This window comes from Agrobacterium tumefaciens, assembly GCA_025559845.1.
Classification (GTDB): Bacteria; Pseudomonadota; Alphaproteobacteria; order Rhizobiales; family Rhizobiaceae; genus Agrobacterium.
Genome location: CP048469.1, coordinates 3,082,501 through 3,197,843 on the forward strand (window position 1 = coordinate 3,082,501; position 115,343 = coordinate 3,197,843).

The 115,343-nt window shown below is 57.0% G+C and carries 102 protein-coding genes, 2 tRNA genes, 2 rRNA genes, 1 other RNA gene and 1 riboswitch (2 of these 108 only partly in view); of the genes, 55 read left to right on the forward strand and 52 right to left on the reverse strand.

Annotated features, from left to right (window positions below; translation table 11 throughout):
- The 3 genes from FY156_15275 to FY156_15285 all read left to right on the forward strand — a co-directional run.
- Positions 1–2,690: ribosomal RNA gene (locus FY156_15275) — 23S ribosomal RNA — on the forward strand; it begins 115 nt to the left of the window's first position.
- Positions 2,691–2,785: 95 nt separating this feature from the next.
- A 5S ribosomal RNA gene (gene rrf / locus FY156_15280) occupies positions 2,786–2,900 on the forward strand.
- Positions 2,901–3,160: 260 nt separating this feature from the next.
- Positions 3,161–3,237: transfer RNA gene (locus tag FY156_15285), tRNA-Met, on the forward strand.
- A 65-nt stretch (positions 3,238–3,302) separates the two neighbouring features.
- On the opposite strand, the gene FY156_15290 is transcribed toward FY156_15285, so the two are convergent.
- Positions 3,303–4,535 carry an ROK family transcriptional regulator gene (locus FY156_15290; protein ID UXS02738.1) on the reverse strand — a complete coding sequence of 411 codons (1,233 nt, stop codon included), beginning with the start codon at positions 4,533–4,535 and terminating at the stop codon, positions 3,303–3,305.
- A gap of 266 nt (positions 4,536–4,801) precedes the next feature.
- Between FY156_15290 and FY156_15295 the strand changes: the two genes are divergently transcribed.
- From FY156_15295 to nrdF, 8 genes are all read left to right on the forward strand, one after another.
- On the forward strand, positions 4,802–5,824 hold the full coding sequence (locus tag FY156_15295) for a sugar ABC transporter substrate-binding protein (GenBank protein UXS02739.1): 1,023 nt from the start codon (positions 4,802–4,804) through the stop codon (positions 5,822–5,824).
- A 119-nt stretch (positions 5,825–5,943) separates the two neighbouring features.
- The gene (locus tag FY156_15300) at positions 5,944–7,026 is read left to right on the forward strand and encodes an ABC transporter permease (GenBank protein UXS02740.1); all 1,083 of its coding nucleotides are present in this window, start codon (positions 5,944–5,946) and stop codon (positions 7,024–7,026) included.
- Positions 7,026–7,808 carry a sugar ABC transporter ATP-binding protein gene (locus tag FY156_15305; GenBank protein ID UXS02741.1) on the forward strand — a complete coding sequence of 261 codons (783 nt, stop codon included), beginning with the start codon at positions 7,026–7,028 and terminating at the stop codon, positions 7,806–7,808. The genes FY156_15300 and FY156_15305 overlap by 1 nt, the downstream gene beginning before the upstream one ends.
- Complete coding sequence (locus FY156_15310) at positions 7,805–8,434, forward strand: nucleoside triphosphate hydrolase (GenBank protein ID UXS02742.1); 630 nt, start codon at positions 7,805–7,807, stop codon at positions 8,432–8,434. The genes FY156_15305 and FY156_15310 overlap by 4 nt, the downstream gene beginning before the upstream one ends.
- 133 nt (positions 8,435–8,567) lie before the next feature.
- Positions 8,568–8,791: riboswitch (cobalamin riboswitch) on the forward strand.
- A gap of 249 nt (positions 8,792–9,040) precedes the next feature.
- Positions 9,041–9,262, forward strand: a complete 222-nt coding sequence (gene nrdH / locus FY156_15315; protein UXS02743.1) for a glutaredoxin-like protein NrdH — start codon at positions 9,041–9,043, stop codon at positions 9,260–9,262.
- Positions 9,263–9,271: 9 nt separating this feature from the next.
- On the forward strand, positions 9,272–9,670 hold the full coding sequence (gene nrdI / locus FY156_15320; GenBank protein UXS02744.1) for a class Ib ribonucleoside-diphosphate reductase assembly flavoprotein NrdI: 399 nt from the start codon (positions 9,272–9,274) through the stop codon (positions 9,668–9,670).
- Positions 9,658–11,847 (forward strand): class 1b ribonucleoside-diphosphate reductase subunit alpha, encoded by a 2,190-nt coding sequence (nrdE, locus tag FY156_15325; protein ID UXS02745.1) that lies wholly within the window; start codon positions 9,658–9,660, stop codon positions 11,845–11,847. Before nrdI ends, nrdE begins: the two co-directional genes overlap by 13 nt.
- A 15-nt stretch (positions 11,848–11,862) precedes the next feature.
- Positions 11,863–12,849, forward strand: coding sequence for a class 1b ribonucleoside-diphosphate reductase subunit beta (gene nrdF / locus FY156_15330; protein UXS02746.1), 987 nt, complete (start codon positions 11,863–11,865; stop codon positions 12,847–12,849).
- A gap of 89 nt (positions 12,850–12,938) precedes the next feature.
- Here the strand turns inward: nrdF and FY156_15335 are convergent, their stop codons facing one another.
- Positions 12,939–14,045 (reverse strand): alpha/beta hydrolase, encoded by a 1,107-nt coding sequence (locus FY156_15335; GenBank protein UXS02747.1) that lies wholly within the window; start codon positions 14,043–14,045, stop codon positions 12,939–12,941.
- A 156-nt stretch (positions 14,046–14,201) separates the two neighbouring features.
- Between FY156_15335 and recF the strand changes: the two genes are divergently transcribed.
- Genes recF through FY156_15350 form a run of 3 tightly spaced genes read left to right on the forward strand, consistent with a single transcriptional unit; the run spans position 14,202 to position 16,585 of the window.
- Positions 14,202–15,329, forward strand: a complete 1,128-nt coding sequence (gene recF / locus FY156_15340; GenBank protein ID UXS02748.1) for a DNA replication/repair protein RecF — start codon at positions 14,202–14,204, stop codon at positions 15,327–15,329.
- 15 nt (positions 15,330–15,344) lie between these two features.
- Complete coding sequence (locus FY156_15345) at positions 15,345–16,112, forward strand: molybdopterin-synthase adenylyltransferase MoeB (protein ID UXS02749.1); 768 nt, start codon at positions 15,345–15,347, stop codon at positions 16,110–16,112.
- Complete coding sequence (locus tag FY156_15350; protein ID UXS02750.1) at positions 16,109–16,585, forward strand: GNAT family N-acetyltransferase; 477 nt, start codon at positions 16,109–16,111, stop codon at positions 16,583–16,585. The genes FY156_15345 and FY156_15350 overlap by 4 nt, the downstream gene beginning before the upstream one ends.
- 5 nt (positions 16,586–16,590) lie before the next feature.
- Here FY156_15350 and FY156_15355 read toward each other — a convergent pair whose 3' ends face one another.
- The gene (locus tag FY156_15355) at positions 16,591–17,595 is read right to left on the reverse strand and encodes a D-glycerate dehydrogenase (protein UXS02751.1); all 1,005 of its coding nucleotides are present in this window, start codon (positions 17,593–17,595) and stop codon (positions 16,591–16,593) included.
- Positions 17,596–17,768: 173 nt separating this feature from the next.
- Here FY156_15355 and FY156_15360 point away from each other — a divergent pair, with 173 nt between their 5' ends.
- Positions 17,769–18,311, forward strand: a complete 543-nt coding sequence (locus FY156_15360) for an SH3 domain-containing protein (protein ID UXS02752.1) — start codon at positions 17,769–17,771, stop codon at positions 18,309–18,311.
- On the opposite strand, the gene FY156_15365 is transcribed toward FY156_15360, so the two are convergent.
- The gene (locus FY156_15365) at positions 18,304–19,296 is read right to left on the reverse strand and encodes an adenosine kinase (GenBank protein UXS02753.1); all 993 of its coding nucleotides are present in this window, start codon (positions 19,294–19,296) and stop codon (positions 18,304–18,306) included. The two genes, FY156_15360 and FY156_15365, sit on opposite strands and share 8 nt — an antisense overlap.
- A 431-nt stretch (positions 19,297–19,727) precedes the next feature.
- Here FY156_15365 and FY156_15370 point away from each other — a divergent pair, with 431 nt between their 5' ends.
- Positions 19,728–20,672 (forward strand): AEC family transporter, encoded by a 945-nt coding sequence (locus tag FY156_15370; GenBank protein UXS02754.1) that lies wholly within the window; start codon positions 19,728–19,730, stop codon positions 20,670–20,672.
- 83 nt (positions 20,673–20,755) lie between these two features.
- On the opposite strand, the gene FY156_15375 is transcribed toward FY156_15370, so the two are convergent.
- The 9 genes from FY156_15375 to rimP form a co-directional block, all read right to left on the reverse strand.
- Positions 20,756–21,775, reverse strand: a complete 1,020-nt coding sequence (locus FY156_15375) for a class I SAM-dependent methyltransferase (GenBank protein UXS02755.1) — start codon at positions 21,773–21,775, stop codon at positions 20,756–20,758.
- Positions 21,776–21,851: 76 nt separating this feature from the next.
- On the reverse strand, positions 21,852–23,999 hold the full coding sequence (gene pnp / locus FY156_15380; protein ID UXS02756.1) for a polyribonucleotide nucleotidyltransferase: 2,148 nt from the start codon (positions 23,997–23,999) through the stop codon (positions 21,852–21,854).
- Between the two features lie 306 nt (positions 24,000–24,305).
- On the reverse strand, positions 24,306–24,575 hold the full coding sequence (gene rpsO / locus FY156_15385; GenBank protein ID UXS02757.1) for a 30S ribosomal protein S15: 270 nt from the start codon (positions 24,573–24,575) through the stop codon (positions 24,306–24,308).
- Positions 24,576–24,740: 165 nt separating this feature from the next.
- Positions 24,741–25,688, reverse strand: coding sequence for a tRNA pseudouridine(55) synthase TruB (gene truB, locus FY156_15390; GenBank protein ID UXS02758.1), 948 nt, complete (start codon positions 25,686–25,688; stop codon positions 24,741–24,743).
- Between the two features lie 3 nt (positions 25,689–25,691).
- Positions 25,692–26,108, reverse strand: coding sequence for a 30S ribosome-binding factor RbfA (gene rbfA / locus FY156_15395; protein UXS02759.1), 417 nt, complete (start codon positions 26,106–26,108; stop codon positions 25,692–25,694).
- A gap of 275 nt (positions 26,109–26,383) precedes the next feature.
- Entirely contained in the window at positions 26,384–29,137 is a 2,754-nt protein-coding gene (gene infB, locus FY156_15400; GenBank protein ID UXS02760.1) for a translation initiation factor IF-2, read from the reverse strand.
- A 102-nt stretch (positions 29,138–29,239) separates the two neighbouring features.
- Positions 29,240–29,938 carry an RNA-binding protein gene (locus FY156_15405; GenBank protein UXS02761.1) on the reverse strand — a complete coding sequence of 233 codons (699 nt, stop codon included), beginning with the start codon at positions 29,936–29,938 and terminating at the stop codon, positions 29,240–29,242.
- Positions 29,935–31,557 (reverse strand): transcription termination/antitermination protein NusA, encoded by a 1,623-nt coding sequence (nusA, locus tag FY156_15410; protein ID UXS02762.1) that lies wholly within the window; start codon positions 31,555–31,557, stop codon positions 29,935–29,937. Before nusA ends, FY156_15405 begins: the two co-directional genes overlap by 4 nt.
- Positions 31,558–31,619: 62 nt before the next feature.
- The gene (gene rimP / locus FY156_15415) at positions 31,620–32,216 is read right to left on the reverse strand and encodes a ribosome maturation factor RimP (protein ID UXS02763.1); all 597 of its coding nucleotides are present in this window, start codon (positions 32,214–32,216) and stop codon (positions 31,620–31,622) included.
- Between the two features lie 287 nt (positions 32,217–32,503).
- Here rimP and FY156_15420 point away from each other — a divergent pair, with 287 nt between their 5' ends.
- A complete protein-coding gene (locus FY156_15420) occupies positions 32,504–34,132 on the forward strand; it encodes an MFS transporter (GenBank protein UXS02764.1) in 1,629 nt (542 codons plus the stop codon).
- Between the two features lie 37 nt (positions 34,133–34,169).
- On the opposite strand, the gene FY156_15425 is transcribed toward FY156_15420, so the two are convergent.
- Complete coding sequence (locus tag FY156_15425; GenBank protein ID UXS02765.1) at positions 34,170–35,435, reverse strand: lytic murein transglycosylase; 1,266 nt, start codon at positions 35,433–35,435, stop codon at positions 34,170–34,172.
- A 27-nt stretch (positions 35,436–35,462) separates the two neighbouring features.
- Positions 35,463–36,068, reverse strand: a complete 606-nt coding sequence (recR, locus tag FY156_15430; GenBank protein ID UXS02766.1) for a recombination protein RecR — start codon at positions 36,066–36,068, stop codon at positions 35,463–35,465.
- 57 nt (positions 36,069–36,125) lie between these two features.
- Here recR and FY156_15435 point away from each other — a divergent pair, with 57 nt between their 5' ends.
- Complete coding sequence (locus tag FY156_15435; protein ID UXS02767.1) at positions 36,126–36,740, forward strand: MOSC domain-containing protein; 615 nt, start codon at positions 36,126–36,128, stop codon at positions 36,738–36,740.
- A gap of 7 nt (positions 36,741–36,747) precedes the next feature.
- Here the strand turns inward: FY156_15435 and FY156_15440 are convergent, their stop codons facing one another.
- From FY156_15440 to ffs, 3 genes are all read right to left on the reverse strand, one after another.
- The gene (locus tag FY156_15440) at positions 36,748–37,071 is read right to left on the reverse strand and encodes a YbaB/EbfC family nucleoid-associated protein (protein UXS02768.1); all 324 of its coding nucleotides are present in this window, start codon (positions 37,069–37,071) and stop codon (positions 36,748–36,750) included.
- Positions 37,072–37,098: 27 nt separating this feature from the next.
- Complete coding sequence (locus tag FY156_15445) at positions 37,099–38,964, reverse strand: DNA polymerase III subunit gamma/tau (GenBank protein ID UXS02769.1); 1,866 nt, start codon at positions 38,962–38,964, stop codon at positions 37,099–37,101.
- Between the two features lie 86 nt (positions 38,965–39,050).
- Positions 39,051–39,147, reverse strand: an RNA gene (gene ffs / locus FY156_15450) — signal recognition particle sRNA small type.
- A gap of 77 nt (positions 39,148–39,224) precedes the next feature.
- Between ffs and FY156_15455 the strand changes: the two genes are divergently transcribed.
- Both FY156_15455 and nudC read left to right on the forward strand, forming a co-directional pair.
- Positions 39,225–39,641 carry an HIT family protein gene (locus FY156_15455; protein UXS02770.1) on the forward strand — a complete coding sequence of 139 codons (417 nt, stop codon included), beginning with the start codon at positions 39,225–39,227 and terminating at the stop codon, positions 39,639–39,641.
- Positions 39,641–40,603: an NAD(+) diphosphatase gene (nudC, locus tag FY156_15460; protein ID UXS02771.1), complete on the forward strand. Its 963-nt coding sequence runs from the start codon at positions 39,641–39,643 to the stop codon at positions 40,601–40,603. The genes FY156_15455 and nudC overlap by 1 nt, the downstream gene beginning before the upstream one ends.
- A 59-nt stretch (positions 40,604–40,662) precedes the next feature.
- On the opposite strand, the gene FY156_15465 is transcribed toward nudC, so the two are convergent.
- Positions 40,663–41,526: a prephenate dehydratase gene (locus FY156_15465; protein UXS02772.1), complete on the reverse strand. Its 864-nt coding sequence runs from the start codon at positions 41,524–41,526 to the stop codon at positions 40,663–40,665.
- An 11-nt stretch (positions 41,527–41,537) separates the two neighbouring features.
- Positions 41,538–42,293, reverse strand: coding sequence for a 3-deoxy-manno-octulosonate cytidylyltransferase (locus FY156_15470; protein UXS02773.1), 756 nt, complete (start codon positions 42,291–42,293; stop codon positions 41,538–41,540).
- A gap of 150 nt (positions 42,294–42,443) precedes the next feature.
- Between FY156_15470 and FY156_15475 the strand changes: the two genes are divergently transcribed.
- Positions 42,444–43,010, forward strand: coding sequence for a cytochrome c family protein (locus FY156_15475; protein UXS02774.1), 567 nt, complete (start codon positions 42,444–42,446; stop codon positions 43,008–43,010).
- Positions 43,011–43,085: 75 nt separating this feature from the next.
- Here the strand turns inward: FY156_15475 and FY156_15480 are convergent, their stop codons facing one another.
- From FY156_15480 to FY156_15490, 3 genes are all read right to left on the reverse strand, one after another.
- Positions 43,086–43,814, reverse strand: a complete 729-nt coding sequence (locus FY156_15480) for a sugar transferase (protein UXS02775.1) — start codon at positions 43,812–43,814, stop codon at positions 43,086–43,088.
- Positions 43,815–44,072: 258 nt separating this feature from the next.
- Positions 44,073–46,391, reverse strand: coding sequence for a penicillin-binding protein (locus FY156_15485; protein UXS03166.1), 2,319 nt, complete (start codon positions 46,389–46,391; stop codon positions 44,073–44,075).
- A gap of 148 nt (positions 46,392–46,539) precedes the next feature.
- Positions 46,540–46,998 (reverse strand): YbaK/EbsC family protein, encoded by a 459-nt coding sequence (locus FY156_15490; protein UXS02776.1) that lies wholly within the window; start codon positions 46,996–46,998, stop codon positions 46,540–46,542.
- Positions 46,999–47,478: 480 nt separating this feature from the next.
- Between FY156_15490 and FY156_15495 the strand changes: the two genes are divergently transcribed.
- Positions 47,479–47,688, forward strand: coding sequence for a cold-shock protein (locus tag FY156_15495; protein ID UXS02777.1), 210 nt, complete (start codon positions 47,479–47,481; stop codon positions 47,686–47,688).
- 429 nt (positions 47,689–48,117) lie between these two features.
- Here FY156_15495 and FY156_15500 read toward each other — a convergent pair whose 3' ends face one another.
- Positions 48,118–49,509, reverse strand: coding sequence for a dipeptidase (locus FY156_15500; protein UXS02778.1), 1,392 nt, complete (start codon positions 49,507–49,509; stop codon positions 48,118–48,120).
- 214 nt (positions 49,510–49,723) lie between these two features.
- Positions 49,724–50,158: a MarR family transcriptional regulator gene (locus FY156_15505; protein ID UXS02779.1), complete on the reverse strand. Its 435-nt coding sequence runs from the start codon at positions 50,156–50,158 to the stop codon at positions 49,724–49,726.
- A gap of 413 nt (positions 50,159–50,571) precedes the next feature.
- On the opposite strand from FY156_15505, the gene polA reads away from it, so the two are divergent.
- The 10 genes from polA to FY156_15555 all read left to right on the forward strand — a co-directional run bounded on the left by polA (position 50,572) and on the right by FY156_15555 (position 62,291).
- Positions 50,572–53,565 (forward strand): DNA polymerase I, encoded by a 2,994-nt coding sequence (gene polA / locus FY156_15510; protein ID UXS03167.1) that lies wholly within the window; start codon positions 50,572–50,574, stop codon positions 53,563–53,565.
- Between the two features lie 130 nt (positions 53,566–53,695).
- Positions 53,696–54,415 carry a DUF1868 domain-containing protein gene (locus FY156_15515; GenBank protein UXS02780.1) on the forward strand — a complete coding sequence of 240 codons (720 nt, stop codon included), beginning with the start codon at positions 53,696–53,698 and terminating at the stop codon, positions 54,413–54,415.
- Between the two features lie 191 nt (positions 54,416–54,606).
- Entirely contained in the window at positions 54,607–54,792 is a 186-nt protein-coding gene (locus tag FY156_15520; GenBank protein UXS02781.1) for a 50S ribosomal protein L32, read from the forward strand.
- Between the two features lie 174 nt (positions 54,793–54,966).
- Positions 54,967–56,769, forward strand: coding sequence for a sensor histidine kinase (locus tag FY156_15525; protein UXS02782.1), 1,803 nt, complete (start codon positions 54,967–54,969; stop codon positions 56,767–56,769).
- Entirely contained in the window at positions 56,766–58,112 is a 1,347-nt protein-coding gene (locus tag FY156_15530) for a sigma-54-dependent Fis family transcriptional regulator (protein UXS02783.1), read from the forward strand. The genes FY156_15525 and FY156_15530 overlap by 4 nt, the downstream gene beginning before the upstream one ends.
- Positions 58,113–58,309: 197 nt before the next feature.
- Entirely contained in the window at positions 58,310–59,293 is a 984-nt protein-coding gene (locus FY156_15535) for a tripartite tricarboxylate transporter substrate binding protein BugD (GenBank protein UXS02784.1), read from the forward strand.
- Positions 59,294–59,390: 97 nt separating this feature from the next.
- Complete coding sequence (locus tag FY156_15540) at positions 59,391–59,852, forward strand: tripartite tricarboxylate transporter TctB family protein (protein UXS02785.1); 462 nt, start codon at positions 59,391–59,393, stop codon at positions 59,850–59,852.
- 9 nt (positions 59,853–59,861) lie between these two features.
- On the forward strand, positions 59,862–61,367 hold the full coding sequence (locus tag FY156_15545) for a tripartite tricarboxylate transporter permease (protein UXS02786.1): 1,506 nt from the start codon (positions 59,862–59,864) through the stop codon (positions 61,365–61,367).
- Positions 61,368–61,511: 144 nt separating this feature from the next.
- Complete coding sequence (locus tag FY156_15550; GenBank protein UXS03168.1) at positions 61,512–61,724, forward strand: hypothetical protein; 213 nt, start codon at positions 61,512–61,514, stop codon at positions 61,722–61,724.
- A 12-nt stretch (positions 61,725–61,736) separates the two neighbouring features.
- Positions 61,737–62,291: a DUF924 family protein gene (locus FY156_15555; GenBank protein ID UXS02787.1), complete on the forward strand. Its 555-nt coding sequence runs from the start codon at positions 61,737–61,739 to the stop codon at positions 62,289–62,291.
- A 75-nt stretch (positions 62,292–62,366) separates the two neighbouring features.
- Here FY156_15555 and dnaJ read toward each other — a convergent pair whose 3' ends face one another.
- The 3 genes from dnaJ to FY156_15570 form a co-directional block, all read right to left on the reverse strand.
- On the reverse strand, positions 62,367–63,503 hold the full coding sequence (gene dnaJ / locus FY156_15560) for a molecular chaperone DnaJ (protein UXS02788.1): 1,137 nt from the start codon (positions 63,501–63,503) through the stop codon (positions 62,367–62,369).
- Positions 63,504–63,593: 90 nt separating this feature from the next.
- Positions 63,594–65,498 carry a molecular chaperone DnaK gene (gene dnaK, locus FY156_15565; GenBank protein ID UXS02789.1) on the reverse strand — a complete coding sequence of 635 codons (1,905 nt, stop codon included), beginning with the start codon at positions 65,496–65,498 and terminating at the stop codon, positions 63,594–63,596.
- A 329-nt stretch (positions 65,499–65,827) separates the two neighbouring features.
- Positions 65,828–65,917: transfer RNA gene (locus tag FY156_15570), tRNA-Ser, on the reverse strand.
- Positions 65,918–66,137: 220 nt separating this feature from the next.
- Here FY156_15570 and FY156_15575 point away from each other — a divergent pair.
- From FY156_15575 to deoA, 10 genes are all read left to right on the forward strand, one after another.
- Positions 66,138–66,455 carry a hypothetical protein gene (locus FY156_15575; GenBank protein ID UXS02790.1) on the forward strand — a complete coding sequence of 106 codons (318 nt, stop codon included), beginning with the start codon at positions 66,138–66,140 and terminating at the stop codon, positions 66,453–66,455.
- Positions 66,456–66,522: 67 nt separating this feature from the next.
- Entirely contained in the window at positions 66,523–67,173 is a 651-nt protein-coding gene (gene msrA / locus FY156_15580) for a peptide-methionine (S)-S-oxide reductase MsrA (protein UXS02791.1), read from the forward strand.
- Positions 67,174–67,386: 213 nt separating this feature from the next.
- Positions 67,387–68,379, forward strand: coding sequence for a BMP family ABC transporter substrate-binding protein (locus tag FY156_15585; protein UXS02792.1), 993 nt, complete (start codon positions 67,387–67,389; stop codon positions 68,377–68,379).
- Positions 68,380–68,460: 81 nt separating this feature from the next.
- Complete coding sequence (locus FY156_15590) at positions 68,461–69,966, forward strand: ABC transporter ATP-binding protein (protein ID UXS02793.1); 1,506 nt, start codon at positions 68,461–68,463, stop codon at positions 69,964–69,966.
- A 7-nt stretch (positions 69,967–69,973) separates the two neighbouring features.
- Positions 69,974–71,077 carry an ABC transporter permease gene (locus FY156_15595; protein ID UXS02794.1) on the forward strand — a complete coding sequence of 368 codons (1,104 nt, stop codon included), beginning with the start codon at positions 69,974–69,976 and terminating at the stop codon, positions 71,075–71,077.
- A 6-nt stretch (positions 71,078–71,083) separates the two neighbouring features.
- On the forward strand, positions 71,084–72,055 hold the full coding sequence (locus tag FY156_15600) for an ABC transporter permease (protein ID UXS02795.1): 972 nt from the start codon (positions 71,084–71,086) through the stop codon (positions 72,053–72,055).
- Positions 72,056–72,058: 3 nt separating this feature from the next.
- Positions 72,059–72,451 (forward strand): cytidine deaminase, encoded by a 393-nt coding sequence (locus FY156_15605; GenBank protein UXS02796.1) that lies wholly within the window; start codon positions 72,059–72,061, stop codon positions 72,449–72,451.
- Positions 72,448–73,248 (forward strand): purine-nucleoside phosphorylase, encoded by an 801-nt coding sequence (locus FY156_15610; GenBank protein ID UXS02797.1) that lies wholly within the window; start codon positions 72,448–72,450, stop codon positions 73,246–73,248. Before FY156_15605 ends, FY156_15610 begins: the two co-directional genes overlap by 4 nt.
- Positions 73,249–73,250: 2 nt before the next feature.
- Positions 73,251–74,024: a deoxyribose-phosphate aldolase gene (deoC, locus tag FY156_15615; GenBank protein ID UXS02798.1), complete on the forward strand. Its 774-nt coding sequence runs from the start codon at positions 73,251–73,253 to the stop codon at positions 74,022–74,024.
- Positions 74,025–74,028: 4 nt separating this feature from the next.
- Entirely contained in the window at positions 74,029–75,339 is a 1,311-nt protein-coding gene (deoA, locus tag FY156_15620) for a thymidine phosphorylase (GenBank protein ID UXS02799.1), read from the forward strand.
- Here deoA and FY156_15625 read toward each other — a convergent pair.
- The 9 genes from FY156_15625 to cyoA form a co-directional block, all read right to left on the reverse strand.
- The gene (locus FY156_15625; GenBank protein ID UXS02800.1) at positions 75,332–75,841 is read right to left on the reverse strand and encodes a TIGR02281 family clan AA aspartic protease; all 510 of its coding nucleotides are present in this window, start codon (positions 75,839–75,841) and stop codon (positions 75,332–75,334) included. The genes deoA and FY156_15625 overlap by 8 nt on opposite strands.
- 133 nt (positions 75,842–75,974) lie before the next feature.
- On the reverse strand, positions 75,975–76,604 hold the full coding sequence (gene upp / locus FY156_15630; GenBank protein UXS02801.1) for a uracil phosphoribosyltransferase: 630 nt from the start codon (positions 76,602–76,604) through the stop codon (positions 75,975–75,977).
- Positions 76,605–76,703: 99 nt separating this feature from the next.
- On the reverse strand, positions 76,704–77,681 hold the full coding sequence (locus tag FY156_15635) for an adenosine deaminase (protein ID UXS02802.1): 978 nt from the start codon (positions 77,679–77,681) through the stop codon (positions 76,704–76,706).
- A complete protein-coding gene (locus FY156_15640; protein UXS02803.1) occupies positions 77,678–78,898 on the reverse strand; it encodes a phosphopentomutase in 1,221 nt (406 codons plus the stop codon). Before FY156_15640 ends, FY156_15635 begins: the two co-directional genes overlap by 4 nt.
- A gap of 100 nt (positions 78,899–78,998) precedes the next feature.
- Entirely contained in the window at positions 78,999–79,757 is a 759-nt protein-coding gene (locus FY156_15645) for an SURF1 family protein (GenBank protein UXS03169.1), read from the reverse strand.
- Between the two features lie 133 nt (positions 79,758–79,890).
- The gene (gene cyoD / locus FY156_15650) at positions 79,891–80,301 is read right to left on the reverse strand and encodes a cytochrome o ubiquinol oxidase subunit IV (protein UXS02804.1); all 411 of its coding nucleotides are present in this window, start codon (positions 80,299–80,301) and stop codon (positions 79,891–79,893) included.
- Positions 80,301–80,927 (reverse strand): cytochrome o ubiquinol oxidase subunit III, encoded by a 627-nt coding sequence (gene cyoC, locus FY156_15655; GenBank protein ID UXS02805.1) that lies wholly within the window; start codon positions 80,925–80,927, stop codon positions 80,301–80,303. Before cyoC ends, cyoD begins: the two co-directional genes overlap by 1 nt.
- A gap of 4 nt (positions 80,928–80,931) precedes the next feature.
- A complete protein-coding gene (gene cyoB / locus FY156_15660) occupies positions 80,932–82,935 on the reverse strand; it encodes a cytochrome o ubiquinol oxidase subunit I (protein ID UXS02806.1) in 2,004 nt (667 codons plus the stop codon).
- 71 nt (positions 82,936–83,006) lie between these two features.
- Complete coding sequence (gene cyoA / locus FY156_15665) at positions 83,007–84,077, reverse strand: ubiquinol oxidase subunit II (protein UXS03170.1); 1,071 nt, start codon at positions 84,075–84,077, stop codon at positions 83,007–83,009.
- Positions 84,078–84,470: 393 nt separating this feature from the next.
- On the opposite strand from cyoA, the gene FY156_15670 reads away from it, so the two are divergent.
- The 3 genes from FY156_15670 to FY156_15680 all read left to right on the forward strand — a co-directional run bounded on the left by FY156_15670 (position 84,471) and on the right by FY156_15680 (position 93,387).
- A complete protein-coding gene (locus FY156_15670) occupies positions 84,471–85,709 on the forward strand; it encodes an MHS family MFS transporter (GenBank protein ID UXS03171.1) in 1,239 nt (412 codons plus the stop codon).
- 410 nt (positions 85,710–86,119) lie between these two features.
- The gene (locus tag FY156_15675) at positions 86,120–91,624 is read left to right on the forward strand and encodes a glutamate synthase large subunit (GenBank protein ID UXS02807.1); all 5,505 of its coding nucleotides are present in this window, start codon (positions 86,120–86,122) and stop codon (positions 91,622–91,624) included.
- A complete protein-coding gene (locus tag FY156_15680) occupies positions 91,621–93,387 on the forward strand; it encodes a sulfite reductase subunit alpha (protein ID UXS02808.1) in 1,767 nt (588 codons plus the stop codon). The genes FY156_15675 and FY156_15680 overlap by 4 nt, the downstream gene beginning before the upstream one ends.
- A 33-nt stretch (positions 93,388–93,420) precedes the next feature.
- On the opposite strand, the gene FY156_15685 is transcribed toward FY156_15680, so the two are convergent.
- The 5 genes from FY156_15685 to fabA all read right to left on the reverse strand — a co-directional run bounded on the left by FY156_15685 (position 93,421) and on the right by fabA (position 97,436).
- Positions 93,421–94,011 (reverse strand): pilus assembly protein, encoded by a 591-nt coding sequence (locus tag FY156_15685; protein ID UXS02809.1) that lies wholly within the window; start codon positions 94,009–94,011, stop codon positions 93,421–93,423.
- Complete coding sequence (locus FY156_15690) at positions 94,008–94,604, reverse strand: pilus assembly protein (protein ID UXS02810.1); 597 nt, start codon at positions 94,602–94,604, stop codon at positions 94,008–94,010. Before FY156_15690 ends, FY156_15685 begins: the two co-directional genes overlap by 4 nt.
- A gap of 202 nt (positions 94,605–94,806) precedes the next feature.
- Entirely contained in the window at positions 94,807–95,613 is an 807-nt protein-coding gene (gene fabI, locus FY156_15695) for an enoyl-ACP reductase FabI (protein ID UXS02811.1), read from the reverse strand.
- 6 nt (positions 95,614–95,619) lie between these two features.
- Positions 95,620–96,843, reverse strand: coding sequence for a beta-ketoacyl-ACP synthase I (fabB, locus tag FY156_15700; protein ID UXS02812.1), 1,224 nt, complete (start codon positions 96,841–96,843; stop codon positions 95,620–95,622).
- A gap of 77 nt (positions 96,844–96,920) precedes the next feature.
- Entirely contained in the window at positions 96,921–97,436 is a 516-nt protein-coding gene (fabA, locus tag FY156_15705) for a 3-hydroxyacyl-[acyl-carrier-protein] dehydratase FabA (GenBank protein UXS02813.1), read from the reverse strand.
- Positions 97,437–97,741: 305 nt separating this feature from the next.
- Here fabA and FY156_15710 point away from each other — a divergent pair, with 305 nt between their 5' ends.
- On the forward strand, positions 97,742–98,161 hold the full coding sequence (locus tag FY156_15710; GenBank protein ID UXS02814.1) for a transcriptional repressor: 420 nt from the start codon (positions 97,742–97,744) through the stop codon (positions 98,159–98,161).
- Positions 98,162–98,217: 56 nt separating this feature from the next.
- Here the strand turns inward: FY156_15710 and FY156_15715 are convergent, their stop codons facing one another.
- Positions 98,218–98,853, reverse strand: a complete 636-nt coding sequence (locus tag FY156_15715) for a trimeric intracellular cation channel family protein (protein UXS02815.1) — start codon at positions 98,851–98,853, stop codon at positions 98,218–98,220.
- Between the two features lie 76 nt (positions 98,854–98,929).
- Here FY156_15715 and FY156_15720 point away from each other — a divergent pair, with 76 nt between their 5' ends.
- A complete protein-coding gene (locus FY156_15720; protein UXS03172.1) occupies positions 98,930–99,448 on the forward strand; it encodes a hypothetical protein in 519 nt (172 codons plus the stop codon).
- 10 nt (positions 99,449–99,458) lie between these two features.
- On the opposite strand, the gene FY156_15725 is transcribed toward FY156_15720, so the two are convergent.
- Positions 99,459–100,169, reverse strand: coding sequence for a DUF1275 domain-containing protein (locus tag FY156_15725; GenBank protein ID UXS02816.1), 711 nt, complete (start codon positions 100,167–100,169; stop codon positions 99,459–99,461).
- A gap of 230 nt (positions 100,170–100,399) precedes the next feature.
- Here FY156_15725 and FY156_15730 point away from each other — a divergent pair, with 230 nt between their 5' ends.
- From FY156_15730 to FY156_15765, 8 genes are all read left to right on the forward strand, one after another.
- Positions 100,400–101,341, forward strand: coding sequence for an ABC transporter substrate-binding protein (locus FY156_15730; GenBank protein UXS02817.1), 942 nt, complete (start codon positions 100,400–100,402; stop codon positions 101,339–101,341).
- Between the two features lie 62 nt (positions 101,342–101,403).
- Entirely contained in the window at positions 101,404–102,177 is a 774-nt protein-coding gene (locus tag FY156_15735; protein ID UXS02818.1) for an ABC transporter permease, read from the forward strand.
- The gene (locus FY156_15740) at positions 102,177–102,962 is read left to right on the forward strand and encodes an ABC transporter ATP-binding protein (GenBank protein UXS02819.1); all 786 of its coding nucleotides are present in this window, start codon (positions 102,177–102,179) and stop codon (positions 102,960–102,962) included. The genes FY156_15735 and FY156_15740 overlap by 1 nt, the downstream gene beginning before the upstream one ends.
- 34 nt (positions 102,963–102,996) lie before the next feature.
- A complete protein-coding gene (gene hutC, locus FY156_15745) occupies positions 102,997–103,734 on the forward strand; it encodes a histidine utilization repressor (GenBank protein UXS03173.1) in 738 nt (245 codons plus the stop codon).
- 192 nt (positions 103,735–103,926) lie between these two features.
- Entirely contained in the window at positions 103,927–105,096 is a 1,170-nt protein-coding gene (gene exbB, locus FY156_15750) for a tonB-system energizer ExbB (protein UXS02820.1), read from the forward strand.
- A 6-nt stretch (positions 105,097–105,102) separates the two neighbouring features.
- A complete protein-coding gene (gene exbD, locus FY156_15755) occupies positions 105,103–105,588 on the forward strand; it encodes a TonB system transport protein ExbD (protein ID UXS02821.1) in 486 nt (161 codons plus the stop codon).
- Positions 105,585–106,517, forward strand: a complete 933-nt coding sequence (locus FY156_15760) for a TonB family protein (protein ID UXS02822.1) — start codon at positions 105,585–105,587, stop codon at positions 106,515–106,517. The genes exbD and FY156_15760 overlap by 4 nt, the downstream gene beginning before the upstream one ends.
- Before the next feature lie 139 nt (positions 106,518–106,656).
- Positions 106,657–107,646, forward strand: a complete 990-nt coding sequence (locus FY156_15765; GenBank protein UXS02823.1) for an Ldh family oxidoreductase — start codon at positions 106,657–106,659, stop codon at positions 107,644–107,646.
- A gap of 290 nt (positions 107,647–107,936) precedes the next feature.
- Here FY156_15765 and FY156_15770 read toward each other — a convergent pair whose 3' ends face one another.
- From FY156_15770 to phnD, 8 genes are all read right to left on the reverse strand, one after another.
- Positions 107,937–108,182, reverse strand: a complete 246-nt coding sequence (locus FY156_15770; GenBank protein ID UXS02824.1) for a transcriptional regulator — start codon at positions 108,180–108,182, stop codon at positions 107,937–107,939.
- Positions 108,183–108,538: 356 nt separating this feature from the next.
- On the reverse strand, positions 108,539–109,579 hold the full coding sequence (locus tag FY156_15775) for an AraC family transcriptional regulator (protein ID UXS02825.1): 1,041 nt from the start codon (positions 109,577–109,579) through the stop codon (positions 108,539–108,541).
- A gap of 56 nt (positions 109,580–109,635) precedes the next feature.
- Entirely contained in the window at positions 109,636–110,217 is a 582-nt protein-coding gene (gene phnN / locus FY156_15780) for a phosphonate metabolism protein/1,5-bisphosphokinase (PRPP-forming) PhnN (protein ID UXS03174.1), read from the reverse strand.
- A gap of 47 nt (positions 110,218–110,264) precedes the next feature.
- Complete coding sequence (locus tag FY156_15785) at positions 110,265–111,401, reverse strand: alpha-D-ribose 1-methylphosphonate 5-triphosphate diphosphatase (protein UXS02826.1); 1,137 nt, start codon at positions 111,399–111,401, stop codon at positions 110,265–110,267.
- On the reverse strand, positions 111,398–112,096 hold the full coding sequence (locus FY156_15790) for a DUF1045 domain-containing protein (protein ID UXS02827.1): 699 nt from the start codon (positions 112,094–112,096) through the stop codon (positions 111,398–111,400). Before FY156_15790 ends, FY156_15785 begins: the two co-directional genes overlap by 4 nt.
- A gap of 127 nt (positions 112,097–112,223) precedes the next feature.
- The gene (phnE, locus tag FY156_15795) at positions 112,224–113,573 is read right to left on the reverse strand and encodes a phosphonate ABC transporter, permease protein PhnE (protein UXS02828.1); all 1,350 of its coding nucleotides are present in this window, start codon (positions 113,571–113,573) and stop codon (positions 112,224–112,226) included.
- A complete protein-coding gene (phnE, locus tag FY156_15800; GenBank protein ID UXS03175.1) occupies positions 113,573–114,559 on the reverse strand; it encodes a phosphonate ABC transporter, permease protein PhnE in 987 nt (328 codons plus the stop codon). Before phnE (FY156_15800) ends, phnE (FY156_15795) begins: the two co-directional genes overlap by 1 nt.
- Positions 114,560–114,629: 70 nt before the next feature.
- Positions 114,630–115,343, reverse strand: partial view of a phosphonate ABC transporter substrate-binding protein gene (gene phnD / locus FY156_15805; GenBank protein UXS02829.1) — the 3' portion only. The gene runs 192 nt beyond the window's last position; 714 of the gene's 906 nt are visible here — the last part of the coding sequence; its start codon lies beyond the right edge, outside the window; it ends in the stop codon at positions 114,630–114,632.

A 115,343-nucleotide genomic window follows, 5' to 3' on the forward strand; every position in this document is an offset into this window, starting at 1 on the left:
CGAATGGGGCAACCCACCTTAAATGCTTGGAAAATCCAGTCTGTTTTATGAACGGCCTGGGTTTCCAAGCATTGTGATAAGGTATCTGCACCTGAATACATAGGGTGTAAGAAGCGAACGCAGGGAACTGAAACATCTAAGTACCTGCAGGAAAGGACATCAACCGAGACTCCGCAAGTAGTGGCGAGCGAACGCGGACCAGGCCAGTGGCAATGCTGAATAAAGTGGAACGGAATGGAAAGTCCGGCCATAGAGGGTGATAGCCCCTTACACGTAGAACAGGCATTGTCCTTGAGTAGGGCGGGACACGTGAAATCCTGTCTGAACATGGGGAGACCACTCTCCAAGCCTAAGTACTCGTGCATGACCGATAGCGAACAAGTACCGTGAGGGAAAGGTGAAAAGCACCCCGACGAGGGGAGTGAAATAGAACCTGAAACCGGATGCCTACAAACAGTCGGAGGGCGCAAGCCTGACGGCGTACCTTTTGTATAATGGGTCAACGACTTAGTGTAACTAGCAAGCTTAAGCCGGTAGGTGTAGGCGCAGCGAAAGCGAGTCTGAATAGGGCGATTTAGTTAGTTGCATTAGACCCGAAACCGAGTGATCTAGCCATGAGCAGGCTGAAGGTTGGGTAACACCAACTGGAGGGCCGAACCCATAACTGTTGCAATAGTTCGGGATGACTTGTGGCTAGGGGTGAAAGGCCAATCAAACTCGGAAATAGCTGGTTCTCCGCGAAATCTATTTAGGTAGAGCGTCGACCGAATACCCTCGGGGGTAGAGCACTGGATGGGCTATGGGGACTCACCGTCTTACTGATCCTAACCAAACTCCGAATACCGAGGAGTACTAGTCGGCAGACACACGGCGGGTGCTAACGTCCGTCGTGAAAAGGGCAACAACCCTGACCTCCAGCTAAGGTCCCCAAGTCATGGCTAAGTGGGAAAGGATGTGAGGATCCCAAAACAACCAGGATGTTGGCTTAGAAGCAGCCATCATTTAAAGAAAGCGTAACAGCTCACTGGTCTAAATAAGGGTCTTTGCGCCGAAAATGTAACGGGGCTAAAGCCATGCACCGAAGCTGAGGATTTGCAGCAATGCAAGTGGTAGCGGAGCGTTCCGTAAGTCTGTGAAGGCGGACCCGTGAGGGCTGCTGGAGATATCGGAAGTGCGAATGTTGACATGAGTAACGATAAAGAGGGTGAGAGACCCTCTCGCCGAAAGACCAAGGGTTCCTGCTTAAAGTTAATCTGAGCAGGGTTAGCCGGCCCCTAAGACGAGGCGGACACGCGTAGTCGATGGGAACCACGTTAATATTCGTGGGCCTGGTGGTAGTGACGGATCTCGTGTGTTGTTCAACCTTATTGGATTGGTTGGGCGGCGAAGAGGTTCCAGGAAATAGCTCCACCGTATAGACCGTACCCGAAACCGACACAGGTGGTCAGGTAGAGTATACCAAGGCGCTTGAGAGAACTATGTTGAAGGAACTCGGCAAATTGCACGCGTAACTTCGGAAGAAGCGTGACCCCATTTTACGCAAGTATGATGGGGTGGCACAGACCAGGGGGTAGCGACTGTTTATCAAAAACACAGGGCTCTGCGAAGTAGCAATACGACGTATAGGGTCTGACGCCTGCCCGGTGCTGGAAGGTTAAAGGGAGGGGTGCAAGCTCTGAACTGAAGCCCCAGTAAACGGCGGCCGTAACTATAACGGTCCTAAGGTAGCGAAATTCCTTGTCGGGTAAGTTCCGACCTGCACGAATGGCGTAACGACTTCCCCGCTGTCTCCAACATAGACTCAGTGAAATTGAATTCCCCGTGAAGATGCGGGGTTCCTGCGGTCAGACGGAAAGACCCCGTGCACCTTTACTATAGCTTTACACTGGCATTCGCCAAGGCATGTGTAGGATAGGTGGTAGGCTTTGAAGCAGGGACGCCAGTTCTTGTGGAGCCATCCTTGAAATACCACCCTTATCTTCGTGGATGTCTAACCGCGGTCCGTTATCCGGATCCGGGACAGTGTATGGTGGGTAGTTTGACTGGGGCGGTCGCCTCCGAAAGAGTAACGGAGGCGCGCGATGGTTAGCTCAGACCGGTCGGAAATCGGTCGTCGAGTGCAATGGCATAAGCTAGCCTGACTGCGAGACTGACAAGTCGAGCAGAGACGAAAGTCGGTCATAGTGATCCGGTGGTCCCGTGTGGAAGGGCCATCGCTCAACGGATAAAAGGTACGCCGGGGATAACAGGCTGATGACCCCCAAGAGTCCATATCGACGGGGTTGTTTGGCACCTCGATGTCGACTCATCGCATCCTGGGGCTGGAGCAGGTCCCAAGGGTATGGCTGTTCGCCATTTAAAGCGGTACGTGAGTTGGGTTCAGAACGTCGTGAGACAGTTCGGTCCCTATCTGCCGTGGGTGTAGGAATATTGACAGGATCTGTCCCTAGTACGAGAGGACCGGGATGGACGTATCTCTGGTGGATCTGTTGTCCTGCCAAGGGCATAGCAGAGTAGCTATATACGGAATGGATAACCGCTGAAGGCATCTAAGCGGGAAACCAACCTGAAAACGAGTGTTCCCTATCAGAGCCGTGGAAGACGACCACGTTGATAGGACGGGTGTGGAAGTGCAGCAATGCATGAAGCTTACCGTTACTAATAGCTCGATCGGCTTGATCGTTCTCATTGTTCATGTTCATCAACGATGAATTGACGTGTTCAAATCAAACGAAGCAATCGCTTCCCAGCTTCTCGAAAAACAACGCTTGTTGCGTTTTGCCGACCTGGTGGTTATCGCGGGGCGGCTGCACCCGTTCCCTTTCCGAACACGGCCGTGAAACGCCCCAGCGCCAATGGTACTTCGTCTTAAGACGCGGGAGAGTAGGTCGCTGCCAGGTCTGCAAAACGCAACATTCAAATCTTCTCATCACATGAGGGCCTCAAGCCCATAACAGAGGCCGCACATCGCGGCCTTTTTTGTTATAATATCAGCTTCTCAGCAGACAAATCTGCTGAATGAGACTTCGCCAAAGGCAAAGTCATTACGATATTTTGCCGTCGGCAAAAATCGGAGGACGCAAACACATCGTGTTTGCTCTGTCGCGACAAATCCTCTGGATTTGCGCTGGTTCGGACGACGCAAGCGTCGCCTAGATAACGCGGGGTGGAGCAGCCCGGTAGCTCGTCAGGCTCATAACCTGAAGGCCGCAGGTTCAAATCCTGCCCCCGCAACCAATATCCCCACAAAGCACAAATCCCCAAGTCAAAAGACGCAATACAAAACACCATCAAACACCAAATCAACCGCCTGGGTCCTTGAACAAGACATTCTGGTCTATCAAATATCGCGAAAATAACGGCAAACTCGCACCACCAACCGCGCGAGCCTGGCTCCCAACTTCACCCTCGATGATCTCAGGGATCATAACACCCTGAAGATCGTGCAGACCAAGCGCAAGCTGCGTTGCAACCACGATCCGCTTGCGCACCCAGTCCGGAAAACCGCCATCGATGATGACGGAAGAGAAGTCGATGATAGATGCGGCGGCAATCACGGCTTGCGCCAATGCAGCGGCCGTATTCCTGATCCATTGCTCGAGCGGTTCACCAAAATCGATCCATTCATCCGGCGAAAACCACAGCGGTCGCGGATCGATGCCCTCTTCTCGCAACATGTTTTCCAGAACGAAGATCGAGGCGATTTTCAGAAGTTGAACTGGTTTGCCGTCCTGTCCCTGCACCGGTAGCGGGCCGATTGCACCAGCAGTCCCGGTCCGCCCGGAAAACAGTGCGGAATTGAGGACGACCCCGCCACCGATAAACGAGCCTATGAAGATATAGAGGAAATCGGGGCAATTCTGACCTGCTCCAAAAACCAGTTCCGCGCCACAGGCACTTGTCGCATCATTCTGGAGGAACACCGGGTAGCTTATGCTTTCAGCGATATCAGCACGAATATCGACGCTGCGCCAACGTTCCATTTCTATTTGAGGCGCGCCCACTTCCTGCGCCCAATTCCAGAGCTCAAAAGGAGCCGCAATGCCCACACCGGCGATTTTCTCGCGCTCTGCGTCGGTCAGTTTTGATTCGATTTCGGCGATGCCTTCGATCACGAAAGGCATGATCCATTCCGGCATCGGGTAAGGATAGGTTCTGTGGAGCTTGAGCTTGATGCGACCAACAAAGTCCATCAGCACCAGATCAACACTGCGGCGGCCGATTTTGACACCGAAGGAAAACACTGCATCCGGATTGAGTCGCATGGGGGTGGACGGCTGCCCCACTTTTCCGCGAAGCCTTTCGCCGCGCACGAGAAGTCCGTCTTTTTCGAGAGACCGCATGATGACCGAGACGGTCTGCGCGGAAAGCCCGCAAAGCCTTGAAATCTCGGCTTTCGAAAGGCTTCCATGCCTGCGGACGAGCGACATCACGAGCCGCTCATTATAGGCACGAACGCCTATCTGATTGGCCCCTCCGCTCGAATCCGTAACGCTGCCCGGAGTTGACAACGCCGGGTCAACAGACTGTCTCATTCACACTTCCTCCCGCCAGCAGAGTTTACGATACACAACACCTGCCGGCCTCCTGGCAAGCCATACATCGCGATGTTTTTGAGTATTGCGACTTTCCTGCTTGCACGGATTTAGAATGCCACACCGAATTAATAATTCAATCGGATTTATTTATTGACAGAGTTTGCCTTTGATGGTTCCATTTGTTTCAGCGATTGTCAGTCTCGGAGGAGACGGGATCGTCGGGCTGCCGCAAAGGCGCCCACTTGTTCATTTGGGAGGATTAAATGAAGACCACTGTTTCCGCTCTTTTGGGCGCGCTTGCGCTTGGCGTTTCTTTTGCCTCGGTCGCATCTGCCGCCGACACGTCGGTGTGCCTCATCACCAAAACGGATACCAACCCCTTCTTCGTTAAGATGAAAGAAGGTGCGACGGCCAAGGCCAAAGAGCTTGGCGTGACCCTGAAGTCCTATGCCGGCAAGATCGATGGTGATTCCGAAAGCCAGGTCGCCGCAATCGAAACCTGCATCGCGGACGGCGCCAAGGGTATTTTGATCACCGCTTCCGATACCAAGGGTATTGTTCCGGCTGTCCAGAAGGCGCGCGATGCCGGCCTGCTGGTAATCGCCCTCGATACACCTCTTGAACCAATTGATGCTGCCGATTCGACCTTTGCAACCGACAACCTTCTGGCTGGCGAATTGATCGGCAAATGGGCCGCCGGTACGCTCGGCGACAAGGCAAAGGATGCGAAGATCGCTTTCTTGAATCTCACCCCCTCTCAGCCGACAGTGGACGTCCTGCGTAACCAGGGCTTCATGAAGGGCTTTGGCATCGACGTGAAGGACATCAACAAGATTGGTGATGAAGACGATCCGCGTATCGTTGGCCATGACGTTACCAACGGCAATGAAGAGGGTGGACGAGCAGCAATGGAAAACATGCTGCAGAAAGATCCGACCCTGAACGTTGTCCACACGATCAATGAACCTGCGGCCGCTGGCGCTTATGAAGCTTTGAAGGCAGTCGGTCGTGAAAAGGATGTGTTGATCGTTTCGGTTGATGGCGGTTGCCCGGGCGTCAAGAACGTCGCCGAAGGTGTGATCGGAGCCACGTCACAGCAATATCCGTTGATGATGGCAGCCCTTGGCGTTGAAGCCGTGAAGAAGTTCGCTGACACGGGTGAAAAGCCAAAGCCTACCGAAGGCAAGAATTTCTTCGATACCGGCGTGACCCTGGTGACTGACAAGCCCGTCAAAGGTCTTGATTCGATCGACACGAAAGACGGCCTGGGCAAGTGCTGGGGTTGATACCCGGATACTGAAATCTGCGAGGGGGCCTCTCGCCCCCTTGTTCAGCCATGAACCCGCCGCATCATGTTCGGGCGAGCGGGACACAAAATAGACGAGCGTGATCGGGAGGAACATTCATGAGCGATCAGCCGGCGCGTGCTCAGCCGCACAATGAATTTGAAAAGGTGCTTTCAGGGAGCTCGACGCAAGTTGCGGCTTTCGATACGCACGACAAAACTCCTCTGGAGAAGCTTCAGCACTTTCTGCATTCCAGTCCGGCGGCCGTGCCGCTGATCGTGCTGGTGATCTCGTTGATTGTCTTCGGAGCAATCCTCGGCGGAAAGTTCTTCTCTGCCTTCTCGCTGACCCTCATTCTTCAGCAGGTCGCCATCGTCGGTATCGTCGGCGCTGCGCAATCTCTGGTGATCCTGACCGCCGGTATCGATCTCTCGGTCGGCGCGATCATGGTCTTGTCTTCCGTCGTCATGGGACAATTCGCGTTCCGCTACGGTCTGCCAGCGGAACTCGCCATCCTGTGCGGATTTGCTGTCGGTGCGCTCTGCGGCTTCATCAATGGTCTTCTCGTCTCGAGAATGCGCCTGCCGCCCTTTATCGTCACTCTCGGCATGTGGCAGATCGTTCTTGCCGGCAATTTCCTTTACTCCGCCAACGAGACGATCCGGGCACAGGATATCGCGCAACAGGCGCCCATTCTGCAGTTCTTCGGTCAGAACGTTCGCTTCGGCAATGCAGTGTTCACCTATGGTGTTATTGCGATGGTCCTGCTGGTCGCACTCCTCTGGTACGTGCTCAACCACACCGCTTGGGGGCGCCATCTCTACGCCGTTGGCGATGATCCGGATGCTGCTGAGCTTGCCGGTGTCAACGTGAAGCGCATGCTGACAACAGTTTACACTCTCTCAGGCCTCATCTGTGCCTTCGCCGGTTGGGCGCTGATTGGCCGCATCGGCTCCGTTTCTCCGACTGCTGGCCAGTTTGCGAATATTGAATCCATCACAGCGGTGGTGATCGGTGGCCTCTCCCTGTTTGGTGGTCGTGGGTCCATCCTTGGAATGCTCTTCGGCGCCTTGATTGTCGGTGTCTTCTCGCTCGGCTTGCGTCTCATTGGCACCGATCCACAATGGACCTATCTGTTGATCGGCGTCCTCATCATCCTGGCTGTCGCAATCGACCAGTGGATCAGAAAGGTAGCAGGCTGATGACAAAAGAACCGATACTCACGGCACGCAGCCTCGTTAAGCGTTATGGCCGCGTCACCGCCCTGGATCAGGCTGATTTTGATCTCTATCCGGGTGAAATTCTCGCGGTCATCGGCGATAACGGTGCGGGAAAGTCATCGCTGATCAAGGCTATTTCCGGTGCCATCACGCCGGATGAAGGGGAAATCCAGCTTGAAGGTCAGACCGTGCAGTTCCGCTCGCCCATCGAGGCGCGCAAGGCTGGCATCGAAACGGTGTATCAAAACCTTGCGCTGTCCCCCGCACTTTCCATAGCCGACAATATGTTCCTCGGGCGTGAGATCCGTAAGACAGGTATTCGTGGAAGCCTGTTTCGCGCGCTGGATCGCCCGGCCATGGAAAAATTCGCGCGTGACAAGCTGTCCGAACTTGGTTTGATGACGATCCAGAATATCAATCAGGCGGTCGAAACGCTGTCTGGTGGTCAGCGGCAGGGGGTTGCGGTGGCGCGCGCAGCCGCTTTTGGTTCGAAGGTTGTCATTCTCGATGAGCCGACGGCCGCCCTCGGCGTCAAGGAAAGTCGCAGAGTGCTGGAACTGATACTCGATGTCCGTTCCAGAGGGCTTCCGATCGTGCTCATTTCACATAATATGCCGCATGTTTTCGAGGTGGCTGATCGCATTCATATTCATCGCCTCGGCCGACGCCTGTGCGTCATCAATCCGAAGGAGTATTCGATGTCTGATGCCGTCGCCTTCATGACGGGCGCCAAAGAGCCGCCACGGGAAACCCTGGCTGCATGACATTGAAACTTGAAACGATCGTTGAGGAGGTCCTTCAACGGGCCGGAGACAAACCCCGATTTATCGTTGCTATTGCCGGTCCCCCTGGGGCCGGCAAATCGACATTGGCTGAGGCCTTGTGCAGCGCTCTGATCGCGAAAGGCGAGATGGCTGCCGTGTTGCCGATGGACGGCTTCCATATGGACAATGGTATCCTGGAAGAGCGCGGCCTTCTTGCAAGAAAAGGTGCGCCGGAAACCTTTGATGTCCGTGGCTTCCTGGATATTGTTTCCGCCGTTCGCAAAAACGGCGAGGAAGTTCTCGTCGCCGTTTTCGATCGCTCCAGGGAAATAGCCATCGCGTCCGCGCGCGCCATCTCACCGGACACCCGTTTCATTTTGGCGGAAGGTAATTACCTGCTTCTCAATGAAGAGCCATGGACACGGCTGACGGACAGTTTTGATATGAGCGTTTTTGTCGGTCCGTCCGTGGCGGTGCTCGAAGAGCGCCTTCGTAACAGATGGATCGGTTACGGTTTGAACGAAAGCCAGATCGCAGCCAAGCTGTTTGAAAACGATCTTCCGAATGGAAGACGGGTGATCGGATCTTCACGCCCTGCAGATATCCACATCGATATCTGGGAGTGACTGTACTCCCATAAGGGTGGAACAGCCTGAAATACAGCCTTCATAAGAATTTGCTAACCATAGGGTGAATCTTTTTGATCCACCATGGCGAGGATTTGCATGTCTATCCGTTGACGGAAAAGATTCATGATATACTATATGTGGTGTTCAAGGTTCTCTCGATTCGCAAGGATTGGGAGCTAAGACGGGAATTCGGTGCGAGACGCCATGATGGCGGAACAATCCCGAGGCTGCCCCCGCAACTGTAAACGGTGAGCATCGTTCCATATTGTGCCACTGGGGTTTACGCTCTGGGAAGGTTGGAGCCGATGTTTAGACCCGCAAGCCAGGAGACCTGCCTTGAGCGTGCACGTCCACGGGCGGGGTGTCCGGAAGGAGGGTGTTGGCGCAAATGAGTTGCGCACGCCGTTTTCCTGTATCCCGCTGAGATCAACTTCGGGGTGAAGTCATGCCATCGTATTTTTACAGTTTCCTGCGCTCGTCGGCGTAGGTTTTGGTTCGTCGCGGCATAGCCGCTCCAATTCATCAATGAACCCACCCACCTGATGGTAATGAGCCGTCGGGACCGTTCGGCTGCGCGTATGGGCAGCTTTGAAAGAGGACACCATGACCGTCACCGTTTACAGCAAACCCGCCTGCGTTCAGTGCAAAGCAACCTATCGCGCGCTTGATCGCATCGGAGTCAGCTACGAAATCATCGATATTTCGGAGGATGCGGATGCCCTCGATCACGTCAGGGGGCTGGGTTACATGCAGGTTCCGGTCGTCATTGCTGGCGAGCGCCATTGGGCCGGTTTTCGCCCCGATATGATCAGCGCAATTTCCTGAGAGAGGGCGATGGGACTGATCGTCTATTATTCCAGCCGATCCGAAAACACCCATCGCTTCGTTCAGAAACTGGGTGGCCAGGCGCTCAGGCTACCTATCGGCACCGCTGACGAAACCCTGCTTGTGTCGGAACCCTACGTCCTCGTCACCCCCACCTATGGGGGAGGCGGGACCAAAGGGGCTGTTCCGAAACCCGTAATCCGGTTTCTGAACGAGCCAGCCAATCGAAACCTCATTCGCGGCGTCATTGCTGCGGGAAACACGAATTTTGGCGCGGCATTCGCCTCGGCTGGAGAAATCGTCTCGCGCAAATGCGCGGTTCCCTTTCTCTACCGCTTCGAGCTTCTCGGGACCGAGGAGGATGTCGCCAACGTCACTCATGGATTGGAACGATTTTGGACACGCTGACTTCTGACGTCCTTCGGGACAAGAGCGCAAAACAGCCAGTTTCCGTTACCGCGAAACCGCTGGATACAGCGCTTGATTATCACGCGCTGAATGCCATGCTCAATCTCTACGACGAGAACGGCAAGATCCAGCTCGACAAGGATCGGCAGGCTGCGAAACAGTATTTTTTGCAGCACGTCAATCAGAACACCGTCTTCTTCCATAACCTCAGGGAGAAGCTCGATTATCTCGTGACGGAAGGCTATTACGAGCAGGAGGTGCTCGATCAGTATTCGTTCAACTTCGTCCGCGATCTTTTCGACCACGCCTATGCCAGGAAGTTCCGTTTCCCGACCTTCCTTGGCGCCTTCAAATATTACACCTCCTACACACTGAAGACGTTCGACGGCAAACGTTACCTCGAGCGTTATGAGGACCGCATTTGCATGGTTGCGCTGGCGCTGGCCCGTGGCAACGAGTCGCTGGCTCGCGATATGGTCGATGAGATCATTTCGGGCCGCTTCCAGCCTGCGACCCCAACTTTCCTGAATGCCGGCAAAAAACAGCGTGGCGAACTTGTCTCCTGCTTCCTGTTGCGCATCGAGGACAATATGGAGTCCATCGCGCGCGGCATCAATTCAGCGCTGCAATTGTCGAAACGCGGCGGCGGCGTGGCTTTGTCACTTACCAACCTTCGCGAGGCAGGCGCCCCGATCAAGCAGATCGAGAACCAGTCTTCAGGCGTTATTCCCGTCATGAAGCTTCTGGAGGATTCATTCTCTTATGCGAACCAGCTTGGCGCGCGGCAGGGAGCGGGGGCCGTCTATCTGAACGCCCACCACCCCGATATCATGCGGTTCCTCGACACAAAACGCGAAAACGCCGACGAGAAGATCCGTATCAAGACCCTCTCACTCGGCGTGGTCATACCTGACATCACGTTTGAACTCGCCAAGAACAACGAGGATATGTACCTCTTTTCGCCTTATGACATCGAGCGTGTTTACGGTGTGCCGTTTACCGAAATCTCGGTCACGGAAAAATACCGTGAGATGGTGGCTGACAGTCGCATCAAGAAAAAGAAAATCAAGGCGCGCGACTTCTTCCAGGTGATTGCCGAAATCCAGTTCGAAAGCGGCTACCCCTACATCATGTTCGAAGACACGGTGAACAAGGCGAATCCGATTGCCGGGCGCATCACCATGAGCAACCTCTGCTCGGAGATTTTGCAGGTCAGTGACGCGAGCACTTACAATGCCGATTTGACGTATGATCATCTGGGCAAGGATATTTCGTGCAATCTCGGTTCGTTGAACATTGCCGCTGCGATGGATTCGGGTGATTTCGGCAAGACCATAGAGACATCGATCCGGGCGTTGACCGCCGTCTCTGACATGAGCAACATCACATCCGTCCCTTCTATCGCGAAGGGCAATGCCGATAGCCATGCGATCGGCCTCGGACAGATGAATCTTCATGGCTATCTTGCCCGCGAACGGATTTATTACGGTTCGGAAGAGGGCATAGATTTCACCAACATGTACTTCTACACGGTCACGTATCACGCCATTCGTGCTTCGAACCGGTTGGCAGTTGAGCGCGGCCAGAGCTTCAAGGGTTTTGAAAACTCAAAATATGCGTCCGGCGACTATTTCGACAAATACACGGAAACAGAATGGAAGCCGGCGACCGAAAAAGTGGCAGGTCTGTTCGAAAAGGCTGGTATCGCTATCCCGACGCAGGAAGATTGGCTGGCGCTGAAGCAGGCCGTGATGAGTTCGGGCCTTTATAACCAGAACCTTCAGGCGGTACCGCCTACCGGCTCGATTTCCTACATCAACCACTCGACCTCTTCCATTCACCCGATCGTCTCAAAGATCGAGATTCGCAAAGAGGGCAAGATTGGCCGTGTTTATTACCCGGCTGCCTATCTCTCAGATGACAATCTCGACTATTATCAGGATGCCTATGAGATCGGGCCTGAAAAGATCATCGACACCTATGCGGCAGCAACGCAGCATGTCGATCAGGGGTTGTCGCTGACCCTGTTTTTCCGCGATACAGCGACCACCCGCGACATTAACCGGGCGCAGATCTATGCCTGGAAAAAGGGCATCAAGACAATCTACTACATCCGCCTTCGCCAAATGGCGCTGACCGGCACGGAAGTGCAGGGTTGCGTCTCCTGCACCCTGTGATTTCCGGTGACGAACATGAATATCCAAATCAAGACCAACGCAAAGGCTGCCTCCCGCCTGCGTGCCATCAACTGGAACCGTATTGAAGACGACAAGGACCTTGAGGTCTGGAACCGTCTGACGTCAAATTTCTGGCTGCCAGAAAAGGTGCCGCTGTCCAACGACATTCCCTCATGGGGAACGTTGCGACCTGAAGAGCAGAAGCTGACCATCCGTGTCTTCACCGGTCTCACTTTGCTCGATACCATTCAGAACGGTGTTGGCGCCGTTCGGTTGATGGAGGATGCGGTCACGCAACACGAGGAAGCGGTGCTTTCCAACATTTCATTCATGGAGGCGGTCCATGCCCGCTCCTATTCCTCGATTTTTTCGACGCTTTGCCTGACACCCGACGTTGACGATGCTTACCGCTGGTCTGAGGAAAACGAGTTCCTGCAGCGCAAGTCGGCGCTTATCATGCGGGAGTACGACAGCGGCAACCCGTTGAAAAAGAAGGTCGCGAGCGTCTTTCTTGAGAGCTTCCTGTTCTACTCCGGTTTCTACCTGCCAATGTTCTGGTCAAGCCGTGCCAAACTCACCAACACAGCCGATCTCATCCGTCTCATCATTCGCGATGAGGCTGTTCATGGCTATTACATCGGTTACAAATTCCAGCGCGCGGTGGAAAGGCTGAGTGAGGCTGAGCGGCAGGAGATCAAGGATTTTGCTTTCGACCTGCTGCTGGAACTCTACGACAACGAAGCAAAGTACACGGAAGACCTTTATGATGGCGTCGGGCTATCGGAAGATGTGAAGAAGTTCCTTCACTACAATGCCAATAAGGCCTTGATGAATCTGGGTTACGAAGCCCTGTTTCCTGCCGAGGCGTGCAAGGTCAATCCGGCGATCCTGTCGGCGCTTTCACCCAACGCCGATGAAAACCATGACTTCTTCTCCGGTTCCGGATCGTCTTACGTTATCGGAAAAGCGGTCGCGACAGAGGACGAAGACTGGAATTTCTGAAAAAATTCCGCCGAATTTGTGCTGCGGATTTGCGAAACCGCGATCCGGTTACCCGACTCAATACCGAGTTGGGGCAGGACGAACCCGCATCATTGCGGGTTCACGACCTTGCTTGCCAAATGGAACGGGCTCGAAATTGTCGCACCAATGGCATCGAAAACGAAAGCGCCCGCCCTTCCGATTTCGGAGCCATTTTGCTGCCTGTTGGCCTCCAATTGCGGGATTAGGGCGGCCAGCGCCGCGTAGCGGTCGTGATTAAGCGGATCAGATGCTTCCAGATTGGAAATATCGACAAACTGCACACCCTCTTTCAGCGCAGCGTCCTGAACCTGCGGATCTTCGACATCCAGGGCGCCGATACGCGTTACGTCGGCGCCGAGTATGGAGGATGCCTTGAGTGCTCGGTCGTCCTTGGAGACCAATACGGTCAGAGGTGGATTGAGGCGTCCGACCACCTGGACCTGTTTGCGAAACACATCAGCGTCGATATCCGGAGCCGCCAGAACGACCTGCAGTTTGGCAATGATATCGTTCCGTCCTTCGAAACGCAACTGGCGCAAGGCTTCCATCACCAGCCAACCGCCCATGCTGTGACCGAACACGACGATCTTGCCTTTGGGTGACTGGCGGGCGAGGTCCGTCATAAGTCCTGCCAGCGCATCGCGGGAATAGGTCGCCGATTCCTTGTCAGCGACATAGCCTGTAACATTTGCCTGCGATGGCCAGGAAAATACCAGTGGTACGCCATTGATATCCGCATCGGCAGCCATTTGCGCTGCACGGAACAAGGCTTCCTGATAGCTGTAATTGTAGCCGTGCACGAAAAGACCGATCTGTTTTCCTGACTTGGCGATCTGTCCCAGATCAGTATTGAATTCCTGCTCCTTGAGCATGTTGGCGCGGGTCACGACGAAATCCGTTTTGGGATTTGGCTTGCTCCTTGCCCACTCGATTTTTCCCTTTTTGTGGCTGGGCGGAATGGAAATATCGAACCGGGCATAGTTCGGTGCCGTCGCGCGGCCTGTACCGAAGCCTTTACCTGCTTCGTTTTGATCGCGTGTGCTTGCCACATAAGCGGTCAAGGTTTTCGCACCATTTGCTTTCGTATCGATCGCCTGCAGGACATCCGCTCCCGGTCGTCCCGCGCAGGAGGAAAGGAGGCTGAGAGCGAAAATAAGCGAGACAACAAGGCGCATGAACAAGGTAACCGGTCAGATTGAACTGGCCATAAATAAACATCTGCCTGAAAAGTTGCCAGCGCAGAATAATTTCCTTTTGTTTCGCCACCCTTCAGCCAACGAGAAGTGCCCTCCGATCTTGCTATCGCGCGAGGTTCGTTTTAGGCCGTAACCATGACGAACAAGGTCTCTCTGACACGACTGAAACTGACTGACTTCCGCAATTATGCGGCGGCATCTCTTAGCCTCGACGAGCGTCACGTGGTGTTGACGGGCGACAACGGTTCAGGCAAGACCAACCTGCTGGAAGCAGTATCGTTTCTCTCGCCCGGTCGCGGACTGCGTCGTGCAGTCTTGTCGGATGTTACACGAGTTGGCGCGGAAGTATCCGGATTTTCGATCTTCGCTGACGTCGAGGGAATGGATGGCGAGGTCGCGATTGGTACCGGTGTCGAAGGGGATGGTGACGTCGTTTCTCGGCGTTTGAGGCTCAACGGTACGGCTGTACGATCGGTCGATGAGTTGACGGATCATCTGCGTGTCCTTTGGCTGACACCGGCCATGGACGGCCTCTTTACGGGATCATCTTCGGATCGTCGTCGCTTTCTCGATCGCCTCGTTCTGTCGCTTGATCCGGCACACGGCCGTCGTGCGAGCGATTTCGACAAAGCCATGCGTGGCCGCAATCGCTTGCTGTCCGAAGGGCGCTTCGATCCTGTGTGGCTGGACGGCATTGAAAAGCAGATGGCCGAGCTTGGCATGTCCATGGCGATTGCGCGTCACGAGATGCTGGGGCTTTTGAAGAACCTGATCGACACCCGCAAGGGCGACGCCGGGTTTCCGTCTGCGGCGTTGGCGCTGTCCGGTTTTATGGACAACGCGTTTCACCGACCGGCGGTCGATCTGGAAGATGAGTATGCGTCGATGTTGCGTGACGGTCGCTATCGCGACGCTGCCGCAGGCCGCACGCTTGATGGGCCACACCGGGTCGACCTTTTCGTGCGTCACGCGGAAAAGGACATGGAAGCCGAACGTTGTTCGACGGGAGAACAGAAAGCTTTGCTTGTCGGACTGGTATTGGCGCACGCACAGTTGACGGCAAACATGACCGGTTACGCGCCGGTGCTTTTGCTGGATGAAATTGCTGCTCATCTGGACGAGGGTCGACGTGCGGCTCTGTTCGACCTCATCCACGCTCTTGGCGGTCAAAGTTTCATGACGGGCACAGATACCGGCATGTTCTCTGCACTCGGTGAGCGGGCGCAATTCTTCAACATTTCGTATGGAAGCATTACTGGCTGAGAATAGGAGCGCGAGATGGAGCCTTTGAGTCCCGAGGAAATCGAACGCTACAAGCGCCATATCCTCTTGCCGGAAATCGGTGGCGTTGGGCAGCAGCGCCTGAAGGCGGCCCGCGTACTGGTTATCGGAGCAGGGGGGCTCGGCGCGCCCGTTCTGCTTTATCTTGCTGCCGCAGGCATTGGAACGCTCGGCCTGATCGATGACGACGTCGTTTCGTTGTCCAACCTCCAGCGGCAGGTGATCCATGACAGCGGCACGATTGGCGAACTGAAAACGGAGAGTGCACGCAATACCATTGCCCGGCTTAATCCGCATGTCCGCATCCTTGCCTATGAGGACCGTTTCTCCGCTGTCTGGGCAGACACACACCTCAAGGGTTTTGATCTCATCATTGATGGCTCGGACAATTTCGATACGCGGTATGCCGCTGCCGACGCTGCCGAAAGCGCGAGGCGACCATTGGTGACAGGGGCCGTTGGCCGTTTTGACGGATCGGTCACGGTACTAAAACCCTACGAGACCGGGCCCGATGCGCGTTTACTGCCTGGGTACCGAGACCTTTTCCCGGCTCCGCCACCGCAAGGCCTCATTCCCAATTGCGCTGAAACAGGCATCGTTGGTGCCCTGACCGGTGTTATCGGGACGATCATGGCTATGGAGGCGGTGAAGGTAATAACGGGCGCTGGTGAACCGCTGATCGGTCGTCTGTTGCTCTATGACGCACTTGCCGCCCGTTTTGAAACTGTCCGTTACAAGCGTCGACGCGAAGGGACTACGGCATGATCGAGATTGTTGGGATCGATCAGGAATTTGGACGCGAGCCTGAATTGCTGGCGCTCATCATGGCTTCCTTTGCATATATGGATGGGGTTATCGATCCGCCATCCTCCGCCCATCGTCTGACACTCGAAAACCTTGCCGAAAAAGTCAAAAACGAAATCGCGTTTGCAGCATTGGAAAATGGCGAAATCCTGGGCTGCATTTTTTGCAAACCTGAACCGCTTGGCAGTCTTTATGTCGGCAAACTGGCTGTATCGCCGAAATCACAGGGCAAGGGTGTCGGTTACCGGCTGATGTCGAGGGCGGAGACCTTGGCGCGCGAATTGGCGCTCCCGGCATTGCGTCTGGAGACGCGCATTGAGCTTGTCGGCAATCACGCCCGGTTCTCATCCTGGGGCTTCGTCAAAACAGCCGAAAACGCCCATCCCGGCTTTGATCGAATGACCTCAATTGAAATGACCAAGCGGCTCGACTGATGCGATCAGTTGCGGCCCGGCAGAACGCGGTTCGGTGGACGGTGACCATCGAACAGGGTGCGAATGTTGATGATGACCTTCTCCCCCATGTCAATGCGACCTTCGATGGTTGCCGAGCCCATATGCGGTAACAGCACCACCTTGCCCTCCTTGGCAAGCTTGATGAGCTTGGGATTGACGGCAGGCTCATTCGAATAGACGTCCAGGCCAGCGCCGGCGATCTTGCCGTCCCGCAGGCATTGGATCATCGCGGCTTCATCGATGATATCACCACGGGCTGTGTTGACGATGTAGCTCGTCGGCTGCATCAGCGCCAACCGTCGTGCCGAGATCAGGTGGTAGGTCGCCGGCGTTGCAGGGCAATTGATGGAAACGATATCAACGCGGGCCAGCATCTGGTCAAGACTGTCCCAATACGTGGCTTCGAGTTCCGCTTCAGTGGCCGGATTTACGCGTTTGCGATTGTGGTAGTGAATGGAGAGCCCGAAGGCTTTTGCGCGTCGGGCAACCGCCGTGCCGATCCGCCCCATGCCGACAATGCCGATCCGTTTGCCGGAAATGCGTCTTCCAAGCATCCATGTCGGTGACCAGCCCATCCACTCGTCAGCACCGTTGGCGAGAACGCGCGTGCCTTCGATCATGCGGCGCGGCACAGCCAGCACCAGCGCCATGGTGATGTCGGCCGTGTCTTCGGTAAGCACATTGGGCGTATTCGTGACGGTGATGCCCTTGCGCGCCGCCGCATCCACGTCCACGTGGTCAATACCATTGGAAAAGCTGGCAATCAGCTTCAATTGTGGCCCGGCCTGTTCGATCATTGCAGCGGTAATACGATCGGTAACCGTTGGTACCAGAACGTCCACCCGTTGCATGGCGGCGACGAGTTCCTGTTCGCTACGCAGCGTGTCATCGATGTTCAGTTCGGCGTCGAAAAGCTCTCGCATTCTGGTTTCGACCACATCCGGCAGTTTGCGGGTGAGATAGACGGTTGGTCTCTTCTTGTGAGTCATCGTTAGCCGCTGCCTTGTTCAGAAGTCATTAACCAGAAAGAGCGATAATTTCTCTCACTCAGGGCGTTTCTACCAGACCCACCGGCGAAGACAAACAAAACTCGTGCGGGCGCGAGGCGCTGGAAACGCGTGTCCTGGATATCCTGTGGTTTACGGAAGGCAAGGAAGCGGAAATGGGCATGCGTCGCGTAACTTCTATGGTCTGCATTGCATTATCGCTGGCTTTTCTCGCGGCAACGCCAGCACAGGTCAGCGCTCAAAGTGCTGCAAAGGGCGCAAGCGGTCTGCCGCTGCCGCGTTTCGTCAGCTTGAAGTCGAAGCGCGTCAACATGCGAATCGGCCCCAGCACCGACTACGCCGTCTCCTGGATGTACATGAAGTCCGGCATGCCGGTGGAGATCATTCAGGAGTATGAAAACTGGCGTCGTATCCGCGATGCTGACGGCACGGAAGGCTGGGTCAACCAGGCACTGCTTTCCGGCGAGCGGACAGCCGTTGCAGCCCCGTGGATGAGGGGCAAGGGCAAGGACGTATATGTCAACATGCGCCGCGATCCGCAATCGGGCGCAGCCGTTGTTGCAAAGCTCGAGCCTGGCGTTCAGGTCATCATCAAGGAATGCAACGGCGACTGGTGCCGGGCCGAAGCCGGCCAGGCAAATGGTTGGTTATCGCAGGGCGAAATCTGGGGTGCCTACCCGGGCGAAGCCTTTAAATAAGCCCGTGTTTGCTGCCCAGAGCTTTCAATGACGACATCGGCCGCGGTCCGACCTGCTGAATGACGGCGGCGGCGGCAAGGCAGCCGAGTTTGCCGCAATCCTCAAGCGAGCGGTCCTGCGTGTAGCCGAACAGGAAGCCTGCCGCAAAGAGGTCTCCTGCTCCGGTCGTGTCGACAACATCGTGAACGGGGAAGGCATCGACTTTTACCCGTTCGTTGCCACGCAGGATGACGGCGCCATCTTCACTCATCGTCACCGCAGCAATCTTGCAGTCGGCAGCGATCTTCGAAAGTGCCAGCTCGAAGTCGTCGGTTTCATAAAGCGACAGAGCTTCCTGCTTGTTGGCGAATACGATATCCACCGTGCCGGATCGCATCAGATCGAGAAACTCGTCGCGATAGCGTCCAACACAGAAACTGTCCGAGAGCGTCATGGAAACTTCGCGGCCGTTTTCATGGGCGATACGGGCGCAGTCGCGAATGGCGTCCTTGGCGCGCGGCGGGTCCCAGAGGTAACCCTCGAAGTAGGTCACCTTGGAGTCGGCGACGACGTTGGCTTCAACGTCTTCAGGGCCGAGGTCCACACAGGCGCCAAGATAGGTGTTCATGGAACGCTCACCGTCTTCGGTGACAAAGATCATCGAGCGCGCCGTTGGCGGGAAGGTGCCTTCCGGTTTGGTTTCGAAATAGACGCCCTGCGCACGAATATCATGCTGGAAGATTTCACCGAGCTGGTCATTGGCGACCTTGCCGAAATAGGCAGCTTTGCCGCCGAAATTCGCAATGCCGGCCGCCGTATTGCCGGCGCTGCCGCCAGAGGCCTCAAGGGCCGGGCCCATCAGGGAGTAAAGCAATTCGGCCCGCTCGGCATCGATCAGGTTCATCGCGCCCTTGGTAATGCCATTGTCGTTGAGAAAGCGATCATCGCAGCGGGAAATGATGTCGACGATAGCATTGCCGACCGTCAGTACGTCGAATTTCGTCATAGGCCCTTTTCCGGTTCGCACGGGTCCGTGCTGGTGTCCGGAATTTGGTCTTAAACATTTCTCGCGGCAAGAAAAGCCCAAAGCGGGAGCGGGGAGGAATATGCGCCGTGATATTGTCCAATCGGGCGTCATTTGGCTGTAACATGGGCGCGCTATATCGGTGTCAGAGCAAAGGGCGCATATGTGTTCCGAAAGGAAGACATGAGGTCTTCCAGCTCAACCGTTGTTTTCACCACGGATGTACTGGTGGAACATAACGGTCCGAAAAAAGGCGGGGGTGACCCCGCTTTTTCTTTTGGTGCTTTCGCGACACGATGTCGAATGTTGGCCCGGGCCGCAAGATTCCGTCCGACGGACATGTAAGCATTGTCCGCACCGTGAAGATGGGGTAAGCGGGATATCTTCCCAAGGCCGCGAAAGTCTCCCTCCTCATGTCCGCTGTTGCCGCAAACGTTGCCCCTATTTTCATTCTGATCTTGATTGGCTGGTTGACCGTCAAGGCAGGACTGTTCAGAGCGGATGCCGGTGAGATTTTGAGCGATTTCGTGTTCAAGATTGCGGTTCCGACCCTGATCTTCCGGACGCTGGCGGAAGCCAATTTCCACGGAGCGTCGCCATTTCGCCTTTGGATCACCTATTTCGCCGGTGTCGCCGTTACATGGACACTCGGCCACATCGTGACCCGCTACGTCTTCAAGCAGGATGTACGTATTGCAGTCATCGCCGGCATTTCCTCGGCTTTTGCCAACAACATCTTTATCGGTCTGCCTCTAGTCGGTCGTTCGGTTGGCGATGAAGGCTTGGTCGCTTTGTCGATCCTGCTTGCCATTCATCTGCCCGTGATGATGATCGCAGGCACCATTTTGATGGAAAATGCCACGCATAAGGCCGTTGGTGGTGAAAAGCGGAGCATGGGTGCGGTCTTCAGGCAGGTTGGGCGCAATCTTGTCACCAACCCGTTGGTGATCGGCCTTTGCATCGGCCTTGCAACAAATGTCTCGGGACTGCCCATACCGTCCGTCATGAAGACGGTCATCGATCAGGTCGCCTCAATGGCGGGCCCGGCAGCACTGATTTCGCTTGGCATGGCACTGACGAAATATACTGTCCGTGGCAATCTGCGGATCGCATTCACGATGACAGTGTTCAAGCTGTTATTGTTGCCCGCCTGCGTCTGGCTAATGGGGCGCGCACTTGGCCTCAGTCATGAATGGACAGCGGCGCTTGTTCTGACCTCTTCGGTGCCGACGGGCGTGAATGCCTGGCTGATCGCCAACCGTTTCGGCATAGGCCATAGCGTTGCGGCCTCAACGATCAGCATATCGACCGCGACGGGCGTTCTGTCCGTGTCGCTTTGGGCCTGGCTGCTGAGCTAGGGAATTTCTGTAGAATTGGAAAATAAAACAGAGCACGTCCAATCTTAACGAGACGGACGTGCTCTGGTTTTAAGTTGCGCTGATTATTTCTGCGCGCTCAAGATCTTGAAGCGGGCGTTGCGGCACACTTCCTGGCTGTTGCGGAATTCTGCAGCCAGAATCGGCTCGTAGGGCATCCCACGGTTGGCGACCATCAGAAGCTTGCCGCCACTGCGCAACGCAGCCGCTGCCGCCTTGATAAAGGCCTGGCCAAGTGCTGGTTCGGCTGCCTGACCGGCTGCGTGGAACGGTGGGTTCATGATGATGAGGTCGTATTTTTCCTTCGGCGGCTCGGCGGCGAGATCCTGCCAGAAGAAACGGGCTGTGAGGCGCGGATTGTTTTCCAGGAGATTGTTCTTGGCGAATTCTAGGGCATTCCAGTCTGCTTCGAAGAGATCGATGCGCGCCGTGCGTGGCGATTTCTCGGCCAGCATGATCGACAGGTAACCCCAACCGGCGCCAAAATCTGCGGCATTGCCGTCAAAGTCCGTTGGCAGGCGCGAGACGAGAAGTTCCGAACCATCATCGACACGGTCGTGCGAGAACATGCCAGGCATCGCCGTGAAGCGGCCCTCGACGGTGACCGCGCCATGCTTCAGTTTGCCAACCAGAGCTGAAACATCGTCCGGTCTTTTGAACCACAGCGCAACACCGTGGTACTTCGGTGTCGATTCTGCCTCAACACCAAGCTTTGCCAACGTTTTGCGAAGCGTGACGATACCGTCTTCCTTGGAGCCGGCAGCAACGATGATGCCTCCGGTCTTGACCCGGTTCAGCGCCTCGGCCACCCGGTTTTCGTTTTCGCCGCGGTGCTTGCCGCACAGGATGAGTGCAGCATCATAGGTGCCCTCGGGAATATCCGGCGTTACCTCGGCGCTGTGCGCCTGCAGGGTCCGGTAAAGCGGGCGCAGGTTCTGAACCGCAACGATGTCGGCATCGAAACCGGCTGGCCGGGCCGTACCGGCTTCCGCACCGAGAAACAGCACGCGTTCGCCGGATTTCGGCATTTCAAGCATGTCGGCGGCAAAAGGATGAAACAGGGTTTTGACGGCGTCGCGGCTCATCGGAGTTCCTCAAGCGGTAAATAGAAAAAAGGCGCGGGAAATTCCCGCGCCTCGATGTGGGACAGGCGGCGCAGCCTTACTCGGCAGCAGCTTCGCCTTCTTCCTTCTTCTTCTCGACAACGATTTCCTTGCCGGTTGCCTGATCGACAACCTTCATGGAGAGGCGAACCTTGCCGCGCTCGTCGAAGCCCATCAGCTTGACCCAGACCTTGTCGCCTTCCTTGACGACGTCGGAGGTCTTTGCAACGCGCTCGGAAGCGAGCTGCGAGATGTGCACGAGGCCGTCACGGGCGCCGAAGAAGTTGACGAAAGCGCCGAAGTCAGCGGTCTTGACGACCGTGCCTTCGTAGATCTGGCCGACTTCCGGCTCAGCAACGATGGAGTGAATCCACTTGCGGGCCGCTTCGATTTCCTTGCCCGAAGACGAGGCGATCTTGACGGTGCCGTCGTCTTCAATGTTGATCTTGGCGCCGGTCTTTTCAACGATTTCGCGGATGACCTTGCCGCCCGAACCGATGACTTCGCGGATCTTGTCGACCGGAATGTTCATCACTTCGATGCGCGGTGCGAATTCGCCGAGCTGGCTGCGGCTCTCGGTGATGGCGTTGGCCATCTCGCCGAGGATGTGCTTGCGGCCGCCCTGAGCCTGCTCAAGAGCGATCTTCATGATCTCTTCGGTGATACCGGCGATCTTGATGTCCATCTGGAGCGAGGTGATACCATCGGCGGTACCGGCAACCTTGAAGTCCATGTCGCCGAGGTGATCTTCATCACCAAGGATATCGGAGAGAACGGCGAAGCGCTCACCTTCGAGGATCAGACCCATGGCGATACCTGCAACCGGCTTGGCAAGCGGAACGCCTGCGTCCATCAGTGCGAGCGAGGTGCCGCAAACCGTTGCCATCGAGGACGAGCCGTTGGACTCGGTGATTTCCGATACGACGCGCAGCGTGTAGGGGAACTGTTCCGCAGTCGGCAGCATCGGGCGGATAGCGCGCCATGCGAGCTTGCCGTGGCCGATTTCGCGACGGCCCGGGGAGCCCATGCGACCAGTTTCACCGACCGAGTAGGGCGGGAAGTTGTAGTGCAGCAGGAAGCGTTCCTTGTACATGCCAGTCAGGCTGTCGATGTACTGTTCGTCTTCACCGGTGCCGAGCGTGGCAACGACGACGGCCTGGGTTTCACCACGGGTGAAAAGCGCAGAGCCGTGGGTACGTGGCAGAAGGCCGACTTCCGAAACGATCGGACGAACGGTCGACAGGTCGCGGCCATCGATACGGCTCTTGGTGTCGAGGATGTTCCAGCGAACGATCTTGGCCTGAAGATGCTTGAAGACGGCGCCGATTTCTTCCGCAGTGTACTTGGCTTCGCCTTCTTCCGGAAGGAAGTGAGCCTTGACCTTCGCCTTGACGGCGTCGACAGCGGCGTAACGGGCAGCCTTTTCGGTGATCTTGTAAGCGTCGCGCAGTTCAGCTTCGGCCAGACCGAGCATCTCGTTTTCAAGAGCGGAGAAGTCTTCCGGTTCGAATTCGCGCGGTTCCTTGGCGGCAACTTCAGCGAGCTTGATGATCGCGTCGATGACCGGCTGGAAACCACGGTGACCGAACATGACGGCGCCGAGCATGATGTCTTCGTTCAGTTCCTTGGCTTCTGATTCAACCATCAGAACGGCGTCGGACGTACCGGCAACAACCAGATCGAGGGTGGATTCGTCCATCTCATCGAGGTGCGGGTTCAGAACATATTCGCCGTTGATGTAGCCGACGCGTGCGCCGCCGATCGGGCCCATGAAGGGGATGCCGGAGAGCGTCAGTGCTGCCGAGGTGGCAACCATCGACAGGATATCGGGATCGTTTTCCAGATCGTGCTGGATAACGGTAACAACGACCTGCGTGTCGTTCTTGTAGCCTTCAGGGAAAAGCGGGCGGATCGGACGGTCGATCAGGCGAGAAACAAGCGTTTCGTTTTCGCTCGGACGGCCTTCGCGCTTGAAGTAGCCGCCAGGGATCTTGCCGGCTGCGTAGGTCTTTTCCTGATAGTTGACGGTCAGCGGAAAGAAGTCCTGGCCAGGCTTCGGAGCCTTGGCGGAAACCACGGTCGCGAGAACCATCGTCTCGCCGTAGGTTGCGATGACCGCGCCGTCAGCCTGACGGGCGATCTTGCCGGTCTCCAGCTTCAGCGGGCGGCCTGCCCATTCAATTTCCACGGAGTGTTGATTGAACATATCTTGTCCTTAATCTTGGTTGCCCTTCGGCAAGATGCCGAAACCGGGCAGCTCTGAGACACAATCACGGGCAAGACAGCGGGAGGCTTTTTGCCGGTGGCCATAACAGCGCGGCATGCCATCTCTGGCCAAAGCATCCGGCAATCCTGCCCCATGACAGGTCGTCGGTTACAAGGCGGCACCGGCCCATCCGGGCCACCTTAGGTTCGGGACGCTTTTTCAGCGAAGTCCCGGAAAACAAGAAATCCGGAATGATCCGGATAGAAAAACCGGCGGGTATCGTAACGAAAACCCGCCGGAAGAGTTTTAGCGGCGAATGCCGAGGGCGCCAATCAGCTTGGTGTAGCGGGCGTCGTCCTTCTTCTTCAGATAGTCGAGAAGCGAACGGCGGCTCGAAACCAGCGTCAGAAGGCCACGACGGGAGTGGTTGTCCTTCTTGTGGCCCTTGAAGTGTTCCGTCAGGTTGTTGATCCGCTCGGTCAGGATGGCAACCTGAACTTCCGGCGAACCGGTGTCGCCTTCCTTCGTTGCGTATTCCTTGATGAGGGCGGCTTTGCGCTCTGCAGTAATCGACATCGGACGATCCTTTCTATTTTAAGGAAAAACGGGACGCCTAAAGCCGGGATGTCGTCCAGCTCTGGCCATTCAGTAGCGCGGGCAAGCGCCCAAGCTGGCGCTGCCTATAAACCATTATGGGTATAATTGAAAGAGGCGATTGACAGCCGCCCCTTTGCGGGCGTCTCAGCCAAAAACGCGTTTCGGGCGGAACTCGCCCTGGCCGATCTCGCCAATGGCGACCAGCTTGCCATGCGCGGTGGCATAGGCTTCCGGATGATCGGCTGGTGCATCACGGCCACGCAGCAGAATGGGATTGCCCATTTTCAACCGGTGGGCCTGATCGTCGTTGATGATCAGGCGGGGCAGGGAGGAAAGCGCTTCGGCCGTATCGATGAGATAGGCATCAAGGGCTTCGAGACGTGCATCGCGATCCTCGAGTGCTTCCAGCTCAACAAGCTTCTCAAGCGGAACCATCATGTCTTCGCCGAATGGCGCAACCATGGTGCGACGCAGCTCGGAAATATGGCCGAAACAGCCGAGATCGCGGCCCATGTCGCGCGCCAGTGCCCGAACATAGGTGCCCTTGCCACATTCGACTTCGAAATGGGCGGTATCGGCGTCCGGACAGGCGAGCAGCGTCAGGCGATGAATCTGGACTTCGCGGGCAGGAATTTCCACGGTCTCGCCCTCGCGCGCGAGATCATAGGCACGCTCGCCGGCAATCTTGATGGCCGAGAACTGCGGCGGCGTCTGCATGATGGTGCCGGTGTAGTTCGGCAGAATATCGCGGATTGCCTGTTCGTTCGGGCGTATATCGGACGTTTCAACGGCTTCGCCCTCAAGGTCATCCGTTGTCCGCTCTTCACCCCAGGTAACGGTGAATTCGTATATCTTGCGGCCGTCCATAACGTAAGGGACAGTCTTGGTGGCGTCGCCAAGGGCGATCGGCAGCATGCCCGACGCCAACGGGTCGAGCGTACCGGCGTGGCCGGCCTTTTGGGCATTGAACAGCCACTTGATCTTGGAGACGGCTTCGGTCGAACCGAAATCAAGCGGCTTGTCGAGAATAAGCCAGCCGGAAACCGGGCGGCCCTTTGGTTTACGGGACTGCTGTTTACGTGGTTTGGACATGCTTCAGTTCTGTTCTTCGTCTTTGTCTGCAGACGTGCCGAGATCGCGGCTGACTTCTGGCGAGCGCAGAAGTGCATCGATCTTCTGATAATTATCGAAACTCGTATCGTCGCGGAAACGCAGTTCCGGCATGTATTTCATCTGCCGAAGCTGTGGACCAAGGCGGCCGCGGATGAACTTGGCATGACGATTGAGTGCATCGATGGTGCCGGTGTGATCGGCAACGCCGAGTGGCGTTACGTAAGCCGTCGCGATCTTCAAATCGGGCGACATGCGCACTTCCGAGATCGAAATGACGGTCTTTTCAATAAGATCGTCGCGAACTTCGCCGCGTTGCAGGATTTGCGTCACGGCCGCGCGAACCTGTTCGCCGACGCGCAGCATACGCTGCGAAGGAGCCGATGATGTTGCTTTTGCCATTTCTTTTGCCCCTGCACATCGCCCCTCAATCTTTTCTGTCGAGGAGGGCGTGTGCAAATCTAGCGCATAGGTCCGAAAATCGAAATCGATTTTCGACGTGAACGATGCGCAGTTTCAAAGTGTTAGAGCGTCCTGACTGCATCTGGAAACGACCAGCGGCGCTCTGGTGTTACGGCGACCTTTGCACGCTTCGAGTGATTGAGGGCGCTATAAAGAATCGAGCGCCGGCTTGCCGGCGCCCAATTGCGATTTTCATGTACGTTTCAACCGAACGCTTAGAGCGTTCTGGTGATGTGCTCGACGCGGAAGCACTCGATGATATCGCCTGCGCGGATATCTTCGTAGTTCTCGAACGCCATACCGCATTCCTGACCGACCGGCACTTCTGCCACTTCGTCCTTGAAGCGCTTGAGCGTCTTGAGCTTGCCTTCGTGAATGACGACGTTGTCGCGAATGAGACGAACGCCTGCACCGCGTTCCACCTTGCCTTCGGTAACGCGGCAACCCGCGACCTTGCCGACCTTGGTGATGTTGAACACTTCCAGGATTTCCGCGTTGCCGAGGAAGGTCTCGCGACGCTCTGGCGACAGCAGGCCGGACATCGCTGCCTTCACGTCATCCACCAGATCGTAGATGATGTTGTAGTAGCGGATCTCGATGCCGGCGCGTTCGGAAGCCGTACGTGCCTGTGCGTTGGCGCGAACGTTGAAGCCGATGATCGCGGCGTTGGATGCCTCGGCAAGCGAGATATCCGATTCCGTGATGGCGCCAGCGCCCGAGTGAACGATACGAGCGCGGACTTCGTCGGTGCCGAGCTTGTCGAGCGAAGCGATGATGGCTTCGACCGAACCCTGCACGTCTGCCTTGATGACCAGCGGGAATTCCTTCATTCCCGAAGTCTGCAGCTGGCTCATCATCTGTTCCAGCGAACCGCGCTGACCGGTCTGGCGGGCAACGGCCTTGTCGCGTGCCAGACGCTGACGGTACTCGGAAATCTCGCGAGCACGGCTTTCGTTTTCGACAACCGCAAAACGGTCACCGGCAGAGGGCGTACCGGAAAGACCGAGAACCTCGACAGGCATGGCCGGACCGGCTTCCTTGACGTGTTCGCCCTTGTCGTTGACGAGCGCGCGAACGCGGCCCCACTGGTCGCCAGCCACGATGATCTGGCCAGGCTTCAGGGTACCCTTCTGCACGAGAACGGTGGCCACGGCACCACGGCCGCGGTCGAGTTCCGCTTCGATGACGGTACCTTCTGCAGTACGGTTCGGATCTGCCTTGAGGTCGAGAATTTCGGCCTGCAGCAGGATCGCTTCAAGCAGTTTGTCGAGACCAAGCTGCTTCTTGGCGGAGACTTCCACATCAAGCACTTCACCGCCCATGGATTCCACGAACACTTCGTGCTGCAGAAGCTGCTGGCGAACCTTTTCAGGGTTTGCCTCGTGCTTGTCGATCTTGTTGATCGCCACGATGATAGGCACGTTGGCCGCCTTGGCGTGATTGATCGATTCAATCGTCTGCGGCATCACGCTATCGTCAGCGGCAACCACCAGGATGGCGATATCCGTCGCCTGCGCACCACGAGCACGCATCGCCGTAAAGGCGGCGTGGCCGGGGGTGTCGATGAAGGTGATCTTCTGACCGTTCTTCTCGACCTGATAAGCACCGATATGCTGGGTAATGCCACCGGCTTCGCCAGCAACCACATTTGCCTGACGGATGGCGTCGAGCAGCGATGTCTTGCCGTGGTCGACGTGACCCATGATCGTTACGACCGGCGGACGGGAAACCATCTCGCCTTCATCGTCAACCTTGTTGAAGAGACCTTCTTCAACGTCGGATTCGGAAACGCGCTTGACCGTGTGGCCGAACTCGACTGCGATCAGTTCAGCCAGATCGGCGTCGATCACGTCGCCGGGCTTCATCATCTGACCTTCCTTCATCAGGAACTTGATGACGTCGACGGCACGTTCGGCCATACGCTGCGACAGTTCCTGAATGGTGATGGTCTCAGGCAGGATGACTTCGCGCATGACCTTTTCGCGGGTTTCCTGCATCTGGCTGCGACGGAATTTTTCCTGGCGACGGCGCATGGAGGCCATCGAGCGGCCACGCGGTGTGCCGTCTTCTTCCAGATTGGCGGCGGTTACGGTCAGCTTGCCGCGACGGCGCTCTTCTTCCGTCTTGAGACGGGCGGCAGGCTTGGCAGGTGCCGGAGCGACAACCTTGCCACGAACCGGCATGCCGGTGGTGCGGCGTGCACCGCGATCATCATCCTCATCCGAAGTGCGGCGTCCGCGCTGTGCTGCGGCGTCACCGGCAGGAGCCGGACGTGCGGGAGTTGCGGCTGGGCGTGCCGAAGGCTGCGGGCGGGCATCAGCACGCGGCGCAGGCGTTGCGGCCTGAGCGGGCTTTTCTTCGGCAGCAGCAGGCTGATTTTGAGCAACCGGCTGGCTTGCCGCTGCCTTCGCAGCAGCAGCTTCCTCGGCGGCGCGACGTGCTGCCTCTTCCTTCTCGGCTGCAATGCGGCGTTCTTCTTCTACCTTGCGGCGCGCTTCGTCTTCTGCACGCTGCTTGGCTTCCTGAACGTCGCGAGCCTGGGCTTCCATCAAAGCGCGGCGACGCGCTTCCATCTCGCCTGCAGAAAGGTCGTGCAGGACATTGCCGCGCGGCCGTTCAGGCTGACGCTGCTGAGGAGCGGAAGAGCCGGGGCGCTGCTGCGACTGAGAAGAACCCGGACGCTGCTGCTGACCAGATGGCTGATGAACGCGTGGCTGGGGAGCTTGCGGGCGCGGTGCGGCTGCGGCCACGGGAGCTGCTGGCTTGGGCGCCTGAACCGGGGCGTGCGTGCCCTGCTTCTCGTCTTCGGGACGCATGGGGCGGCGTTTACGTGTTTCCACGACAACCGCGTTGGTGCGACCTCGACCCATATCCTGACGAACCGTACCCTGATTCATCCCGCCCGGTTTCAGGGTAAGAGTCTTCTTGGCTGGTGCGTTGAGTGTCTTGTCGTCGTTGTTGTCGGTCATTCCGTTCCCGTTCCTTCGGACGAGAGCCGGATGACGTCCATCAGGTCTCGTCGTTCAATTGCTGCATCGGAACGCGGCGACCGTTCATATTCGGTAACCGCGTCATTGTTCTGTCCGGGCAGCGACGCGTTCCGCTTCGGGCTGACCGCCGTGGCGGTACTGCTCAAGCATCGTTGCGCGCTTCACTACACCCTCACCCGCCTGTCCCGCAAGCGCGCAGGCATGGATAAAAGCATTCTGGCCCATCAACTCGTCCATTTCGGCGCCACTAAAGAGCCGGAAGGACGGAATTTCTTTCCCGGCATCACTGCCGAGCGTCCAGGCCTTGCGGGCCTGGTCCAGTTTTCTCACGCCATCGGCTGCCGCATCTGTCGCGTGGAACACCGCAATGGCGTTTCCGGAACGAACGGCGGCATCGACTTTCATCGCGCCGCTGATGAACTGGCCAGCCTTGCGAGCCATGGTCATCATTCCTGCAACCTGCTGCGCCATCAGCCTGTCGATCAGAACCAGGAGTTCAGGACCGGCCTTGACGTCGCGTTTAAGAGCCCTTGCGAAAAGCTTTTTCGCGATGGCTTTTTCGATCAGGGCGCGCTCGGCTTTCACCCAGCAGCCGCGCCCCGGCAATTGGCGTTTCAGGTCCGGAACCACACTTCCGTCCGGGCCTGCGACGAAACGGATCAATTCTTCGGGTGATCCGCTTTGCCGTGTCACAATGCACATACGTCCGTTGACGTTGCCTTCGGGCTGCCCGTCGTCTGTCTCGGGCAGCTCATCCGGCTCATGCGCTTGCGATGTCATTCCTGTTCGGCGGTATCCGCCTCCTCGGCAGCATTGGCTTCTTCGGCAGCCTGCTGTTCAGCGGCAAGTTCTTCTTCGGTAATCCAGCCAGCCAGAAGGCGAGCCTGAAGCACCATGTTTTCGGCCTCGACGCGCGATACGTCGAGCTTCGAGAAGATGCCTTCGAACTTCTTGGTCTCGCCGTCCTTGCGTTCGCTCCAGCCGACCAGATCGTCTGCAGCGCAACCTGCGAAATCCTCAATGGACTTGATGCCGTCTTCGCCCAGCGCAACCATCATCTGCGATGTCAGGCCGTCGATCTGGCGCAGTTCGTCCGAAACGCCGAGTTCCTTGCGCTTGGCATCCATTTCAGCTTCCAGGCGCTCGAGATATTCGCGGGCGCGGGTCTGGATTTCGTTGGCGGTGTCTTCATCGAAACCGTCGATCGAGGCAATTTCATCGAGGTCGACATAGGCCAGTTCTTCGACCTGTGCGAAGCCTTCGGAAGCTAGTACCTGACCGACCATTTCGTCGACGTCGAGAGCCTCCATGAACAGACCGGTGCGCTCGTTGAATTCCTTCTGGCGACGCTCGGACTCTTCCTGCTCGGTCATGATGTCGATATCCCAGCCGGTGAGCTGCGATGCCAGACGAACGTTCTGACCACGACGACCGATGGCGAGCGAAAGCTGCTCGTCGGGAACAACCACTTCGATGCGTTCGGCTTCTTCGTCGAGAACGACCTTGGCGACTTCAGCCGGCTGAAGGGCGTTGACGATGAAGGATGCCGGTTCCTGGCTCCACGGAATGATGTCGATCTTTTCGCCCTGCAGCTCGCCAACAACGGCCTGAACGCGCGAACCACGCATACCGACGCAGGCGCCAACCGGATCGATCGAGGAATCGTTCGAGATCACGGCGATCTTGGCGCGCGAACCCGGGTCACGGGCAACCGACTTGATCTGGATGATACCGTCGTAGATTTCCGGAACTTCCATGGTGAAGAGCTTCACCATGAACTGCGGATGGGTACGCGAAAGGAAAATCTGCGGGCCGCGCTGTTCGCGACGAACGTCGTAAACATAGGCACGGACGCGATCGCCATAACGCATGTTTTCGCGCGGGATCATCTCGTCACGGCGGATAATGCCTTCACCACGGCCGAGATCGACGATGACGTTGCCGTATTCGACGCGCTTGACGGTACCGTTGACGATTTCGCCGATGCGGTCCTTGAATTCGTCATATTGACGATCCCGTTCCGCTTCGCGAACCTTCTGAACGATGACCTGCTTTGCAGACTGTGCGGCGATACGGCCAAAATCCATCGGCGGAAGCGGATCGGCAATGAAGTCGCCGAGCTTTGCATCCGGGTTGCGGTCGCGGGCCAGTTCCAGCGGGATCTGCGTGGAATAGTCTTCGGCCTTCTCGACAACTTCCAGAAGACGCTGCAGGCGAATTTCGCCGGTCTTGGAGTTGATGTCGGCGCGAATGTTGGTTTCCGAGCCATAGCGCGAGCGGGCGGCTTTCTGGATAGCGTCGGCCATTGCGGCAAGCACGATTTCGCGGTCGATGACCTTTTCGCGCGCCACAGCATCGGCGATCTGCAGAAGCTCAAGCCGGTTAGCACTCACTGCCATTTTTCTGTCTCCGTAAGTCGCAAGTTGCGTTGGTCGCCCGTTTTTCGGGCTTTACGTTGGAATTAGTCTTCGTCTGTTTCGTCTTCGTCGTTCTGATTTGCGGCGGCGGCCTTGGCCGCTTTGTCTGCCCGCAACGCATCACGAATAAGATCGTCCGTCAGAACAAGCTTCGCATCGGAAAGCGCGCTGAACGGAATAACGACTGTCAGCGCATCGCCATAGGCGATCTGGTCGCGCTCCAGTTTGAAGCCATCGGCGTCGACCTCAATGATCTTGCCGCGAAACCGCTTGCGGTTCTCGACGAGGATCGACGTTTCGGCTTTCACCAGATGGCCCTGCCAACGGGTGAAATCGGATTTGCGGACCATCGGCCGGTCGATACCGGGCGAGGACACTTCGAGATGATACGCTTTATCGACGGGATCTTCCACATCAAGAACCGGTGAAATGGCCATCGAGATGGCTTCACAGTCCTCAACCGTCATCGTGCCGTCCTGCCGTTCGGCCATGATCTGCAAGGTCATGCCGTTCTGGTTGAGGAGCCTGACCCGCACCAAAACATAGCCCATACCGGTCAGAACAGGCTCGACGATCTCGGCAATGCGCTGGTCGACGCCCGTTTCGGTTATCAGTCTTGGTTCGTATTCGGTGTCTGCCATCTGGCCTTCCGGTCTTGAATTTCGGTCCGGGACACTGCGCCCCGTTTTTGGGTTCGCCTAACGAAAAAGAGCGGGGCCTTGCGACCCCACTCTTCATCAAGCGATCAAGAATTTGAACCTGCATATAGACGCTTCAGGGTACAATTGCAAGGTTTTCCCGATAGCCCGGCCAGTATGCGGAGCGAGGGCACATTTTTGCCATCCTGATCCGCGAAGGGCTGGCATGATTTCCGGCGCCGTCTATAGTCGGCAATCGATAAAGTGCAATTGCTTCATGTGGACCGATCGTGCCCGACCGTAAATCGCCACTCGCGCCTCTAAGGCATTTGACCTACAGACGAATCTGGATAGCAAGTCTTGCTTCGAATTTTGGTGGGTTGATCCAGGCCGTTGGTGCGGCGTGGATGATGACCTCTCTGTCGACGTCCGAAAACATGATCGCTCTGGTGCAGGCATCGACCTCCTTGCCGATCATGCTGTTTTCGCTGGTTTCCGGTGCCCTGGCGGATAGTTTCGATCGTCGCCGTATCATGATTTCCGCACAGCTTCTGATGCTTGCGGCCTCGATACTGCTGACAGTTTTTGCCTGGTCCGGCTGGCTGACCCCCTGGCTGCTGCTGTTCTTTACCTTCCTGATTGGCTGCGGAACGGCTCTCAACAACCCATCCTGGCAGGCGTCGGTCGGTGAAATGGTTCCGCGCGAAGATCTGCCAGCTGCCGTGACATTGAACAGCGTCGGATTCAACATTACCCGCAGTGTCGGCCCGGCAATTGGTGGTGTCATCGTCGCTGCCGCTGGTGCAGCGGCGGCGTTTTTCGTCAACGCGATGAGTTATTTCGCGTTGATTTACGCTCTGTTTCGCTGGCAGCCGCCGAAAAATCCGTCGCCTTTGCCGCGAGAACAGCTTTTGTCGGCGATTTCCGCCGGCATGCGTTATGTCGCCATGTCGCCAAATATCAGTAAGGTGCTGGTGCGTGGTTTTCTTTTCGGCCTTTCCGCCAGCGCTATCCTGGCCCTCATGCCGATCGTCGCGCGTGATCTCGTGCAGGGAGGTCCGTTGACGTACGGCGTCATGCTTGGCGCCTTCGGGGTAGGGGCGATCGGCGGTGCCTTGATAAGCGCGCGTCTGCGTGAAGTGTTATCAAGTGAATGGATCGTGCGCGTCGCATTCCTGGGATTTGCCTTCAGTGCCGGGGTCACTGCAATCAGTACCAGCGCGTTTGTGACGGCCCTGGTTCTGACAGTCGCAGGTGCCTGCTGGGTTCTTGCTCTGTCCTTGTTCAACACCATCGTCCAGCTTTCCACGCCACGCTGGGTAGTGGGCCGCGCCTTGTCGCTTTATCAGACGCTGACCTTTGGTGGTATCGCAGTCGGTAGCTGGTTATGGGGTACCCTCGCCGAACAGGCGGGCATCAGCTATTCGCTTCTCTGTTCGTGCGCCCTGATGCTGCTTGGCGTGGTCGTCGGCTTCAAGCTCGCCATGCCGGCTTTTGCGTCACTCAATCTCGATCCGCTTAACCGGTTTGTCGAACCTCCGCTAAGGCTCGATATCAAACCGCGCAGCGGGCCAATCGCAATCCTGATCGACTATGAGATCGATGATGCGGATCTCGGCGAGTTTTTGCCCGTCATGGCGGAGCGGCGGCGTATCCGTATCCGTGATGGCGCGCGCAACTGGAACCTGATGCGGGATCTGGAAAACCCGGATATCTGGACGGAAAGCTACCATGTGCCGACATGGGTGGAATATGTCCGCCACAATCACCGCCGTACACAGGCGGATGCCGAAACCTGGGATCGATTGCTGGCTCTACACCGTGGCACGACGCGCCCGCGTGTTCACCGCATGATCGAGCGGCAGACCATTCCGCCGACCGACGACATTTTCCACAAGCCGCATACCGACGAGCATTAATGGAGGACTGCGCGCTTGCCGCCCTCCAGGATTGACGTCATTTCAATTTTGCTTTGAGAGAAGCGTCGGGAAAGCAGGTCGGCTGAATGCCATTTTTTGCCTGCCAGTCGCCAAGTGAGCGACGTGTCTTGAAACCTGCCAGCCCATCCACCTTGCCGACGTCGTAGCCTTTCCCAGCAAGGGCTTTCTGCATGGCAAGCACGTCCGAACGCAGCATGGAGCCGACATTGCCCCATTCTCCCTGGAAAGGACCGGCACCATAGGCGATGCGGTCGGCAAGATTGCCGATGAACAGCGCGTAGAGATCGGAATTGTTATATTCCTTGATCACGTAAAAATTCGGCGTCACGACAAATTCTGGCCCATGACGCCCTGCCGGCACCAGCATCATGCCATCAGCCGAAAGATCGTTGGACGGAAAAGCCTTTCCAGAAATCCTGCCAATGCCCATTTTCGCCCAGTCGGCGACAGGGCGCGCGAGGTCGGGACCTTCCTGCGCACAGGAAACATTGCCCGGTATGGAGACCTCAAAGCCCCAATCCCGGTTTGTCTGCCAGCCTTTTTGCGAAAGATAGTTGGCTATGGAGGCGAGGGCGTCGGGAACGGAATTCCAGATATCGCGGCGACCATCACCGTCGAAATCAACCGCATATTTCAGATAGCTCGATGGCATGAATTGCGGCTGGCCAAGTGCGCCTGCCCACGAGCCCATCAATCGCGAGGACGCGATGTCGCCACTCTGTACGATCTTCAAGGCATCGATCAATTCGACGCGGAACATGTCCTTACGCGTTGACATATAGGCTTTGGTAGCCAGCACATCGACCACTTGATGAGGCAGCTTGGCGCGCCCGAACCCCGATTCGCGTCCCCAGATCGCCACGATGATGTTGCCTGGCACGCCGTATTTCGCTTCGATACGGCGGAGTGTGGTGGCGTGGGTGACGGCAAGAGAGCGGCCTGTCGCTGCAAGGCCCTGCAATCGTTTCTCTGAGAAATAGGCGCCCGGCGAGGAGAATTCGGCCTGACTCTGGCTTTGCTCCCTCGGCGGTTTCTGCCCGGGAATGACGAGATCGGGCAGTTTCCAGTTGATGGAGAGGCCACTGAGCGCGGCTTCGAGCGTTTGCTGCGACACACCCGCCTTGCGCGCCTCCGGCCAGATTTCCTTTTTCAGCCAGGCATTGAAATCTTGATTGTAACGTGCTGCGGCAGCACCTGTCGGAACAGCCTGTGCATGAACACTTGCGACCGTGAGAACGGAAAGCGTGGCGGCCAATGCTGCGACAGAAAATCGGATTCGCATTCGGTCTCCTTTGGAAGGAAGAAAGGCTCAGATTGTGGTGCGCGCTCGAAGTGCCGCGGTCAATGTGCCTTCATCGAGATAATCGAGTTCGCCACCGACGGGCACGCCATGTGCAAGCCGGGTGATCTTGACGCCGAGATCGGCGAGCCGGTCGGTGATGTAATGGGCAGTCGCCTGGCCTTCGACAGTGGCGTTAACGGCGATGATAAGCTCACGGATGCCGCCTGCGCTGACACGGTCGATCAGCCCCTTGATGTTCAGATCTTCCGGCCCCACGCCGTCGAGCGGCGACAACGTACCACCCAGCACGTGATAGGCGGTGTTCATGGCACTTGCACGCTCCAGGGCCCACAGATCGGATACGTCTTCGACCACGATGATGATCGATTGGTCGCGCTGAACATCCGAACAAACGGTGCAGGGATCGATAGTATCGACATTGCCGCAGCAGGAGCAGATCTTTACCTTGTCATAGGCCTCGCCCATGGCGTGACCGAGAGGCCCGAGAAGCTGTTCCTTCTTCTTGATGAGGTGCAGGGCAGCACGCCGCGCCGAGCGGGGGCCTAGCCCCGGCACTTTTGCGAGAAGCTGAATGAGTTTTTCGATTTCGGGGCCGGTGACTCGTTTTGCCATAGGCGCTTTCTAGCGCATAAATCGGGAACCGGGAATCACGTGTGCAGGAGGTTTCGCATGAAAATACAGGCAATCTGCCGCGCCGATGCGCAAACCTTGCCCGGAAAAACCACAAAAACGGGCATTTTCAAACACGTCGTGCAGGGGCCTGTCATGATCGATGCCGAGGGCATCGTTGGAGATGCCGTCTGTAACCGCAAACATCACGGCGGCCCGGATCAGGCGATCTACGCGATGGGCTCTGCTGATCTCGATTTCTGGTCGCAAAGCCTCGGTTACGTGGTGGAACCCGGCCTGTTCGGTGAGAATCTTGTGGTGGATGGTCTCGACAGCGCGACCCTGCATGTCGGGGACCGGCTTTACGCGACAGAGGTGGCTCTGGAGGTGACGGCGGCCCGTATTCCTTGCGCCACTCTGTCGACCCGTCTCGGTGATCCGGATTTTGCACCCCGTTTTCGCGAAGCCGGACATCCGGGCTTTTATTGTCGTGTGCTGAAAGGCGGTTTCTTGCAGGCGGGAGAAGACCTTGCCTTCGAGGCTTATCGCGGAACGAAACTGCCCATTCCCGTCATTCTTCAGCGTTTTCGTCCGATGCGGCTGACAGAAAAAGAGCGCGCCGATTATCTCGGCACGCCGCTTGCTGAACGCTTTCGCGCAATGCTTGAGGTGTAAGTCTCGCTTAGAAAGGAAACTTCATGCCTGGCGGCAGCGGAAGCCCGGCGGTCAGGCCCGCCATCTTTTCCTGCGCCTGCGCCTCGCCTTTTTCCTTGGCGTCCTTATGGGCGGCCACGATCAGGTCTTCGAGGATTTCAACTTCGTCTTCCTTGAATAGCGAAGGATCAACCTTCAGGCCGCGCATCTCGCCCTTACCGTTGAGGATGACGGTGACGAGACCGCCACCGGACTTGCCTTCGATTTCAAGGGCGGCAATTTCTTCCTGCACCTTTTCCATCTTGGCCTGCATTTCCTTGACTTTGCCCATCATGCCCATGATGTCGCGCATGTGCAAAACTCCTGTTCTTGTTGTCTTTTAAAACTCGATGTCGTCGCCGGGCAGAATGTCGCCTTCGCTGGACTCGGCGACAGATGGCGGCGCGATTTCTTCCGAATCGTCCTGCTGAACGGCGCGAATACGCACGTCGGTGATCTTTGCACCCGGAAACTGTTGCAGGATCGCGGCCACGTCAGGGTCTTGTCGCGCATCCACAAGACGCGCATCGCGGGCGTTGACCTCGGCTTCAACCAGCGTTGGCTGACCCTGTTCTTTGCTCAGGCTGACGATCCAGTGGATGCCGGTCCATTCCTTCAGCTTCACGCCGAGTTCGCCTGGGAGAGACCCCGGCGCACCTTCTCCAAGCCGCATGTCGAGACGGCCGGGTTCCAGTCGCACCAGGCGTACGAAACCGCGCACCTTTGCCTTCATAACCGGATCGCGGTTCTTTCCGCAGAGATCGGCAATATCCTGAAGGGAATTGACCGCAACCTTCGGCTCCGGCCGGTCTTCGGTCTTCGCGACAGCGATCTGCATCTCCTGCGGGCGGCTGTCCGGCACAGCACGCAGCATGGCGGTCGGCTGCGCGGATGGTTGCCGCTGCGGTGCCGCATGGGCGGATGCAACGGCCTGCGTTGAGGCATAGGCGCGGGCACCTCCGCCGTTTCCGCCACCATTGCCGCCGCCATTCGAAATGCTGCCTTCGCCGTTGGAGAGTTCCAGCAGACGGCGCGCGGCATCTTCAGGTGCGGGCAGGTTCGCAGCATGGGCAAGACGGATCAGCACCATTTCTGCGGCACCTGCCGGGCGCGAGGCATTTTCGGTTTCGGGAATACCCTTGAGCAGCATCTGCCAGATGCGCGACAGCGCCGAAACGGCGATGCTTTCGGAAAATTCCGCGCCACGCACGCGCTCGACTTCCGAAAGCGAGGGATCGTCAGCGGCATCCGGCACATATTTCATGCGCGTGACAAGATGGGTGAAATCTGCGAGGTCGTTCAACACCACGACAGGGTTTGCACCCGCTTCGTATTGACCGTTAAATTCTGAAAGGGCGGCCGCGACATCGCCTTTGACGACGTGCTCGAACAGATCAACGATACGTGCCCGGTCGGCAAGGCCAAGCATGCCGCGCACGGCTTCCGTTTCGACACGTCCGCCGCCGTGGGCGATCGCCTGATCGAGCAGCGACAGACCGTCACGTGCGGAGCCTTCCGCAGCGCGAGCAATCATTGCCAAGGCCTGCGGATCGGCTTCGAAGCCTTCTTTGCCAGCGATTGCGGTAAACAATCCGACCAGATCGGCAGCGCTGATTCGGCGCAGGTCGAAACGCTGGCAACGCGACAGAACGGTGATTGGAACCTTGCGAATTTCCGTGGTCGCGAAAATGAACTTCACATGTTCCGGGGGTTCTTCGAGGGTCTTCAGAAGACCGTTGAATGCCTGCGTCGAAAGCATGTGCACTTCGTCGATGATGTAGACCTTGTAACGCGCCGAAACAGGGCGGTACCGAACCTGTTCGATGATCTCGCGGATATCGTCGATACCGGTGTGAGAGGCGGCGTCCATTTCGATGACATCGACATGGCGGCCTTCCATGATCGCCTGGCAATGTTCACCGGGAATGCGCAGATCAATGGTCGGTTTGTCGATCTCGGGCGTCTTGTAGTTCAAGGCACGGGCGAGAATGCGTGCTGTTGTTGTCTTCCCCACACCGCGAACACCGGTCAGCATATAGGCCTGGGCAATGCGGCCGGTTTCGAACGCGTTTGTCAGCGTCCGGACCATCGGCTCCTGGCCGACCATCAGGTCGGAAAAATCTTTCGGGCGGTATTTGCGCGCCAGTACCCGGTATCCAGCTCCGTTTTGGGAAGTGCTTGGGGTGGTGGATACGGTGTCGCTCATTGCCTCGCCAGTTTGTTTTGCCAGTTTGTCTTGGGGCGCGGAACTGGCCCGGCGAAAGCTGAGCACATCATTTTGCAAATAAAAAGGTGGGAGGCTGGCACGGCGACCCGTGCCGGGCTCGTTAGGGCTGCTTCCTTCCGGACCTGACCCGGTTGGCGAGTGGCTCGTCCACCACCAACCTCCCGGCGCCACATATCGGCAATATCGAAAGCAAATGCAAGCCAAGCATTCAAAAAACTGCTATCACAGTGAAAACAAACATGGAGGACGCCTTGGAGACATTCCGCCTGGACGAAAGATTGGCGCGGGACAGCGAGCTTGTGACCCGGCTCGGCCTGTGCGAACTGCGCTTGCAGAACGACAGCCGCTGGCCTTGGCTGGTACTGGTGCCGCAACGAAACGATGTGAGCGAGCTCTTTGAATTGACGCCGCTCGATCAGGCGATGCTGACCTTCGAAACCAATCTGGTTGCCAATGCTTTGAAGGATGTTACCCAGGCCACCAAGATCAATGTCGGCGCTTTGGGAAATATCGTTCGCCAACTGCACGTCCATATCATTGCCCGTAATGAAGGTGACACCTGCTGGCCAGGGCCCATATGGGGGCATGGTACCGCGGTGCCGTACCCCGCAGAGGAAAAGAAATCTTTCATGCAAAAAATCTCCGGCGCTCTCTAATGATCTCAATGACGATTTTTGAAACCACTGCCCCCCATCCCGAAGCAAGCGCACTGACTGCATTTTCCCAAAACGCGCTTGATCGTTTCGCTGAAAAGAGAACCGAAAACTGTGTTGCCGATGCGCTGAAGATCGACGGCACGCATATTTTCGCCCTAGCTGGTGGCCGTCTTGTGCTGAAGCACGACGAGCAGGTGATCGATCCGCTGTTTTCCGCGTACGAACTGGCCGAGTTGCAGCCGGACTTCGATAACGCAGTTTTGCTGGGGTACCGCGAGACCGGTGAGCCGAGAATTGCTGTTCCGGTTGGTGTCACGGAAGATCGGCTGGCCAGCCATCACAAACTTGCCGATGCGCGCACGCTCTACCGTGACCACCTGCTCGACGAGGAATTGCTGGGCGAGGTTGCTCAGGCCGTCAGCCTGACGCACTGGAACGCCCAAAACCGCTTTTGCGGTCGTTGCGGCACGGAAATGGAGCTGCGTATTGGCGGCTACAAGCGCGTCTGCCCCGCCTGCAACAACATGATTTTTCCGCGGACCGATCCCGTCGTCATCATGTTGACGATTGATGTGGAGCGCGACCTTTGCCTGCTGGGACGTGGCGCGCATTTTTCGCCAGGCATGTATTCGTGCCTTGCCGGGTTTGTGGAGCCGGGTGAAACAATCGAATCGGCTGTTCGTCGTGAAACGCATGAGGAATCCGGCGTCGCAATCGGTCGTGTGCGCTACCACGCCTCACAACCATGGCCGATGCCCCATTCGCTGATGATCGGTTGCTATGCCGAGGCGCTGTCGTTCGAAATCTCTCGCGATGAAATCGAACTGGAAGACTGCCGCTGGTTCACCCGGCAGGAGGTTGCAGCAATGCTGGAAGCAACGCCGGGTGAGGGCATATCTGGCCCGCACGGCGGTGCCATTGCGCACCGTCTGATGCGCGACTGGGTGGAATGGTCCAAATAACCCTTTGACGTGGTCTTGGACGCTGCGTGTCGACTAGGCGCGCAGCGTCCGTAATTTTCTTAGCTCTGGTTCAGCTTGTCACGCATTGCGTGGCCTTTGTAGACGCCGAGGATGCGGACCTTCTCTGAGAAGAAGCGCAATTCGTCCAGCGCGCGACGAACGGCTTCATCATCCGGATGGCCCTCGATATCGGCATAGAACTGCGTCGCCACGAACTTTCCGCCAATCTGGTAGCTTTCGAGCTTCGTCATGTTGATGCCGTTGGTGGCAAACCCGCCCATGGCCTTGTAAAGCGCGGCCGGAATGTTGCGAACGTTGAAAACAAACGTCGTGACAATGACTTCATCCGGTGACGTACGTTTGACCCATTTTTCGTCGCGGGACAGAATAACGAAACGTGTGACGTTGTTTTCCGAATCCTCGACATTTTCTGCAACGATATCGAGACCGTAGAGATCTGCGGCGAGACGCGGTGCAAGTGCTGCCATGCTGCGATCGCCCTGCTCTGAGACGAGCTTGGCGGCGCCTGCCGTATCGCCGGCGACAATGGCTTTCCATCCGTTTGAACGAATGATCTTGCGGCATTGACCAAGCGCATGGATATGGCTGTGGACGGTGCGGATTTCACTTCTCTGCACACCCGGCAAAACCATGAGCTGGAAGCGGATCGGCATGAAATATTCGCCGATGATGTGGAGACGGGATTCCGGCAAAAGATGATGGATGTCGGCTACCCGGCCAGCCAGCGTGTTTTCGATCGGGATCATTCCCAGATCCGCATCGCCATTTTCGATGGCGTTGAATGCGTCTTCGAAGGTCGCGCAGGGAAGCGGGTCCATATCCGGAAACATGTCGCGGCACGCCATGTCCGAATTGGCGCCGTAGTCTCCCTGGAAGGCAATACTTTTTGTGCTCGTTGTCATAGAATGTCCCCTCAGTGGGTTCTGCCTGCAAGGATATGGCGGGCTTTCTCAAGATCAGCCGGCGTGTCGACACCCAGTGGTACCGAGCGCACGATCTCAGCATCGATCCGCATGCCCGCTTCCAGAGCGCGAAGCTGCTCCAGCTTTTCGCGCTTCTCCAGTGGCGAAGGGGAAAGGCGCACGAATTTTTCGAGCGCCGCCCGGCGATAGGTGTAGAGCCCTATATGATGATAAAGCGGTCCTTCACCATAGGGTGCGGTCGCACGGGTAAAATACAATGCGCGCAGCCGGGTTTCGGACAGCGGGCTGCCCACGACCTTGACCACGTTCGGATTGATTTTTTCTTCCTCGTCGGTGATTTCCACCGTCAGCGTGGCGATATCCACCGACGGGTTTTCCATCGGCCGCAGCGAGGCGTGAATGGTTTCCGCCTCGATGGTTGGCAAATCGCCCTGAATGTTGATGACGTATTCGGCCTTGCCATAAGGATCGGCCTTCTGGAGCGCTTCGAAAATACGATCCGATCCAGACTGGTGGTCATCCCGTGTCATCATCACTTCAAAGCCGGCATTTTGAACGGCGGCGAACACGTCGTTGTCATCAACGGCAACCACGATTTTCTCTGCACCGGCTTCGCGTGCACGCAAGGCAACCTGCACGATCATCGGCTTGCCGCCGATATCGGCCAGAGGTTTACCAGGCAGACGTGTGGAGGCCATACGGGCAGGTATGAGCACCACTGCCTTTTCGAAATCTCTATTCTTCATCCGACACCTTCAAATCCCGCCCGAAAAGTGTCAAAACGTCACGGTGTGGGGAGCATTATTCAAGTTGCGCAGGCTGTGCAAAAGCCATAGCTTTCAAGCAATTTCAAGATACCCGGCTTATATCGAGTGGATGCGAGGGAGCGCATATAGATGAATTCATACGTAAACATGGGCGTTGGTGCGTTATTAGGCACCGTTTTCGTCCTCATGTCGGTGTCGATCGCATCCGAGGGCATCTTCCATGCACCGGTGCCGGAGAAGGAAGGTTTTGCCATCGTCGCGGAAACGAGTGGCGGTGAGGCAGGAGCGGCCGCTGCGGCAACGCCGATCGCCCAGTTGCTTGCCAATGCGGACGCGGCCAAGGGTGAGACGGTCTTCAAGAAGTGTACGGCCTGTCATACCGGAGAGAGTGGTGGAGCAAACAAGGTCGGCCCCAATCTCTTCGATATCGTCAACAGGCCGATCGCCTCTCATGAAGGTTTCAGTTACTCCGCAGCCATGAAGGATTTCTCGAAGGGTGGTTCGGTTCATTGGGACTACGACCATCTGAGCCACTTCCTCGAAGGCCCGAAAAAGTTCGTTGCTGGCACGGCCATGGGCTTTGCTGGTGTGAAGAAGGAAACGGAACGTGCGGATCTGATCGCTTACCTGCGGACGCTTTCTGCAAATCCTGCACCGCTGCCCGATCCGGCGGCGGCCCCTGCGCCAACCAATTGAGTGTATGGTATTCCAATCAGAAAAGCCCGGAGTGATCCGGGCTTTTTTGTTGTTTGCGCATGAAATAGCCTGGACTTAGAAACCCTTGCCGCCGCGCAGTTCGGATATGACTGTGCCGATCATGATCTTGATATCCAGCCAGACGGAAAAATTATCGATGTAATAAAGGTCGGAGACAATGCGTGCCCGCGCCTTGTCACTGCGGTCGGTCGGTCCCCGCAGTCCCCGCATCTGGGCAAGCCCGGTGATGCCGGGGCGCATCCTGTGACGCAGATGGTAATGGGGAACGAGATCCTCATAGAGACGGCCGGCCGCAAGCATGCCGATTGCATGGCAACGAGGTCCTACGAGCGACATGTCACCCTTCAGAACATTCAGCAGTTGCGGCAGTTCATCGATATTCGACCGTCGGAGAATAGCGCCGATGCGGGTCACGCGGGGGTCGTCTTTTACCGTCTGTGCCACGCCACTCGCGTCGCACAAGTCCGTCCTCATCGAACGGAATTTGTAGACGCGTATCCGGCGACCGTTCATGCCCCAGCGTATCTGGGAAAACAGGACGGGTCCTTTGCTATCGATCTTGACCAGAGCGGCGACCGTTAAAAGCACCGGCGCAAGTGCCATCAATGCAATCGATGCGCCGGCAATATCGATCGCGCGTTTGGTTGCGAATTGACCGCGCGCCAAGGCGGAAAATGTTGATTGGTCTTGAGAAAGTTCTACGTCCGGCTCTTCAAAAGCGATTGCCGATTGTGAAGCCGCGCTCTGGAACGCGGCGCGTGGAGACCCTTTGATACCCAGCATAACAAAGTCCTAAAAAGAAATTTTTGAAATGAAAAAACTGATTTATATGGCGGCATTAATAATTCATTTACTGTAAAAAGTCATCCCGAAATATCTCCGCAAATGCGCAAATGCCGATCTACGGTTAACGTCGGCGCCAACCTGCTTTAGAGCAATCGGAACTATGCTGGAGACTTCCTGCCGCTAAGGAGGCGCGGACTTTTCAGCGATTGATACAGAGAGAAACTGTCAGCCGGCTGTCTATCATCCTGTGGGCGCTCAATTGCCCATCAGAATGTCGAGGAGTGTGGTCTGTTTCGCGCCGTTTCTTGCTGGCTCCTGACCACCAATATCGGCAGGCGGAACGGGACCGCCATTGGCATAGTCCGGCTCCATTCGTTGCCCCGGAATATTGGATGGCGGCATGGGCGCGTCTGTCTGAGGTCGGTCAAGCGCAACCGGGGCGGCTGGATAGGCGTCGGTATTCGACGAGCCTCCACCAAGCGCGTTGGAAATGATGTCGCCAATCGATGATGGCGCATTTTCCGACGGTGGCTGCTGCATCTCGCCTAGGGGAGGAACGCCGGTTGTGCCGAGGCCGAAAAGTGGTGATGGAGACAGGCCGGAATGTGCAGCCGTCATGAAGTCTTTCCAGGCTCTTGCGGGCAGCCCGCCACCCGTCACCTTCTTCATGGAGGTGCCATCATCGTTGCCGAACCAGACACCGGTTGTCAGATTGCTGGTATAGCCGACGAACAGCGCATCACGGAAAGACTGGGTCGTTCCCGACTTTCCGGCGGCCTGCCATCCCTGCAGCCGCGCCGCTTTTCCCGTTCCCTCGGTGATAACGCGGCTCAGCATGCCGTTCATCGTCGCGGCAATGTCTTCGTTCAGCACGCGCGGCGGATTGTCGTATTTGTTTTCGTAAAGCACCTTGCCGTCGGCATCGGTAATACGTTTGACGATATGCGGCGTGGCCTTGTAGCCGCCGTTCATGAACGGTGCGTAAGACGCAGTCAGCTCCAGAAGTGATACTTCGGAGGTTCCGAGTGCAATCGATGCATTGCTCTGCAAATCGGATTCGATACCCATACGATGCGCAACCTGCGTCACACGATCGGGGCCGACTTCCATCACCAGTTGGGCCGCGATGGTGTTCAGCGAATTGGCAAGCGCTGTCGCCAGTGTCACTTCACCGCGGTATTTCTTTTCGTAGTTTTCCGGTGTCCAGTTGCCGATCTTGACCGGCGCATCGTTGCGGATGGAGTAGGGTGTCAGCCCGGATTCGAGCGCCGCTACATAAACGAAGGGTTTGAAGGCTGAGCCAGGCTGCCGTTTCGCCTTCGCAGCACGGTTAAACTGGCTTTCGGCGTAATCGGCCCCGCCGACCACTGCGCGGATGGCTCCGGTTCCATCGATGGAAACCAGAGCTGCCTGGGACGCAGCCTGCTTTTTACCGTCCCCCTGAAGAATGTGCGTCAGGGACTTTTCGGCGTCGCGTTCCAGGTCTGGATCGATGCTGGCATCGACAACGATGTCCTGCTTCACGTCGCCGATCAGCATGCGGACTTCATCGAGAACCATGTCGGCAGCATAATGTTCTGCACCGGACCAGAAGCGTTTCGCTTTGGTTGGGGGCTGTGACATCGCCGTCTTGATTTCGCTGTCGGTGATGAATCCGACATCACGCATGGATTGAAGCACGACCTGGGCGCGTTCTTCAGCAGCCTGCGGGTCACGGGCAGGGGAGAGGCGCGAGGGTGCCTTGAGGAGGCCGGCCAGCAGGGCTGCTTCACCCAGATTGACGTCACGCGCCGACTTGTTGAAATACCGTCTGGAGGCCGCTTCGACACCATAGGCATTGGAACCGAAATAGACGCGATTGAGATACATCGCGAGAATCTGGTCCTTGGTGTATTTGTGCTCCAGCCAGAACGCCAGAAGCACTTCCTGCACCTTGCGTTCCAATGTCCGGTCGGGAGACAGGAACAGGTTCTTGGCAAGCTGCTGGGTAAGGGTCGAACCGCCCTGGACGGTGCGTCCCGTCAATACGTTGGTGACGATGGCGCGGCCGAGGCCGAGCGGATCAACCCCAAAATGCGAGTAAAAACGCCTGTCTTCGATCGCCATGACCGCTTGCGGAATGTAGGGCGACATATCCTCAAGCGCCAAAGCCTCGCCGCCGGTCGTCCCGCGATTGGCAAGAACCGTCCCGTTGACAGAAACGATCTTCACATTCGGCGGGCGCTCAGGGATGGACCAGCTTGCAGCACTGGGCATGCGGGCGCCATAATAAAGAACAAGTCCCGCAACACCGATCCCGCCCCATATGCCCAGCACGATGCACCAGTAAACAAGTGAGCGGAACATACCGGTGATGCCGCGTGTCTCCACGCGTTTTTGTTTCTGACGCTTTTGGAGCGTCTGGCCTTTTGGCGATTTCGGCGGAGGAAGGTCGTCGTCTTTCGCAGCTTTCGCTGCCTGCTTTCGCCCGCCGCTGATACGGTCGCTTGCGTCAAGGCGCAGGTCATCGCCGGAATCGTGAAAATCCCCGAAGGAAGGTTCTACCCGCTCGCGTGATTTGCCTTTACCTGCCATCCAGCCGATATCGCTCCATTCTGATTGCGTGATCGCACGCATGTCCGCCGATTGCAGTATTTATGCGCGCACTATCCTTAATCCGGGATGAAGAGCGTAAATGCGGCAATTTAAGGCGGCGTTAGGAGAAGAAAGGATCACTTCGACGTCATTGGCAGACGTCGATCCATTCCGCTTCTGTCAGTTCGGCCATGGCGTGCGGAGAAATTTTGACGGCTGCATTGGTCGCGCCGGCGGCAGGAACCACTTCGTTGTAGCTTCTCAGCGAGACATCGCAAAACACTGGAATGGGTTCCGGCAGACCGAAAGGGCAGACGCCACCAACGGGATGGCTTGTGACAGACACAACATCTTCCGCGCCAAGCATTCGGGGCTTTGCGCCAAACCGGTCTCGAAACTTGCGATTGTCGAGCCGTTTGGTACCGGCAGCCACGACGAGAAAAATGGTGTCTCCTGCCTTCAGGCAGATGGTTTTGGCGATCTGATCGGGATCGACACCATGCGCTTCAGCCGCGAGCGCAACGGTTGCTGAACTTGCTTCCGTTTCGATGACGGTGACGTCAGGAGATTTTTCGGCGAAAAAGGCGCGGACGGATTCAATGGTCATGGCTATTTATTAGGCTGGAAGCATGTAAGCCGCAAGACGTCCGAAGAAAGCCATGCAAAAAATGCAATGCTGCGCTGCGATAGAATGTCTGTTTTTTGGGCTCGAATGTTGTATCTTTCAATCATCGAAGCGACGCACTCCTCCTCCCAGCGTCGCCCGATTGGACTGACAATACTCCTCCTCCCAATTGTCAGTCAGTTTCAAGAACCCGGCGCACCTCCTCCCGCGCCGGGTTTTTGCATTTCTGGCTTCTGAAATTTTTCCAGATGACACGAATGGATTGACCGTAGATCACGTCATTTTCAAAGAAACTTGACTTTTTGGGTCTCTCCACCTAGGTGTTCCGACATCGAAATTTGTTTGACGACCAGAGCTTCGGCGCTTCGCGGCGCACACGACGATCTTTCTTTCCTTCAAATTCGACACAAGACCCGCACTGCTTGCAGTGCAAATGCAATTTGCCAACGGAAGGAAATCGTTATGGCGACTGGTACGGTAAAGTGGTTCAACGCAACCAAGGGCTACGGCTTCATTCAGCCTGATGATGGTTCGCAGGACGTATTCGTTCACATCTCTGCAGTTGAGCGCGCTGGTTTGACCGCTCTCAACGACGGTCAGAAGCTGTCCTACGAACTGATGCAGGACCGCCGCTCGGGCAAGATGTCTGCAGGCAACCTCGTAGCTGCCTAATAAGGCGTTGTGACCTTCATGGTCACGCCTGGAATAAGAAGGCCGGACGTCACGTCCGGCCTTTTTTCTTTTGGAGAATTCTTTTCAGAGCGTTCGGCCTTGTAAAAGCCATGTTCCGATACGATATACGGTTCAACAGTGCTTCAGACCTGTCAGGCGGTCGCTGAAAAGTGACGCTGTTATCGTGTTAACCAAAGATTAACCGAAGCAGTCGATCCTGACCTTGAAGATGCAGCCGACCAATAGTCGGCGCGCTCTGAAGCATCAGACGTTTCAAACGCTTTGACCACGGATGTACTGGCACTGACGTAGAAACGGGTGGAAAGGTCGGGCTTGCCCGGCCTTTTTGTTTTTCTGGCATAGGCACTAGCAGCCTTGGACTGGATGTCCGGAAACTGGCCGCGTGATCGCGACCAGTTTCCAACAAGCTCATTTCGCTGCGAGAGCATCCAGAATTCGAACCCAGGAGCGAATGCCCTTGTGATAGGACTGCAGGTCGTACTTCTCGTTCGGGGAGTGAATGCGATCATCCGTCAGACCGAAGCCGACCAGCAGGGAATCCATACCGAGCATCTTCTGGAAATCGCCTACGATCGGGATCGAGCCGCCCATGCCGATAACCACGGCGGGCTTCGGCCATTCGTCAGAAAGCGCGTTCTTCGCCTTGGTCAGAACCGGTGAATCATAGGACAGCTGGATAGCAGGCGACGCGCCATGCTCATGGAATTCAACGGAACAATCGGCTGGGATTTTCGAGCGCACATAAGCGCGGAAGCTCTCACGGATGGCGGCGGGGTCCTGATGCCCGACAAGACGGAAGGAAATCTTGGCTGATGCTTTCGCGGCGATCACGGTCTTGAAGCCGTCGCCGGTGTAACCGCCGATGATGCCGTTGACTTCCGCTGTCGGCCGCGCCCAGGTCTGTTCCAGCACGGAACGGCCCTTTTCACCGGAAGGGACTGAAAGGCCAACCTCGCCGAGAAAATCTTCCGCCGTACGGCCAAGCGTTTCCCAGGAAGCCTTGATGTTCGCCGGCGTCTCTTCGACGCCATTGTAAAAGCCTTCAAGCGTGACACGCCCGGTCTCGTCGTGCAGGCCCGAGAGAATGTCGGTAAGGATGTGGATCGGGTTTGCCGCAGCGCCACCGAAAAGACCTGAATGCAGATCGCGATCCGCTGCCGTGATCACGACTTCCTCGCCAACCAGACCACGAAGGGCTGCCGCAATTGCCGGTGTGTCGCGGTCCCACATGCCGGTGTCACACACCAGGGCATATTCCGCCTTCAGTTCAGCAGCATTGGCTTCCAGAAAGGGTTTCAGCGACGGTGAACCGGATTCTTCCTCACCTTCGAACAGAATGGTCACTCTGACCGGTAGGCCACCATTGACCTCTTTATAGGCGCGGCAGGCTTCCACGAAGGTCATAAGCTGACCCTTGTCATCGGCCGTTCCACGGCCCGTGATGACCTGACGCCCTTCACCGATCTCCTTGATGGCGGGATCAAACGGATCATTTTCCCAGAGATTGAGCGGATCGACAGGCTGCACGTCGTAGTGACCATAAAAGAGCACGTGCGGTGCATCTTTCGTTGCTGCATCGTGATGCGCGACGACCATAGGGTGACCGGCCGTGTCGCGGACGGATGCCTCAAAACCGAGTGCAGAAAGCGTTTTGGTCAGCCACTCCGCTGCCTTGCGGCATTCCTGCTTGTAAGCCGGGTCAGTCGAGATCGACGGAATGCGAACAAGCTCAAAGAGCCGCTCCAGGCTGGAGGGGAGGTTGTCATCAACAGTGGAAAGAATTGGAGAAACGTCTGTCATCGCTGATCCTGTCATGTCTGTCATGGTTCCGGCGACGATGCGAGACAACGGCATCACCATTCGCAGGAAACGAGAAGGAAAGCCCTCGTGAATCGCCAGGGCTTCGGCCTGCGGCACGATAGAACATTGGATTGAAAAGTGTAACGCGGTTTTCTAAAAATCAGATCAGCGTGGAAAAACGGTGAGCGCAGAGGCGACCAATTTGCCGAAGCTCCTAACGGGCAGTTTTGGCGCAATCGATGGCCCGGCGCATATATTCCACCAGAAGCTGCCGCTCGAACTGCCGGAAGTCCTTCAGCAGTGCGTCCTCCGTTCCCTTGGATGCGGCAATAGCGTTTGCTTCGAGTTCCTTTCCGCGTGGTGTCAGTTCGATGATTTGTGCCCGGCGGTCGGTTGGGTGCGGTTTGCGCACAATCAGGCCGTCACGTTCCATACGCGACAGCGTATTGGCGAGCGTCGCCTGTTCGATGTCGATCCTGTCCAGCAATTGACGTTGGGTGAGGCCTTCTTCATGCCAAAGCTCTACAAGGATAGGAAACTGCCCAGGGGAAAAGCCGAGCGCGGAAGCCCGTTTTTGCAGCACCATGGTGAATTCGCGCGCCATTTTGGCGGCGAGGTAGATCACCGATTCGTCTCGGGAAAATTCCATTCATGCATCCATGCGAGCAATTGCGACAGGGGTCGCGAGGATTCGATAGCATGATATATATAGCACGGAATGTTGCTGTGGCACGTCCCTGATGCCCAAAATAAAACCGCCATGGCCGGGAGGGGTCGGCCATGGCGGTCATATTGGAGGACAAAGGCCCGGAGAGGGGGAAAGGCCTTTGTCCGGTCTGACGCGGCGGGGGACGAGCCTGCAATCAGACTACGGCGTGATCAGGCGCCGTCCTCTAAGAAATGTGTCTGCAAATGCGGCTTTTCAAGGGAATTCGGATTACAAATCGGTAACGTTCGGGTGAATTTTTGGCCGGGTTCAACATTCTCGCGTTACGTGCTTAGCAGTGCGTTTTAAGAAGTTTCTGTGGACGCCAAAACGACCCCGCGCTATCCATGCTACCCATGAAAAAAGGCGATCATCTCTTCCTCGTTGACGGCTCCGGATTCATCTTCCGGGCGTTCCATGCCATCCCGCCCTTGAACCGCAAGTCGGACGGGTTGCCAGTCAATGCCGTCTCCGGTTTCTGCAACATGTTGTGGAAGCTCCTGAAGGATGCGCGAAACACGGATGTTGGCGTCACCCCGACACACTTCGCGGTCATTTTCGACTACTCGTCGAAGACATTCCGCAACGAACTTTACGATCAGTACAAGGCGAACCGCTCCGCGCCACCTGAAGATCTTGTGCCGCAGTTTGGTCTGATCCGCGAAGCCACACGTGCCTTCAATCTTCCCTGCATTGAGACCGAGGGCTTTGAGGCTGACGACATCATTGCCACCTATGCCCGCCAGGCCGAGGCCATCGGCGCCGACGTCACCATCATTTCATCCGACAAGGATCTGATGCAGCTCGTGACCGCGAACGTGCATATGTACGACGCGATGAAGGACAAGCAGATCGGCATTCCGGATGTCGTTGAGAAATGGGGCGTACCGCCCGAGAAGATGATCGACCTGCAGGCGATGACGGGCGATTCCACCGACAACGTGCCAGGCATCCCCGGCATTGGCCCGAAAACGGCAGCTCAGCTTCTCGAGGAATATGGAGACCTGGACACGCTTTTGTCGCGGGCTGGAGAAATCAAGCAACAAAAGCGTCGGGAAAACATTATCGCTAATGCCGACCTCGCCCGTATTTCCAGGCAGTTGGTGGCGCTCAGAACCGATGTGCCACTCGATCAATCCCTGGAACAGCTTGTACTCGAGCCTCAGAATGGCCCCAAGCTGATTGCCTTCCTGAAGGCGATGGAATTCACCACCTTGACGCGTCGCGTCGCCGAAGCGACCGATACCGATGCTTCCTCCGTGGACGCTGCCGATGTCGCCGTGCAGCGGGGCGATGAAGCGCACGGTCCTGACCTCGATAACCCCGCTCCGGCAGAGGCCGGGGTGGAGGTTGAGGCGCAACCGTCGTCGCCGTCTATGCCGGCGAAAAAAGTGACGGCCGAAGGCAGCGCACCTGCCGAGCTTGCCGAAGCGCGCAGAACTGTATTTGCCACCGCCAAGATCAATACGGAAGCGTATACCACGATCCGCGACATTCGTGAGCTCGATCGCTGGATCGCTGCTGCCCGTGAGGCGGGCATCGTCGCTTTCGACACGGAAACAACGTCGCTTGATCCCATGCAGGCGGAGCTGGTCGGCTTTTCTCTGGCCATTGCCGATAATGGAAAAGACGCATCGGGGACAGATATTCGCGCCGCTTACGTTCCGCTGACGCACAAGACTGGTTCAGGTGGCGATCTTTTCAGCGACGGCATCAAGCTTGTCGAAGGTCAAATCCCCGCCGCCGAGGCGATGGATCGCCTCAAATCTTTGCTGGAAGATCCGTCGGTTCTGAAGATCGCGCAGAACCTGAAATACGATTACCTGCTGATGAAGCGTCATGGCGTCGTCATGCAGAGCTTCGATGATACCATGCTGATCTCCTACGTGCTCGAAGCCGGGAAGGCGACGCATGGTATGGATTCGCTCTCTGAGCGCTGGCTCGGACATACACCCATCGCCTACAAGGATGTCGCGGGTTCCGGCAAGTCCGGCGTGACCTTCGATTTCGTCGACATCAGCAAGGCCACCACCTATGCGGCGGAAGATGCCGACGTTACGCTGCGGCTCTGGATGGTCCTGAAACCACGTCTCGTTGCCGAAGGTTTGACCAAGGTTTATGAGCGGCTGGAGCGCCCCCTTGTGCCGGTTCTTGCCCATATGGAAGAGCGTGGCATCACCGTTGATCGGCAGATTTTGTCGCGCCTGTCCGGAGAGCTAGCCCAGAAGGCCGCCGCCTTTGAAGAGGAAATCTACGAGCTGGCAGGTGAGCGTTTCAACGTGGGCTCGCCCAAACAGCTCGGCGATATCCTTTTCGGGAAGATGGGATTGCCCGGCGGCTCCAAGACCAAGACTGGCCAGTGGTCGACATCGGCACAGGTTCTGGAGGATCTCGCCGCAGAGGGCGTGGAATTGCCGCGCAAGATTGTGGACTGGCGTCAGCTCACCAAGCTGAAGTCGACCTACACGGATGCACTGCCCGGATACATCCATCAAGACACCAGGCGTGTGCATACATCCTACGCGCTCGCTTCCACCACCACCGGACGCCTCTCCTCGTCCGAGCCGAACCTGCAGAACATTCCTGTCCGCACCGCGGAAGGGCGCAAGATCCGTACGGCGTTCATCTCCACGCCTGGGCACAAGCTGCTGTCGGCCGACTATAGCCAGATCGAACTGCGTGTCCTGGCGCACGTTGCGGATATTCCCCAGCTCCGTAGCGCCTTTGAAAACGGCATCGATATCCATGCGATGACGGCGTCGGAAATGTTTGGTGTGCCGGTAGAGGATATGCCGTCTGAAGTGCGGCGCCGCGCCAAGGCCATCAACTTTGGCATCATCTACGGTATCTCCGCATTCGGTCTGGCAAACCAGCTCAGCATTGCTCGCTCCGAAGCTGGAGAATACATCAAGAAGTATTTCGAGCGGTTTCCCGGCATTCGCGATTACATGGAGCAGACCAAGGCTTTCGCGCGTGACAACGGTTATGTTGAAACGATTTTTGGACGCCGTGCCTATTACCCTGAAATCCGTTCCTCCAACCCATCGGTGAAGGCGTTCAACGAACGCGCCGCGATCAATGCGCCTATTCAGGGATCTGCGGCCGACATTATTCGTCGGGCGATGGTCCGCATGGATGGTGCGCTAGTCGAGGCTGGTCTCGCCGAGCAGGCGCGGATGTTGCTTCAGGTGCATGACGAACTGATATTCGAAGTCGAAGATCAGGCCGTCGAGGCGACATTGAAGGCGGTTACTCATACGATGGAAAATGCCGCCATGCCGGCTATCTCCATGAAGGTTCCGCTCAAGGTGGATGCGCGAGCCGCCAGCAACTGGGACGAGGCACACTAAGGTCAGAAGGGGGTTCCAGCTCACTTGGCGCGTATAGCGCGCCAAGTTCTAACTACCCACAAACCGCGTTTTTACTGTCATCGAACTGTCGTACGGCGAAGTTACGGAGATTCCCATATTGGGGGGCTTCATGCACGCGCGATTCGTTTCCAGGGAACTCGAACGTCTTTCGACTGCCCGTCATGACGCTCCGCCCCGACATACGGGCACCCGGTTCAACGCCGAAGGCGAGTTTTTGCCGGAACCCGGCAACACCATCGTTTGCCATCTTGTGCAGGGTTCGGCGTCACAAAGCGCCGTAGTCGCGACCCGGCAACGTTTCCTGGATATGCCGGAAGCCGGTAATCTGGCTTTCACACCGGTCTCCAGCTTTCATATGACGGTGTTCCAGGGGATCATCGAGTACAGGCGCATGTGGCCCTACTGGCCAAAAGAAATGCCGCTGACGGCCTCGATCGACGCCATGACGGAGTATTATCTCGAGCGCCTCTCCGTGTTTTCGGCGCTTCCCGACTTCGCAATGCAGATCACCGGTTTGCGACCGACCGGCCTTGTGTTGAAGGGAAAAACTGCAGAGGATGACCGGGCCTTGGCGCTTTGGCGTAATACGTTTGCCAAAGCCTTTGGATATCGCCATCCGGATCACGACAAATACGAATTCCACCTCACGCTCGCCTACGTCGTGCGCTGGTTCGATCCCGTCTGTCTGCCCCGCTGGCAGGCGATGATGGATGAGGAAGTCGAAAAACTGCGCGATAGCGTTCCTGTGATCGAGCTGCAACCACCTGCTTTCTGTGAATTTCGGGATATGAACCACTTCAAAGAGCTCATCGTCTTCGATAAAGCATGACACGTGATTTGCGGTGCACTTCTTTGGCCGCGCTTCGGATTCTGCTGAATCTGAAAAAATGTGCGTTAGGGCTGGTCAAACCCCGTTTTGGCATGTATAAGCGCGCCAAATTTCCGATATCGAGACACCCGACATTCGGCCTTTGGTTCTGGCCGGTTCCGTTGTTTCGCCGCTAAAGTGGAGTAACAAAAATGGCAGTACCAAAAAGAAAAACAAGCCCGTCCAAGCGCGGTATGCGCCGTTCGGCTGATGGCCTCACGGCTGCGACCTACGTTGAGGACAAGAATTCCGGCGAACTGCGTCGCCCGCACCATATCGATCTGAAGACCGGTATGTACCGTGGCCGTCAGGTTCTGACGCCAAAGGAAAGCGCATAAGCTTTTCAGCTTCTGCAATTCTTTGAAAACCGGTCCTTGTGGCCGGTTTTTGTTTTTGGCTCAGGCCACTCCCTTGGAAAAGTCCCGCACACCTCCTAAAATCCGTTTTGGAGGTAGGGCGTAAAGTCCGAATTGGGAGGGTGGCAGCCGTTGAGATACCGCTGGATACTGGTGGTGCTTGTTTGTCTTGGTTTCGGTTATGGCGCCGTCACCAAAGGCAGCGACATGATCGCCGAACGTTACTTCGGCGAAGTGGCCGATCAGGGCCGCACCACCCTCAGACTTGCTGTGTCCGCCCTCGGTGGGCTTCTCAGTCGCTACGAGCCCTTGCCGGCGCTCATTGCCGATCACGATGATATCGAAGAACTCGTCGCCCATCCTCAGGATCAGGCATTGCGTCAGCGCGCGAATGTCTACCTAAAGTCCATCAACACCCTGCTGGAATCCTCCGACATCTACATCATGACGCTCGACGGCGAGACGATTGCCGCCAGCAACTATGATGGCCCGGCGAGCTTTGTCGGACAGAACTTCAGCTACCGCCCCTATTTTCAGGATGCGGCCAAGGGTTTGCAGTCCCGCTTCTTTGCGCTCGGCACAACCTCCAACAAGCGCGGATATTATTTTTCGGCTCCCATTCTGTTCGATGAGGACATCAAAGGTGTTATCGTCTTCAAGGTGGATATCGAGGGTATCGAAGCATCCTTCGGTGATGGCGAAAATCGTATTCTCGTGTCCGATCCTGAAGGCATCATCTTCATGACCGGTACGCCGCAATGGCTCTATTCCAGCTTGATGCCCCTCACGCCGGAACGTTTGGCACGCACCACAACGTCGCGTCGCTACGCCGATGCCGAGTTGAGAGAGTTGCCGTTGCGGACCGGCAGCTTTGGCGAACACCAGCTTTTGACCATTCGTCAAAACGATGGCGAGAGAGAATACCTGGTTTTGTCGCAGGCGATGGCGGATGCAGGCTGGACCGTAAATGTGCTGATCGACACGGGCTCTTTGCGCACGCAGGTTCAGACAACGATGATTGCCGTCATTCTCTGCCTTTGCCTTGCAGTAGCGCTGCTTGCAGCCATGTTGCAGAGACGTCGGCGTCTACGAGAGCGGCTTGTTCACCAGGCAGAAGCCCAGGCCGAGCTTGAGCGCCGGGTTGAGGAGCGCACTGCCGATCTTGCTCGCGTCAATCGCGAGATTGAACACGAGGTTGCCGAGCGTCGTCAGACCGAGAAGCAGCTCCGAAAGATGCAGAATGATCTTGTTCAGGCTGGCAAGCTTGCTGCCCTTGGCCAGATGTCAGCCGCCCTGTCGCATGAGATCAATCAGCCGCTTGCTGCCGCCAAGAACTACGCGGAAAGCGCGGCACTTCTCGTTGAACGGGGCAGGGTGGGCGAGGTGACTGAAAACCTCAAACGTATTTCGGGACTGATTGATCGCATGGCATCGATCAGTCGGCATCTGCGTAACTTTGCGCGCAAACCCAACGAAAAAACCACAGCAGTCGCCCTGGATGCTGTTCTTCGCGATACGCTTGAAATCGTTGGTGCGCGTTTGAAGGCTGCGGATGCCGTGCTAGACATCGATCTCGGCGACATCCCGCTTGCGGTAAAGGCAGGTCCGGTGCGCTTGCAGCAGGTTCTCGTCAATATCATCTCCAATGCCGCAGATGCGGTCGAGGGAAGAAAGGATCGCAAGATCGCATTGCAAGCCCGGCTGAACGGTTCAACGGTATCGATCTTCATCCGTGACCATGGACCGGGTGTTCCGCCGGCAATCTCTGAGCGTATCTTCGACCCGTTCTTCACGACGAAGGGGGTGGGGCGCGGTTTGGGGCTTGGACTTTCCATATCCTATAACATCATCAAGGATTTTGGCGGCCAGCTTCGCGTCCGCAACCATGATGGCGGTGGAGCGGAATTTGAAATCACCTTGCCTGTTGCCGTTTCTGCTGTGGAGGTTGCTGCGGAATGAGTGATCCCAGGGTGCTTCTGATCGATGATGAAGAAGAGTTGCGCTTTTCAACTGCGCAAGCGCTGGAACTGTCCGGCTTCCATGTCACCATGCTCGCCAGTGCCGAACACGCGCTGGAGCTGATTGGCTACAGCTTTGACGGCGTTGTCGTGAGCGACATTCGTATGCCCGGTATGGACGGCATGACCCTGTTGCAGAAGGTTCGCGAACTCGATCCGGAAATTCCAGTGATTCTGATGACCGGCCATGGCGATGTGCAGCTTGCCGTCAACGCTATGCGTAACGGTGCCTATGACTTCATCGAGAAACCTTTCACGCCACAGTACCTTGCGGGTGTCATCAAGCGGGCCGAGGATCGGCGCGCACTGGTGCTCGAAAACCGCCGTCTCAAGGCCGTTGCTGGAAAACGTGACGATCTTGAAACCCGCTTGCCGGGCAGAACGCAAGTCATGGTCGATCTGCGCTATCGCATTCGTGCCATCGGCTCGACGGATGCCGATACGCTGATCGTCGGCGATACGGGCGCCGGTAAAGAAGTGGTGGCTCGGGCGCTGCATGACGTCAGCGCCAGAAGCAATCGGCCTTTCGTAGCAATCAATTGCGCCGCCTTGCCGCAAACCCTGATCGAGAGCGAGCTGTTTGGCCATGAAGCGGGCGCCTTTCCCGGTGCGCTTCGCCCCCGTTACGGCAAGTTTGAACATGCGCGCGGCGGCACGATCCTTCTCGATGAAATCGGCTCGATGCCCTTCGAGCTACAGGGGCGCTTCCTGCGTGTGCTGCAGGAGCGAGTGATTACCCGTTTGGGGTCGAATGAAACGGTCGAACTGGATGTGCGCTTTATCGCCACCAGCAAGGTCGATCTGGAGCAGGAGGTTGCTGCCGGCCGCTTCAGGCCGGATCTGCTGTATCGTCTCAATGTCGCAACGTTGCTCGTTCCATCGCTGTCGCAGCGCAGCGCCGATATTCCGCTCCTGTTTCTGCACCTCGTGCGCGAGGCTGCGGCACGGTATGGACGAGAAGACATGGATGTTCCGCAGGATCTGCTCTCGACGATTTCCCTGCGAGAGTGGCCAGGGAACGTGCGTGAGTTGAGGAATGCTGCAGACCGCTTCGTTTTGGGTCTGGAAAGTGATGCGACCGATGCCGTCATCTCCTATTCGGATGAGGAAAGGGGCGGGCTCGCCGCCAAGGTTGCCGCTTACGAAAAAAGCCTGATCGCCCGGGCGATCACCGCACACCGTGGCAATCTCAAATCGGTCTACGAGAATCTCGGGATTTCGCGCAAAACGCTCTATGAAAAGATGCAGAAATACGAGCTGCACCGCCACATGACGGAGGTGTGATGGGTGGATTTCCACCCATGCATGAGCGCTAATGGGTCGATATCCACCCATTATTGCCTGATCGCGCAACAAAAGCGTGTGACGCGACAACGCCGTCGTTGATGAATGGCCATCCCGGGCCGCAAATGAATCACCCCGGTCGCCATGGAGGAGCATGCGCGGCTGAAGTGGCGAACATTTTCATCCGGGAGGAATCGATGAAAATACTGAAGACAGTCACCGGCTTTGCGGCCGCCGCTGCCGTTTCCCTTTTTGCGCTTGCCGCATCGGCCCAGACCTACCCCGAGCGCAACATCACCATGATCGTGCCGTTCGCAGCCGGTGGTCCGACCGACACGGTTGCCCGTCTCGTGGCTGAATCTATGTCGAAAGATCTCGGCCAGCAGATCATCATCGAAAACGTCGGTGGCGCTGGCGGTACACTCGGCGCCGGACGTGTCGCAGCAGCTGATCCAGACGGTTACACGGTTCTGCTGCATCACATCGGCATGGCAACGAGCGCCACGCTTTACCGCAAGCTCGCCTACGACACCTTGAACGCGTTCGAATATGTCGGGCTGGTAACCGAAGTGCCGATGACCATCCTGTCGCGCAAGACGCTCGAGACAAAAGATCTCAAGGGCCTGATCGAATACGCCAAGGCCAACAAGGACAAGGTGACGGTTGCCAATGCCGGTATCGGTGCGGCATCGCATCTGTGCGGCATGCTGTTCATGAGTGCCATCGAGACGCCGCTCGTAACGGTCCCTTACAAGGGAACTGGCCCGGCGATGACGGATCTTCTTGGCGGCCAGGTCGATATCATGTGCGACCAGACCACCAACACCACCAAGCAGATCCAGGGCGGAACGGTGAAGGCTTACGCAGTGACCACCGCAAAGCGTCTGGACGTGCTGCCGGATGTGCCGACTGCAGTCGAAGCAGGTCTGCCCAATTTCGAAGTCGGTATCTGGCACGGCGTCTACACGCCGAAAGGCACCCCGGCCGAAATCAACGAGAAGCTCTCCAAGTCGCTTCAGGTCGCATTGAAAGACCCCAACGTTGCCGCCCGCTTTGCCGAACTTGGCACGACACCTTCGCCGGAAAGCGACGCGACACCGGCAGCCCTCAAGGCGAAGCTTGAAAGCGAAATCGCCCGCTGGAAGCCGGTGATCGAATCCGCTGGCCAATACGCCGATTGATCGCAACGGATCGTGACCGGCGGTATCCGCCGCCGGTCTCTCCACGTTTCGAGAATGCGGGCGGCTTAAGACGCCTTGCTGCGGAGGGGTACATCTCATGAAATCATTTATCGTCGATCCTGCCGAAGCGCTGTGCGGTGCCATCTTCATTGGCCTCGGCGTTGCCTTCGCCTGGCAGTCCTATGAACTCGATATCGGTACGGCCTTCCGTATGGGGCCAGGCTATTTCCCGCTGCTGCTGGCACTTGTCCTGGTCGTTCTGGGGGGCGTCATCTTCCTGCGATCCACGCGTGTCAAAGGTGAGGCCATTGGCGCCATCGCCTGGCGTGGCATTTTCTTCATTCTTCCTGCACCGGTATTTTTTGGCTTCACGGTCCGGGGGCTGGGTTTCGTTCCGGCGCTGTTTTTCAGCGCGCTCATCGCGTCATTTGCCTCACATAAGATGAGCCCGGTGATGGCCGTCCTTCTTTCAATCGGGATCACCATCTTTTCGGTTGCGGTTTTCAACTATGGTCTTGGCCTGCCGTTCCAGCGCTTTGGCCCCTGGCTCAAATTCTGAGGTCTGCGCATGGAACTGTTCAACAACCTCCTCCTTGGTTTCAGCACAGCCTCGTCCATCGAGAACCTGTTCTTCTGCTTGATTGGCGTATTGCTGGGCACCTTGATCGGCGTTTTGCCCGGCATTGGTGCAACAGCAACCATCGCCATGCTGCTCCCCATAACCTTCCAGCTCGAGCCCGTGTCGTCGCTCATCATGTTGGCGGGCATCTATTATGGCGCGCAATATGGTGGATCGACCACGGCAATCCTCATCAACATGCCGGGTGAATCATCGTCTGCGGTTACCGCCATCGATGGCTACCAGATGGCACGCAAGGGCAAGGCTGGAGCGGCGCTGGCGATTGCCGCGATCGGTTCATTTTTCGCCGGCACGGTGTCCACGTTCCTTGTGGCGATCTTCGCGCCACCGTTGACGGCAATCGCCCTGGAATTTGGCGCAGCGGAGTATTTTTCGCTGATGGTCGTCGGTCTGGTCTCATCGATTGCCCTTGCTCATGGCTCCATCGTCAAGGCACTGGCTATGGTCGTTCTTGGCCTGCTGCTCGGTCTGGTCGGCACGGATATCTACAGTGGTGCGCCGCGATTCACCCTTGGCATTCGCGAATATGCCGATGGCCTTAATTTTGTTGCCGTGGCAGTGGGTGTCTTCGGTATCGCCGAAATCCTCCGCAACCTTGAGAACGAACATTCGCGTTCCGTTCTGATGGCCAAGGTCAGTGGTTTGTTGCCGACAAAGGAAGACTTCAAAAAGATCATCGGTCCTGTGCTGCGTGGCACGGCGATCGGTTCCGCTCTTGGCATCTTGCCTGGCGGCGGTGCAATTCTGGCAGCCTTCGCATCCTACACGGTTGAGAAGCGTGTCTCGAAGACACCGGAGGAGTTCGGTCACGGTGCCGTTGCTGGTGTCGCAGGTCCTGAATCCGCCAACAATGCCGGCGCTCAGACGTCGTTCATTCCACTCCTGACGCTTGGTATTCCTGCCAATCCGGTTATGGCGCTGATGATTGGCGCCATGATCATTCAGGGCATCGTGCCCGGTCCGAATGTCGCAACGGAGCAGCCGGCGCTGTTCTGGGGCATCATCGCCTCGATGTGGATCGGCAATCTGATGCTGGTCATCCTGAACCTGCCGTTGATCGGTCTCTGGGTGAAACTTCTGACGGTGCCCTATTACGTGCTTTTCCCGATCATCATGGCGTTCTGCGCCATCGGGGTCTACAGCGTCAATTCCAACGTATACGATCTATATGCTGTCGCCTTCTTCGGCTTCATCGGATACGTGCTGGTAAAACTGCGCTGCGAACCTGCGCCGCTGTTGCTGGGATTTGTCCTGGGCCCGCTTCTGGAAGAGAACCTGCGTCGCGCCATGATCCTGTCACGTGGTGATCCCTCCACTTTTGTCACCCGTCCGATCAGTGCAACCTTGCTGTTCATTGCGTTCGTCGTGTTGGTCGTGGTGTTCCTGCCAAGCGTCAAGAAGAAGCGCGAGGAAGTCTTCCAGGAGGAAAGCTGAGCCATAGCGACTGAAATGAAAGCCGATGAGGGTAACCTCATCGGCTTTTTTATTTTCTCGCTGTCAAATCCAGTTCAGCCATTCGAGGTTATGATTGACTTTGATGATCGCAATGCCAAGGAAGGGGAGGAAAGAGAGGTCGACATGACGTCAAACACCGAAAATCGCATCCTCGCGCTTGAGGAAACGATCGCACACCAGACGAAGACCATTGAAGAATTGTCCGATCAGCTTGCCGAGCAGTGGAAGGTGGTCGAACAGACCCGCGCCAAGCTGGACCGGCTGACAGAGAGGTTTTTGAGCCTTGAGGAACAGTCGCTGGAGGCGCCCGCCATCACCCGACCACCGCATTACTGAGTGGGAGAGATAATGCGCAGTTCTAAAAACGCAGCGGTGGCAGGAGAGATTGTCGCGTTCTGGAAAGATGCGGGGCCGGACAAATGGTTCGACAAGGATGCGTCTTTCGACAACCATTTTCACGATCGCTTTCGTGACGCGCACTTTGCTGCTGCACGGCGTGAACTGGATGACTGGTTGGAGACAGCGGATAGCAGCCTCGCTCTCATGCTTCTTCTCGATCAGTTCCCGCGCAACTGTTTTCGCGCTACGGCGCATATGTATGCGACAGACCCGCTGGCGCGTGTTTATGCCGATGAAGCAATACAACGTGGCCACGACCTGGTTTTGGGCGAAGACATCAGGGTTTTCTTTTATCTGCCCTTCTCGCATTCCGAAAATCTGCAGGATCAGGAGCGTGCTTGCCGATTGAACCAACCGCTGGGCGGCCTTTATCTGCATCACGCCGAACAGCACCGGGATATCGTTAAGCGTTTCGGGCGTTTTCCCCATCGCAACGACATCATGCTGCGCGAAACGACGCCACAGGAGCAGGACTTTCTGGACGAGGGTGGATTTTCCGGCTGATCCAGAATCGACCTGGGCATAAAAAAAGCCGCCATCCCGAAAGATGGCGGCTTTTTATGTTTGTGCTCTCGACGGTCAGCCGTCGAAAAACTCCTTCATTCGAGCAAAGAAACCGGCGGATTCCGGATTGTTCTCCTTGGAGGAGAGCTGCTCGAACTCCTGCAGCAATTCGCGCTGGCGCTTGCTGAGCTTCTGCGGTGTTTCGATCTGGATCTGGATATAGAGATCGCCCGTCTGCGCCGAACGCAGCACCGGCATACCCTTACCCTTCAACCTGAACTGTTTGCCGGCCTGTGTGCCTTCTGGAACCGTCACTCGGGACTTGCTTCCATCAAGCGTTGTTACATCGAAAGTGCCGCCCAGTGCCGCCGTCGTCATGGAGATCGGCACGACACAGTAAAGATCGGCGCCATCACGCTGGAAGAATTCATGCGGACGCACAGACAGGAAGATGTAGAGATCTCCCGCTGGGCCACCACGCATCCCGGCTTCACCTTCGCCCTGCAGGCGAATGCGCGTGCCGTCTTCAATGCCCGACGGAATGTTGACGGAGAGAGAGCGTTCTTCCGTCACGCGTCCCTGACCGTGGCACTTCGTGCAAGGATCGGAAATCGTCTGCCCACGACCATGGCAGGTCGGGCAGGTGCGTTCGACGGAGAAGAAACCCTGTGCTGCGCGGACACGACCGGAGCCCTGGCAGGTGCCGCAGGTCTTTGGTTGCGTGCCGGGCTTTGCCCCGGAGCCGGAACAGACATCGCAGGTGATCGAAGTCGGCACCCGAATCTGCGCGGTCTTGCCAGTGAAGGCTTCTTCCAGCGAGATTTCCATATTGTAGCGCAGATCGGCGCCGCGTTCGCGTCCGCCGGAGGAGCGACGTGCACGGCCACCGCCCATCATCTCGCCGAAGATATCTTCGAAGATGTCGGAGAAGCCGCCAGCGCCCATGCCGCCACCGCCGAAGCCGCCGCCACCGCCCATACCGCCGTTTTCGAAAGCAGCGTGGCCGAAACGGTCGTAGGCCGCCCGCTTCTGCGGGTCCTTCAACGTCTCATAGGCCTCGTTGATTTCCTTGAATTTTCGTTCGGAATCGGCGTCGTCCGGGTTCTTGTCCGGATGGTATTTCATAGCGAGCTTGCGGAAGGCGCTTTTCAGCTCTTTTTCGTCCGCGGTCTTGCTGACGCCAAGTGTTTCGTAAAAGTCTGCTTTCGCCATTAAGGTAACAAGCCCCGAAAATGGATTTCCGGCTGCCCTTTGGCAGCCGGATTTCTTTCATGCATCGGTAGGAGACCGGAAGTCGCGCAATTACGCGGACTTCTTGTCGTCCTTGATTTCTTCGTAGTCGGCATCAACGACATCATCCTTGCCGCCTTCAGCAGAAGCATCGCCTGCTTCAGCCTGCTGGGCTTCGTAGATGGCCTGACCGAGCTTCATGGAGACTTCCATGAGGGTCTGGGTTTTGGCCTGGATGTCGTCGGCATCCGGCTCGGATGCTTCTACAGCCGTCTTCAGGCTTTCGATGGCATCTTCGATCGCCTTGCGGTCGGTCTCGGAAACCTTGTCGCCATATTCCTTCACCGACTTCTCGGTGGAGTGAATGAGGCTTTCAGCCTGGTTCTTGGCTTCTACGCCCGCACGACGCTTCTTGTCGGCTTCAGCATTGGCTTCCGCGTCCTTGACCATCTTTTCGATGTCTGCGTCAGACAGACCACCGGAAGCCTGGATACGGATTTGCTGTTCCTTGCCCGTGCCCTTGTCCTTGGCCGAAACCTGAACAATACCGTTTGCGTCGATATCGAAGGTGACTTCGATCTGCGGAACGCCACGCGGTGCCGGGGGCAGGCCGACGAGGTCGAACTGACCGAGCAGCTTGTTGTCCTGCGCCATTTCGCGCTCGCCCTGCGAAACGCGGATGGTCACAGCCGACTGGTTGTCTTCGGCGGTCGAGAAGGTCTGGCTCTTCTTCGTCGGGATCGTCGTGTTGCGATCGATCAGACGAGTGAAGACACCGCCCAGCGTTTCGATGCCGAGAGACAGCGGGGTTACGTCGAGCAGAAGAACGTCCTTGACGTCGCCCTGCAGAACGCCGGCCTGGATGGCTGCACCCATGGCAACAACTTCGTCCGGGTTAACGCCCTTGTGCGGCTCTTTGCCGAACAGCTGCTTCACGACTTCCTGAACCTTCGGCATACGGCTCATACCACCGACGAGAACGACTTCATCGATCTCGGAAGCAGATACACCAGCATCCTTGAGGGCTGCCTTGCACGGTGCAACAGTGCGCTGAACCAGGTCATCGACCAGGCTTTCGAACTTGGCGCGCGTCAGTTTCAGCGTAAGGTGCTTCGGACCGGAAGCATCAGCCGTGATGAACGGCAGGTTGATTTCGGTCTGCTGCGAAGACGACAGTTCGATCTTTGCCTTTTCAGCAGCTTCCTTGAGACGCTGCAGAGCGAGCTTGTCGTTCTTCAGGTCGATGCCGTTGTCCTTCTTGAACTCGGCTGCGAGGTACTCGACCAGACGCATGTCGAAGTCTTCACCGCCGAGGAAGGTGTCGCCGTTGGTGGACTTCACTTCGAAAACGCCGTCGCCGATTTCGAGGATCGAGATATCGAAGGTACCGCCGCCAAGGTCGTAAACAGCAATCGTCTTGCCGTCCTTCTTGTCGAGGCCGTAAGCGAGAGCGGCTGCGGTCGGCTCGTTGATGATACGCAGAACTTCAAGACCAGCGATGCGGCCAGCATCCTTGGTCGCCTGACGCTGCGCGTCGTTGAAGTATGCCGGAACGGTGATGACCGCCTTTTCGACCTTTTCGCCGAGGTAGGCTTCAGCCGTTTCCTTCATCTTCTGAAGGATCATCGCAGAAACCTGCGACGGGGAATAAGGCTTGTCCTGAGACTTTACCCATGCGTCACCATTGTCACCCTTGACGATCTCGAAGGGGACGAGACCCTTGTCCTTCTCGACAGTCGGGTCGTCGTAGCGGCGGCCGATGAGGCGCTTCACTGCGAACAGGGTGTTGGTGGGGTTGGTGACCGCCTGGCGCTTGGCCGGCTGGCCGACAAGGCGTTCGCCGTCGTCGGAAAATGCCACCATGGACGGCGTCGTACGTGCGCCTTCCGCGTTTTCAATTACTTTCGTGTCCTTGCCGTCCATCACTGCGACGCAGGAGTTGGTCGTGCCAAGGTCGATACCGATTACTTTTGCCATGCTCTTCTCTCCTTGAAGCGAACCGTCGGAACCCCGGAAGGCATTCCACTGACGATTCCTTGACTTGGATTTGCAACATTCGCTGCAGTTCTGCGGCGTATATAAGGAGCGATTTTTACTGCTGCAAGGCGCAAGAGAGAATGGAACGTAGCAAATAATGCATGATTTTGTTCCGGCGGAAGTCTTTTCGTGAACTCTTGCGCAACCCTGAGATTGCAGGTCTTTTCAAAAGCGGTTCACGACAGACCCGGCGCACCATAATGCAGGTGTGTGGTAGCTCCCGGAAGCCGAAGCAATCGCACAATTAGGGATGTTGGTTTTTAGAGAAATGGCGGACAGGGTGGGATTCGAACCCACGGTACGCTTTCACGCACACACGCGTTCCAGGCGTGCGCCTTAAACCACTCGGCCACCTGTCCTTTTGGAAATCTGCATGTTTGGGTGAATGCAAATCACTGGAACGGCGCGATATATAACGATGAATTCGCAGGGATCAACCTGAATCTGACAGTTTTTTGAATTGTCGGCAATTTCCTGCGTTTCGACTTGATTGCAAAGCGGTTTTTACGCCTTTATCGCTACGTTCTGTGTTTCATTATGTGGCGGTCGAACCGAAATGGCCGAGCAAAGGTATTCCCAATGAAAGCTTTTTTGCGATTTTTGAGCTTTCTTTTCCTCGCTGCAGCGATCGTTCAGGGTGTGTTTGATTCGATCCGTTCCGTTTCCACGTCCTCAATCAACGTCACCGGCATCCTTTCGCTTTGGGGCTACGCGTTTCCTGCGTCCCGCGCCATGGTGGAAACGGGAGTGGCACACTATATTCATCCCGAGGCGTGGCGCTGGATCGAAAACGCACTCGTGATGTTGCCTGCTTTTGCCATTCTTCTGGCTTTGTCTCTTCTTTGCTGGATGCTGGGTTACAAAAAGCACCGACTGTCGCGATTCCAGGCGATTTGATCGAAAACGTCCGCAGACATTATGAAACCCTGAGATCGGCTCGTTAGGGCTGAAAAGGAGGACGACAATGTTCCTGTTTGACACCTTTGAAAAGAAAACGACGATGCCCACCGCGCAATCCGCTCTGCCGGGCCGTGACGAAGCGCTTGTCGTGCCGGAAAACCACTTCGTGAACGGCAGGCCGTTGAAGGGGCCGTATCCGGATGGTCTGGAAATCATCTATCTCGGTATGGGGTGTTTCTGGGGCGCGGAGCGTCTGTTCTGGAAAACGCCTGGCGTGTGGGTGACGGCGGTCGGTTATGCGGGTGGCTTCACGCGCAACCCCACCTATCAGGAAACCACGACGGGTCAGACCGGACACGCTGAGGTCGTCAAGGTCGTCTATGATCCCGCCCAGATTTCACTTTCCGCGCTGCTGAAAATCTTTTTCGAAGAGCATGATCCGACACAGGGTATGCGTCAGGGCAACGATATTGGCACCACCTATCGGTCCGTCATCTACGCAACGACGGAAGGTCAGCTTCAGCAGGCGCAGAAGGTGCGTGATACCTTCCAGCAATCTCTGGATAAAGCTGGGCATGGTCGCACGATCACCACCGAAATCGAGGAGCTTGATACGTTTTACTACGCGGAAGACTATCACCAGCAGTATCTCGCCAAGAATCCAGGTGGTTACTGCGGACTGCGGGGAACAGGCGTAACCTGTAATATTGATTAGATTTTTCGCAATCTGCTCCGGTGGAAAGATCAAAAAAACGCCAGTTTAAAGTTTTTCCACCGGGTCAAAAAAACCGAGTGAATTTTTCGTTGAGCCATGCAAGGATGCGTGCCAAGCACAACCGGAGACACGGTTGGCGGTTCCGCAGACATTCCCGGTTAACGGGTATGCGGGAGGACCCTATAATATCAATTGCAACAACAGGGCTGCAAAATGAAAAAATCGCTTCTGACCCTTTTCGCCATGGCGGCAATGTCGGCCTCCGCACTCGCTGCGGATATCAAGCCGGCTCTGGTCTATGGCACGGGTGGCAAGTTCGACAAGTCCTTCAACGAAGCTGCTGCGGTTGGCGCTGAAAAGTTCAAGGCGGAAACAGGCATCGAGTTCCGCGATTTCGAACCCACCAGCGACACCCAGGGCGAACAGGCTATCCGCAACTTCGCCAGCAAGGGCTTTAACCCGGTCATCGCCGTATCCTTCGCCTGGACGTCGGCAATGGAAAAGGTTGCAGCCGAGTTTCCGGACACCAAGTTTGTAATCGTCGACTCCGTCGTTGACCTGCCGAACGTGCGTTCGGTCGTCTACAAGGAGCACGAAGGCTCCTACCTCGTCGGCCTTCTGGCTGGCATGGCCTCCAAGACCGGTAAGGTCGGCTTCGTCGGCGGCATGGACATTCCGTTGATCCGCAAGTTCGCCTGCGGTTACGTACAGGGCGCCAAGGCGGCCAACGACAAGATCGAAGTCTTCCAGAACATGACCGGTACGACGGGTGCTGCCTGGAACGACCCGGTTCGCGGCGGTGAACTGACCAAGAACCAGATCGACCAGGGCGCTGACGTGATTTATGCGGCGGCCGGCGCAACGGGCCTTGGCGTGCTGCAGACCGCTGCCGACAACAAGAAATTCTCGATCGGTGTCGATTCCAACCAGAACCACCTGCATCCGGGTTCCGTCCTGACCTCCATGGTCAAGCGCGTCGATCTGGCTGTCTACAATGCCTACAAGGACGCCAAGGAAGACAAGTTCACGCCTGGCGTCATTGCTCTTGGCATCAAGGAAGACGGCGTTGCCTATGCGCTGGACGACAACAACAAGTCTCTGATCACCCCGGAGATGGTCACTGCGGTCGACAAGGCCAAGGCTGACATCATTGCCGGCACGATCAAGGTTCACGATTATATGTCGGATAACTCTTGCCCGAAATGACGTGATATCTGTTGGGGCGCACGGTGCTTGTCACCTTGCGCCCTTTTCATATCCAGTCTTCGGAGACGTGTCGGTTTAAGTATGGACCCAGCAATCGAACTCGTGGGCATCGATAAGAAATTCGGTGCCGTTCACGCAAACAAGAATATCAATTTGACGGTCGCCAAGGGTACAATCCACGGCATCATCGGGGAAAACGGTGCCGGGAAATCGACATTGATGTCGATTCTCTACGGATTTTATCATGCGGACTCAGGGGAAATCCGCGTCAACGGCGCGCCTGTAGCCATTCGTGACAGCCAGGCTGCGATCAGCGCGGGTATCGGCATGGTGCATCAGCATTTCATGCTGGTCGAGAATTTCACCGTGCTTGAGAACGTCATGCTGGGCGCAGAGGGCGGAGCCTTGCTCGCCAAAGGCACGGCTGCGTCCCGAAAGGAGCTGAAGCGTCTTGAGGACGACTACGGTCTCGAGGTCGATCCCGACGCTGTGATCGAAGAACTGCCGGTCGGTCTGCAGCAGCGCGTCGAAATATTGAAAGCGATGTACCGCGGTGCTGAAATCCTGATTCTGGATGAGCCGACAGGTGTTTTGACACCTGCCGAAGCAGACCACCTTTTCAAGATTCTCGGTGTTCTCCGTGATCAGGGAAAGACCGTCATCCTGATCACCCACAAACTGCGCGAGATCATGGCGATTACCGATTCCGTTTCGGTCATGCGCCGCGGCGAGATGGTTGCGACGCGCAAGACCTCGGAAACCACGGTTGAGGAACTGGCCGAACTGATGGTCGGTCGCCGCGTCCTGTTGCGGGTGGAAAAAGGCGAAGCGAAGCCTGGCGACGTGCTGTTGTCGGTTCGCAACCTCACCGTCAAGGACAGCCGTGGTGTCACCATGGTGGATGACGTGTCGTTTGACATCCGTGGTGGAGAAATCGTTGGCATCGCTGGCGTTGCGGGCAACGGGCAGTCCGAACTGCTCGAGGCCATTGCAGGCATTCGCAAACCCCATTCCGGCGAAATTTTCGTGGAAGGACAGAAGGTGGATCGTGTCGATCCCGCCTTGATGCGCAAACTCGGCCTTGCCCACATTCCCGAAGATCGACACCACATGGGTCTGGTGCTGCGGTTTGAGGAGTACGAGAACTCGATTCTCGGTTATCACCGCGACGAACTCTACGGCAAAGGCCCGTTCCTCAATCCCGAGGCGATCCGCAAGGATGCCGTCGAAAAGATCGAAAAATACGATATCCGTCCACCGAATCCGCGTCTGAAGACCGCCAATTTTTCTGGCGGCAATCAGCAGAAGATCGTTGTCGCCCGCGAAATCGAGCGTGATCCGAAAATGCTGATTATCGGCCAGCCGACGCGCGGGGTCGATATCGGTGCGATCGAATTCATCCATCGCCGCATCGTTGAAATGCGGGATGCCGGAAAGGCAATCCTGCTCGTTTCAGTGGAGCTCGATGAGATCCGGTCGCTTTCTGACAGGATTCTGGTGATGTTTGCCGGTCGTATCGTCGGAGAAAAAACGGCGGAAGCCGAAGAACAGGCGCTGGGCCTCATGATGGCCGGTATCGCTGCATGAGGCATGAATGAGCACTGCTTCCGTCCCCCTACCAAACTGGATCACCTACGGTCTTTTGCCGCTGCTGAACGTCGTGACGGCGTTTGTCATCTCCGGCCTCGTCGTCTGGTCGATCGGTGAAAATCCGTTTGCGGCACTGCGTCTTTTGATTGAAGGCGCTCTCGGCCGTGGCGATGCCATCGGGTTCACCCTGTTTTATACGACAAGTTTCATTTTTACCGGCCTTTCAGTTGCCGTGGCATTCCATTCCGGCCTGTTCAATATCGGTGCGGAAGGGCAGGCTTATGTCGGCGGCCTTGGTGCTGCGCTGGTTGCCCTGACACTTGACCGTTATGTGCCCTGGTACGTGACCATGCCCTTCGCCGTTATCGGCGCGGCTGTCTTCGGCGCCGCCTGGGCGTTCATTCCGGCCTGGCTGCAGGCAAAACGCGGCAGTCACGTCGTGATCACCACGATCATGTTCAACTTCATTGCTGCGGCGCTGATGGTGTACCTGCTCGTCAACGTGCTGATCGTTCCTGGCAAGATGGCGCCGGAAACACGCACCTTCCTGCCCGGCGGCCAGTTGCCGAAGATGGACTGGCTGATGGCGCTTTTCGGGCTGAAACTGGGGCCGGCACCCTTCAACGTGTCGTTCATCATCGCGCTTGTCATGTGTTTCGTGGTCTGGGTGCTGATCTGGCGCACCAAACTCGGTTATGAAATGCGTACCCTCGGCATTAGCCGCTCTGCAGCGGTTTACGCCGGTATTCCCTATGCGCGCACGGTCATCATCGCCATGCTCCTGTCGGGCGGTCTGGCGGGCATGATGGCACTGAACCCTGTCATGGGCGCCTCCGCGCGCTTGCAGGTAGAATTCGTTGGCGGCGCGGGCTTCGTGGGTATCGCCGTGTCCCTCATGGGACGAAGCCATCCGCTTGGCATCGTGTTTTCCGCATTGCTGTTTGGGATTCTCTATCAGGGCGGAGCCGATCTTTCGTTTGAAATGCCCAACATTACCCGTGAGATGATCGTGGTCATCCAGGGTCTGGTGATCCTGTTTGCCGGGGCTCTGGAATATATGTACCGGCCTGCGATCGTTCGCGTCTATCAGCGTCTGGTAAAGGGGTAATCCGAGATGGACTTCTTCGATATTCTGGTCAGCATTCTCGGATCGACCGTCCGCCTGACCATTCCCTTGCTCTTTACCGCGCTTGCCGGCCTGTTTTCGGAACGGGCGGGTGTTTTCGATATCGGCCTTGAGGGCAAGATGCTTGCGGCGGCTTTTGCTTCCGCATGCGTCGCTTATCTTACGGCGAACCCCTGGGCGGGTTTGCTGGCCGGCATCACCGTTTCGATCCTTTTCTCGCTCATTCACGGTTTTGCCGTCATCACCAATCGTGGCAATCAGATCGTCTCCGGTGTTGCGCTCAACTTCATCGCAGCCGGTCTGACGGTAGTTCTTGGTCAGGCATGGTTCAGTCAGGGTGGTCGTACACCGCAACTGACCTCAGAGGGACGTTTCACGCCAATCATCCTGCCCGGTGCCGATGCCATGCGTGAGGTGCCTTTCATCGGGCCGCTTTATGCCAATGTCATTTCCGGCAACAACATCCTGACCTACCTGGCATTTCTCGCGGTACCCCTGTCCTGGTGGGTGCTTTACCGCACACGCTTTGGCTTGCGTCTGCGCGCCGTCGGTGAGAACCCGGGCGCTGTCGATACGGCGGGCATTTCCGTTCCATGGATGCGGTTCCGTGCCGTCATTGTTGCAGGTTTCCTGTGCGGCTTTTCCGGCGCGTATCTTGCCGTGGCGCAGTCGGCTTCCTTCATCGCCAACATGTCTGCGGGCAAGGGATATATCGCACTTGCAGCGCTGATTTTCGCGAAGTGGAAGCCGGTTCCAGTCATGTTTGCCTGCCTGTTGTTCGGTTTCCTCGATGCCTTCGCGAATTTCATGCAGGGCAAGTCCGTACCGGGCATCGGCGAAGTGCCGGTGCAGATCTTTCAGGCCATGCCCTATATTCTGACCTGCATCCTGTTGGCGGGTTTCATCGGTGTTGCCAAGCCTCCGAAGGCTGGTGGCGTCGCCTACTCGAAGGAGCGTTAATCCATGTCTCGGGAATTGTTCGAAGCGGCAAGAGACGCGATGGCGCTCGCCCATGCACCCTATTCGAAGTTTCCGGTCGGTGCGGCGATCCGCGCCGAAGACGGCAGGATTTATAAGGGCGCCAACATCGAGAACCTCTCCTTCCCGCAAGGGTGGTGCGCTGAACCGACGGCCATTGGCGCTATGGTGATGGGCGGTGCAGAACAGATCAAGGAAATCGCCGTGATCGCGGAAAAGTTGGCTCTCTGCCCACCTTGCGGTGGCTGCCGCCAGAAGATCGCCGAATTCGCGACCTCCGAAACCAAGGTGTACCTCTGCGATGAAACAGGCGTGCAGAAGGTCGTGACCATGGATGAGCTTTTGCCGTTGTCCTTCAAGACCGAGTTGCTCGGATGACGGACACGCTGATCGACATCCTGGTGGACCGGCTGAACGGCCTCATGCCGCGTATCGCCATCGTGCTCGGCTCCGGTCTCGGCTCGCTTGTGGAAGAGGTCGAAGAGGCTATCCGTGTTCCTTATGCCGAATTGCCGGGATTTCCGGCAAGCGGTGTTTCGGGTCATGCGGGTGAACTGGTGGCAGGTTATCTTGGCGGCGAACCGGTCATCATGCTGTCCGGTCGCGTGCACTATTATGAAAAGGGCGATCCGGCCGCGATGCGGGTAGTGATCGAAACGCTTGCCGGGTTGGGCGTACAATCGCTGATCCTGACCAATTCCGCGGGCTCGGTTCGAGAAGATATGCCGCCGGGGTCTGTCATGCAGATCACCGACCACATCAACTATTCCGGCATGAACCCGCTGATTGGCGAAGAAAGCGATCGTCGCTTTGTCGGCATGACGACGGCCTATGACGCAGATCTGGTTCTGGCGATGCGCAACGCTGCCATTCGTGCGACCGTGCCGTTGTTCGGCGGCGTCTACATGTGGTTTTCGGGGCCAAGCTTCGAGACGCCGGCAGAAATTCGCATGGCGCGTCTGTTGGGAGCGGATGCGGTTGGCATGTCTACGGTGCCGGAAGTCATCCTCGCACGCTTTTTCGGGATGCGCGTTGCTGCCGCATCCGTTATTACCAATTACGGTGCCGGCATGACCGGTGCGGAACTGAGCCATGAGGAAACCAAGGACATGGCTCCAGTGGGCGGCAAACGACTTGCCGCCATCCTGAAGGAAATGATTGCAGGAGGAGCATGATCATGGAACTCCAGCGTCCGCGAGAAGCGGCTGCCCTCACTCTGTCCTTGCTGGACCTGACCAACCTGAAAGAAGATTGCACGCCGGAGCAGATTGCCACTTTGTGCCAGAGAGCGCACAGCGAGTATGGGAATACGGCCGCGATCTGCATCTGGCCACGTTTTGTGGCGCAGGCCAGGGCAGCTTTTGGAAAAGATCACGCGATCAAGATCGCCACTGTCGTCAATTTCCCGTCTGGCGATCTCGAGATCGCCACCGTTGTGGCCGAAACTGAGGCGGCCATTCGCGATGGAGCCGATGAGATCGACCTCGTCATTCCCTACAAGAAGTTCATAGCCGGCGATGAAGCCGCTGTGGTTAAGATGACTGCGGCTGTGCGCAAGGCGTGTGTCGCACCGGTCCAGCTCAAGGTCATACTTGAAACCGGGGAGTTGAAGGACAAGGCGCTGATCCGCCGTGCCTCGGAAATTGCCATCGCGGAAGGTGCTGATTTCATCAAGACGTCGACCGGCAAAGTGTCGGTCAATGCAACGCTGGAAGCAGCCGATATCATGCTGCAGGCAATCCGAGACAGCAAACAGAAGGTTGGTTTCAAGCCTGCTGGCGGTATTGGCACGGTGGCGGATGCAACGCTGTATCTCAGGCTCGCGGAAACCATCATGGCGCCGAACTGGGCCATGCCTTCAACCTTTCGTTTTGGTGCCTCAAGCCTGCTGGACGATGTGCTGAACGTGCTGGCCGGTGGTGAACCCGCCAAGGCCGCCAGCGGATATTGACCCCTTGATCCCCCAGGAAATCATCCGCCGCAAGCGTGACGGGTTGCACCTCGATCCGGAGGAGATTTCCGGATTCGTCGGGGCCCTTTCATCGGGGCAGATTTCCGAAGGCCAGGCCGCAGCTTTTGCCATGGCCGTTTTCTTTCGTGGCATGAGCCGCGACGAAACAGTCGCATTGACGCTTGCCATGCGTGACAGTGGCGATGTTCTCTCCTGGAATGAGGTTGACAAGCCCATTGCGGATAAACATTCGACCGGCGGCGTCGGTGACAATGTCTCATTGATGCTGGCCCCGATTGTGGCCGCCTGTGGGTTGGCGGTTCCGATGATCTCCGGCAGGGGACTTGGGCACACGGGTGGCACGCTCGATAAGCTTGAGGCCATTCCCGGCTACAACGTCATGCCGGATGAGATGCGCTTTCGAAAGGCCGTGCGTGACGCAGGCTGCGCGATCATTGGCCAGACCGGTGATCTTGCTCCGGCCGACAAGCGCCTTTACGCCATTCGTGATGTGACCGCTACCGTCGATTCCATTCCGTTGATCACCGCGTCCATTCTGTCGAAAAAGCTTGCCGCCGGTCTGGAAACGCTTGTGCTTGACGTCAAGGTTGGCAATGGCGCTTTCATGCAGGATATTGAGGAGGCACGCAGCCTGGCGCGTTCGCTGGCCGACGTCGCGAATGGTGCGGGTCTGCCGACCGCTGCTTTGATCACCGACATGAACCAGCCACTTGGCGATGCTGCCGGAAATGCGGTCGAAATCCTCAATTGCCTGGACTTTCTTCATGGACAGAAAGCGGGAACCCGTCTTGAGGACGTTGTCATGTCTTTCGCAGCGGAGATGCTGGTGCAGGGCGGGGCAGCCGGGACGCTTGAGGATGGCAGAGCGAAGGCTGCCGAGGCTTTGGCTTCCGGCCAGGCGATGGAAGCTTTTGCGCGTATGGTCACTGCGCTCGGCGGTCCTGTCGACTTCGTGCAACGACCGGCGCACTACCTGCCCGCAGCGCCTGTCATTGTGCCCGTTCCGGCCGGCCAAAGCGGTTGGTTGACGTCCTGTGGGACGCGCGACGTGGGAATGATAGTTGTGGAACTTGGTGGCGGGCGGCGCAAACCGTCGGACACCGTTGATCTTTCCGTGGGTCTATCCGGAATTTTGCCTTTGGGGACCAGAGTGGAGAAGGGTGAACCCATCGCCTTCGTTCATGCCGCATCACAGGACGCCGCTGCACGCGCAGTCGACAGAGTGCTGGAAAGCTATACGGTCGATACGGTCACGGCCGATATCGCTCCGGTCATATGTGAGCGGATCACCTGACGAGCCGCAGTTCGTCTCCGGCAACCTTGAACGACGAGAGCTGCTTCAGAAAGCTCATGCCAATCAGCGTTTTGCCGAGTGCATTGTCCTTGAGTACGATTGCATCGACGTTTTGAACACGGATCGCGCCGATTTCCACCCGGTCCAGCTTTATATAAGCGGCTTTGGTTTTGCCGTTGGCTGTCGAAATCGGATATTTGAAATCGAGACTGTTCACACCGAAACCGAGGCGCCGCGCAGTCGATTCATTGATCGCGACCGTTGAAGCACCGGTATCGACAAGACCATCGAACGGTTTGCCATTGAGACGGAAAGCGGCATTGAAGTGGCCGTTTGCATCCGCTTTGAGGGTGACAGTGCCAAGCGATACCGGCTGGGCTTTCACCGGCGCCGCTTTTTCAGCTTCCGGAGCAGGGCGCGTGTGAAATTTTTCTATGAGTGCAGGGATCTGCGTTGCACTGACCGAGAGGCTGACAAGAAGGAAAATCGTACGCGCCAGCAAGGATATGCTCCCGAAATGGATTGAACCAAGGTGAGCATAAACCGCAAAATACCGAAAAATCCTGAATCAAGAACGCCATTTGCGAGATGTCATCCGGCAAATGGCGTTGATGGTTAAGGTTCGGTGGACGGAATTACTTCGTTCCGTACATCCGGTCGCCCGCGTCACCAAGACCCGGAACGATGTAGCCCTGCTCGTTCAGGTGGCTGTCGATGGACGCAGTAAAGATCGGCACATCGGGATGCGCTTCGCGAAAGTTCTTGATGCCTTCGGGTGCAGCAAGCAGACACAGGAAGCGAATGTTCTTTGCGCCGCGTTCTTTCAGTTTCTCGACTGCGGCAATCGACGAGTTGCCCGTTGCCAGCATGGGGTCGACAACGATGATCAGGCGCGCGTCGAGACTCTCTGGTGCCTTGAAGTAATATTCGACAGCTTCCAGCGTTTCATGGTCGCGATAGACCCCAATATGGGAAACGCGGGCAGAAGGAACCAGCTCCAGCATGCCTTCCAGAAGACCGTTTCCGGCGCGCAGGATCGATGCGAAAACCAGCTTCTTGCCCTCGAGCACGGGTGCTTCAATGGTTTCCAGCGGCGTATCGATAGTCTCCGTCGTCATTTCCAGATCGCGCGTGACTTCGTAGCAGAGCAGCGTTGAGATTTCGCGCAGCAGGCGGCGGAAACCGGCCGTGGACGTTTCCTTCTTGCGCATGATGGTGAGTTTGTGCCGCACCAGCGGATGATCGATTACTGTAACGCCGTCCATGAAAACTGGCCTTCCCTCGTTTCTTTGATACTTTTGTCATTCACCGAAAGCGTCGCTTTCGCAAGTGTTTCAGGGTGTTTTTGTCCCGATTGCTTTCCTTTAAACCGAACCCAGTTTTGCCAGCAGCCGTTCCCGTGTCGGTTCGTCCACAAAGGCGCATTGAAGCGCTGTTCTGGTCATGTCGTTGATCTCCGCATCGCTGAACCCGAACGTCGTTGAGGCGAGTTCGTATTCCCGCACAAGCGATGTGAAGAAGAACGGCGGATCATCGGAGTTGATGCAGACCCGCACGCCGGCATCGCGCAACCGCTTGAGCGGATGCTGGTCAAAATCCGGATAGACATTGAGCGCGATGTTGGAACCGGGGCAAACTTCCAGAACGGTGCCGCTATCGGCAAGTCTCGACACCAGAGATGCGTCTTCAACGGCGCGAACACCATGGCCGATGCGTGCGGGTTTGACGAGATCGAGAGCATCGCTCACGCTGAACGGTCCGCAGACTTCGCCTGCATGGATCGTCAACCCAAGGCCAGCGTCACGGGCGATATCGAAGGCGCGTGCATAATCGGCGACACGGCCCATGCGTTCTTCGCCGGCCATGTTGAAGCCGGTGACGAGGGGATGTGCGGTTCTGGCGGCATATTCGGCTGCGGCAATAACACGGTCGGGGCCGAAATGCCGTTCACCGGTGACGATGATGCGGGCTTCGATGCCGGTCTTTTCCTTGGCAACGCGAATGCCTTCCGCGATGCCCTGAAGGTAGGCATCGGCACCAAGGCCAATACGATCGCCATGATCGGGCGAGATGATCAGTTCGCTGTAGATGGTATTGGCAGCGGCAAGCTCGGTGAGATAGGCCTCTGTGAGGACCGCATAGTCCTCATCTGTCTTGAAGACCTGCGCGACGGCATCGTAGCAGCGAATGAACTCGGCGAAATCGGTCCAGACATATTTTCCGTCACGCAGAAAGCTGCTGCTGTCGATACCGTATTTTTGCGCCTGCGCCGCAACAAGGTGAGGCGGTGCCGCACCTTCGAGATGGCAATGGATTTCCGCTTTCAGCAAATGGGATGTCAAATGAAGCTCCTGCCGTGGACGCCGGCATCTATTCCAAGGTGGCGGGCAATGCTTTCGCCAATATCGGCGTAAGAGGGTCGAATACCGAGATCACGAGACCGTATGCCTGGTCCGAATGCCATGATCGGCACGCGTTCTCGGGTGTGATCCGTACCGCGCCATGTCGGGTCGCAGCCATGGTCGGCGGTAAGAAAGGCAATGTCTCCCGGCTTCATCTTGCGATGAATTTCGGGAATGCGTGCATCGAAGGCTTCGAGCGCTGCGGCATAACCTGCCACATCGCGTCGATGGCCGTAGATCATGTCGAAATCGACGAAATTGGTGAAGACCAGATCTCCGTCTTCGGCCTCGTCTATCGCCTGCAGGGTCGCATCCATCAGCGCCGCATTACCATTGGCCTTGATGACGCGAGATATGCCCTGATGTGCGTAGATGTCGCCGATCTTGCCGATGGCGTGAACCTTGCGTCCTGCTTCGACCAGTCTGTCCAGAAGGGTCGGCTCCGGTGGAAGAACGGAAAAGTCCCGGCGGTTTCCGGTGCGCTCGAACGTCGCGACCGTCTCACCAACGAAAGGACGGGCAATGACGCGGCCAATATTCAGCGGGTCGACGAGTTTGCGAACGATCTGGCAGAATGCAAGAAGCCGCTCCAGCCCGAAATGGGTTTCGTGGGCTGCAATCTGAAACACCGAGTCGGAGGAGGTGTAGCAGATGGGTTTGCCCGTACGGATATGCTCCTCGCCGAAACGGGCGATGATCTCCGTTCCTGACGCATGGCAATTGCCAAGAATGCCCGGAACATTGCCTTCTTCGCAGATCGCTGCAACGAGTTCGGCGGAAAAGGCGTCACCCTCCGTCGGAAAGTAGCCCCACTCGAACCGGACGGGTGTACCGGCAATCTCCCAATGACCTGACGGCGTATCCTTGCCCTTAGAAACCTCGCTGGCGCAACCATGCAGGCCGTATATACGTTCCGGCAACTCCATGCCTGCGGGCATGTCGCCACTTGCCAGTTCCGCAATGTTGAGGAGACCGAGCGATGTCATGTTCGGCAATTTCAGGGGGCCAGCGCGCAAGCCCGGGCGATCTGCAGCGCCCGCCGCACAGAACTCCGCAATGTGGCCCAAAGTGTTGGAACCAAGATCGCCATAATGGTCCGCATCCGGTGCGCCGCCCACACCGAAGGAATCAAGAACCAGAAGAAACGCACGTGCCATGTGTCACCACAAAAAGCGCGGCACGATCTGCCGCGACCCAAAACGACTTATATAGAACACTGGAAGGTGAACTGTGAAACGCTTTATTGGTCGGCGTCCGTCAGTCGTTCTCTGAGCGCTGTTTCGGCGCATTGAGATTGCGGGTCACATACCAGCCTGCAGCGACCACCATCGCAGCCAGTATGTACCAGGTGATTGCATAGGAGAGATGGCTGTTGGGGAAGGTCAGCATGGTCTTGCCGCCGATCGGCAAGCCACCGGGATTGGCCGTCGCATCCGCATCAACGTAGAAGGGGGCGGCATGCGCCAGACCCTTGGTCGAGGTGATTTCGGCAATGTTGCGCGAATACCAGCGATTATTCGCCGGATCGTTGGTTCTGAGGAAAAGGCCCCCGGTTTCGGGTGCACGCATCAGTCCCACCACGTCGACACGACCTGTGACCTCACCCTCGGCGCGTGTGGATGGATCGCGTTTCTCCGAGGGAACAAAGCCGCGGTTGACGATGACAAGCGATCCGTCATCGCGCTGCAGGGGGGTTAGAACCCAGTATCCGGGACCCAGATCCGACACCGTATAGACCTGCACCTCGTCCTGATGGAGATAGGTGCCGGTAAGGCGGACACGGCGATATTCATATTGGGCTGGATCGGCAAGGGCCGCCCAATCGTTCTCGGCGGGTGCGTCGACCGGCGTGGCATGAGCCCGCTCTTCAACGCGTGCGATGAGATCGAGCTTCCAGGACAGGCGCTTCACCTGCCACGTGCCGAGCGCCAGCAGGCAGCCCGTGAGAATGACGGTCAGGAAAATCACGACAATCGCCGCAGGACGAATCCGTCGGGAAGGAGTCGGGTTTGTCAGGCTGTTCATTGGAGCTATATCCTGCTCAACACATAACCCCATGAATCCGCTCTCCGATTCATGGGGTTATGGGTCTTCCGGAGAGGCAGCCCGCAAGCGATGCGGGCTGCGAATGGTACGCTATCCAGGCCCGTCAGGGCAGGTTACGCATCTGTTCCATGGTCATCGTCGGCATCATATTCTTGTTCATGTTGTACATGACCCAGAGCGAGCCCACGAGCGTGATCATGACAACGACCAGCGTGAACAGCAGCGACATGAAGATCCAGCCGCCCTGCGACTTGGTGTTCATGTGCAGGAAGTAGATCATGTGCACGAAAACCTGGATGACACCGAGGACCATGATGATGAGCACGGTCGTTGTGCGGTTTTCAATGACATCGCCCATGACCAGCCAGAACGGAATAGCCGTCAGGATGACCGAGAGGATGAAGCCGATCATGTAGCTCTTGAAGGAGCCATGATCTTCTCCGCTGGCGTGGTGATGATCGTGACCGTGATCATGCGAATGACCGTGGTCGTGCGTGTGTGTGTTCGAACCCATCACAGAACTCCAACCAGATAGACGAAGGAAAAGACGCCGATCCAGATGACGTCGAGGAAGTGCCAGAACATCGAAAGGCACGTCAGGCGGCGCATGTTTGCTTCATGCAGGCCGAACTTCTTGACCTGCACCATCAACGTCACGAGCCAGATCACGCCGAAGGTAACGTGCAGACCGTGCGTGCCGACCAGCGCGAAGAACGCCGACAGGAAGGCAGAACGCTGCGGACCAGCACCTTCATGGATCAGGTGGTGGAATTCGTAGAGTTCGAGACCAAGGAATGCGAGGCCGAACACACCGGTGATCGCAAGCCAGATCAGCGTCGTGTTGATGTTCTTCTTCTGTGCCTCCAGCATGGCGAAGCCATAGGTGATGGAGGAGAACAGCAGGAAGCCGGTGTTGATTGCGACCAGCTTGAGATCAAAGAGATCCGCACCGGACGGACCGGCCGCATAACTGCGACCGACCACGGCATAGGTTGCGAAGAGCGTTGCAAAGATAAGGCAGTCGCTCATCAGGTACAGCCAGAAACCCAGCGAAGTGCCGTTTTCCGGATGGTGGTCTTCCTTCAGGTAGAAGACCGGCTTTTCCGCGCCATTGGCGCTTTGGGCAGGTGCTTGAGACATTCTGTTACGCCTGATTTGCAAGCAGCTTCGTACGTTCTGCTTCGACTTCCGTTACATCCGATGCCGGAATGTAATAGTCGCGATTGTAGTTGAAGGTGTGGGCGATCGAGACCGCGATGATAGCAAGCAGGCTCAATGCAGCCAGCCACCAGATGTGCCAGACCAGAGCGAAGCCAAGCGCGACGTTGATGGCGCTGATGATGACGCCCGCACCGGTGTTCTTCGGCATGTGGATGGGGATGAAGCCTTCCAGCGGACGCTCTGCACCGCGCTTCTTCATGTCTGCCCAGGCATCGACGTCATGCACGACCGGCGTGAAGGCGAAGTTGTAGGCAGGCGGCGGAGAAGAGGTCGACCATTCCAGCGTGCGGCCATCGTAGGGATCGCCGGTGACGTCGCGTAGCTGCTCGCGCTTCAGGAAGCTGACGATGAGCTGGATGACGAAGCTGGCAATACCGAGTGCGATGAGGCCTGCACCGAAAGCAGCGATTACGAACCAGATCTGCAGCGAAGTGTCTTCGAACTGGCTGAGGCGGCGGGTAACACCCATCAGGCCGAGTACGTAGAGCGGCATGAAGGCGAAGTAGAAACCGACGAACCAGAACCAGAAGGACAGCTTGCCCCAGAACGGGTCAAGGCGATAACCGAAGGCCTTGGGGAACCAGTAGACGATGCCGGCCAGCACACCGAAGACCACGCCGCCGATGATGGTGTTGTGGAAGTGGGCGATGAGGAACAGCGAGTTGTGCAGCACGAAGTCAGCCGGGGGAACAGCCAGCAGAACGCCGGTCATACCGCCGATGACGAAGGTGATCATGAAGCCGACGGCCCACAGCATGGGGACATCGAACTTGATGCGGCCCTTGTACATTGTGAACAGCCAGTTGAAGATCTTCGCACCGGTCGGGATCGAGATGATCATCGTCGTGATGCCGAAGAAGGCGTTGACGCTTGCACCCGAACCCATCGTGAAGAAGTGGTGCAGCCAGACGACGTAGGCGAGAATGGTGATGACCACCGTCGCGTAAACCATCGAGGCATAACCGAACAGACGCTTCTGCGAGAAGGTCGATACGATTTCCGAGAAGATACCGAAAGCAGGCAGAACCAGGATGTAAACTTCCGGGTGACCCCAAATCCAGATGAGGTTGACGTACATCATCGGGTTGCCGCCAAGATCGTTGGTGAAGAAGTTCGTACCAACGTAACGGTCAAGCGTGAGCAGGGCGAGTGTGCCGGTCAGGATCGGGAACGATGCCACGATCAGGATGTTCGAACACAGCGACGTCCAGACGAAGATCGGCAGGCGCATCATGGTCATGCCGGGAGCGCGCATCTTGATGATCGTCACGATCAGGTTGATACCCGATAGCGTCGTTCCCACACCAGCGATCTGCAGACCCCAGATGTAATAGTCCATGCCAACACTCGGACTTCCCTGAATGCCGGAAAGCGGCGGATAGGCTAGCCAGCCGGTCTGGGCGTATTCGCCGATGAACAGTGAGATCATGGTGATCACCGCGCCGGCCGTCGTCATCCAGAACGAGAAGTTGTTGAGGAACGGGAAGGAAACGTCACGTGCACCGATCTGGAGCGGAATGACGTAGTTCATCAGACCCGTGATCATCGGCATTGCCATGAAGAAGATCATGATCACGCCGTGAGCGGTGAAAATCTGGTCGTAGTGGTGAGGCGGCAGATAGCCTTCCGATCCGCCAGAGGCAATTGCCTGCTGGAGACGCATCATGAGCGCGTCGGCAAAGCCACGCAGCAGCATGATCAGAGCCAGAATGATGTACATGATACCGATCTTCTTGTGATCGATGCTCGTGAACCATTCCTTCCAGAGATAGCCCCACAGGCGGAAGTAGGTAAGGGCGCCAACGACGGCAAGACCGCCCAGCACCACTGCCGCAAATGTGACGATCAGGATGGGCTCGTGAAGCGGGATGGACTCCCAGGTTAGCCGCCCGAATAGGAACGACGTTTGATCGGAGTTGACGACCATTTTAGCCTCTTGGATTCAAAAACGTAAATTCGGCGCGGACAAGCCGCGCCGCAGAAAGCCGGGACGTTTCGTCAGCCAGCGACTTGTTTCGTTTCCGGCAGTGCAGCGGGTTCGAAAGTCTGACCCGAGATGACAGCCGGAGTGGATTGTGGGCCACTCGCCACGCCGTAAGGCGACAGCGGGGTGCAGACCACGGAATTCAGTGCCTTGGCGATATCGATGCCTTCCTTGCCACCGCCGCCATTGGCGTCGATGTGCATCATGTCGCGCATGCAGAGCTTGTTCGGTTCGACGCAGCGGTTGAGGATGGCGTCGTAAAGTTCCGGATCGACATTGGCGAAGTACTGCACGGGCTCGCGCTCGGAAGGCTTGGCGAAGTCCAGATACTCCATGCGGCCGAATGGCTTGCCACCATCCTTGATCTTCGCGACCCACTGGTCGAAGCCCTGCTGGCTCAGACCATGGAACTTGAAGCGCATGTGCGAGAAGCCCGGGCCGGAGAAGTTGGCAGAAAAGCCGTCATAAACGCCTTCCTTGTTGATCACTGCGTGCAGCTTGGTCTGCATGCCGCCCATGGCGTAGATCTGGCCAGCCAGAGCCGGAACGAAGAACGAGTTCATCGCTGTTGTACCGGTGATCTTGAAGTTGATCGGAACATCAACCGGGGCTGCGAACTCGTTGACGCTGCCGATGCCGAGTTCCGGATAGAAGAACAGCCACTTCCAGTCCATTGCCACCACTTCAACAGTGATCGGCTTGACCTCTGCCGTGACCTGACGGTTTTCGTCGATGCGGTCGATCGGGCGATAAGGGTCGAGACGGTGGGTCGCGATCCAGGTCACGGTGCCGAGCATCAGAATGATGGCGACAGGGGCAGACCAGATGATCATTTCCAGACGTGTCGAATGATGCCACTCAGGATCGTAATCCGTGGACTTGGCTGACTCGCGGTATTTCCACGCGAAAAACAGCGTCAGTGCCAGAACCGGAACGATGATCAGCAACATCAGAACGGTGGACGTGATGATGAGGTCGGCCTGCTGGCGGGCGACATCCCCCGAAGGGTTCATCACGACGAGGTTACAGCCGCTGAGCAGCAGCAGCGACGACAGGCCCCCAAGGGCCGTGGAGAATTTCTTGATCGTGCGCACGTTCTTAAACTCGATTATTTCATTGTGTGTCGGGGTTAGTTGCCAAACGTCATTTAATAAATGCGTAATTTTGTCGCGGCGCAGCGATTTTTCGCGGCGCAGCAAGAAAAGCATGGAACCCTTTCGGACGCGGATGTCGGGGGGATTATCGCATAGAGCCCTATTGGGGCAAGCCCTCTTGGGGGATTCTGTTTGACGGCCTTCAACCCCTGTGTGACAATCCGTCGCATGTAACGTGAACGGAAGAGGAGCCGTTGGCGTTACCGACATAGTTCGCGATACGCAGGAGGGAATATCATGAGTTATATCGATACGGCCTCATCCTATAATGGGCCGAATGGATCACGCGGACAGACAGCGCCCGTTGCCGTTGATCCGGATCGCATCACAATCGCAGTCATTCTGGCGCGGATGACCGAGTTCTTCGACTTCTTCGTTTATGCTCTCGCATCTGCACTCGTCTTTCCGTACGTGTTTTTCTCTTTTGCGGACCCGCTGACGGCAACCCTCTATTCCTTCGCGGTCTTTTCACTGGCCTTTATCGCAAGGCCGATCGGCTCCCTCGTTTTCCTGCAGATCGATCGAAAGTTTGGCCGCGCCGTCAAGTTGACGGCCGCGCTGTTTACGCTCTGTGGTTCCACCATGGCGATCAGCTTCCTTCCCTCTTTTGCGGAAGCGGGCATTATCGCGCCCGTCTTGCTGGCAGTCTTCCGTTTCGGTCAGGGCCTCGGTCTTGGCGGTGCGTGGGACGGGCTGGTATCGTTGCTGGCAATGAATGCGCCGGCCAAGCAGCGCGGCTGGTACGCAATGATGCCGCAGATTGGTGCGGCCATGGGCTTCGGCCTCGCCAGCGCATTCTTCATCATCTTCGTGACGCAGCTTTCCACCCCGGAATTCCTGGCCTGGGGCTGGCGTTTCCCGTTCTTTGTGGCGCTTGCACTCAATGTACTGGCGCTGTTTGCGCGTCTTCGCATGATTGTTACACCTGAGTTCCAGGCCATGCTGGAGCAGCATGAACTTGAACCGAAGCCGATGTTCGAAATGTTGCGCAACCAGTCACGCGTCGTTTTCACCGGTGCTTTCGTGCCGCTGGCAAGCTTCGCGCTGTTCCACCTGGTCACGGTTTTTCCGATTAGCTGGGTGACGCTCAACACAAATCAGCGACTGTCGGACTTCCTGTTTGTGCAATTTGTCAGCGCCATTATCGGTGGCGGCATGATTGTGCTGTCGGGTGTCCTCGCGGATCGCATCGGTCGCCGCAAGCTTTTGGGTATCGCGGCGGTGCTGATCGGTATCTTCAGCTTCATTGCGCCAGTATTGCTTGGCGCAGGTGATATCGGCCGGTATCTCTTCGTACTGATCGGTTTCTCGCTTCTCGGTCTTTCTTTCGGCCAGGCAGGCGGGGCTCTGGCATCCCGGTTCAGCCGTGAGTACCGCTATACGGGCGCATCTCTGACCTCCGATATTTCCTGGCTCATCGGCGCCGGCTTCGCGCCACTCGTCGCGCTGGGATTTTCGTCCAAATTCGGTCTCTTTGCAGTGGGGCTTTACCTGCTGTCAGGCGCGATCTGTACCCTCGTGGCGCTGCTTTTCAGCCGCACCCTGGACATGCCATCGGAGTAGTCAGGGCAATTTAAAAATATCTTCAGCGCAAGCGCCGTGGAATCCTGTCGGATTTCGCGGCGTTTTTGTTTTTTTATTGCGCCAGGGTCATTTTAATCTTGACTACATGCATCATGAAATATTATGTAAGCAATACTGACGTAATTTGGCGCCTTGACGCCGTTAAACAGTCATCAGGAATGGCGATGCGAACGACGAAAACGATTATTTGCGACAAGGCGGCATCGGCCGCCGCGCTGATTGGCGCTCGCATTGTGACCGTTCGCATTATCAAACGCCGCTAAGCAGAAAACCAAGAGGAGCAGCCAGGTCGCCTGCGGCTCCGCCCGCAGAGTGGATGGCTGTGTCAGCCGCGCTTTTGGGGGAAAAGGGCGACGACGCAGAGGAATGCGCAACGAGAGGAGACGTCCGTGACAACGACTGAGCAGAGCACCGGCCTTTACGATGCAGCTTTTGAAAAAAGCAGCTGTGGCGTTGGTTTCATTACGCGCAAGGATGCAGTTCAAACGCATGACGTCCTCAAGCGTGGACATGAAGCGCTCTGTGCGGTTCCGCATCGCGGCGGCATGTCGGCGGAAGGTGTGGGGGACGGCGCCGGCATCTCGGTGGATCTGTCTCTTTCCTTCTTTCGGACGCTGACGGGCAATCAGACGCTTGCTGCAGGTCGCTTTGGTGTCGGCAACTTCTTCCTGCCGCAAAACCCGGCATTTCATGAGCGTGCCATCGGCATCATCGGTGACGCATTGGCCGAACAGGGCTTTTCCGTGTTGCTGGTCCGCGATGTTCCCGTCGACAATTCGGCGATCCGCCCCGCCGCAGTGCGTTATCAATTGCCTATCCGCCAATGGGTGTTTTCGGCGCCGGCAGACTGTAAAAGCCTCGGCGAGTTCGATTGGCGCATCCACAAGGCGTTGCTGGCGATCGAAGCGGTCGCCTACACGGTGCCGGAGCTAGCAGGTTTTTACCCGCTGTCGCTGAGCGCTCGCACGCAGGTTTTCAAGGGGCGCCTCAACTCCAATGAGGTCATGCCCTATTTCTGTGACCTGGTGGACCCGCGCCACGAAGTGCATACGATGTATTTCCATACGCGCTTCTCTACCAACACCGACCCACACCCTTCCATGGCTCAGCCTTTCCGGTTGATGGCGCATAACGGTGAGCTGAACACCGACAAGAAGAACCGGCTTTCGGAAGCGGCAGTCGCTCTGGCGCGCAATGCCAGCATCATCCGGCCGAAGGGCCAGTCTGATAGCTGCCGTCTTGACCAGACCTTGCAGGCCCGCGTCATGGAAGATGGCCTCGATCTCGTGACGGCTGTTGTCTCGATGATGCCACCAGCCTGGGAGAACGACGAGACCCTCTCGTCCGCCGTCAAAGCGATGCTGGAGTATTTCTCGCTTTATGAAGAAAAGAACGATGGTCCGGCAGCGCTGATCTTTGGTGATGGCACTATCATCGGCGCCCGCCTTGACCGTCTTGGTTTGCGGCCGCTCCGTACGGTGGAGACGGAGGATTACCTCTGTGTGATGTCCGAAGCAGGTCAGATCGCGTTCCCTGCGGAAAGTGTTATCCGTCGTGGCCGTATCGAGGCGGGCGGCATGCTCTATTATGATCATGCCGAGGGTCGTGCCTGGTCGACGGTGGAAGCGCTCGAGATGCTGGCCTCTCGTCGGGACTACACGTCCTTGCTGCGGCAGGCGCGTGTGATGCTCGAGGAATTGCCGGAAGTTGCCGCAGAAAAGCAGGGTTCGCCGCTGCGTTATAATGGTGATCTGGAGCGCCACCAGCGTTACGTCGCCTATTCCCACAATCAGGAAAGCTTCAAGTTCCTGATGGACCCGATGCTGGCTTCCGGCGCTGAAAAGATTTCGGCGATGGGCTACGGCAATGCCATCAATGCGCTGTCCGACCAGGAGGGCGGGGTCGCCAAGTATTTCTCGCAACGCTTTGCGCAGGTGACCAATCCACCGCTCGACAGCATACGTGAGGCGGATGGCATGACGCTGCGCGTCGCGCTGGGCGCCAAGCCGAACAGCGGTGCAAAGACAGCACGCCAGATCGTCGTCCGTTCTCCGATCCTGACGCACCTCGACATGCTGCGTATTCGTGAACAGGAAGAAACGCCGGTTCGGCGTTTCGAAATGCTTTATACGCCGGTCTTCACCGAAGCGCGGGCGAATGAAGCCGCGCTGAAGCAGGCGATTGACAGTCTCTGCAACGAGATTGCGGGTTTTGCTGCAGCAGAAGGTGGTATCGCTGTCGTGACCGACCGCCATGTAGCGGCAGACCGTGCGGCCCTGCCAATGATCATGGTCGTTTCGGCCATCAATCAGAAGCTGATCGAGGAAGGTTTGCGTCTACGCGTCTCGCTGATTGTCGAGAGCGGTCAGTTTTCGTCATCGCATCACATCGCTGCAGCCCTCGGCTTCGGTGCTTCCGCCGTCTATCCGCTCGGCGTGCAGTTCCGCGCCGAGGAAAAGTTTGGCGGGGAGGCCGACAAAGCATTCAAGCGTTTCGCCAAGGCGGCGGAAAAGTCTCTGATGAAAACAATGGGAAAGGTCGGACTTTGCACGGCGGAAAGTTACATCGGTGGCGAATTCTTCGAGCCAAACTTCCTGGATACCGAAGACCCGGTGCTGAAGCGCTATTTCCCCAACGTCAAGACGCCTGTTGGCGGTGTTAATTTCGCTGTTATCGCACAGGCCGTTGCCGACTGGCACAAAAAGGCGCTGACGGTGAAGAGTGAAAACGATATCCCGCTTCTCGGTCTCTTCAAGGAGCGTGCCGAAGGTGCGGGTCACTCATACGGCACCACTGCCGTTCGTGGTTTCGTTGACATGACGGAAGAAAAGATCGGTTTTGACAACGGAACCGACAATGAAGACATGCTGCGTCTTCTGCCACTCAACCGGCTGGAAGATGCCTTTGGCCTGAACGACGCTGCCTATTACCACAACAGCTTCGACCGGCTGACCCCTGAGGCGATCGACAAATTCGAAGTCACGCCTGGATACCGTGCCTTCGCCCGCATGATGATGGAAGAAAGAGCACGCCGCCCCGCCGCCTTGCGCGACGTTCTGGAGTTGCCGGCCGATGTGACCTTCGCAGGTTCGGCCGAAGAGTTTCGTCGTGAAATGGGGCGGTTCTCACGACGTGGCAATAATAGCTTCATGGTCCGGGGCCTGCTGTCCGATCGTATCAATGACGATACGTTCCGTCTGCAACTGACCGGTACGCAGGGTCATAATCTGGCGCGGCTTGCCGCTCTCGGACAGTCGCTGGTTGACCGTTTCGGCCAGGACATTTCCGGTCATTGGCTGGAAAGCGGTGCCCTTGCCGTACAGGCAAAGGGTGAGGCGCTCGCCTACCTGTCGCTCATCCGAACTGCGCCGGACAGCATTCCGCTTGGTTCCGTGCAGAAGGCAAGCGAGATCACGGCGACACTCGCTTCGGGCGCCATGAGTCATGGTGCGCTGGTCGCTGCCGCGCACGAGGCAGTGGCGCACGGCACCAATATGGTCGGCGGCATGTCAAACTCGGGTGAGGGCGGCGAGCACATCTCCCGCTATGGCACCATTCGTGCCTCGCGCATCAAGCAGTTTGCCTCTGGCCGCTTTGGTGTCTGGGCCGGCTATCTTGCCGATCCGATGCTGGAAGAAATCGAAATCAAGATCGGCCAGGGCGCCAAGCCGGGTGAGGGCGGCCAGCTGCCATCGCCCAAGGTGACTGTGGAGATCGCTGCTGCACGTGGCGGCACGCCGGGGGTCGAGCTGGTGTCGCCACCGCCGCACCACGACACCTATTCGATCGAGGACCTGGCTCAACTCATTCACGATGCCAAGGCGGCGCGTGTTCGCGTCATCGTCAAGCTAGTATCCTCGGAAGGTATCGGCACGATTGCGGTGGGTGTGGCGAAGGCTGGCGCTGATGTCATCAACGTCGCCGGTAACACCGGTGGTACGGGCGCTGCGGCCGTGACCAGCCTCAAATATACGGGCCGTGCTGCGGAAATCGGCATTGCCGAAGTCCATCAGGCTCTTTGCGCCAACGGTCTGCGCGCCAAGGTCCTGCTGCGTTGCTCCGGCGCGCATCAGACGGCAAGCGATGTGGTGAAGTCGGCTCTGCTCGGTGGTGACAGCTTCGAGTTCGGCACCACAGCGCTGATGATGCTGAAATGCGTCATGGCCAAGAACTGCAACATCAAGTGCCCGGCAGGACTGACCACAAACCAGGAAGCTTTTAACGGCGACCCGCGTGCTCTGGCGCAATATCTGATGAACATTGCCCATGAAACGCGCGAGATTCTCTCGGCACTTGGCTTGCCGTCGCTGCGGGAAGCCCGTGGCCGCTCGGACCTCTTGCACCTTCTCGATCACCCCGCCAGCGTCGGGCAGCTCGATCTGCGCGCCATGCTGACTGTGGTCGATGAGGTGATGATCGATGAGCCGGTCTACATGGAAAAGGACTTTGCGCTCGATGACGCGTTTGTCGAACTGGTGCGTTCTGCGCTGATCGACAGCAAGCGCGAAACCATCGAGCTTGGTGGCAACCGTTTCCTCAACAACTGCAACAAGAGCGTCGGTGGCCAGCTTGCCATCGATATCGAACGGCTGCTCAACCATGAACTGACAGAAGAGCAGGTCGCCGGTTTGCCTTCTGTCCGCCAGGACGCGCGCGGTCGTCGGTTCCTGGAGGCCGGTTCGGTTCGGATCGACACATCGGGATCTGCCGGTCAGTCGTTCGGCGCATTTTGCAATGACGGCATGGTGATGGTGCACACCGGCACCTGCAATGACGGCGTGGGCAAGAGCGCTTGCGGCGGAACCATTGTGGTGCGCTCACCGGGCGGCGGGTCTGAAGAGGCAGGCGGCAACGTGCTGGTCGGCAATTTTGCGCTCTTTGGCGCGACCGGCGGCCGTACCTTTGTCGAAGGGCAGGCGGGTGACCGTTTTGCTGTTCGTAACTCGGGCGCGACGGCTGTTGTCGAGGGCGTCGGCGATTTCGCCTGCGAATACATGACCAATGGCGCGGTGCTGAACCTTGGAAGTTTTGGCAAGGGTTTCGGCAACGGCATGAGCGGTGGTTTCGTCTATCAGTACGACCCGTATGGTGATCTTCCAAAGAAGGTCAGCCACGATTCCATTCTGCTGGGATCGATCACCGGTGATGACGAACAGGCTGCCATCCATCATCAGGCTGTCTACCGCCTTTTGACCTGGCATGTGGCGGAAACCGGTTCTGCCAAGGCAGCATGGTTGCTGGAAAACTGGGAAAGCGAAAAGCACAATTTCGTCTATGGCATGCCTCGTGCGCTTCTTCTTTATCAGGACAGCGACGAAATTCTGAAAGCAAAGCCACGCAAGGAGTTGCTGGAAGAGCTGGCGACGGCGCTTGCTGCTCATCAGGTACGCAAGTTCAAGCTGGCCTACCGTGATCGCAAAGCAGTCCTGAACGGGAGTGTTCCGGGCTATGGCGAAACCGACACGGAAGACATGTTTGCGCTTCTCAACAACTACACGGTCTTGAGCATGGCGCAGGCCATTGCCATGCAGCGCGTACCGATGGCCAGCGGCCCATCTGATCCTGCCATTGAGAAGGCCGTACGCAATCTGATCCTTACCGAAGACTACGCGCTGATGCAGCGGTTGTTGAAGTATGCCCGAGACGCTCTTTCGGATCACACCGATGAGCAGCTTGCCGTGATGATCGCTGCCAAGCGGCTGGACGATTACAAGCAGGCCTTAGCACGCCGGAATATCTGGTCCGTGGATAGCCCCGGCACCTACGGCTGGATCATTCAGCAGAACAGGAAAAACATCGAAAAGATCGGGCGCCTGCCAGGCTACGAAGAACTCTTCGCCGCCCGTGCCATTCCCGACCTTGCAACCGCATCCAGCCAGAACAGGGCAGCGTGATGAAAATACCCTATATCCCCGAAGATGCCCCGTTCAATGGCGATCAGCGCGCATGGCTTGCCGGCTTTCTGGCCGGTCTGCATTCGCGTACTGCGTTGAGTGGGGACGCCGCGGTTTCCGCCGCTGCACCAAAGGCTGCTCAAGCTGTTCTGAACGTGCTGTTCGGAACACAAACCGGCAATGCCGAAGCCCTGGCGATGGATATTGCTGCAGCGGCGCGGAAACAGGGCATGCAGCCTGTGGTCGCCGGTCTCGACGATGTGACGATGGAGACCTTCGCAACCATGAAGCGGGTCATCGTCGTAACCTCTACCTATGGTGAAGGCGAGATGCCGGACAATGCGCAACTTTTCTGGGATGCGCTGTCGGCCGATGCTGCACCGCGTCTGGAAGGCATGAACTTCGCGGTTCTGGCCCTCGGCGATACTGGCTACGATGGCTTCTGCCAGGCGGGCAAGCTCATCGACACGCGGCTGGAACAATTGGGCGGCAAGCGCATGCAGACCCGCCTCGATTGCGATATCGATTTCGAGGATGCGGCCGCAGGCTGGATCGGCGAAACTCTGCCACTGGCCGTTGCCATTGAAGGTGGTGCAGTCTCCGTTGCCGTGGAACCAGCAGCGGACGCGCCTGAAAAGGCAAAACAGGGCTGGAATCGCAAGAACCCCTATTCGGCATGCCTGAGCGTTAACCGCAATCTCTCCGGCACGTCTTCGTCCAAGGACATTCGCCACTACGAATTTGATCTGGGTGAGAGCGGACTTCAGTACGAGGCGGGTGATGCGCTGGGTGTGGTGCCCGTCAACAATCCGAAGCTGGTCGAAGCCCTGGTAGAAAAGCTTGGCGCCACAGCCGATACCGTTGTCGCAGGATTTGACCAGCCGGTTGGAGACCTTCTTCTCAAGACGCTCGAGATCTCGACGCCTTCCCGTGATTTCGTCACGGAGGTTGCGAAACGTTCAGGCCACGAGGAACTGAATCATATCCTTCTGAATGGTGACCGCGAGCAACTTGCGGCGTTTCTCTGGAGCAAGGATATTCTTGATCTGATCTCGCTTGGCGACAAGCAGCTTTTCGAAGTGGAGGAGTTTATAAAGCTTCTGAAGCCACTGCAGCACCGTGCCTATTCCATATCGTCGAGCCCCTTGATGGCTGGAAACAGCGTTCATCTGACCGTCGCAAGCGTGCGCTATCGCGCCGAGGGGCGTGATCGCGGTGGTGTCTGCTCAACCTATCTGGCGGATCGTGTGGCAGCCGACCAGAACGCCGGTATTTTCGTGTCGCAGAACAAGGCATTTCGCGTTCCACAAAACGACGATGCGCCGATGATCATGATTGGTCCCGGCACCGGAATTGCGCCTTTCCGCGCTTTCCTTCAGGAGCGCCAGGCACGCGGCGCGAAGGGCCGCAACTGGCTGTTCTTCGGCGACCAGCACCGCCAGGCGGATTTCATCTATGAAGACGAACTCGGTGACATGAGCAGGGCGGGCGTGCTGACACGCCTTGATCTCGCATTTTCCCGCGACCAGGCGGAAAAGATCTACGTCCAGACCCGCATGAAGGAAAATGGCAAGGCGCTCTATCAATGGCTGGAAGAGGGTGGGCATTTTTATGTCTGCGGCGATGCAACGCGCATGGCGCGTGACGTCGATGATGCCCTGCATGCGATCGTTGCCAGCGAGGCAGGGATCTCTGCGGAAGCCGCGGGTGACTATGTCAATCGCCTGAAACGGGAAAAACGATATCTGCGAGACGTCTACTGAGGGGGGGGGGGTGTTCCGAGGCAGGCAACTGCCTCAGCAGTCCGAGCAGGTGATTTCCTGATCGCGTTGTTTGAAGAAATATTCCCGCTTGATGGTAAATGCCTGGACGCTCGAGGACAGGCTCGACATGAACATCAGCAGATTGTGTGGCAGCGAAAACTCGACGTGAACCAGGAAGGTGTTCGCTGCCACAAGCCCCTTGGGCACTGTAACGCTTGAACCCTTCGCATAGGGGGCCAGGTTGTCCTGATCCCAGGACCAGGCGATTTTGGCCTGGCTTTTATCGTCGATCTTGATGCCGCTGATCTTCAGCTTCAGTCCGCTGGTGCTGTATGGCGCGAAGATCGCTGCCGTGACGTCCTTCGTTGTTTGAAGATAGGCTTTGTCGACGGAACTCTTCTTTGAAACCAGATCATTGATTGTCGCAGTCGCATGGCTCGCGCGTTTGTAGGCGCTATAGCCAAGTGTCAGCTCGAAGGATGTGAGGTAAAGGGCAACGAGGATCGGGAAAATGATCGCGAACTCGACCGCACCAACTCCGCGTCTGTCTCGCGCAAATCGGGCGAAGACTGCCGGAAGCCGAAATTTCCTCAGGGTGGGGAGAGACACCTTGCGACGGATCATGGGCTGCCACTCGTGATGTATTTTTCATTCATGTAGGCGTCCGTCGCCACAATCAGGAAATGCGATGGCATCGAGCCGTCGGCGGGCCGGACCTTCGTCAGATAGGGGCGGATGATATCGGCCACGACACGCCAGCGATAATAGACCCGCAGCATGTTGATTGTTTCCGGGCCGCCTGGCTTGAAGCCGAATTGGCTTTTGTCGAGATCGTAATATTGACCATTGGCTTTGAGCGCAATGGTGGTCGGAATATCCTTGAATGTCGCGAACGACCGCAGATCGATATAGAGCTTCTGCTCCTGTTTGATCTCGTCTGCGGAACAGGTCATCATGATCGAAATTTCCTTGCAGAAACTCTGGCGGAAATCCTCTTTGGTAATGGTGCTGCTGATCTGACCGGTGCGCAGGCGCCTTGCCATCGTGTCTGTAGCATTGACGATGACCTGTTCGGCCATCAATGCAATGAAGGTTTCGATGATCGCGAAGACAACGAGAAAATAGGGGATCGCAAGGATCGCGAACTCGATCGCCGCGGCTCCATCGCGCGAAACACGGAGTTTTCTCAGCAATGCTGTGAGAGGGGCCAGTCGCATGGGGCGATGTCGATCTTCATGAAATGCGGCAAACACCCGCGCTACTCAAATTCATTACAGACCATAACCAGCCGATGTTTAAATTGTCTTACCTCGAAAAGTTGCAGTTTAACCGGGGTTCATCGTTGTTACTATGGTTATGAAAAGCATAAAGCCCGGCACATGGCCGGGCTTTGCTATATTAGATTTGAAGAATGTGCTGTTATTCAGCGTCAGCCTTCGACAAAACTTCGAGCGTCGGTGTAGACGTGATGTTGAAGCCGCAATCGACATAGTGGCACTCGCCGGTTACACCGCGTGACAGGCCAGAGAGCAGATAAAGCGCCGATCCGCCAATATCGTCGATATCGGCCGTCCGCCGTAGCGGGGCGTTTTTCTGGTTCCATGAATAGATGGCGCGTGCGTCGGAAATGCCCGCGCCTGCCAGTGTACGAACCGGACCTGCCGAGATTGCGTTGACGCGAATGTCGCGTGGACCGAAGTCGGCTGCGAGATAACGAACGGACGCTTCAAGCGCTGCCTTGGCAACACCCATGACGTTGTAGTTCGGGATGACACGCTGCGAACCGTTATAGGTCAGCGTCAGCATCGAGCCGCCATTGGTCATCAGCTCAGCGGCGCGCTTGGCGATTTCCGTAAACGAGAAACAGGAAATGACCATGGTGCGGCTAAAGTTCTCGCGCGTGGTATCGGCGTAGAGGCCCTTCAGCTCGTTCTTGTCGGAAAAGCCGATGGCATGAACGACAAAATCGAGCGAACCCCATTTTTCGCGGATCGCCGCAAAAAGCGCGTCGACCGAAGCGATATCTTCGACATCACAAGGAACGATGAAATCAGAACCCAGTTCGGCAGCGAGTGGCTTGACGCGCTTTCCGAGAGCCTCCCCCTGATAGGTGAAGGCCAGTTCTGCGCCTTGGGCGGCGAGAGCCTTGGAAATGCCCCAGGCAATAGAATGGTTGTTTGCGACGCCCATGATGAGGCCGCGTTTTCCCTGCATGATGCCATTCATGGGCAATTATCCGTTATAACGCTGGAATACGAGCGTAGCGTTGGTTCCGCCGAAGCCGAAGGAGTTGGAAAGGATCGTGTCGATCTTGGCGTTGTCGATGCGGCTGCGAACGATCGGAACGCCCGCGAATTCCGCGTCGAGTTCGGAAATGTGCGCGCTCTCGCCGATGAAGCGTTCCTGCATCATCAGGAGACCATAGATGGATTCCTGCACGCCCGCTGCGCCGAGCGAGTGACCCGTCAGCGACTTGGTGGACTGGATGTGCGGGATCTTGTCACCGAAGACTTCGCGGATAGCACCGATTTCCTTGCTATCGCCGACCGGCGTGGAGGTGCCGTGCGTATTGATGTAGTCGACATCGCCCTTCACGGTGGAGAGCGCCTGGCGCATGCAGCGGATTGCGCCTTCGCCTGACGGAGCAACCATGTCGTAGCCGTCAGACGTTGCGCCATAGCCAACGATTTCAGCATAGATCTTGGCGCCACGCGCCTTGGCATGCTCCAGCTCTTCCAGAACGAGAACACCAGCGCCACCGGCGATAACGAAACCGTCACGGTTGGCGTCATAGGCACGCGAGGCGGTCGCCGGCGTGTCATTGTACTTCGAGGACATGGCGCCCATGGCGTCGAACAGGTTCGACATGGACCAGTCGAGATCTTCGTGGCCGCCGGCAAACATGATGTCCTGCTTGCCCCACTGGATCATTTCGGCAGCGTTTCCGATGCAGTGCGCCGAGGTCGAGCAGGCCGACGAGATCGAATAGTTGACACCGTGGATCTTGAACCAGGTCGCAAGCGTTGCCGAAGCCGTAGAAGACATGGCTTTCGGAACGGCGAACGGGCCGATGCGCTTCGGGCTGGTGTTCTTCAGTGTAATGTCGGCGGCTTCAACGATCGTACGGGTGGACGGGCCGCCCGATCCCATGATGATACCGGTGCGCTCGTTGCCGCTGATGTCGCTTTCTTCCAGACCAGAATCGGCGATCGCCTGCTTCATTGCAACGTGGTTCCACGCTCCACCCTGGGAGAGGAAGCGCATTGCGCGGCGATCAACCAGATCGGTCGGATCGAGAGACGGTTTGCCCCACACCTGGCACTTGAAGCCGTGCTCGGCAAAATCAGGGGAGAAGGAGATGCCGGATTTGGCGTCGCGCAGCGATGCGGTGACTTCAGCGGCATCACCGCCGATAGAGGAAACAATACCGAGGCCGGTGACAACAACTCGTCTCATGAAAGGGACCTTTTCTTAAGATTTCGGCTGGACGGGGAACGCAGCCCGGGCATGTGCCGGGGCAGGCGTTGTCAGTCTCAGGCGGTCTTTTCCTTCGACAAACCTACACGAAGGTCCGTCGCCTGATAAATGGTTTCGCCATCGGCCTTCAGCCAGCCATCAGCGGTGCCGAGGACAAGGCGTCCGCGCATGACGCGCTTGAAGTCGATGCCGTATTGCAGAAGCTTGGTGTGCGGGCGCACCATGCCTTTGAACTTCACCTCACCGGTGGAAAGCGCCATGCCGCGGCCTTCTTCACCCAGCCAGCCGAGGAAGAAGCCGGTTAGCTGCCACATGCCGTCAAGGCCAAGGCAGCCGGGCATGATCGGGTTTCCCTGGAAGTGGCAGGGGAAATACCAATCATCTTCGCGCACGTCGTATTCAGCACGGATGTAACCTTTGTCGAATGCGCCGCCGGTTTCGGAAATTTCGGTAATGCGGTGAACCATCAGCATGGGAGGCAGAGGAAGCTGTGCATTGCCGGGGCCGAACAGTTCGCCGCGACCGCACGCCAGGATTTCCTCGTAGTTGTAGCTCGATTGCCTCGTTGCCATGGTGTTTCCGTTTCCCCGTATACTGGTGTTGATCGACTTCTGTAGAGCAAGTTAGGTTCAAATTGAAGCGCTGCAAGGGCAACGACCCACTCTGGTTCCTGATGACTTGTCGCTAAAGACCGCCTTTACATGGCGCCCGCATACAGGAAGCGTAAGGGCGGAACCAGAGGAAATTTGCAAATATGCCCTGTTTGCAGCCATTTGCCGCGCTTACGAAGCTTTGAAACTATTGAAAGCAACGGGCGCAAAAGATATATGCTAGTGTAATTGTCCGGGTTTTAACCCCACGTTTGGAATGGGATTGCATGGCATTTGACGCGACATTGGACATCGGAACGAGGCTGCGGCGCTGTGGGTTGCGCCCGACGCGGCAACGCGTGGCTTTGGGCGATCTTCTCTTCGCGAAGGGTGATCGCCACCTGACCGTCGAGGAATTGCACGATGAGGCGGTCTGTGCCGGCGTTCCCGTGTCATTGGCTACGGTCTACAACACGCTGCACCAGTTCACCGAAGCCGGCCTCATCCGGGTTCTGGCGGTAGAAGGCGCGCGAACCTATTTCGATACCAACGTGTCCGATCACCACCACTTTTTTGTTGAAGGGGAAAACGAGGTTCTCGATATTCCCATCAACAACATCCAGATCGACAATCTTCCCGAAGCGCCCGATGGTATGGAAATCGCGCATGTGGACGTGATTATCCGCCTGCGCCGCAAACGCGGCTAAGCAAGACAAGCAATACGGCGCCTTCGGGCGCCTTTTTTGTTTGGGTGGGGCTTTTATTAAAGAATATCTTCCGGCCGTCTTCCGGGCCGGGTTTTGTACGGTGGGAAGGTCCATCCGAAAATCAGGGCGCCTGAACGAATGCCGAAGGCTACCAACAGGCCGAGGCCGGATGCGAGGTAGAGTGGTGCGTCGAGAAAATAGGCTGCTGTGAAAATTGACGATCCCGCAAGGGCGCAGCTGACATAGACCTCGGGACGCAGCAGGGCCGATGGCTCCCCCGCCAGAATATCGCGAAGAACGCCACCGAATGTTGCCGTCAAAACGCCGGTGACGATCGCGACGGTTGCCGATCCCGTTGCTGCCAACCCCTTCGCGGCACCCATGACGCTATAGGCGGACAAGCCGACGGCATCGAGCCAGAGCAGCAGCTTATAGCGTGACTCAAGAAGATGCGCGGTGAAAAACACCAGCACTGCGATCGATACGCACACCAGGATATAAGTCGGGTTGACCACCCAGAAAACCGGCGCTCGCCCCAGTACGAGGTCGCGAACCGTTCCGCCACCGATACCCGTCGCTGCGGCAAAGAACAGAAAGCCGATAAGGTCGAGCTGTTTGCGGGACGCCGCAAGTGCACCCGTGGCGGCAAAGACCGCAACCCCGGCGTAATCGAGAAAACCGAGAAGTGTCATGAAATGGTTCCCCCGAAAAACAAAGCGTCATCGCGTCAGTGTCGCGCAAGCACAGCTCTTTAAGGTCGCCGACCGGATGATTGCAACATCCATAGCCGAAACGAATGCAAAGGAAAATGCCGTGCGGAAAACCATTGTCGCAGCCCTTCACGCACTGGTTCTATTCATGTTTCCGGCCACATTGTCGGCGCAGCAGCAACTCGTCAGCGATCCCGAAATTTACGAGAAAGACCACTTCAACCAGACCTGCAAGGCAGCGACATACGGGGAGGGGTTCGTCACAAGACTCGACATCAACAATGATGGCTTGATGGATGCTGTCGTCAATCACGGTGTGCTGGGTTGTGATGGAGAGCAGGGCAAGAGTTGTGATGAGGATGGTTGCCCCTACAACTTCTATGTTCAGGTGAAGGAGGGCGGATATCTGATGATCGCAACAGCGCGGATCTATGACTACGAATTCGTCAAGCGCTTCGGCAACATGGTCTTCGCTTTCAAAATGCATCCGCGTTATTGCGAGCGTACCGACAAGGAGCCCTGCCTCATGACCGTCCGGGTACGGGGAACGAAGTTCGTTACCATCTCACGGAAGTAACATCTTATCCTCAAGACGGCATGCGCTTGATCGTTACCCGTTGATTGTAGCGGTCCCGAAGTGACCGAGGAAGAAAGAGGGTTGCGGCGGCCGTGGCGTAGATCGCCGTAGTGACAACCCATAATGCGGCGGATTGCAGAGCGCCGCCCAGGATCGCACCGCAGAGAGCCCCAATCACCATGCCGAGCCACGGCACGATCTGGATATTCCAGTCAAAGCTGCGGTCACCAAGTATGAAACGGCCAATACCTCGGCCAAAGCGAGAAAGGGCACCCGTCACATAGGTGAGGCCGATTGGCAGGCCCTCAATGTGTTCGACAGCGGCGTTGACCATGCCCATGGCAAAAACGATCAGGTAAAACTGTATGGCTGCTGTGTCCTCTCCGCCAAGCAAAGCGGCGATCGCGATCAGAGAGCCGACCGCAAACAAGACCGCAAACAGGCGGCGGGCGAAGCTGTGCGCAATGATAATGCCGCCCGCATTGCCGGCGATGAAGGCGATAACCGCAAGCAGCAGTTTCGCAGCGTGGCCATAGGCGCCTATACCGGCTGAGACAGCCGCCCGTGTTGTGTTGCCCGTCATGAACGACACGAAGTCACCGGAAATACGAAGCCCGATGGCGTCGGTCATTCCGGCGATAAACGATATGGCGGCGACCAGCGCAATACCCGTTCCGGTACGCCTGGTTCTGATGATGTTGCGACGTCTCTGTCTGGTCATGGAAAAGCTCGACATCGATAAAGAGGGTTGTTGGGCCCGGTCAGCGGAAATAGGCAAAGAAAAATGATGAAGGCGCTTATTTGTAGGGCGTCTGGTGCCGATACGGCAACAATATCTCAACGCTCGGTGCGATTTATTTTGTCTAGACAAGTGAGAAAACCACCCCTACCATGCCTCAAATAAGGCGTTTAAAAATATCGCTCAAAAATAAAGCAACAGGGGACTTCGTAATGAGGAAAAATCGGGTGTTTGCCGCAGCCGTAGTGCTGCTTTCGTCCACTGCCGCGCATGCGGAAACGTCTGTCTCAATCGGTATGTCGGGCTGGACGGGTTTCGCGCCGCTGACACTTGCCAAGGCAGCGGGCATCTTTGAGAAGAATGGGCTCAAGGTCGATATCAAGAAAATACCGCAAGCCAGCCGCCACCTCGCATTGGCATCCGGCGATATTCAGTGTGCCGCAACAACCGTTGAGACGTGGGTTGCCTGGAATGCCAACGGTGTGAAGTCCACGCAGATCTTCCAGATGGACAAGTCGCACGGTGCCGATGGCATGGTGGTTCGTAGCGACGTGTCCAAGATCGCTGATCTCAAGGGCAAAACTGTCGCCGCATCCGCACCAGGCACATCTCCCTATTTCTTCCTCGCCTGGATACTCAAGGAAAATGGTCTGACGCTGAAAGACGTCAAGGTCGTCAATCTTGAGCCGGGTCCGGCGGCACAGGCGTTTGTCGCCGGTCAGAATGATGCCGCCATGACGTATGAGCCGTATCTCTCCACTGTTCGCGCTGCGCCGGATCAGGGAGAGATCATAGCCACGACGCTCGATTATCCGGCGGTGATGGATACGTTCGGATGCACACCGGCTTTCCTGAAGGAAAACCCCGAAGCAGCCAAGGCACTGGCCAACAGCTATTTCGAGGCCCTTGAACTCATCAAGGCCGATCCGCAGAAGTCCTATGAGACGATGGGGGCGGACGTAAAGCAGTCCGGCGAGGCCTTCGCCGGTTCGGCGAAGTTCCTGGAGTGGCAGGACAAGGCCGCCAACCAGAAATTCTTCGAAGGCGAGTTCAAGACCTTCTCGGAGAAAGCGGCAGACCTCCTGCTGGAGATCGGTGTGATCAAGTCGAAGCCGGATATCTCTACCCTCGCGGACACGTCTTTCATCAAGTAAAGCATCAGCATCAAGGGCGCGGTGGCGAAAAGCACCGCGCCCGTCTTTAGCTAGGCGCCAATATGCACCCTCTTCAACCGATCGGAAACGGAGCGAGGATAAGCCTCGGCATCCTGTTCTTCGTGCTGTTTTTCCTCGCCTGGGGCATCGCGACCTTGGGTGGTTTTGTGTCCCCCACCTTCCTTGCCGATCCGATCACCATGCTGAAGGATGGCATATACCTGCTGACGGATCAGGGGTTCGCGGCCGATATCGGCATGACAGTCTGGCGTGTCGTCGGTGGATTTGTCATGGCCTCGCTTGTGGCTGTGCCGCTTGGCATCGCCATGGGAGCCTACAAACCGGTTGAAGCCCTGCTTGAACCGTTTGTTTCTTTTGCGCGCTATCTGCCTGCCTCTGCTTTCGTCCCGCTTCTGATCCTGTGGGCAGGGATTGGCGAGATGCAGAAACTGCTGGTGATTTTTATCGGTGCCGTATTCCAGATCGTGCTGATGGTGTCCGTGGCCGTTGCAGGGACAAGGCGCGATCTGGTCGAGGCCGCCTATACGCTTGGTGCCAGAGACAGAGGCGTGGTGCGCCGTGTTCTCATTCCGGCAAATGCGCCCGATATTGCAGAAATTCTCCGCCTCGTGCTGGGCTGGGCCTGGACCTACGTGATTGTCGCGGAACTGATCGGTGCGTCCTCCGGTATCGGTTACATGATTATCAACAGCCAGGCGTTGATGGCGACGGGCCAGATTATCTTTGGCATCATCGTCATTGGCATCATCGGGCTGATTTCGGATTTCGCTTTCAAGTTCTTGAACCGGAAGCTTTTTGCATGGAGGCTCGCCTGATGAGTGAACTCGTCGTCAAAGGCGTCAGCCGCACATTCCCCGGCGTCCGTGGCGGTCAGCCCACCCTTGCGCTGCAGCCGACGGATCTGGACATCCCCCGCAACGACTTTGTCACGATCCTTGGCCCGTCAGGGTGCGGCAAGTCGACCCTGCTGCGCATCATCGCCGGGCTGGATCGACCCACGACGGGCAAGGTTCTGTTGTCCGGTCAGGAAGTGAAAGGCCCAGGCGCCGATCGCGGCATGGTCTTCCAGTCCTACACGCTTTTTCCTTGGTTGACGGTGCGTGAGAACGTTGCTTTCGGTTTGAGGGAGCGCGGCGTCGCCGAAAAGGAAAAATGGGAGATCGTCGATAGCTACATCGACAAGGTCGGTTTGCGCGGGTTTGAGAACCATTGGCCTAAACAGCTTTCGGGCGGTATGCAGCAGCGCACCGCCATTGCCCGTGCGCTGGCGAACGGCCCGAAGATACTGCTTCTCGACGAGCCATTCGGTGCTCTCGACAACCAGACACGAGGTTTGATGCAGGAGCTTCTGCTCGGCATTTGGGAGCGTGAGCAGAAAACCGTCATCTTTGTGACCCACGACATCGAGGAGGCCGTCTTCATGGCGTCGCGCGTCGTCACGATGTCGGCGCGTCCCGGTCGTATCAAGTCCATCACGCCGGTCAACCTGCCTCATCCACGCCACTACACCATCAAGGCAAGCCCTGAGTTTTCTCAGTTGCGCGCCGTGCTGACCGAGGAAATCCGCGGTGAAGCCATTGCTGCGGCAGCGCATGGATAGCTGACGTATCGGGCTTGGAGGAAAGACCATGGGAATGGTGAGCGCAAAGGCCGGTCTTCAGGAAAAGTCGTTGCACGAGCGCATACGCAATGATGTCGAGCGCCGGATTGTGACCGGCGAATGGCCACCCGGTCATCGCATTCCTTTCGAACACGAGATCACGCGCCAATATGATTGTTCACGCATGACGGTGAACAAGGCATTGGGCGAACTCGTACAGCGTGGGCTTATCGAGCGTCGTCGTCGTCTCGGGACATTCGTCAAGCAGCCGCAGGTGCAGTCTGCCGTGCTTGAAATCCACGATATAGAGCGTGAAGTAGATGCGCTCGGTCTGACTTACGGTTACAGGCTGGATAAACGCCTGCTTCGCACTGCTGATGAGAAGGACAGGCTGGCGATGGAGTTACCTGTCGGTGCGCCTGTCGTCGAATTGACCTGTACGCATTTTGCCGGTGGCGTTCCGTTTTGTCTGGAAGAGCGCGTCATCAATATAAGCGCAGTTCCGGAAACGGAGTTTGCCGATTTTTCCGAGATCGGGCCTGGAACCTGGCTTTTGAAAATGGTGCCATGGAGCGCGGCTGAACATCGGATAAGCGCTGTCGCTATTGACCGGCGCAGCGCCGCCGCACTTGATATTCCAGCCGGGGCTGCCTGTCTTGTCATTCAGCGTCGTACATGGCATGGGTCGGAATACATAACCCATGTTCAAGTCACATATCCTGGCGAGCGGCATACACTAGTTGCCCAATTTTCTCCGTCCCAGAAGACTTGAAAGAGCAATAGTGGTCACTTTTTTGTAAAGATCAGTTTACGGTTGCGCTTTTGGCAATATAATAGTTGTCAAAAGAACTCATGTTTATTATCGGAACATCGTGCATGCACGACGTCATCCGTTATGACCCGGTTTTGAAAAACTGGCCAAATTTTCGGATGGGTTCATCGACGGAAATCCGGGATAAAATTCATGTCAGTTCAGACCTCCACTTCCTCCGCGCTCACCAAAACGGCAACCAGAGAGCGGCGCATCGCAAAAGTTGCAGTGATCGCGTTGCTGACCGGCCTTCACGCTGGTTCGGTTTTTGCGCAGGCTGTGCCCGGAACGTCGACAGAAACTGCCCCGCAGCAGACGAACCCAGCCACGCAGGCGCCTGCGGCCAACCAGGCACCAACCGCTACACCGGTAACTCCGGCGCCGACGCAAACGCCAGCACCGGTAGCACAGCAGACGCAGCCACCCGTTGAGGCGACGCAGCCTCCGGCTGCTGCGCCAGGTGAGCCAGCGCCCTCCGCTCCCGCGCCGACCAATGAAACTGTCGCTCCGCAGCCGCAAGGCGAGACAACGGCACCTGCAGCCGCCACTGAGAACTCGACGGTGCTGGAGCCTATTGCCGACCCGGCACAGCGTGCAGACATTCCGCATAACCTGTCGCCATGGGGCATGTTCATGGCCGCCGATTGGGTCGTCAAGGGTGTGATGATCGGACTTGCCTTCGCCTCGCTTGTGACGTGGACCGTTTGGGTCGCCAAGTCGATCGAGCTTGCTGGCGCACGTGTTCGCGCCGGCAAGACGCTCAAGGTGATCCGTAAAGCCAAGTCGCTGGTCGAGGCAACGGAAGCCGTCGAGAAAAGAGGCGGTCCTGCTGCGCTCATGCTGCGCATGGCCAGCCACGAGATGCACCTCTCGGACGCCGTTGTTGATCATACCGATGGTGGCGGCATCAAAGAGCGCGTCTCGTCTGCGCTGTCACGCATCGAAACCCATGCCGGTCGCCGTATGGCGCGTGGAACGGGCGTTCTGGCAACGATTGGCTCCACCGCTCCGTTTGTCGGTTTGTTCGGTACAGTCTGGGGCATCATGAATTCGTTCATTAGCATTTCCGAAACGCAGACGACCAACCTTGCCGTTGTCGCTCCCGGTATTGCTGAAGCGCTGCTCGCAACCGCCATCGGTCTGGTTGCGGCTATTCCCGCTGTTGTTATCTACAACGTCTTCGCTCGCTCGATCACTGGCTATCGCCATTTGCTGGCGGATGCTGCAGCAGGCGTGGAGCGTCTTGTCAGCCGTGATCTCGATTTCCGTCGCATTCCGCCTGGCAGCAGCAGCAAGCCCGCTGTATCTCTGGTCGGACGGTGATCGGTCATGGCTGGCGGCATTCGCGAAAACAGCGGAGACGACCTCTCCGAAAACCATGAGATCAACGTTACGCCGTTCATCGACGTCATGCTGGTTCTGCTCATCATCTTCATGGTTGCCGCACCTTTGGCGACCGTGGATGTGAATGTTGATCTGCCTGCATCGACCGCCAAGCCGGCCGAACGCCCGGATGAACCGCTTTATCTCACCGTCAAGGATGATCTGTCTCTCAATCTGGGTAACGATCCTGTGGCGCGTGAAGCCCTGGCGGCTGCCATAGACCAGCAGACAGGTGGCAAGAAAGACACGCGTATCTTCCTGCGGGCCGACAAGGCGGTGGATTACGGGCATTTCATGGAAATCATGAACCTTCTTCGCGACGCCGGGTACCTCAAGATCGCGCTTGTTGGTTTGGAGGGCGCCGCTGCCGCTTCGCAAGCTCCCGCCGCAGCTCAACCACCGGCGCCCACCACGCAGGGAACAGCACCATGACCGAAAACGGTTACCCGCAGTCCAAGCATTCCCGTATCGGGGAATTGGCGCTGTGGACCGTCGCGGCGCTGGTTATGTTCGGTGTCCACGCCGGTTTCGCATATTACTTGATGCTGGAGCCCGTTGAGCCGGAGTCGGACGGTTCTCCGCCCGCTGCAATCATGATCGAAATGGCTGCCATTCCTGAAGCGGTGAATACCGAAGAAACCACCCAGGCACAGGACACGGAAGACGCTGAAGAGGTGAAAACCGACAACAGTCAGCCGGTGGAAGAGGTTACTCCTGAAGAGCCCCCACCGCCGCCACCTGAGCCGGTTGCTGAAACCCCGCCGCCAGAGCCGGTGACACCGCCTGAACCGGTCGAAGAAGAAGTAGCCGAGCCCGAGGAGATTCCGGAACCTGTCGAAGAGATCGATCCGGTGCAGGAAGAAATGATGGCGGCACTCGAGAATGTCGAGGTGCCCCTGCCAGTCATGCGACCTCCGCCGCCGCCGGTGGAAAAGAAGGTCGAAAAGAAAGAGCCGGTAGAGAAGAAGAAGGTCGAGCGCGAGCGTCCGAAGCCGCAGCAGGCATCGCAACTGCGGGAAACCGCGAAAGCCGAAGCGCAACAGTCGGACAGAACGGCTGCATCTCGCAATACCGGCGGACTGTTTTCGTCTTCCAACGTCTCTCCTGCAAAATGGGGTGCGCGGGTCCGTTCGCACATTGAACGTCGTAAGCCGCGTTCGCTGAGAGGCGGATCGATGACAGCTCTCGTGCGTTTTCGTGTGAATGATGCAGGCTCCATCAGTGGTGTGAGCGTCATACAGTCGACCGGTGACTCCTCGATCGACCAACAGATTGCTGCATGGGTTCAGAACGCTTCGCCAGTGCCGGCGCCTCCGCCAGATGCGGGTAAGACAGTCACGGTGCCGATCAGCATTCGATAAGCAAAATGGCCGGGCTCGCCCGGCCTTTTTTGTGTCGACAATATCGACGTCCCCGCCCGTCTCCGGCGTCGAAATGGATTTCGCTCATTGTCTTGATGGTGTAGGTCTTGTCGTCTCCCAGAAACAAGGCATCCCACACATGAAACTATCCATTGCAGAGGCGGAGGATTTTGTATCCTCCATCTTCGAGCGCAACGGCGTTTTGCCTGAAAATGCACGCTCGGTCGCGCGCGCACTCGTTGCCTCCGAGGCCGCTGGACAGGGCGGTCACGGGTTTCGTCGCATTCCTGCCTATGTAAAACAGGCCCGGTCCGGCAAAGTCGATGGCAAGGTGCGTCCTTCCTTCGAGCGGACAAGACCGGGCGTTCTCGCTGTCGACGCCGGTTATGGTTACGCCTATCCGGCGATTGATCTGACCGTTGGCGAATTGCCGGAAATCGCACGACAACAGGGCATCGCGCTGGCGGCCATCGGTCGCTCGCATCATGCGGGGGTCATGGCGCTGACGGTGGAGCGTTTTGCCGAAATGGGCCTGGTTGCCCTGATGTTTGCCAATGCACCGGCTTCCATGGCACCGTGGGGTGGGACGAAACCTCTTTACGGGACGAACCCGATCGCTTTTGCGACGCCCGTCAAGGATGCCGATCCGCTGGTGATCGATCTCGCCTTGTCCAAGGTTGCACGTGGAAAGATCATGGCGGCCCGTCAAAAGGGCGAGACCATTCCCGGCGACTGGGCCTTCGATCGCAACGGTCGTCCAACCACTGATGCCGAAGAGGCAATGGCCGGAACCATGGCGCCAGCCGGCGAGGCGAAAGGCGCCGCGCTTGCCTTGATGGTCGAGATCATGGCCGCAGCCCTGACAGGCGGTAACTTCGCTTTTGAGGCGTCCTCGCTGTTCGACGACAAGGGCAATCCCCCATCGCTTGGCCACACCATCATCGCAATCGACCCATCCTCTACCGGTACGGCTCTTTTCACTGACAGGTTGGCCACGATTGTCGGAGAAATTGAAAGCCAGGAGAATGTCCGGCTGCCTGGACGAAGAAGCCAGGGTATACGCCGCAATTCGCTGGAAAGCGGCATTTCGATCGACAGCGATATCCTCGCGGAAATACAGGCACTTTGAAAAAAGAAAGCCCGGCGGATCAAAAAGATCCGCCGGGTTAAACCGCTCGCGCCTCGACGCAGACAGGAAATCATTTCCTGGCCATTTTCTGGTCCGCCATCCATTCGTTCCAGAGCTCAACACCGAAAAGTTGAGTGCAGATCCCTGGGCGCCTGATGCTCAAAACAAACTGTCTGAGAGCGTCAGTGCCAGTTCCGTGCTTTTTCCGTGGCTCTGGGCGACAGGATCATGACGCATCAAGTCATCAAGCAGTTTTCACGTTCACGCAAAGGGGACGAATTGCGCGAACGTCAGATATCGCGGTCAATCAGGCCGCGCAGCAGCGCGGTACTGACCGCATTGAGAAGGTTGGCGGCGCCAAGCTTTGCGCGTGCGCCGTCCAAAACATCCCTGATGTCTTTTTCGTCATGTCCTGTAGTGGCCGCTATTCGGGAGGGATGCTGTCCCTGAGCGATCAACCCAAGATATTCTCGCTCCATATCGGAAAGGACGATCTCGGACGGATGATCGTATCCATGCTGCACTTGCGAAGACATGTTCGTTCTTTTCTTTTTTGGGAACCGGCTCTTTGAAGGGAACCGGGCATTGTCTTTTGCGCCCGCGAACAACAGAAAACACTCCGTCGTCAGAAGCCTGAAACTGCTCCCGTCGGTTCGTCTGTATCTGGGCCTGGGTCATAAAATAACGGTTTGCACCGTCAAAACCCCGGAGGCGGCGCCGTTGCCGGGTCCGGAAGATGGCCGCTATTAAGCGATATCGAAAATGAAGGAAATAACTTTAGATGCCACACGTCATGGTTTTGTTGTTACATTTTGGGGCAATTCGAGTTTTTCCGGGATTTTTTGGTGATGTTTTCTTCTTTGATCGGAAATATAATTGCGAAAATACCGCCTTATTCGGCGGAATGATATGTATATCTCTTACGGATCTCGGTCGGTGTTGCGCCGAACCATCTTGAAACAGAGCGCGAAAAGGCGCCTGGGGTAGAGTATCCCAGCCTGTAGCCAATATCGGAAACCGGCAGATCGCTCTCAATGAGAAGTCTGTAGCCGGCATCTTTTCGGATCGTGTCCTTGATCTCGTTGAGGTTGGTTCCAAGTTCCGTCAACCTGCGCTGAAAGCTGCGTTCTGACAGATTGAAATAGGGTGCAATCTCCGTCAGCGACAGTTCCGCGTCGGTAAGCCGCATTTGCAGGTAGCGTTTCACCTGATCGATAAACTGGGTGGCTTCCACCGATGTTTCCGGCCGCAGCATTCGGCATTGCAAGTTCATCAACTCGAACAGGCGAGTATCGGCATGCGGATTGGCAATATCGAGCAATGCGGCTGGCACACGCAGCGTGTTGATCGCCTGTGAAAAACCTATCCGCCGGGTCAGCCGATCTTTAAACAGTTGGATATTCTGCGGTTTTGGCCGTTCCAGGCCAATTTCAATCTGGTTGATCCGCTCAGCCAGAATATCGCGCAGCCGCTCAAAAAGAATACCTAACGCCAGATCCACATATTGGTCACGTCTGGCAATAACCGGGGCAAACGTCCATGACAACGACGTGTGGTGCTCATCCATCGTCATCGTGAAATGGCTGGTATTGGTTGCGTAATAAACGTGATCTTGAAGAAATTGCAGAAACGACCGCACGTCTGGAGCACTTATCAGGCCATACCCGAAAGCCCCTGAAGCCCCGGCCGGAAACACAGACGCACATTGCAGGCCAAAAGCGTCGTCAGCGGAAATCACCGCACAGGTTTCCAGAAGACGGCAAAGCTTGTCGAGACTTATGCGTTCGGTCAGACTACCGAACTGGTTGGGATCGATGCCCAGAGCCCCGCAGATGGGGACGATATCAATACCGCGCGATCGCGCATAACCGCTCACACCGGCAGCGAGACCAGCCACGACCGTTATGTCGTCGTTGAGATGTTTTCCCGGCATCGGTCGTCTGGCGCATAATGTTGAGTATTTGTCGTCAGATGCTAAGCCGGGAATAATTATTTGTCGAGCGCTGTGCTGCGCAAAGTTTCACGCATACAAGTCGAATAGCTTTGCTTCAGGACGGTGATGATGGTTTGACCGGCCTCATCGATTGTGCCGCTATTGTCCACTGTCGTGACGTCGAAATCGCCGAGCACACTGAGTGTGCTGCGTTCCAGCCGCTTGAGGATATCCTCCTTGGTTTCGCGTCCACGCAACTCAAGCCGTTTCGCCAGAACATCCGGCCTTGCAACGACATTGACCACCTTGAGCTTGGGAAAAACCGTCTGGAATTGCGGCAAAGCGGACCGGGAGCCATTGGCGATCACCACGTTCCCCGCATCGAGATGATCGTAGACACTTGCCGGTATCCCGTATTTCAATCCATGCGCCTGCCAGTAGACGGCAAAAGCGCCCTGTTGCTGGCGCTGATCGAATTCCTCGGTGGAAACGGAGTCGTGGCTTTCGCCGCCTGCGTCTCCGCTGCGTGTGATCACGCGTCTTGTGAAATGGAAGCATGGCTTGTCCGCAAGGTGTCTTGCGGCATAATCCATCAGCGTGTCTTTGCCGGCACCGCTTGGACCGACAACCACGATCATGACGCCGGATGCAGAATGCTGAGTGCGCGCGTTACGATCTGCCTCCATCATGCGACACGTCTGCCTTGGCGCCAAACGGAACGAACGACCGGAACGCCGTGGTCGCGATGAACTCTGACGAGGTCTGCCCGCAGGCCGGTCTTGATGCGGCCGCGATCATCGAGACCAACCGTCCGAGCTGGCGTCGCCGTCACCATCGCCAAGGCTTGCGGTAAGGTGATGCCTTCCACCTGATCGGCAAGCAGGAATGGCGCATAGAGCAGGCTGAACGGCACGTAGTCGGACGACAGAACGTCCAGAACGCCAAGCTCAGCGAGATCGCGGGCAGCGATATTACCGGAATGGGACTTGCCGCGAACGATATTCGGCGCGCCCATCAAGACGCTCATGCCGGCGCTGTGGGATGCACGTGCGGCTTCGACGCTGGTGGGAAATTCTGCAAGCTTTACGCCGTGCCCGATCGCTTCGCCGACATGTGCTTCAGTCGCATCGTCGTGGCTGGCAACGGTTATGCCACGTTCCGCACAGTTTGCCGCCAGATAGTCGCGATGCTTGGCGGAATAGGCGGCGGAGGCAGCGACACGTCGCTTGACGAATTCGGCGAACGCATCATCGCTCAGTCCGCGCTTCTTTTGATAATAGAAGCTGTACTGTTCCATCGACTGGAACTGGCGCTGTCCTGGAGAATGATCCATCAGCGAGATCAATCGCACGCGCGGGTCTGTCTCGAAATCCTCGAAATGGTCAAGGACGTCGGAAGAGGCGACTTCACAGCGCAGGTGCAGAAGGTGATCGGCGCGCAGACGGTTCTGGTCGGACGCCGCTGCAATGGCATCGGCCATTTCGCGCATTTCGCCCTTTTTAAAACCACCGTCTTCATCAGAGCCAAGCCGCAGGCAGTCGAAAACCGTGGTGATACCAGACGATGCGACCTGTGCATCATGCGCCTGAATGGCGGCGATCTTGTCCCAGGTGACGCCAGGGCGCGGCGAATAATGTTGTTCCAGATGGTCCGTGTGCAACTCGACCAGTCCCGGGATCAGAAAGTCACCGCCAAAATCTTCACCGTGGGCCGATGGCCCCTCGCTGATATCCGCAATCTTCCCGTCGCGGATGAGAACGGAACCCGAGACAACATCGTCCTCCAGGACGATTCGGGCGTTGGAAAGAACGTGTTCGGTCATGGCGTAGCATCTTTCTTTGGCTGATGGCCGAGCGGCAACCAGCGATGGACGGCAAAAGGAGCGCCACGGGTTTCTTCGGCGAACAGGGCAATGCCGGAAACGCTGAGCGGACGGTCTGTAAATTCGGAGAACTCGCTGGTGAGGATATCGCGCAGGCCCGTTGCCTCGCTGTCATTGACACGACCAGTCAGCGTCATGTGAAAACGGAAATCGTCCATGACATAGGGATAACCCCACAAAGAAAGATTTTGCCGCTGGCTTTCCGTCAGGCTCTGTGGCCGACGGCGTGCGATATCGCTTTCGGAAAGCGGAGCACGGAACCTGTCGAAATGATCGACGATCTCGGCGGCGAAGTCCTGCAGCGGTTGGTAGGTGCGGTCGGGAACAAGCGCGAAAAAAGGTCCGAGCGCGTCGACCACCACACGCGGGATGTCGAAGGCCGACTGGTTTGCTGCAAAGTCGTCAAACGCAGAGAGGAGGTCAGCCTCGCTGTATTTTTGCGACAGCTCGAACGGAGCTTTCAAGGTGGCGTGGAAGCCATAGCGCCGCGGTTCCGCGGTCACGTCGGCAAAGGCGCTATGGTCGTCATGCAACGTCCCGGAGAACGCATCGCGTCCCAGCCAGCGCGACGCCGCTTCAGTCAACGGGTGATCTTTAGCCGGGGAAAAATAGATGGCGTAACGCACGTTCAGCACTCTTCAATGTCATGGAAACCGGGAGCGAAAAGCTATTTGGCGTGACTCGCCCGCTCCCCGCAAGGTCAGGAATGCGGGGTAAATTGTTTCCATGACAGAATGATGATGAAGGCGATAAAAATCGCCGTCAGTGGTGCTGTTTTCCGATCAGTCTGGACCGCAGTGCATTCGAGATATTATCGAACACGAAAACCACCATCAGGATGAGCAAGACCATGTAAGCAACCTTGTCCCAGTCGGCGTTGGTCCCCATGGCCTCAAGAAGTTTCAGACCGATACCACCCGCGCCAACCGCACCGATAATCGTTGCTGAGCGCGTGTTGCTCTCCCAGAAATACAGCGACTGGGAAATGAACACCGGCAGAACCTGTGGCAACACGCCAAAGCGATTGACGGCGAGCGGCGATGCGCCAACGGATTTGACGCCTTCGCGCTGCTTGTCGTCGACATTTTCCAGCGCTTCCGCATAGACCTTTCCGAGCGCACCGGTGTCGGTGAAGAAGATCGCCGCGATCCCGGGGATTGGTCCAGGGCCAAAGCTGCGTGTAAAGAACAACGCCCAGATCAGCATGTCGATCGAACGTAGGAAATCGAACAGCCGCTTCATGCCCCAGTTCGCCGCTTTGTTGGCGGTGATGTTGCGCGCGGCGATGAAAGCCAGCGGCAGGGCAACGACTGTACCGAACAGAGTGCCGACAAAGGCCATGACCAATGTCTGCATCAGTTTCGACAGAATATCCGCATGCTGCCAGACGCCGTTTTCAAGAAAATCATCGACCATATGGCCGACGTTAGAGCGCGCCGGATCAAGTCTCTCGCCCCAGAGAGCCAGAGCAGCCAGTTCGCCATAGCCCTTGCCCCAGAACTCCGAGCGTGTGTCGAACCAGAAGTTGGCCCAGCCGAGGAACCGGCGCTGGACATAAACCTGGCTGGTGCGGATTTCTGCCTGCCCGGCAAAGCCGTAGTGGACGATGACCTTGCTGCCGTCCTGCTGGATTGCGGCAGGAGCATCCGAAGGTGCCTGGGCCGTATCGTCATTGATGGACACCGGATAGCTTTTGCCATCGATGAATACATCGACCTGTGTTGGCGTGATATCGAGGCGGTTGTCCTCTCCACCATAGCTCACGCTATAGCCACCGTTGGCCATCGGCTGCAGCCAGCTAATGTTTGCATCGGCGGGGTACTGCCCACGGCTCGACCATTGCGGCACCACCTTACCATCGTCGAAACGCAGGCGCGGCTGCGCCCGCCACGAATACCAGTCCTGGATATAGGTAGAAGCGCGGTCCCAGCGACCCTGCATGAAGGTGGGGCCGACATTGAAAAAGAAAAAGCAGGCGACGAGATAGGCGAAGACAACTGTTATACCGGTCAGAAGACCGTAGCGTTGCATGAAGCTGCGCTTGAAAACTTCCGGATGGGCAGAGGTCAGTCGCTCGCGTTCGCCAGCGTTGAGAACGAAACTGGACGACATCAGGCAGCTCCCCGTCCGAATTCAAAGGATTGATGTCCGATCAGTCTGCGGCGAAGCCAGGCGGAAAACTGATCCACGGCAATGATCGTCACAAGCAGAAGAAGGATGATGGCATAGGTCTTGGCGGCATGATCTCGGCCGATGGCAAGACGGAAGACCTCGCCGATGCCGCCACCACCGACAGCGCCGATGATGGTGGAAGCACGCACGTTGATTTCGGCGCGCAGCAGCGCATAGGAAACGAAGTTCGGCAGCACCTGTGGCACAATCGCGAAACGAACGCGCTCCAGCCAGTTGGCGCCAGCCGCACGCAATCCCTCATCCGGCTTCATGTCGGCGTTCTCGACCACCTCGAAGAACAGCTTGCCGAGCGCGCCGATCGTGTGAACGGAAATGGCGATGATCGCGGCAATAGGGCCGATCGAAAGGATGGCGGTGAGCAGCCCCGCGATGACGATTTCGGGGAAGGCACGAAGGATTTCCATTGTCCGTCGAACCACCCAGCGTACGAGGCCCGCGCCGACGAGGTTGGTGGAGGCAAAAAAGCAGAGCACGAAAGCGAAAGCCGTGCCGATGATGGTTGAAACCAGCGCAATATTGAGCGTGATGATAAGTTGGTAGATGAAATGCGGAATGTAGAAGCTGCCGCTGATATAGACACGATCCGCCGTATAATCGTATTTCAGCGATCCATCCGCATAAGGGGATGGCAGGTCGAACATGGCGCGAAAGACTTCAAGCGGACTGTCCGGCACGAAGGTCTTCATGAAATCGAAAAAGTAAGGTAGGCGTTCGAAAAACTTGCCCGAATTGGCGTCATTGGCAAAGTTCAGGGATGCGCCGAGAATGATCAGAAACACCACCAGAGAAATGATTGTATAGATGCGTCGGGTGGCAAGTTGCCGCTGATAATGTCGCATCACGGTGGCGGACGATGCGCTCAATCCCCCGTTTTGCAGGTCGCCATGTTGCAGGGTCGTCGCCATACCGCTTTCCTTCTTGGCAAAAGCGGCAGTGCTTTTGGGCACCGCCGCTTCCGAAATGGTGTCGTGATAATCAGCCGCCGATAACGGACTTACGAGCGTCGATGATCGTCTGGTAGAAGGACGGATCGACCTTTACGTAGCCGGTGTTCTGACCCTGGCTGAAGCCCTGGAAGCAGGCGAGATCCTTCTTCGGAAGTTCCATGAAGAAGTCTTCAACCTTCTGCTTCATGGCATCGCCCAGCTTGTTGGTAACCATTAGCGGGCCGTTCGGGATCAGCGGCGACTTCCAGACTTCAACGATATCGTCGATGTCAAGGTTGCCCTTGGCGACCATCTGGTGAAGGTTGCCGGCAGAATAGCCCTCTTCCCACTTGCCAACGCCCGAACCGAAGGTGGTGCCGACATCGAACTTCTTGTCGAGAACGGCGAGAACGAGGTTCTCGTGGCCGCCACCGAAACCGGTTTCGGAGAAGTATTCCTTGATCGATCCGCCGATTTCCTTCGGCAGCGCGACGTTAGGAACGAGGTAGCCCGAGGTCGAGTCAGGATCGGCGAAGCCGAGCTTCTTACCCTTGGCATCGGCAAGCGTCTTGATACCGCTGTCCTTGCGGGCAACCATGATCGTGTAATAGCCGGTGGCACCGTCAGAGCCAGCCGTGGTCAGGATCGGGTCAACGGCGTTGGGGTCGGTCAGAGCGATCTTGGCATAGGACGACGCGCCCATGGAAGCAATGTCGATCGTGCCGCCAAGCAGACCCTGGATAACGCCGTTGTAGTCCGGCGA

Coding starts and splice junctions, on each gene's coding strand:
- FY156_15290 (UXS02738.1), bottom strand. CDS start 4,535: ATGAGACAGTCTGTTGACCCGGCGTTGTCAACTCCGGGCAGCGTTACG.
- FY156_15295 (UXS02739.1), top strand. CDS start 4,802: ATGAAGACCACTGTTTCCGCTCTTTTGGGCGCGCTTGCGCTTGGCGTT.
- FY156_15300 (UXS02740.1), top strand. CDS start 5,944: ATGAGCGATCAGCCGGCGCGTGCTCAGCCGCACAATGAATTTGAAAAG.
- FY156_15305 (UXS02741.1), top strand. CDS start 7,026: ATGACAAAAGAACCGATACTCACGGCACGCAGCCTCGTTAAGCGTTAT.
- FY156_15310 (UXS02742.1), top strand. CDS start 7,805: ATGACATTGAAACTTGAAACGATCGTTGAGGAGGTCCTTCAACGGGCC.
- nrdH (UXS02743.1), top strand. CDS start 9,041: ATGACCGTCACCGTTTACAGCAAACCCGCCTGCGTTCAGTGCAAAGCA.
- nrdI (UXS02744.1), top strand. CDS start 9,272: ATGGGACTGATCGTCTATTATTCCAGCCGATCCGAAAACACCCATCGC.
- nrdF (UXS02746.1), top strand. CDS start 11,863: ATGAATATCCAAATCAAGACCAACGCAAAGGCTGCCTCCCGCCTGCGT.
- FY156_15335 (UXS02747.1), bottom strand. CDS start 14,045: ATGCGCCTTGTTGTCTCGCTTATTTTCGCTCTCAGCCTCCTTTCCTCC.
- recF (UXS02748.1), top strand. CDS start 14,202: ATGACGAACAAGGTCTCTCTGACACGACTGAAACTGACTGACTTCCGC.
- FY156_15345 (UXS02749.1), top strand. CDS start 15,345: ATGGAGCCTTTGAGTCCCGAGGAAATCGAACGCTACAAGCGCCATATC.
- FY156_15350 (UXS02750.1), top strand. CDS start 16,109: ATGATCGAGATTGTTGGGATCGATCAGGAATTTGGACGCGAGCCTGAA.
- FY156_15355 (UXS02751.1), bottom strand. CDS start 17,595: ATGACTCACAAGAAGAGACCAACCGTCTATCTCACCCGCAAACTGCCG.
- FY156_15360 (UXS02752.1), top strand. CDS start 17,769: ATGGGCATGCGTCGCGTAACTTCTATGGTCTGCATTGCATTATCGCTG.
- FY156_15365 (UXS02753.1), bottom strand. CDS start 19,296: ATGACGAAATTCGACGTACTGACGGTCGGCAATGCTATCGTCGACATC.
- FY156_15370 (UXS02754.1), top strand. CDS start 19,728: ATGTCCGCTGTTGCCGCAAACGTTGCCCCTATTTTCATTCTGATCTTG.
- FY156_15375 (UXS02755.1), bottom strand. CDS start 21,775: ATGAGCCGCGACGCCGTCAAAACCCTGTTTCATCCTTTTGCCGCCGAC.
- pnp (UXS02756.1), bottom strand. CDS start 23,999: ATGTTCAATCAACACTCCGTGGAAATTGAATGGGCAGGCCGCCCGCTG.
- rpsO (UXS02757.1), bottom strand. CDS start 24,575: ATGTCGATTACTGCAGAGCGCAAAGCCGCCCTCATCAAGGAATACGCA.
- truB (UXS02758.1), bottom strand. CDS start 25,688: ATGTCCAAACCACGTAAACAGCAGTCCCGTAAACCAAAGGGCCGCCCG.
- rbfA (UXS02759.1), bottom strand. CDS start 26,108: ATGGCAAAAGCAACATCATCGGCTCCTTCGCAGCGTATGCTGCGCGTC.
- infB (UXS02760.1), bottom strand. CDS start 29,137: ATGACCGACAACAACGACGACAAGACACTCAACGCACCAGCCAAGAAG.
- FY156_15405 (UXS02761.1), bottom strand. CDS start 29,938: ATGACATCGCAAGCGCATGAGCCGGATGAGCTGCCCGAGACAGACGAC.
- nusA (UXS02762.1), bottom strand. CDS start 31,557: ATGGCAGTGAGTGCTAACCGGCTTGAGCTTCTGCAGATCGCCGATGCT.
- rimP (UXS02763.1), bottom strand. CDS start 32,216: ATGGCAGACACCGAATACGAACCAAGACTGATAACCGAAACGGGCGTC.
- FY156_15425 (UXS02765.1), bottom strand. CDS start 35,435: ATGCGAATCCGATTTTCTGTCGCAGCATTGGCCGCCACGCTTTCCGTT.
- recR (UXS02766.1), bottom strand. CDS start 36,068: ATGGCAAAACGAGTCACCGGCCCCGAAATCGAAAAACTCATTCAGCTT.
- FY156_15435 (UXS02767.1), top strand. CDS start 36,126: ATGAAAATACAGGCAATCTGCCGCGCCGATGCGCAAACCTTGCCCGGA.
- FY156_15440 (UXS02768.1), bottom strand. CDS start 37,071: ATGCGCGACATCATGGGCATGATGGGCAAAGTCAAGGAAATGCAGGCC.
- FY156_15445 (UXS02769.1), bottom strand. CDS start 38,964: ATGAGCGACACCGTATCCACCACCCCAAGCACTTCCCAAAACGGAGCT.
- FY156_15455 (UXS02770.1), top strand. CDS start 39,225: ATGGAGGACGCCTTGGAGACATTCCGCCTGGACGAAAGATTGGCGCGG.
- nudC (UXS02771.1), top strand. CDS start 39,641: ATGATCTCAATGACGATTTTTGAAACCACTGCCCCCCATCCCGAAGCA.
- FY156_15465 (UXS02772.1), bottom strand. CDS start 41,526: ATGACAACGAGCACAAAAAGTATTGCCTTCCAGGGAGACTACGGCGCC.
- FY156_15470 (UXS02773.1), bottom strand. CDS start 42,293: ATGAAGAATAGAGATTTCGAAAAGGCAGTGGTGCTCATACCTGCCCGT.
- FY156_15475 (UXS02774.1), top strand. CDS start 42,444: ATGAATTCATACGTAAACATGGGCGTTGGTGCGTTATTAGGCACCGTT.
- FY156_15480 (UXS02775.1), bottom strand. CDS start 43,814: ATGCTGGGTATCAAAGGGTCTCCACGCGCCGCGTTCCAGAGCGCGGCT.
- FY156_15485 (UXS03166.1), bottom strand. CDS start 46,391: ATGGCAGGTAAAGGCAAATCACGCGAGCGGGTAGAACCTTCCTTCGGG.
- FY156_15490 (UXS02776.1), bottom strand. CDS start 46,998: ATGACCATTGAATCCGTCCGCGCCTTTTTCGCCGAAAAATCTCCTGAC.
- FY156_15495 (UXS02777.1), top strand. CDS start 47,479: ATGGCGACTGGTACGGTAAAGTGGTTCAACGCAACCAAGGGCTACGGC.
- FY156_15500 (UXS02778.1), bottom strand. CDS start 49,509: ATGACAGACGTTTCTCCAATTCTTTCCACTGTTGATGACAACCTCCCC.
- FY156_15505 (UXS02779.1), bottom strand. CDS start 50,158: ATGGAATTTTCCCGAGACGAATCGGTGATCTACCTCGCCGCCAAAATG.
- polA (UXS03167.1), top strand. CDS start 50,572: ATGAAAAAAGGCGATCATCTCTTCCTCGTTGACGGCTCCGGATTCATC.
- FY156_15515 (UXS02780.1), top strand. CDS start 53,696: ATGCACGCGCGATTCGTTTCCAGGGAACTCGAACGTCTTTCGACTGCC.
- FY156_15520 (UXS02781.1), top strand. CDS start 54,607: ATGGCAGTACCAAAAAGAAAAACAAGCCCGTCCAAGCGCGGTATGCGC.
- FY156_15530 (UXS02783.1), top strand. CDS start 56,766: ATGAGTGATCCCAGGGTGCTTCTGATCGATGATGAAGAAGAGTTGCGC.
- FY156_15535 (UXS02784.1), top strand. CDS start 58,310: ATGAAAATACTGAAGACAGTCACCGGCTTTGCGGCCGCCGCTGCCGTT.
- FY156_15540 (UXS02785.1), top strand. CDS start 59,391: ATGAAATCATTTATCGTCGATCCTGCCGAAGCGCTGTGCGGTGCCATC.
- FY156_15545 (UXS02786.1), top strand. CDS start 59,862: ATGGAACTGTTCAACAACCTCCTCCTTGGTTTCAGCACAGCCTCGTCC.
- FY156_15550 (UXS03168.1), top strand. CDS start 61,512: ATGACGTCAAACACCGAAAATCGCATCCTCGCGCTTGAGGAAACGATC.
- FY156_15555 (UXS02787.1), top strand. CDS start 61,737: ATGCGCAGTTCTAAAAACGCAGCGGTGGCAGGAGAGATTGTCGCGTTC.
- dnaJ (UXS02788.1), bottom strand. CDS start 63,503: ATGGCGAAAGCAGACTTTTACGAAACACTTGGCGTCAGCAAGACCGCG.
- dnaK (UXS02789.1), bottom strand. CDS start 65,498: ATGGCAAAAGTAATCGGTATCGACCTTGGCACGACCAACTCCTGCGTC.
- FY156_15575 (UXS02790.1), top strand. CDS start 66,138: ATGAAAGCTTTTTTGCGATTTTTGAGCTTTCTTTTCCTCGCTGCAGCG.
- msrA (UXS02791.1), top strand. CDS start 66,523: ATGTTCCTGTTTGACACCTTTGAAAAGAAAACGACGATGCCCACCGCG.
- FY156_15585 (UXS02792.1), top strand. CDS start 67,387: ATGAAAAAATCGCTTCTGACCCTTTTCGCCATGGCGGCAATGTCGGCC.
- FY156_15590 (UXS02793.1), top strand. CDS start 68,461: ATGGACCCAGCAATCGAACTCGTGGGCATCGATAAGAAATTCGGTGCC.
- FY156_15595 (UXS02794.1), top strand. CDS start 69,974: ATGAGCACTGCTTCCGTCCCCCTACCAAACTGGATCACCTACGGTCTT.
- FY156_15600 (UXS02795.1), top strand. CDS start 71,084: ATGGACTTCTTCGATATTCTGGTCAGCATTCTCGGATCGACCGTCCGC.
- FY156_15605 (UXS02796.1), top strand. CDS start 72,059: ATGTCTCGGGAATTGTTCGAAGCGGCAAGAGACGCGATGGCGCTCGCC.
- FY156_15610 (UXS02797.1), top strand. CDS start 72,448: ATGACGGACACGCTGATCGACATCCTGGTGGACCGGCTGAACGGCCTC.
- deoC (UXS02798.1), top strand. CDS start 73,251: ATGGAACTCCAGCGTCCGCGAGAAGCGGCTGCCCTCACTCTGTCCTTG.
- upp (UXS02801.1), bottom strand. CDS start 76,604: ATGGACGGCGTTACAGTAATCGATCATCCGCTGGTGCGGCACAAACTC.
- FY156_15640 (UXS02803.1), bottom strand. CDS start 78,898: ATGGCACGTGCGTTTCTTCTGGTTCTTGATTCCTTCGGTGTGGGCGGC.
- cyoD (UXS02804.1), bottom strand. CDS start 80,301: ATGGGTTCGAACACACACACGCACGACCACGGTCATTCGCATGATCAC.
- cyoC (UXS02805.1), bottom strand. CDS start 80,927: ATGTCTCAAGCACCTGCCCAAAGCGCCAATGGCGCGGAAAAGCCGGTC.
- cyoB (UXS02806.1), bottom strand. CDS start 82,935: ATGGTCGTCAACTCCGATCAAACGTCGTTCCTATTCGGGCGGCTAACC.
- FY156_15685 (UXS02809.1), bottom strand. CDS start 94,011: ATGATCCGTCGCAAGGTGTCTCTCCCCACCCTGAGGAAATTTCGGCTT.
- FY156_15690 (UXS02810.1), bottom strand. CDS start 94,604: ATGCGACTGGCCCCTCTCACAGCATTGCTGAGAAAACTCCGTGTTTCG.
- fabI (UXS02811.1), bottom strand. CDS start 95,613: ATGAATGGCATCATGCAGGGAAAACGCGGCCTCATCATGGGCGTCGCA.
- fabB (UXS02812.1), bottom strand. CDS start 96,843: ATGAGACGAGTTGTTGTCACCGGCCTCGGTATTGTTTCCTCTATCGGC.
- fabA (UXS02813.1), bottom strand. CDS start 97,436: ATGGCAACGAGGCAATCGAGCTACAACTACGAGGAAATCCTGGCGTGC.
- FY156_15710 (UXS02814.1), top strand. CDS start 97,742: ATGGCATTTGACGCGACATTGGACATCGGAACGAGGCTGCGGCGCTGT.
- FY156_15715 (UXS02815.1), bottom strand. CDS start 98,853: ATGACACTTCTCGGTTTTCTCGATTACGCCGGGGTTGCGGTCTTTGCC.
- FY156_15720 (UXS03172.1), top strand. CDS start 98,930: ATGATTGCAACATCCATAGCCGAAACGAATGCAAAGGAAAATGCCGTG.
- FY156_15725 (UXS02816.1), bottom strand. CDS start 100,169: ATGACCAGACAGAGACGTCGCAACATCATCAGAACCAGGCGTACCGGA.
- FY156_15730 (UXS02817.1), top strand. CDS start 100,400: ATGAGGAAAAATCGGGTGTTTGCCGCAGCCGTAGTGCTGCTTTCGTCC.
- FY156_15735 (UXS02818.1), top strand. CDS start 101,404: ATGCACCCTCTTCAACCGATCGGAAACGGAGCGAGGATAAGCCTCGGC.
- FY156_15740 (UXS02819.1), top strand. CDS start 102,177: ATGAGTGAACTCGTCGTCAAAGGCGTCAGCCGCACATTCCCCGGCGTC.
- hutC (UXS03173.1), top strand. CDS start 102,997: ATGGTGAGCGCAAAGGCCGGTCTTCAGGAAAAGTCGTTGCACGAGCGC.
- exbB (UXS02820.1), top strand. CDS start 103,927: ATGTCAGTTCAGACCTCCACTTCCTCCGCGCTCACCAAAACGGCAACC.
- exbD (UXS02821.1), top strand. CDS start 105,103: ATGGCTGGCGGCATTCGCGAAAACAGCGGAGACGACCTCTCCGAAAAC.
- FY156_15760 (UXS02822.1), top strand. CDS start 105,585: ATGACCGAAAACGGTTACCCGCAGTCCAAGCATTCCCGTATCGGGGAA.
- FY156_15765 (UXS02823.1), top strand. CDS start 106,657: ATGAAACTATCCATTGCAGAGGCGGAGGATTTTGTATCCTCCATCTTC.
- FY156_15770 (UXS02824.1), bottom strand. CDS start 108,182: ATGTCTTCGCAAGTGCAGCATGGATACGATCATCCGTCCGAGATCGTC.
- FY156_15775 (UXS02825.1), bottom strand. CDS start 109,579: ATGCCGGGAAAACATCTCAACGACGACATAACGGTCGTGGCTGGTCTC.
- phnN (UXS03174.1), bottom strand. CDS start 110,217: ATGATCGTGGTTGTCGGTCCAAGCGGTGCCGGCAAAGACACGCTGATG.
- FY156_15785 (UXS02826.1), bottom strand. CDS start 111,401: ATGACCGAACACGTTCTTTCCAACGCCCGAATCGTCCTGGAGGACGAT.
- phnE (UXS02828.1), bottom strand. CDS start 113,573: ATGTCGTCCAGTTTCGTTCTCAACGCTGGCGAACGCGAGCGACTGACC.
- phnE (UXS03175.1), bottom strand. CDS start 114,559: ATGGCGACGACCCTGCAACATGGCGACCTGCAAAACGGGGGATTGAGC.